This window comes from Archangium violaceum (assembly GCF_016887565.1).
Lineage (GTDB): Bacteria > Myxococcota > Myxococcia > Myxococcales > Myxococcaceae > Archangium > Archangium violaceum_B.
The window spans coordinates 8,562,799-8,676,404 of the sequence record NZ_CP069396.1; the positions used below are offsets into that span (position 1 = coordinate 8,562,799).

Annotated in this window: 96 protein-coding genes and 1 pseudogene (2 of these 97 only partly in view); 53 read left to right on the plus strand and 44 right to left on the minus strand. The window is 68.2% G+C overall.

What is annotated here, in order from left to right:
• Both sitA5 and JRI60_RS34030 read left to right on the plus strand, forming a co-directional pair.
• Positions 1-742, plus strand: the 3' portion of a protein-coding gene (sitA5, locus tag JRI60_RS34025) for a SitA5 family polymorphic toxin (protein WP_204220087.1). It extends 551 nt beyond the left edge of the window; 742 of the gene's 1,293 nt are visible here — the last part of the coding sequence; its start codon lies beyond the left edge, outside the window; the stop codon is at positions 740-742.
• 1 nt (position 743) lies between these two features.
• Positions 744-971 (plus strand): hypothetical protein, encoded by a 228-nt coding sequence (locus tag JRI60_RS34030; protein ID WP_204220088.1) that lies wholly within the window; start codon positions 744-746, stop codon positions 969-971.
• 37 nt (positions 972-1,008) lie between these two features.
• Here the strand turns inward: JRI60_RS34030 and JRI60_RS34035 are convergent, their stop codons facing one another.
• The 5 genes from JRI60_RS34035 to JRI60_RS34055 form a co-directional block, all read right to left on the minus strand.
• Entirely contained in the window at positions 1,009-2,286 is a 1,278-nt protein-coding gene (locus JRI60_RS34035; protein ID WP_204220089.1) for an alpha/beta fold hydrolase, read from the minus strand.
• 9 nt (positions 2,287-2,295) lie between these two features.
• Positions 2,296-3,600 carry a bifunctional folylpolyglutamate synthase/dihydrofolate synthase gene (locus JRI60_RS34040; protein WP_204220090.1) on the minus strand — a complete coding sequence of 435 codons (1,305 nt, stop codon included), beginning with the start codon at positions 3,598-3,600 and terminating at the stop codon, positions 2,296-2,298.
• 9 nt (positions 3,601-3,609) lie between these two features.
• Complete coding sequence (accD, locus tag JRI60_RS34045; RefSeq protein ID WP_204220091.1) at positions 3,610-4,455, minus strand: acetyl-CoA carboxylase, carboxyltransferase subunit beta; 846 nt, start codon at positions 4,453-4,455, stop codon at positions 3,610-3,612.
• Positions 4,456-4,558: 103 nt separating this feature from the next.
• On the minus strand, positions 4,559-5,314 hold the full coding sequence (locus tag JRI60_RS34050; protein ID WP_204220092.1) for an MBL fold metallo-hydrolase: 756 nt from the start codon (positions 5,312-5,314) through the stop codon (positions 4,559-4,561).
• 1 nt (position 5,315) lies between these two features.
• Positions 5,316-5,966, minus strand: a complete 651-nt coding sequence (locus JRI60_RS34055; RefSeq protein WP_204220093.1) for a Crp/Fnr family transcriptional regulator — start codon at positions 5,964-5,966, stop codon at positions 5,316-5,318.
• Positions 5,967-6,154: 188 nt separating this feature from the next.
• On the opposite strand from JRI60_RS34055, the gene purM reads away from it, so the two are divergent.
• From purM to JRI60_RS34075, 4 genes are all read left to right on the plus strand, one after another.
• Complete coding sequence (gene purM, locus JRI60_RS34060) at positions 6,155-7,192, plus strand: phosphoribosylformylglycinamidine cyclo-ligase (RefSeq protein WP_204220094.1); 1,038 nt, start codon at positions 6,155-6,157, stop codon at positions 7,190-7,192.
• The gene (gene purN, locus JRI60_RS34065) at positions 7,189-7,851 is read left to right on the plus strand and encodes a phosphoribosylglycinamide formyltransferase (protein WP_204220095.1); all 663 of its coding nucleotides are present in this window, start codon (positions 7,189-7,191) and stop codon (positions 7,849-7,851) included. The genes purM and purN overlap by 4 nt, the downstream gene beginning before the upstream one ends.
• Positions 7,848-8,336 carry a DUF523 domain-containing protein gene (locus tag JRI60_RS34070; RefSeq protein WP_204220096.1) on the plus strand — a complete coding sequence of 163 codons (489 nt, stop codon included), beginning with the start codon at positions 7,848-7,850 and terminating at the stop codon, positions 8,334-8,336. Before purN ends, JRI60_RS34070 begins: the two co-directional genes overlap by 4 nt.
• Before the next feature lie 187 nt (positions 8,337-8,523).
• Entirely contained in the window at positions 8,524-9,285 is a 762-nt protein-coding gene (locus tag JRI60_RS34075) for an arginyltransferase (protein WP_204220097.1), read from the plus strand.
• A 6-nt stretch (positions 9,286-9,291) separates the two neighbouring features.
• On the opposite strand, the gene JRI60_RS34080 is transcribed toward JRI60_RS34075, so the two are convergent.
• Both JRI60_RS34080 and JRI60_RS34085 read right to left on the minus strand, forming a co-directional pair.
• Positions 9,292-10,458 carry an FAD-dependent monooxygenase gene (locus JRI60_RS34080; RefSeq protein ID WP_204220098.1) on the minus strand — a complete coding sequence of 389 codons (1,167 nt, stop codon included), beginning with the start codon at positions 10,456-10,458 and terminating at the stop codon, positions 9,292-9,294.
• Positions 10,459-10,545: 87 nt separating this feature from the next.
• Positions 10,546-11,178 (minus strand): TetR/AcrR family transcriptional regulator, encoded by a 633-nt coding sequence (locus tag JRI60_RS34085; RefSeq protein ID WP_204220099.1) that lies wholly within the window; start codon positions 11,176-11,178, stop codon positions 10,546-10,548.
• A gap of 86 nt (positions 11,179-11,264) precedes the next feature.
• Here JRI60_RS34085 and JRI60_RS34090 point away from each other — a divergent pair, with 86 nt between their 5' ends.
• The 3 genes from JRI60_RS34090 (at position 11,265) to murQ (ending at position 14,027) form a co-directional block, all read left to right on the plus strand.
• Positions 11,265-12,785, plus strand: coding sequence for an NAD(P)-binding protein (locus tag JRI60_RS34090; protein WP_204220100.1), 1,521 nt, complete (start codon positions 11,265-11,267; stop codon positions 12,783-12,785).
• A 100-nt stretch (positions 12,786-12,885) separates the two neighbouring features.
• Positions 12,886-13,077 carry a 50S ribosomal protein L28 gene (rpmB, locus tag JRI60_RS34095; RefSeq protein ID WP_043403428.1) on the plus strand — a complete coding sequence of 64 codons (192 nt, stop codon included), beginning with the start codon at positions 12,886-12,888 and terminating at the stop codon, positions 13,075-13,077.
• A 20-nt stretch (positions 13,078-13,097) separates the two neighbouring features.
• Entirely contained in the window at positions 13,098-14,027 is a 930-nt protein-coding gene (murQ, locus tag JRI60_RS34100; RefSeq protein ID WP_204220101.1) for an N-acetylmuramic acid 6-phosphate etherase, read from the plus strand.
• A gap of 67 nt (positions 14,028-14,094) precedes the next feature.
• Here the strand turns inward: murQ and JRI60_RS34105 are convergent, their stop codons facing one another.
• Both JRI60_RS34105 and JRI60_RS34110 read right to left on the minus strand, forming a co-directional pair.
• The gene (locus JRI60_RS34105; RefSeq protein WP_204220102.1) at positions 14,095-15,279 is read right to left on the minus strand and encodes a DUF6051 family protein; all 1,185 of its coding nucleotides are present in this window, start codon (positions 15,277-15,279) and stop codon (positions 14,095-14,097) included.
• Positions 15,280-15,417: 138 nt separating this feature from the next.
• Positions 15,418-17,172, minus strand: coding sequence for a hypothetical protein (locus JRI60_RS34110; protein WP_204220103.1), 1,755 nt, complete (start codon positions 17,170-17,172; stop codon positions 15,418-15,420).
• A gap of 262 nt (positions 17,173-17,434) precedes the next feature.
• On the opposite strand from JRI60_RS34110, the gene gstA reads away from it, so the two are divergent.
• Both gstA and JRI60_RS34120 read left to right on the plus strand, forming a co-directional pair.
• Positions 17,435-18,043 carry a glutathione transferase GstA gene (gene gstA / locus JRI60_RS34115; RefSeq protein ID WP_204220104.1) on the plus strand — a complete coding sequence of 203 codons (609 nt, stop codon included), beginning with the start codon at positions 17,435-17,437 and terminating at the stop codon, positions 18,041-18,043.
• Between the two features lie 70 nt (positions 18,044-18,113).
• The gene (locus JRI60_RS34120) at positions 18,114-19,433 is read left to right on the plus strand and encodes an amidohydrolase (RefSeq protein WP_204220105.1); all 1,320 of its coding nucleotides are present in this window, start codon (positions 18,114-18,116) and stop codon (positions 19,431-19,433) included.
• Between the two features lie 10 nt (positions 19,434-19,443).
• Here the strand turns inward: JRI60_RS34120 and JRI60_RS34125 are convergent, their stop codons facing one another.
• Positions 19,444-20,331: a pirin family protein gene (locus JRI60_RS34125; RefSeq protein WP_204220106.1), complete on the minus strand. Its 888-nt coding sequence runs from the start codon at positions 20,329-20,331 to the stop codon at positions 19,444-19,446.
• Between the two features lie 102 nt (positions 20,332-20,433).
• On the minus strand, positions 20,434-20,889 hold the full coding sequence (locus tag JRI60_RS34130; protein ID WP_204220107.1) for a MarR family winged helix-turn-helix transcriptional regulator: 456 nt from the start codon (positions 20,887-20,889) through the stop codon (positions 20,434-20,436).
• Between the two features lie 239 nt (positions 20,890-21,128).
• Here JRI60_RS34130 and JRI60_RS34135 point away from each other — a divergent pair, with 239 nt between their 5' ends.
• From JRI60_RS34135 to JRI60_RS34160, 6 genes are all read left to right on the plus strand, one after another.
• Positions 21,129-22,121 carry a right-handed parallel beta-helix repeat-containing protein gene (locus tag JRI60_RS34135; protein ID WP_204220108.1) on the plus strand — a complete coding sequence of 331 codons (993 nt, stop codon included), beginning with the start codon at positions 21,129-21,131 and terminating at the stop codon, positions 22,119-22,121.
• A gap of 128 nt (positions 22,122-22,249) precedes the next feature.
• Complete coding sequence (locus JRI60_RS34140; protein WP_204220109.1) at positions 22,250-23,395, plus strand: anhydro-N-acetylmuramic acid kinase; 1,146 nt, start codon at positions 22,250-22,252, stop codon at positions 23,393-23,395.
• Positions 23,392-24,549, plus strand: a complete 1,158-nt coding sequence (locus JRI60_RS34145) for a GTP-binding protein (protein ID WP_204220110.1) — start codon at positions 23,392-23,394, stop codon at positions 24,547-24,549. Before JRI60_RS34140 ends, JRI60_RS34145 begins: the two co-directional genes overlap by 4 nt.
• 414 nt (positions 24,550-24,963) lie before the next feature.
• The gene (locus JRI60_RS34150) at positions 24,964-25,128 is read left to right on the plus strand and encodes a hypothetical protein (protein WP_204220111.1); all 165 of its coding nucleotides are present in this window, start codon (positions 24,964-24,966) and stop codon (positions 25,126-25,128) included.
• Positions 25,129-25,209: 81 nt separating this feature from the next.
• Positions 25,210-26,304, plus strand: a complete 1,095-nt coding sequence (locus JRI60_RS34155; RefSeq protein WP_204220112.1) for an ATP-grasp domain-containing protein — start codon at positions 25,210-25,212, stop codon at positions 26,302-26,304.
• Between the two features lie 397 nt (positions 26,305-26,701).
• On the plus strand, positions 26,702-28,084 hold the full coding sequence (locus JRI60_RS34160) for an RICIN domain-containing protein (RefSeq protein ID WP_204220113.1): 1,383 nt from the start codon (positions 26,702-26,704) through the stop codon (positions 28,082-28,084).
• Between the two features lie 94 nt (positions 28,085-28,178).
• Here the strand turns inward: JRI60_RS34160 and JRI60_RS34165 are convergent, their stop codons facing one another.
• From JRI60_RS34165 to JRI60_RS34185, 5 genes are all read right to left on the minus strand, one after another.
• Positions 28,179-29,411, minus strand: coding sequence for a cytochrome P450 (locus JRI60_RS34165; protein ID WP_204220114.1), 1,233 nt, complete (start codon positions 29,409-29,411; stop codon positions 28,179-28,181).
• 5 nt (positions 29,412-29,416) lie between these two features.
• On the minus strand, positions 29,417-30,310 hold the full coding sequence (locus tag JRI60_RS34170) for a class I SAM-dependent methyltransferase (protein ID WP_204220115.1): 894 nt from the start codon (positions 30,308-30,310) through the stop codon (positions 29,417-29,419).
• Positions 30,311-30,349: 39 nt separating this feature from the next.
• Positions 30,350-31,183: an NAD(P)-dependent oxidoreductase gene (locus tag JRI60_RS34175; RefSeq protein ID WP_239469865.1), complete on the minus strand. Its 834-nt coding sequence runs from the start codon at positions 31,181-31,183 to the stop codon at positions 30,350-30,352.
• A gap of 145 nt (positions 31,184-31,328) precedes the next feature.
• Positions 31,329-31,826 (minus strand): hypothetical protein, encoded by a 498-nt coding sequence (locus JRI60_RS34180; protein WP_204220117.1) that lies wholly within the window; start codon positions 31,824-31,826, stop codon positions 31,329-31,331.
• 122 nt (positions 31,827-31,948) lie between these two features.
• Positions 31,949-33,199 (minus strand): NAD(P)/FAD-dependent oxidoreductase, encoded by a 1,251-nt coding sequence (locus JRI60_RS34185; RefSeq protein ID WP_204220118.1) that lies wholly within the window; start codon positions 33,197-33,199, stop codon positions 31,949-31,951.
• A 323-nt stretch (positions 33,200-33,522) separates the two neighbouring features.
• Between JRI60_RS34185 and JRI60_RS34190 the strand changes: the two genes are divergently transcribed.
• Entirely contained in the window at positions 33,523-34,092 is a 570-nt protein-coding gene (locus JRI60_RS34190; protein ID WP_204220119.1) for a hypothetical protein, read from the plus strand.
• A 36-nt stretch (positions 34,093-34,128) separates the two neighbouring features.
• On the opposite strand, the gene JRI60_RS34195 is transcribed toward JRI60_RS34190, so the two are convergent.
• The gene (locus tag JRI60_RS34195) at positions 34,129-35,691 is read right to left on the minus strand and encodes an alpha/beta fold hydrolase (protein WP_204220120.1); all 1,563 of its coding nucleotides are present in this window, start codon (positions 35,689-35,691) and stop codon (positions 34,129-34,131) included.
• Positions 35,692-35,899: 208 nt separating this feature from the next.
• Between JRI60_RS34195 and JRI60_RS34200 the strand changes: the two genes are divergently transcribed.
• Positions 35,900-36,583 carry a glutathione S-transferase family protein gene (locus JRI60_RS34200; RefSeq protein ID WP_239469866.1) on the plus strand — a complete coding sequence of 228 codons (684 nt, stop codon included), beginning with the start codon at positions 35,900-35,902 and terminating at the stop codon, positions 36,581-36,583.
• A gap of 68 nt (positions 36,584-36,651) precedes the next feature.
• On the opposite strand, the gene JRI60_RS34205 is transcribed toward JRI60_RS34200, so the two are convergent.
• Entirely contained in the window at positions 36,652-36,966 is a 315-nt protein-coding gene (locus tag JRI60_RS34205) for a hypothetical protein (RefSeq protein ID WP_204220121.1), read from the minus strand.
• A 303-nt stretch (positions 36,967-37,269) separates the two neighbouring features.
• Here JRI60_RS34205 and JRI60_RS34210 point away from each other — a divergent pair, with 303 nt between their 5' ends.
• The 3 genes from JRI60_RS34210 (at position 37,270) to JRI60_RS34220 (ending at position 39,586) form a co-directional block, all read left to right on the plus strand.
• On the plus strand, positions 37,270-38,319 hold the full coding sequence (locus JRI60_RS34210; RefSeq protein ID WP_204220122.1) for a hypothetical protein: 1,050 nt from the start codon (positions 37,270-37,272) through the stop codon (positions 38,317-38,319).
• 25 nt (positions 38,320-38,344) lie between these two features.
• Complete coding sequence (locus JRI60_RS34215) at positions 38,345-39,154, plus strand: GNAT family N-acetyltransferase (RefSeq protein WP_204220123.1); 810 nt, start codon at positions 38,345-38,347, stop codon at positions 39,152-39,154.
• Between the two features lie 93 nt (positions 39,155-39,247).
• A complete protein-coding gene (locus JRI60_RS34220; protein ID WP_204220124.1) occupies positions 39,248-39,586 on the plus strand; it encodes a hypothetical protein in 339 nt (112 codons plus the stop codon).
• A gap of 47 nt (positions 39,587-39,633) precedes the next feature.
• On the opposite strand, the gene JRI60_RS34225 is transcribed toward JRI60_RS34220, so the two are convergent.
• Positions 39,634-41,253: an alkaline phosphatase family protein gene (locus JRI60_RS34225; protein ID WP_204220125.1), complete on the minus strand. Its 1,620-nt coding sequence runs from the start codon at positions 41,251-41,253 to the stop codon at positions 39,634-39,636.
• A gap of 513 nt (positions 41,254-41,766) precedes the next feature.
• On the opposite strand from JRI60_RS34225, the gene JRI60_RS34230 reads away from it, so the two are divergent.
• Entirely contained in the window at positions 41,767-42,321 is a 555-nt protein-coding gene (locus tag JRI60_RS34230; protein WP_204220126.1) for a hypothetical protein, read from the plus strand.
• Positions 42,322-42,673: 352 nt separating this feature from the next.
• Positions 42,674-44,941, plus strand: coding sequence for a pyridoxal phosphate-dependent decarboxylase family protein (locus JRI60_RS34235; RefSeq protein WP_204220127.1), 2,268 nt, complete (start codon positions 42,674-42,676; stop codon positions 44,939-44,941).
• Positions 44,942-45,302: 361 nt separating this feature from the next.
• Here JRI60_RS34235 and JRI60_RS34240 read toward each other — a convergent pair whose 3' ends face one another.
• Positions 45,303-45,956, minus strand: a complete 654-nt coding sequence (locus JRI60_RS34240; RefSeq protein WP_204220128.1) for a glutathione S-transferase family protein — start codon at positions 45,954-45,956, stop codon at positions 45,303-45,305.
• Between the two features lie 284 nt (positions 45,957-46,240).
• Between JRI60_RS34240 and JRI60_RS34245 the strand changes: the two genes are divergently transcribed.
• Entirely contained in the window at positions 46,241-46,693 is a 453-nt protein-coding gene (locus JRI60_RS34245) for a GNAT family N-acetyltransferase (RefSeq protein WP_204220129.1), read from the plus strand.
• Positions 46,694-46,743: 50 nt separating this feature from the next.
• Here the strand turns inward: JRI60_RS34245 and JRI60_RS55195 are convergent, their stop codons facing one another.
• From JRI60_RS55195 to JRI60_RS54975, 3 genes and pseudogenes are all read right to left on the minus strand, one after another.
• Positions 46,744-47,223: an Imm52 family immunity protein gene (locus tag JRI60_RS55195; RefSeq protein WP_430384333.1), complete on the minus strand. Its 480-nt coding sequence runs from the start codon at positions 47,221-47,223 to the stop codon at positions 46,744-46,746.
• Between the two features lie 27 nt (positions 47,224-47,250).
• Positions 47,251-48,006 carry a DUF5953 family protein gene (locus tag JRI60_RS34250; protein ID WP_204220130.1) on the minus strand — a complete coding sequence of 252 codons (756 nt, stop codon included), beginning with the start codon at positions 48,004-48,006 and terminating at the stop codon, positions 47,251-47,253.
• Positions 48,003-49,045 (minus strand): annotated as a pseudogene (locus JRI60_RS54975) (DUF6310 domain-containing protein). Before JRI60_RS54975 ends, JRI60_RS34250 begins: the two are co-directional and overlap by 4 nt.
• A 417-nt stretch (positions 49,046-49,462) precedes the next feature.
• On the opposite strand from JRI60_RS54975, the gene JRI60_RS34255 reads away from it, so the two are divergent.
• Complete coding sequence (locus JRI60_RS34255) at positions 49,463-49,741, plus strand: hypothetical protein (RefSeq protein WP_239469867.1); 279 nt, start codon at positions 49,463-49,465, stop codon at positions 49,739-49,741.
• Positions 49,742-49,788: 47 nt separating this feature from the next.
• Here JRI60_RS34255 and JRI60_RS34260 read toward each other — a convergent pair whose 3' ends face one another.
• A complete protein-coding gene (locus tag JRI60_RS34260; RefSeq protein WP_204220131.1) occupies positions 49,789-50,934 on the minus strand; it encodes a trans-sulfuration enzyme family protein in 1,146 nt (381 codons plus the stop codon).
• A gap of 99 nt (positions 50,935-51,033) precedes the next feature.
• On the minus strand, positions 51,034-51,354 hold the full coding sequence (sugE, locus tag JRI60_RS34265) for a quaternary ammonium compound efflux SMR transporter SugE (protein WP_204220132.1): 321 nt from the start codon (positions 51,352-51,354) through the stop codon (positions 51,034-51,036).
• A gap of 563 nt (positions 51,355-51,917) precedes the next feature.
• Here sugE and JRI60_RS34270 point away from each other — a divergent pair.
• Entirely contained in the window at positions 51,918-52,367 is a 450-nt protein-coding gene (locus JRI60_RS34270) for a hypothetical protein (protein WP_204220133.1), read from the plus strand.
• Between the two features lie 144 nt (positions 52,368-52,511).
• Here the strand turns inward: JRI60_RS34270 and JRI60_RS34275 are convergent, their stop codons facing one another.
• Both JRI60_RS34275 and JRI60_RS34280 read right to left on the minus strand, forming a co-directional pair.
• Positions 52,512-52,967 carry an immunity 26/phosphotriesterase HocA family protein gene (locus JRI60_RS34275; protein ID WP_204220134.1) on the minus strand — a complete coding sequence of 152 codons (456 nt, stop codon included), beginning with the start codon at positions 52,965-52,967 and terminating at the stop codon, positions 52,512-52,514.
• A gap of 2 nt (positions 52,968-52,969) precedes the next feature.
• Positions 52,970-53,830, minus strand: coding sequence for a hypothetical protein (locus tag JRI60_RS34280; RefSeq protein WP_204220135.1), 861 nt, complete (start codon positions 53,828-53,830; stop codon positions 52,970-52,972).
• 269 nt (positions 53,831-54,099) lie between these two features.
• Between JRI60_RS34280 and JRI60_RS34285 the strand changes: the two genes are divergently transcribed.
• From JRI60_RS34285 to JRI60_RS34295, 3 genes are all read left to right on the plus strand, one after another.
• Positions 54,100-54,588: a hypothetical protein gene (locus JRI60_RS34285; protein ID WP_204220136.1), complete on the plus strand. Its 489-nt coding sequence runs from the start codon at positions 54,100-54,102 to the stop codon at positions 54,586-54,588.
• 52 nt (positions 54,589-54,640) lie between these two features.
• Complete coding sequence (locus tag JRI60_RS34290; RefSeq protein WP_204220137.1) at positions 54,641-54,913, plus strand: hypothetical protein; 273 nt, start codon at positions 54,641-54,643, stop codon at positions 54,911-54,913.
• Between the two features lie 206 nt (positions 54,914-55,119).
• Positions 55,120-55,449, plus strand: coding sequence for a GNAT family N-acetyltransferase (locus JRI60_RS34295; RefSeq protein WP_239470873.1), 330 nt, complete (start codon positions 55,120-55,122; stop codon positions 55,447-55,449).
• Between the two features lie 1,295 nt (positions 55,450-56,744).
• Here JRI60_RS34295 and JRI60_RS34300 read toward each other — a convergent pair.
• Positions 56,745-57,827: a DUF4388 domain-containing protein gene (locus tag JRI60_RS34300; protein ID WP_204220139.1), complete on the minus strand. Its 1,083-nt coding sequence runs from the start codon at positions 57,825-57,827 to the stop codon at positions 56,745-56,747.
• Between the two features lie 33 nt (positions 57,828-57,860).
• Between JRI60_RS34300 and JRI60_RS34305 the strand changes: the two genes are divergently transcribed.
• The 3 genes from JRI60_RS34305 (at position 57,861) to JRI60_RS34315 (ending at position 60,660) form a co-directional block, all read left to right on the plus strand.
• A complete protein-coding gene (locus tag JRI60_RS34305) occupies positions 57,861-58,799 on the plus strand; it encodes a metalloenzyme (protein WP_204220140.1) in 939 nt (312 codons plus the stop codon).
• A gap of 8 nt (positions 58,800-58,807) precedes the next feature.
• On the plus strand, positions 58,808-59,680 hold the full coding sequence (locus tag JRI60_RS34310; protein WP_239469868.1) for a peptidase MA family metallohydrolase: 873 nt from the start codon (positions 58,808-58,810) through the stop codon (positions 59,678-59,680).
• Positions 59,681-59,841: 161 nt separating this feature from the next.
• Positions 59,842-60,660, plus strand: coding sequence for a carboxypeptidase regulatory-like domain-containing protein (locus JRI60_RS34315; protein ID WP_204220141.1), 819 nt, complete (start codon positions 59,842-59,844; stop codon positions 60,658-60,660).
• A 33-nt stretch (positions 60,661-60,693) separates the two neighbouring features.
• Here the strand turns inward: JRI60_RS34315 and JRI60_RS34320 are convergent, their stop codons facing one another.
• The gene (locus tag JRI60_RS34320) at positions 60,694-61,521 is read right to left on the minus strand and encodes an Ig-like domain-containing protein (protein ID WP_204220142.1); all 828 of its coding nucleotides are present in this window, start codon (positions 61,519-61,521) and stop codon (positions 60,694-60,696) included.
• Between the two features lie 273 nt (positions 61,522-61,794).
• On the opposite strand from JRI60_RS34320, the gene JRI60_RS34325 reads away from it, so the two are divergent.
• Positions 61,795-63,393 carry a serine hydrolase domain-containing protein gene (locus JRI60_RS34325; protein ID WP_239469869.1) on the plus strand — a complete coding sequence of 533 codons (1,599 nt, stop codon included), beginning with the start codon at positions 61,795-61,797 and terminating at the stop codon, positions 63,391-63,393.
• A gap of 14 nt (positions 63,394-63,407) precedes the next feature.
• Entirely contained in the window at positions 63,408-64,073 is a 666-nt protein-coding gene (locus JRI60_RS34330) for a pentapeptide repeat-containing protein (RefSeq protein WP_204220143.1), read from the plus strand.
• A gap of 4 nt (positions 64,074-64,077) precedes the next feature.
• Here JRI60_RS34330 and JRI60_RS34335 read toward each other — a convergent pair whose 3' ends face one another.
• Together JRI60_RS34335 and JRI60_RS34340 are read right to left on the minus strand one after the other, a co-directional pair.
• Positions 64,078-64,791, minus strand: coding sequence for an immunity 52 family protein (locus JRI60_RS34335; RefSeq protein ID WP_204220144.1), 714 nt, complete (start codon positions 64,789-64,791; stop codon positions 64,078-64,080).
• A gap of 6 nt (positions 64,792-64,797) precedes the next feature.
• Positions 64,798-66,414 carry a Tox-REase-5 domain-containing protein gene (locus JRI60_RS34340; RefSeq protein WP_204220145.1) on the minus strand — a complete coding sequence of 539 codons (1,617 nt, stop codon included), beginning with the start codon at positions 66,412-66,414 and terminating at the stop codon, positions 64,798-64,800.
• 286 nt (positions 66,415-66,700) lie between these two features.
• On the opposite strand from JRI60_RS34340, the gene JRI60_RS34345 reads away from it, so the two are divergent.
• Positions 66,701-68,095, plus strand: a complete 1,395-nt coding sequence (locus JRI60_RS34345; RefSeq protein WP_204220146.1) for a dihydrolipoyl dehydrogenase family protein — start codon at positions 66,701-66,703, stop codon at positions 68,093-68,095.
• Here JRI60_RS34345 and JRI60_RS34350 read toward each other — a convergent pair.
• Positions 68,083-68,580: a VOC family protein gene (locus tag JRI60_RS34350; protein ID WP_204220147.1), complete on the minus strand. Its 498-nt coding sequence runs from the start codon at positions 68,578-68,580 to the stop codon at positions 68,083-68,085. The genes JRI60_RS34345 and JRI60_RS34350 overlap by 13 nt on opposite strands.
• A gap of 112 nt (positions 68,581-68,692) precedes the next feature.
• Between JRI60_RS34350 and JRI60_RS34355 the strand changes: the two genes are divergently transcribed.
• Positions 68,693-69,034, plus strand: coding sequence for a DUF2845 domain-containing protein (locus JRI60_RS34355; protein ID WP_204220148.1), 342 nt, complete (start codon positions 68,693-68,695; stop codon positions 69,032-69,034).
• Positions 69,035-69,037: 3 nt separating this feature from the next.
• On the opposite strand, the gene JRI60_RS34360 is transcribed toward JRI60_RS34355, so the two are convergent.
• The gene (locus JRI60_RS34360; RefSeq protein ID WP_204220149.1) at positions 69,038-69,691 is read right to left on the minus strand and encodes an NAD(P)-dependent oxidoreductase; all 654 of its coding nucleotides are present in this window, start codon (positions 69,689-69,691) and stop codon (positions 69,038-69,040) included.
• Positions 69,692-69,837: 146 nt separating this feature from the next.
• Positions 69,838-71,148 carry a pectin acetylesterase-family hydrolase gene (locus tag JRI60_RS34365; RefSeq protein ID WP_204220150.1) on the minus strand — a complete coding sequence of 437 codons (1,311 nt, stop codon included), beginning with the start codon at positions 71,146-71,148 and terminating at the stop codon, positions 69,838-69,840.
• A gap of 127 nt (positions 71,149-71,275) precedes the next feature.
• Between JRI60_RS34365 and JRI60_RS34370 the strand changes: the two genes are divergently transcribed.
• From JRI60_RS34370 to JRI60_RS34385, 4 genes are all read left to right on the plus strand, one after another.
• Positions 71,276-71,983: a hypothetical protein gene (locus JRI60_RS34370; protein WP_239469870.1), complete on the plus strand. Its 708-nt coding sequence runs from the start codon at positions 71,276-71,278 to the stop codon at positions 71,981-71,983.
• Positions 71,984-72,073: 90 nt separating this feature from the next.
• Entirely contained in the window at positions 72,074-72,382 is a 309-nt protein-coding gene (locus JRI60_RS34375) for a hypothetical protein (RefSeq protein ID WP_204220151.1), read from the plus strand.
• A 162-nt stretch (positions 72,383-72,544) separates the two neighbouring features.
• Positions 72,545-73,921 (plus strand): L-serine ammonia-lyase, encoded by a 1,377-nt coding sequence (locus tag JRI60_RS34380; RefSeq protein ID WP_275439038.1) that lies wholly within the window; start codon positions 72,545-72,547, stop codon positions 73,919-73,921.
• A gap of 42 nt (positions 73,922-73,963) precedes the next feature.
• A complete protein-coding gene (locus tag JRI60_RS34385; RefSeq protein WP_204220152.1) occupies positions 73,964-74,614 on the plus strand; it encodes an SRPBCC family protein in 651 nt (216 codons plus the stop codon).
• 237 nt (positions 74,615-74,851) lie between these two features.
• Here JRI60_RS34385 and JRI60_RS34390 read toward each other — a convergent pair whose 3' ends face one another.
• Positions 74,852-75,322 (minus strand): tetratricopeptide repeat protein, encoded by a 471-nt coding sequence (locus JRI60_RS34390; RefSeq protein WP_204220153.1) that lies wholly within the window; start codon positions 75,320-75,322, stop codon positions 74,852-74,854.
• A gap of 111 nt (positions 75,323-75,433) precedes the next feature.
• Between JRI60_RS34390 and JRI60_RS34395 the strand changes: the two genes are divergently transcribed.
• Positions 75,434-79,789 (plus strand): carbohydrate binding domain-containing protein, encoded by a 4,356-nt coding sequence (locus JRI60_RS34395; protein WP_204220154.1) that lies wholly within the window; start codon positions 75,434-75,436, stop codon positions 79,787-79,789.
• 71 nt (positions 79,790-79,860) lie between these two features.
• Here the strand turns inward: JRI60_RS34395 and JRI60_RS34400 are convergent, their stop codons facing one another.
• Complete coding sequence (locus tag JRI60_RS34400; protein WP_239469872.1) at positions 79,861-81,996, minus strand: hypothetical protein; 2,136 nt, start codon at positions 81,994-81,996, stop codon at positions 79,861-79,863.
• Positions 81,997-82,341: 345 nt separating this feature from the next.
• Here JRI60_RS34400 and JRI60_RS34405 point away from each other — a divergent pair, with 345 nt between their 5' ends.
• Positions 82,342-84,459: a glycosyltransferase family 39 protein gene (locus JRI60_RS34405; protein ID WP_204220156.1), complete on the plus strand. Its 2,118-nt coding sequence runs from the start codon at positions 82,342-82,344 to the stop codon at positions 84,457-84,459.
• Between the two features lie 181 nt (positions 84,460-84,640).
• Here JRI60_RS34405 and JRI60_RS34410 read toward each other — a convergent pair whose 3' ends face one another.
• From JRI60_RS34410 to JRI60_RS34420, 3 genes are all read right to left on the minus strand, one after another.
• A complete protein-coding gene (locus JRI60_RS34410) occupies positions 84,641-86,794 on the minus strand; it encodes a fibronectin type III domain-containing protein (protein ID WP_239469873.1) in 2,154 nt (717 codons plus the stop codon).
• A gap of 103 nt (positions 86,795-86,897) precedes the next feature.
• Positions 86,898-88,250, minus strand: a complete 1,353-nt coding sequence (locus JRI60_RS34415) for an alkaline phosphatase family protein (RefSeq protein WP_204220157.1) — start codon at positions 88,248-88,250, stop codon at positions 86,898-86,900.
• A 4-nt stretch (positions 88,251-88,254) separates the two neighbouring features.
• Complete coding sequence (locus tag JRI60_RS34420; RefSeq protein ID WP_204220158.1) at positions 88,255-88,953, minus strand: hypothetical protein; 699 nt, start codon at positions 88,951-88,953, stop codon at positions 88,255-88,257.
• 406 nt (positions 88,954-89,359) lie between these two features.
• Between JRI60_RS34420 and rpoH the strand changes: the two genes are divergently transcribed.
• Positions 89,360-90,244 (plus strand): RNA polymerase sigma factor RpoH, encoded by an 885-nt coding sequence (rpoH, locus tag JRI60_RS34425; RefSeq protein ID WP_204220159.1) that lies wholly within the window; start codon positions 89,360-89,362, stop codon positions 90,242-90,244.
• 35 nt (positions 90,245-90,279) lie between these two features.
• Here the strand turns inward: rpoH and JRI60_RS34430 are convergent, their stop codons facing one another.
• The 3 genes from JRI60_RS34430 to ptsP are packed head-to-tail and all read right to left on the minus strand — an operon-like array spanning position 90,280 to position 95,932.
• Positions 90,280-92,115 (minus strand): PTS fructose-like transporter subunit IIB, encoded by a 1,836-nt coding sequence (locus JRI60_RS34430; protein WP_204220160.1) that lies wholly within the window; start codon positions 92,113-92,115, stop codon positions 90,280-90,282.
• The gene (pfkB, locus tag JRI60_RS34435) at positions 92,115-93,077 is read right to left on the minus strand and encodes a 1-phosphofructokinase (protein ID WP_204220161.1); all 963 of its coding nucleotides are present in this window, start codon (positions 93,075-93,077) and stop codon (positions 92,115-92,117) included. Before pfkB ends, JRI60_RS34430 begins: the two co-directional genes overlap by 1 nt.
• The gene (gene ptsP, locus JRI60_RS34440; RefSeq protein ID WP_204220162.1) at positions 93,077-95,932 is read right to left on the minus strand and encodes a phosphoenolpyruvate--protein phosphotransferase; all 2,856 of its coding nucleotides are present in this window, start codon (positions 95,930-95,932) and stop codon (positions 93,077-93,079) included. Before ptsP ends, pfkB begins: the two co-directional genes overlap by 1 nt.
• A 141-nt stretch (positions 95,933-96,073) precedes the next feature.
• On the opposite strand from ptsP, the gene cra reads away from it, so the two are divergent.
• Together cra and JRI60_RS34450 are read left to right on the plus strand one after the other, a co-directional pair.
• Positions 96,074-97,057, plus strand: coding sequence for a catabolite repressor/activator (gene cra / locus JRI60_RS34445; protein WP_204220163.1), 984 nt, complete (start codon positions 96,074-96,076; stop codon positions 97,055-97,057).
• 237 nt (positions 97,058-97,294) lie between these two features.
• On the plus strand, positions 97,295-98,188 hold the full coding sequence (locus tag JRI60_RS34450) for a hypothetical protein (RefSeq protein WP_204220164.1): 894 nt from the start codon (positions 97,295-97,297) through the stop codon (positions 98,186-98,188).
• A gap of 53 nt (positions 98,189-98,241) precedes the next feature.
• Here JRI60_RS34450 and JRI60_RS34455 read toward each other — a convergent pair whose 3' ends face one another.
• On the minus strand, positions 98,242-100,398 hold the full coding sequence (locus tag JRI60_RS34455; protein WP_204220165.1) for a M13 family metallopeptidase: 2,157 nt from the start codon (positions 100,396-100,398) through the stop codon (positions 98,242-98,244).
• A gap of 243 nt (positions 100,399-100,641) precedes the next feature.
• Between JRI60_RS34455 and JRI60_RS34460 the strand changes: the two genes are divergently transcribed.
• The 3 genes from JRI60_RS34460 to JRI60_RS34470 all read left to right on the plus strand — a co-directional run bounded on the left by JRI60_RS34460 (position 100,642) and on the right by JRI60_RS34470 (position 105,655).
• Positions 100,642-103,761, plus strand: coding sequence for a TonB-dependent receptor (locus JRI60_RS34460; protein WP_204220166.1), 3,120 nt, complete (start codon positions 100,642-100,644; stop codon positions 103,759-103,761).
• A 29-nt stretch (positions 103,762-103,790) separates the two neighbouring features.
• The gene (locus JRI60_RS34465) at positions 103,791-104,447 is read left to right on the plus strand and encodes a hypothetical protein (protein WP_204220167.1); all 657 of its coding nucleotides are present in this window, start codon (positions 103,791-103,793) and stop codon (positions 104,445-104,447) included.
• Between the two features lie 122 nt (positions 104,448-104,569).
• Positions 104,570-105,655 carry a Kelch repeat-containing protein gene (locus JRI60_RS34470; RefSeq protein WP_204220168.1) on the plus strand — a complete coding sequence of 362 codons (1,086 nt, stop codon included), beginning with the start codon at positions 104,570-104,572 and terminating at the stop codon, positions 105,653-105,655.
• Positions 105,656-105,703: 48 nt separating this feature from the next.
• Here the strand turns inward: JRI60_RS34470 and JRI60_RS34475 are convergent, their stop codons facing one another.
• Entirely contained in the window at positions 105,704-107,893 is a 2,190-nt protein-coding gene (locus JRI60_RS34475) for a di-heme oxidoredictase family protein (protein WP_204220169.1), read from the minus strand.
• Between the two features lie 286 nt (positions 107,894-108,179).
• Here JRI60_RS34475 and JRI60_RS34480 point away from each other — a divergent pair, with 286 nt between their 5' ends.
• The 4 genes from JRI60_RS34480 to JRI60_RS34495 form a co-directional block, all read left to right on the plus strand.
• Positions 108,180-110,192 (plus strand): serine/threonine protein kinase, encoded by a 2,013-nt coding sequence (locus JRI60_RS34480; RefSeq protein ID WP_204220170.1) that lies wholly within the window; start codon positions 108,180-108,182, stop codon positions 110,190-110,192.
• Positions 110,193-110,435: 243 nt separating this feature from the next.
• Positions 110,436-111,368 carry a DUF2381 family protein gene (locus JRI60_RS34485; protein ID WP_204220171.1) on the plus strand — a complete coding sequence of 311 codons (933 nt, stop codon included), beginning with the start codon at positions 110,436-110,438 and terminating at the stop codon, positions 111,366-111,368.
• A 298-nt stretch (positions 111,369-111,666) separates the two neighbouring features.
• Complete coding sequence (locus JRI60_RS34490) at positions 111,667-112,731, plus strand: hypothetical protein (protein WP_204220172.1); 1,065 nt, start codon at positions 111,667-111,669, stop codon at positions 112,729-112,731.
• 48 nt (positions 112,732-112,779) lie between these two features.
• Positions 112,780-113,606: the 5' portion of a hypothetical protein gene (locus JRI60_RS34495; protein WP_204220173.1), read on the plus strand. 190 nt of this gene lie beyond the right edge of the window; 827 of the gene's 1,017 nt are visible here — the first part of the coding sequence; it begins with the start codon at positions 112,780-112,782; its stop codon lies beyond the right edge, outside the window.

Consider the following 113,606-nt stretch of genomic DNA (forward strand, 5'->3'; position numbering starts at 1 on the left):
CATGATGCTCTGGATTCTACCGGAGCCCGCGTCGAAGAGCGTGGCCGCGCTCCTGACAGCGGGGCTCATCGCGTACCTCGGCCTCGACACGGTGTGGGGTCTCATTGGTGGCTGGATGAGGCTGGTGGAGGAGGTGGACCGGGCCACGACCTTCGAGGAGTTGCGGGAGGCGGGCGAGCGGTACGGGAAGGTGATGGGAAGGCACGCGGCACGGGCCTTCGTACTGCTGGCGACAGCGGCCATTGGCAACACGGCGGGACTGGCGACGAAGGGGCCGGGGCTACCTGGCTACTCGCGAGCGGCGGTGCTGGCGGAGACGCAAGGCGGCTTCCGGCTGGCGGCGCTGGAAGAGGTGCGGTCCGTGGCCATATCCGCCGAGGGTGTCTTCACCATCACCCTGGCACCGAACGCGGTCGCCATGGCGGCCCGGGGCGGCAACTCGCCCCAAGGGATGCTTCCCATCGAGGAGAACCGAGCCAGGCACATCTTCAGAAACGAACCTGGGCATCTCCCCGACACTCCCGAGAATCGTAAATTGCTTCAAGACCTGGCTGCCGACAAGTCAGCGCGGCTAGGTACCGACAGGTTTGGCAACGTATGGTCGGCGCGAATCAACCCCGATGGAACGCAGACCTGGGTACAGGTACGCCATGGCGAAATCATCAACGGCGGACTGAATCAGAGTCCACGAAACTTCGACCCCAACACAGGACTCTCCTCCCCAACGAAACCTGGAGGTTGACATGGAAGACACGCTCACGCTCAGGGAGGCCTACGCAGCCATGTACGCCTACCTCGAGAGGCTCTATGAGGTGACCGGCTCCGACGAATTGGGCGGGCTGCTGGGTGGCATGTCTCTGTTGGGTGATGGGACGACCGCGGATCCAGCCGCATGGGATGACTGGATGAAGGCTGTCCGAAAAGCCCGAACGGGAGCAGTGGACATGGACCTTCATTTGAAGAAGGACTGAACGGGCCTGAAGCAGCCCCTCCCCACTCCGCGGTCACTCACCTCAACCGGGGCAACGCGGGCACGCGATTGCGGTGGGTGCGCGCGTATTCGATGAGGTTCTTGATGTCGTAGCAGATCTGCCGGATGTCGTGCCCCATCGTCAGCTCGATGTGGCTGTTGCCCTTCACCGGCCGCCACAGCAGGTACTCGCTCTGGGCCGAGTGGTACACGCTCCGGGTGGACTCCACGGACGCCAGCGGATCCATGTCCCCGAAGATGATGGCCATGGGGATGTGAATCTTCGAGAAGCCCCGCTTGAAGTCGAACCCGGTGCGGTAGCAGACCATCTCCCCGCGGCGGATCCACCGGGCGAACTGCTCCACCACCTTGCGCGGCTCGCGCTCCCCTCCCTCGCGCAGCAGCCAGCGCACGTCCTGGGCACTGACGCGGGCGGGGTTGCTCAGCCGGTTGATGCGGGTGGCGAGCCGGTTGAAGAGCGGGTGGTCCTCGGCGCGGGCGAGCTGCTTCTCGGCGAACTTCAGCCAGTCATCCACCGGGATGTAGTGGAACTGCCGTTGCCGAGGCCCTTCCTTGGGCTCCAACCACCGGGCCAGTCCCTCGTTGAGAACGGCGGCGCCCTTGGCGAGCAGCATCCGCCCCGTGTGCCCCACCTTCTCCTCCAGGTTGAGGCCCGCGATCGCCAGGTCGATGGCCGACCCCAGCGCCGGAGTCCACAGCGCCAGCATCCGCAGCAGCATGATGCCCCGGCCCAGATCCGCCGGAGAGCCGATGGTGATGAGGCCCTCGAAGTCGTCGTGGATGCCGGCGTAGCCGTAGCCGAGCATCCCGCCCATGGAGTGGCCACAGTAGAAGATGCGCTCGCGCCGGGTGATGCGCTTCACCCCCGACACCGCGGCCGGCAGGTCGTAGAGGAAGTAGCTGTCGATGTCCCAGCCGTAGTCCAGGTCCGGCGGCAGGGGTCGGCGGAAGCGCGCGCAGCGCTCCTTCTGGAACTCGATGGAGCTCTTGCCGTGTCCGCGCAGCTCCAGGATGTGGATGTCCACCCCGAAGAAGAGCAGGTTCTTGACGAACTGGCCGCTGGTCCAGGCATGCCGGTTCTGGGAGAAGCCATGCACCAGCAGCAGGGGCTCGCCGAACAGGGGCTGCGCGAAGGGCTGCTTCACCGGCCTATAACGCGTGATGACCAGCGACCAACCATCGGCCGTCTCCACCACGTACTTCGTCTTCTGGTAGAGCGAGCGGAAGTCGAGCTCATCGACCGTCGGTGTATGAGGACCCGTCGGGGTCGCCGCTCTCCAGTCCGGCAAACGCATGCCTTGAATCTACGGACTGTGATGCAATGCGCCAAGGTTTCCACCGAGCCTGGCACGTACGGAACCCACCAGGAACAGTGAACCGGTGCACAGGATGACGTCACCCGGAGCCGCTCGCCCGCGAGCTCCAGCCATTGCACCGTCTAATGACGGATACGCGTACACATCCGCACAGAAGGCCCGCGCCTCGTCGAGGTAGCGCTCCGGAGGCAGCGAGCGAGGGGTGTCGAGCGGTGTGAGGTGTACCGAGGTACAGCTTGGCAGGAGCGCGCGCAGCATCGGTCCGCGGTCCTTGTCGGCCACCACGCCGAAAACGCAGTGGACGCGACGCCCGGCGTAGAGCGAGCGCAGGCCAGCGAGCAGCACCTCGACGCCAGCGGGGTTGTGAGCGCCATCCAGCAGGACGGGGGGTTGGCCGCCGATCTCTTCCAGGCGCCCGGGCCAGCGAGCCCCGGCGAGCCCCATCCGCAGGGCCTCCGGAGAGACGGGCACTCCCCGCGTGGAGAGCAACCCCAGGGCGGCGAGCGCCACCGCCGCGTTCTGTCGCTGGTGCTCCCCGCGAAGCCCCAACGTGAGACCCTCCAGTGAGAGGCCCGGCCCCTCGTAGGCCAGGGCGCCGTCCGGACGGGCGACCAGGGAGAAGTCGCGGCCCTCGAGGAGCAACGCGGCCCCCACCTCCCCTGCCCTGCGCTCGATGGCGGCGAGGGCCTCGGGCTCCTGGCGGCTCACCACCACGGGCACGCCCGGCTTGAGGATGCCGGCCTTCTCCCCGGCGATGGCTCCCAGCGTGTTGCCCAGGTACTCCATGTGGTCGAACGACACCGGGGTGATGGCGGTGACGAGCGGCTGGCACGCGCTGGTGGCATCCAATCGCCCGCCCAGGCCCACCTCCACCACGGCCACGTCCACGGCCTCCTGGGCGAAGTGCCAGAAGGCCACCACGGTGCCGAACTCGAAGTACGTGAGCGAGGTGGCCGCGGCCGGGTGCCGCTCGAGCACCTCCAGGACGCGGCGGCCGAACACCTCGTCCGAGATCTCCACCCCGTCCACGCGGATGCGCTCGTTGACGCGCACCAGGTGGGGCGAGGTGTAGAGCCCCACCCGGTGGCCCGCGGCGTGGAGGGCCGCGGACGAGAAGGCGCAGGTGCTGCCCTTGCCGTTGGTGCCCGCCACGTGGAGCGCGGGATAGCGGCGCTCGGGACAGCCAAGCGCCTCCAGCGTCTCCTGGACGCGCTCGAGGCCGAGCTTGATGCTGGAGGGGCTCAGCCGGGAGAAGAACTCCAGGGCCTCCGCCGGCGTCCGGGGCAGCGTCATGGAGCGAGGCTACCCGAGCAGGCCGAGCACCTGTCCCAGCGCCGCGCGCAGCTCCTTGCGCGGCACGATGGCGTCGATCATCCCGTGCTCGACGAGGAACTCCGAGCGCTGGAAGCCCTCGGGGAGCTTCTGGCGGATGGTCTGCTCGATGACGCGCGGGCCGGCGAAGCCAATGAGGGCCTTGGGCTCGGCGAGGATGAAGTCCCCCAGCCAAGCGAACGAGGCCGCCACGCCGCCGGTGGTCGGGTGCAGCAGCACCGAGACGTACGGCTTGCCCACGTTGCGGAAGCGGGCGATGGCCGCGCTCGTCTTGGCCATCTGCATGAGGGAGAAGATGCCCTCCTGCATGCGCGCGCCGCCCGAGGCCGAGAAGACGATGGCCGGGCACTTGAGCTCGTAGGCGCGCTCGAACACGCGGGTGACCTTCTCACCCACCACCGAGCCCATGGAGCCGCCCATGAACTCGAAGACGAAGCAGCCGATGGACACCGGCTTGCCCTCGATGCGGCCCACGCCGGAGATGAAGGCGTCGTTCTCGCCGAGCGACTTGCGCGTGGAACGGAGCCGGTCCTTGTACTTCTTCGTGTCCGTGAAGGTGAGCGGGTCCTGCGGCTCCAGCTCCTTGTCGAACTCCTCGAAGCTGTCCGGATCCAACAGGGACGTCAGGCGGGCTCGCGCCGGCCAGGGCAGGTGGTGATCGCAGTGCGGGCAGACGTTGAGGTTCTTCTCCAACTCCTGCCGGTAGATGATCTCGTCGCAGTTCTCGCACTTGGCCCAGAGTCCCTGCATGCGGCTGGGGGCTTCGATGGGCTCGGGGGCGGTGGCGATACGGGGCTTCTTGGAGAACCAGGCCATGGAGCGGCCGGGTTAATCCCACTTGCCGGGGGCCGTCAACTCCCATCCGAGTCCCCGCCCCCGGGCACGACCGTCCAGGTCGTCCGTCCGGGCAACGGCCGGGCTAGAACTCGAAGGTGTCGCCCAGCTCCAGCACCTCCACCGGCATCTCCGCCAGCTCCTTCTTCAGGGGCTGAATGAAGGCCGGCTTGAGGTGGTAGATGAGCACGGCGCAGCCGTTGCGGTTGAACTTGGTCAGCTCGCTCCCCAGCGTGCGCGGGGTGAGGTGGCCGGACACGTCGGCCAGATGCTGCAGCGCGTTGGGGAAGCTCGTCTCCACCAGGAACGCCTTGAGGGTGGGCGTCTGGTTGAGCACCTTCCACAGCTTGTCGGTGGGGCCGGTGTCACCACTCATGCCCAGCGAGGTGCGGCCGCGCGTGATGATGAAGCCGCAGGACTCCACCGGGTGGTGCACGGGGATGGACTGCACCGTGTAGGGCCCCACCTGGAAGGTGCTGCCGGCCCGGAAGGGCTTGATGCGCAGCACCGGCTCCTTGCGCGTGGGGATGCGGGTGAAGTCCGGCCAGAGCGCGTTGTTGAACATGTTCTCGCGCAGGGCCCGGGCGCACTCGCGCGAGGCGTGGATGGTGAGCGGCTTGTCGCGCCGGCCGATGATCAGATCCGCCATCAGCGGCAGATCCTTCACATGGTCGAAGTGGCTGTGCCCGACGAGGATGTCGTCCACCTTGCACAGCTGCTCGAGCGTGAGGGAGCTCGTGAGCGCGCCCGCGTCGAGCGCGAGCACGTCGTCCACGAGGAAGCACGTGGTACGACACGAGGGCAACTCACCGCCATGGCAGCCGAGGACCTGGAGCTTCACGCTAGAGATCTCCGAACTTCCACTTCATCTCCAGGTATTGGAGGAAGTCATGGAGGCGGGCCGTATCATGGACGGTGAGTCTGTCACCGGCGCGCGCCACCAGACCGGCCCGCTCCAGCCGGTCCAGGATGTTGCGGATGGCCGGCTCGCCCACGCCGCTCTGCCGGGGAAGATCGCGCACGGGCAGCTCGATCTCCACCCCTCCCTCCGTGGTCCGGCCGCGCGTCTGACACGCCTGGAGGACGAGGTGCACCACCCGGCCCGCGGGATCCGAGTGCAGCAGGTTCTCGATCTGCGCGTCCGCCTCGGACAGGCGCTCGGCCAGCTTCTTGATCATCCGCACGGCGATCTCCGCGTTGCCGCGGATCATCCCCTCGAACGTCTTGGGGTCGATGACCAGGAGCTTGGCGTCCTCGCTGACGGAGGCCGTGGCGTTGCGCGGCCTGTTGGAGATGATGGACATCTCCCCGAAGAACTCCCCGGGTCCGAGCACCGCCAGCACCTTCTCCACGTCTCGCACGCGCTTGGAGATGGCGATCCGCCCCGATTGTATGACGAACATCTCCTTGCCCGGCTCCCCCTCGCGGAAGAGGACCGTGCCCTTCGAGAACTCCTTGCCGAAACGTTGAAAGAGGGTTTCCTCGGCGCCCATCGTAGGGCGAGTTAAGCCGCCCCCATCGACAGGGTCAAATTCCGACCGCGCTCCGGCGTCTTCCGCACCCCGAGTGTCGTCCACGTGCCTACCCGCGAGGCGGGAGACGTCCAGGGCGACGCGAATGTGACACCCGGGGTGCTTGCGACCGAGACAAGCAGCGGGAGAAGCCGCTAGAAGGCGCGGCCGTGGGAACGACCTACAAGCAGTCGGGAGTGGACATCGAGGCGGGCGATGCGTTCGTGGAGCGCATCAAGCCCTATGCGGCGCGGACGGTGAGGCCAGAGGTGGTGGCCGGGGTGGGAGGATTCGGAGGGCTGTTCGCCCTGCCGCCGGGCAAGTACCGGGAGCCGGTGCTGGTGGCGGGCACGGACGGGGTGGGCACCAAGCTGAAGGTGGCCTTCCAGGCGGGCCGGCACGGGACGGTGGGCATCGACCTGGTGGCCATGTCGGTGAACGACATCCTCACGTGCGGGGCGGAGCCGCTCTTCTTCCTGGACTACTTCGCCACGGGGCGGCTGGAGGTGGACGCCGCGGCCGAGGTGGTGAAGGGCATCGCCCAGGGCTGTGAGCAGGCGGGGTGCACGCTGCTGGGCGGGGAGACGGCGGAGATGCCGGGCTTCTACGCGCGGGGCGAGTACGATCTGGCCGGCTTCTGCGTGGGGGTGGTGGAGCGCTCGGAGATCATCGACGGCAAGAGCGTGGCTCCCGGGGACGCGCTCATCGGACTGAGCTCGTCCGGCCTGCACTCCAACGGCTACTCGCTGGCGCGCAAGGTGCTGCTGGAGGACGCGAAGCTGAAGCTGGACGCGGTGCCCGAGGGGTGGGACCGCCCGCTGGCCGACGCGCTGCTGGAGCCCACGCGCATCTACGTGAAGGACGCGCTGGCGCTGATGAAGGCGGTGAAGGTGAAGGGTTTCGCGCACATCACCGGCAGCGGGATTCCGGGCAACCTGCCGCGGTGCCTGCCGGACGGGACGCGGGCGGTGCTGGACGAGAAGACGTGGAAGCGTCCGGCCATCTTCGAGCTCATCCAGAAGCTGGGGAACGTCGAGCGCAAGGAGATGTACGACACCTTCAACATGGGCCTGGGGCTCATCGCGGTGGTGGCGAAGGCGGACGTGCCGGCGGCGCTGGCGACGTTGAAGGCGCGCGGGGTGGAGGCGGCGGAGGTGGGCCGGGTGGAAGCGGGCCAGGGAGAGGCGACGGCGGTCATCGAGCCATGAGCGGCCGGACGAAGCTGGGCGTGCTGGTGTCGGGCAGTGGCAGCAACCTGCAGGCCCTGTTGGACGCGTGCGCCCGGCCGGACTTCCCGGCCGAGGTGGCGGTGGTGGTGTCCAACGTGCCCACGGCCTTCGCGCTGGAGCGGGCGCGCAAGGCGGGGGTGCCGACGGTGGTGGTGGACCACAAGGCCTTCGGCTCGCGGCCGGACTTCGAGAAGGCGCTGGTGGAGACGCTGGTCTCGGCGGGCGTGGAGTGGGTGTGCCTGGCGGGCTTCATGCGGCTGTTGGGAGTGGACTTCCTGGGGCACTTCCCAGGGCGGGTGCTAAACATCCACCCGTCGCTGCTGCCGGCGTTCCCGGGGTTGCATGCGCAGCGGCAGGCGCTGGAGCGCGGGGTGAAGGTGGCCGGGTGCACGGTGCACTTCGTGGATCCGGGCATGGACACGGGCCCCATCATCGCGCAGGCGGCGGTGCCGGTGATGCCGGGGGATGACGAGGCGGCGCTGACGGCGCGCATCCTGAAGGAGGAGCACCGGCTGTTCGCGCTGGTGGTGAAGCTGGTGGCCACGGGGGCGGTGCGGCTGGAGGGAGGGCGCGTGGTGACGACGGCGGGGCCGGCGGTGGGCGAGCAGAGCCTGCGCAACCCGGGGGAGCCGGGATGAAGGAGCTGTCGCGGGAGGAGCGCGTGGCGGCACTGCGCGAGGCCCGGGTGGTGCTGGTGAGCGCGTGCCTGCTGGGCGAGGCGTGCCGGTACGACGGGAAGTCGAAGGGCTCGGACAAGGTGATGCGGGCGCTGGAGGGCAAGGAGGTGGTGCCCGTGTGCCCGGAGACTGGAGCAGGACTGGGCATTCCGCGGCCCGCGGTGGAGCTGAAGGGCGGAGCGGGCGCCGAGGTGCTGGAGGGACGGGCGCGGGCGGCGGAGGTGGAATCGGGCAGGGACCGGACGGAGGCCTTCCGCCGGGGCGCGGAGCTGGCGCTGGCGGCGGCACGGCGCTTCGGGGCGGAGGTGGCGCTGCTGAAGGAGCGCAGCCCCTCGTGTGGCACCCAGGGCACACACGTGGACGGGGTGGTGGTGCGAGGCCAGGGAGTCACGGCCGCCCTGCTCGCCCGGTCCGGGCTCACCGTGGTGAGTGACGAGGATCTGTGAAAATCCCCTCTCCCAGGGGAGAGGGTCCAACCTGGTTCCTCACCGTGTATGCCCCCTCTCCCCCTGGGAGAGGGCTGGGGTGAGGGTCTTCCCCCCCGTGCCTGCCCGCCCCCTCCCCAACCACTGAACCCACCTGTCACAGCCGCTTGACGGCGGGCCTGGCATCGCCCAGGAACGAAGCGACGCCATGGCCATCATCCTGGGACACAACATTGAGCCCCCCGGCCCGTGCAGCTACCTGCCAGACGAGCTCTCGTCGCTGGAGCAGCTGGTGATGCAGGACGTGAGCGCCGAGGAGTACGAGCGGATGCTCGTGCGCGGGTGGCGCCGGTTCGGACCGATGTACTTCCGGCCGGCGTGCCAGACCTGCAACCAGTGCGTCTCGCTGCGCGTGCCGACGGACACCTTCAAACCCAACCGCAGCCAGCGCCGGGCGCGAGCCGCGTGCGCCCACTTCCGGGTGGAGGTGGGCCCGCCGCGGGTGAACGAGGAGCGGCTGGCGCTCTACCGCGCCTGGCACGCCGAGCGCGAGCAGACGCGCGAGTGGGATGCCTCGCCGCTGGGCCCGCGCGACTACTTCCTCCAGTTCGCCTTCCCCCACCCGGCCGCGCGCGAGGTGGCCTACTACGACGACACCGCCGAGGGCGGGCCGCGGCTGGTGGGCCTGGGCATCTGCGACGAGATGCCCCACGCCTGGAGCGCGGTGTACTTCTTCTACGATCCCGCCTATGCGAGGTACTCGCCGGGCTCGGCCAACGTGGTGTTCCAGGTGGAGCTCGCGCGGGCGCGGGGCATCCCGCACGTGTACCTGGGCTATCGCGTCCAGGAGTGCACGTCCCTGCGCTACAAGGGGACGTTCCGCCCCCACGAGCTGCTCCAGGGCCGGCCCGGACCGGAGGAACCCCCGGACTGGCGCCCGGAGGACGCCTCCGAGGACTCCCCACCGTAGAGCGCGCTACTGGCCAGCCTCCAGCCGCCAGCCCCAGAGCTGCTCGTACTGCTTCATCATGACGCGCATCGGAGTCAGCCGGATGGACTGCTCGCGCAGCCAGACCGCGAGCGGGTTCTTCCACTGCCCGACGACACCGAACATCCACGAGCCCCGCTGCAACCAGGAGGTCCGCGACTGGCGCCGGGCCTCGTAGCGCCGCAGCCCGCCCGCGATGTCCTCCGTCTCCTCCAGGACGGCGGCGAGTACGGCGGCGTCCTCGATGGCCGAGCACGCCCCCTGACCCAGGTTGGGCATCATCGGATGGGCGGCATCCCCCAACAATGTCACCCTCCCCTCCCCCCACCGCTCGAGCGAGCGCCGGTCATGGAGGTCATTGCGGAGCACATCCGCCTCGTTCGTGGCCGCGATGAGCTCGGGGATGGGCGCATGCGCCGTCCGGAAGGTCTCCAGCAGGAAGGCCTTGTCGCCCCTGGGAACGGGCTGCTCCCGGGGCCAGTTGGCCGTGGCCCACCAGTAGACGAGATCCTCTCGAACGTAGCCCGCGGCGAAGCGAACCCCCGCCCCCTGGGTCTCGCGAAGGATGCCCCGAGGGAGTGCCGGGTGCGAGAAGGCGCGCACCAGGCCGCGCCAGCACGGATAGCCGGCGTAGCGCAGGGGCTCGCCCGGGTGGAGCCGCGCACGCACCACCGAGCGCAGGCCGTCCGCCCCCACCAGCACCTCCCCGCGCGCCTCGCGTCCATCCTCGAACCAGGCCCTCACGGTGCGCCCATCGTCCTCGAAGCGCGCCAGCCGTGCCCCCAGGTGCACCCCTTCGCTTCCAAGTGCCTCGTGCAGCGCCCCGTGCAGGGCCGCGCGGTGGAACAACGTGGGCGGAGCATCCGCGCAGAACCCAAGCTCCTCCGAGCGGCCCCGCACGAGCGGAGTCCCTCGCCACGAGCACATCTCGAAGTGCGTCATCTCCGCCCCCCGCTCCACCACGTGCCGCAGCCCCAGCCCGAACAGCACGCGCATGGCGTTGGGGGAAACCATCAACCCCGAGCCCACCTCGCGCAGTCGCGGCGCCTGCTCGAACACCTCCACCTCCCAACCGCTCCGCCGCAAGGCGAGCGCCGCCGTCAACCCACCAATGCCACCGCCAATGACCAAGGCCTTCCGCTTCGCTCCGCGCATGTGACGACCCCCGGCATTTCCGAACATGTTCTAACTCGAACGCGTTCGGAAATCCAAAGTCCCCCTGGAGCGGGGCTGATGGCGGCCTCAAGTCCGGCTTTTGCGTCCGAGGGAAGGGGCGGGCCGGAGACCGCGCAGCTGCAGCTCCAGGCTGGTGCGCAGGGCGGCCCGGGTGTCCTCCTGCCCTCGAAGGCCGCTCAGCCAGGCGGAGAGGTGGACGAGGTACAGCCCGAACAGGTTGGTGGCGGCGGAGAGAGGCTCGATCCGCAGGTCCACCTCGCCCCGTTGCTGAGCGCGCTCGACGAGCCCGCCCACCCGCTGGAGGACGCGCACACCCCGCTCCAACCGGGGCCCCATGTCCCCCGCGCCGGGGAAGAGGGTCTCGCGGACATAGAGGCGGGACATCTCCGGGTCGCGCGCGTAGTGGTCCATCATCCTGCCGAAGACGTGCAGGAGCGCCTCCACCAGCTCCGCGTCCTCCGGGAGGGAGGCATAGGACTCGTCCTCCACGCGCCCCCAGTCGTCGAGGAAGACGAGGTCCAACAACTCATGCTTCGTCTGGACGTAGGAGTAGAGCGTGCCCAGGCCGATGCCCGCGTGCTCGGCGATCTGCCGGATGGTGGTGGCCTCGAAGCCGTGGCGGGCGAACAACTCCCGTGCCGCCTTCTTGGCCCGCTCCAGCTTCTCGCGCTTGTTGCGCTCCCGAAGTCCCTCGGCCATCGGTTCCCTCTCCCGGCCCTTTTTGGACTCCTTTAGCGGGAAAGCGCTGCCGGGCCCACGGCAACGTGTGTAGTGTGCGCGGCGCAATGGCCACTCCCGTCGTCAGGTCCAAGCCGCTCCCCTCCGCCACGGCCCCCTCCCGGCACGTCTATGACGTGATCGTGCTGGGCAGCCAGCTCGGTGGGGCGCTCGCCGCGGGGCTGCTCGCCAAGAGGGGCTACAGCGTGCTCCTGGTGGAGCATGACGGCACCGGTCCGGGCTACGAGCACGACGGCTACGTGCTGCCCTACGCCCCCTTCATCGCCCCGGCCCTCAAGGCGATGCCCGCGGTGGAGGAGTCCTTCACCGAGCTGGGCATCACCACCCAGCTCCAGCGTCACCAGCAGCCCCATGTGCCCGAGCTGCAACTGGTGATGCCGCGCCACCGGGTGGATCTGCACGCCGACGCGGCCCGCCGGCGCGCCGAGCTCGTCCGCGAGTTCGACGCCCAGGGCGAGCGCATCCTCGCGGACATCGCCGCCACGACGACGCAGCACGAGTCCTCGGACGCCTTCCTGAAGGAAGCCCCGCCGCTGCCCCCGGACGGCTTCATGGAGTCCTGGAACCTCAACAAGCGCGTGCGGCAGCACCCGGGGCTGGAGACGGAGCCGCGGCTGGCCGGAGAGGACGACCCCTCGAAGCTGCTGCGCGGCCTGCTGCCCTTCGTCACCCACCTGGATCAGCCCTCCTCGCCCCTGGCGCGCACGCGGCCCCTGTCGCAGGCGCTGCAGACGCCCTGGCGCTACCCGGGCGGGCGCGATGGCCTGCGCAAGATGCTCTTCGAGCGCTTCTCCGAGCTCGGGGGAGATCTGCTCAGCCCCGAGAACACGGACACCTACGTGGTGGAGGAGCTGCACTTCGACGGAGGCCGCTTCTCCGGGGTGAAGCTGCTGCGCTCGGACACGCTCTACCGGGCCTCGTGCCTGGTGTCCGCCACGGACGCGGGGGCGCTGCGGCGGCTCATCACCGACCGCAAGAAGCACCGCAACCTGAGCGAGCACCTGGACCTGTCCACCACGAAGTCCTTCCTCTTCGCGGTGAACTGGGTGCTGCCCGAGGCGGCGCTCCCGCGCGGCATGGGGGAGCTGGTGCTGGTGGACACCCAGGACACGGAGCTGGGCCCGCTGCTCGTCCAGCTGCACCCCGCCCGAACGGCCGACGGCAAGGAGGACCCGTCCCTGCGCGTGGTGTGCGCCGGGGTCTTCGTCCCCACGAGCGTGCGAGACCTGGGCGAGGGCTACCTCCAGTCCCTGGCCATGCGCATCGACGCCCACCTGGACGGACTGATGCCCTTCTCCAAGGACAAGCGGGTGGTGCGCTCGGCCCCCTACCTGGACGCGGGCGCGGTGCGCGGCAGCAGGCTCATGCCCCACCCCCACTACACCTTCGACACGGAAGCGAAGCTGGGGGTCACGGGGTTGAAGCAGCACACGCCCACGAAGAACCTGCTGCTGGCCGGGCGAGAGGTGCTCCCGGGGCTGGGGCTCGAGGGAGAGTTCCTGGCTGGTGCGCGGGCAACCCGCCTGGTCCAGGAGATGCTGAAGAAGAAGGACGTCCTCAAGCGCTGAGGCTGGATCAGACTGGATTTTCAGGTGGTTTGTGGGTAGGTTCCGCCGCTCTCATTAGGGCGGGCCGTCAATTCGCCCCTGATTTCAAGGAGTTGTAGTCATGGCTTGGAAATGTGACATCTGCGGGAAGCGGCCGCTGGTGGGCAACAACGTCAGCCACGCGAACAACAAGACCAAGAAGCGGACCCTCCCGAATCTGCAGAAGATCCGGGCGTCCGTCGAGGGTCGGACGGAGCGCGTGTTGGCCTGCACCCGCTGCATCAAAGCGGGCAAGGTGACGAAGGCGGCCTGAGGAAGTCCGTGAGGTCGAGGGTGGGAAGATCGCGCTCGAAACGAACCGCGCTTCCTCCCACCGAGCGACTGCATCCTCGGGCGGACGATCTGGACCTTGTCTCAACGGACGAGGTCGTCCGCCGTCTGCATCAAGAAGACGAAGCCGCCGTCCGTGCGGTCCGCCCCGCGTTGCGTGAAGTGGCGCGAGTGGCGCGGGCCGTCGCGGAGGCACTGCGGGCGGGTGGCCGCCTGCTGTACGTGGGAGCTGGCACCAGCGGGCGCCTCGGGGTGCTCGACGCGAGTGAGTGCCCACCCACCTTCGGCGCATCTCCCCAACAGGTCCAAGCGGTGCTGGCCGGCGGACGCCGGGCGATGACGCACGCGGTGGAAGGCGCCGAGGACGACGCCGAGACCGGAGCCGCGTCGGTGATCCGGCTGAAGGTGGAGCCTCGGGACGTGGTGTGCGGCATCTCGGCGAGTGCCCGGACGCCCTTCGTGCTGGGCGCCTTGGAAGAGGCGCGGCGGAGGGGAGCGCGCACGGTGCTGGTGTGCTGCAACCGGCCGGGCCCGCGGGTGCGAGTGGACCACGTGCTGCTGGCCGAGACGGGGCCGGAGCTGGTGGCGGGCAGCACGCGGCTGAAGGCGGGCACGGCGACGAAGCTGATCCTGAACGCCCTCACCACGGCGGCCTTCGTGAAGCTGGGGAAGGTGTACCGGGGGCGGATGGTGGACGTGAGGCCCACGAACGAGAAGCTGCGGGCGCGGGCGACACGAATGGTGGCGGAGCTGACGGACCTGACCCCCGCCGCGGCGGCACGATTGCTGGAGCAAGCCAGGGGCGAGGTGAAGGTCGCATTGGCGATGCACTTCACGGGACTGTCCGAGAAGGAAGCGAAGCGCCGCCTGAAGCAAGCGACCCTGAGAGACCTGGTCAACACCACCACCACCAACAACAACCCCTCTTCCTAACAACCCCTCTCCCTCCGGGAGAGGGACGGGGTGAGGGTATCGGGAGCACTCGACTTCAACGAGAGGCTCACCCGTCCAACCACTCCACGGCGCGCCCGAACACGGAAGAGAAAGCGCGCTCGACCTCCACCTCGGAGACACCGTTCACGGGGAACGGGTTGGCGTGCTCATAGGAGTACGGCGGATCGAGGATGTCCACCCGAGCCCCGGAGCCGGAGAGGGTCTCCGCCACGGCCGCGGCGGGCATGACCCGATCGCCCTGCAAGGAGATGGCGACCATGCGGGCACCCAGCCGCTGGAGGGCGGTCTCGCGCTCGGAGCGGTAGCGGTCGGGATGAACCATGGATTGGAAGGCGCGGCCCACGGCGTCCTCCGAGAGCAACCTGCCCAGCGCGGGCCGGAGCTGCTTCTGCGACTCGAGCTCATCGAGGAACTGGTGCAACGAGCGGGCGGCGGCGCTGTCGAGGATCTCCCGGGACAGCGGCGCGGTGTGGGCGAGCAGACAACCACCGCAGAACGTCACCAACCGGGACCTGGCGAAGCGCCCCTCGGAGTCACCCATGAGGAGGATCTCCGCCAGGAAGGCGCCGATGGAGTAGGCGAAGAGATCGAGCCGGGCCTCGGGTGCGAGCAGCGGCTCCTCGCCCTGGCGGACGTTGTCCGAGAAGCGGGCGAGATCCCTCAAGGTCCGCAGACCGGACAAAACGAAGCGCTCCGGCCGGGCATGGAGGCGGGTGCTCAGGGCGGCGTTGGCGAAGCTGGAGGCCTCGAGCTCCGGCATGCGGCGCAGACGCTCCCGGCTCAACTGGCGCATGGGCCTGGGCTCGGACCAGAGCGCGGGGGAGCGGTCCATGTGGAAGGCCACGGGGAAGAGGATGATGGGAGCGCCGAGGCCCTCGGCGAGGGACTTCGCCCAGGGCAGGTACTTCTCCCAGCGGCGCTCGTTGAGCCCGTGGAGGAGGAGCACACCGCGGGAGCTCCGCGCGCATCCGGCCGGCGCGACGATGCGGTACGGGAACTCGAGGTTCTCCTCGACGCCGTCATCCCGGTGGAGCAGCCCGCGCAGGAAGTCCGGCTCGAGAGCCGCCTCGGACACGGGGAGCGTCCCAGGGTGCCCCTCGTCGACGGCCTCGCGCGCTTCCGCGGAGCGGAACCGGCGCTGATGCAGGACGAGGCCATCCTCCAGAGTGCCGTTCCCCCTGCCCTCCTGAAACGCCTCGGCGAGGCTGCGAAAGGTATCGACGTAGCCCATGAGACCCCTCTCCCGGTGGAACGCCAGCATGCCACCATCGGGCCTGACACAGCGTGTCACAACGCGGTCATGGATCGGGAGGGAGGCCAGGAGAGGGCGATCTCCGCCCTCCCCTGCTCTCGTCTCAGGCCGTGGGTCTCACGGCGCGGCGCAGAAGGGAGCCTGCACCTCGCCCAGGGCGAAGGTGATGGCGTCCTTCAGGCTCGCCGGCTGGTTGGCCCGGTAGAACCGGCCCTGGCCCGCCAGGGCGATGCTCTGGAGCATGGGGCTGCTGTCGCCATAACCCACGATGAACGTGCGCACCGTCTGGCTTCCGGGCATGTCGCCTCGCAGGTCAGCGTGCGACAGGAAGAACGCCACATCATCCATGAAGTTCTTGTTCGTCTTCGCCAGACCGGTGGGCCAGTTGTACTCCGTGTAGTCGCAGTCCTCCTGGGTAGCGCCGAACAGGTGGCAATAATTGACGCCGCCCGGGTTGGGATTGTGCTCGGGGTCGACCGGATCGAACGTGAGCAACGTTCCATCCGGGTGCCGGGCGCCATTGGCCTTGAGGATGCCCATCATCTTCGTGATGGGCACCGAGTTGTCATAGGTGGGAGTGCCTCCCGTCACCACGATGACGGCGCTTCGCTGGGAGTCACCGCAGATGGACTTGTCGAAACCGGTGCCCTCCCAGGGCTGGGCCGTCTTGAGCCACTCGTCGGACTGAACGCCCCAGTACCGCCCATCCCCGCCCGTGTTGGGGTTGTCATACGTGCCGCCATTGCAGCAGCCCGGCCAACCCCAGCCCGGATTGAGGGGCTGCTGGAACCAGCTCGTCCACCGGTTGTCCACCTTCTGCGAGGAGAAGTAGGCACCGAGACCGAAGAGGGCCTCGCCAATGGAGCGCTCGTTGTTGCGGAACACGGTCTTGTTGACGGCCTTCATCAGAAGGGGCCGGTTGAGCGACGCCTCATCGATGACGGGCGAGGACTTGTCGCAGGTTGGCCGCGGCTTCTCGAACAGCTGGGGCGGGTCGTACCAGCCGACGTCCGGACCGAAGGTGGCCACGCCCATGCGCACGTTGCTCGCGGTGGCGATGACATCCTTGAGCATCTTGCGAGCCACCACGAACTTGGGCGGACGCACGTTGAGCACGCGGCCACTGACGACCCACTTGCGGAACGCCTCGCGAGGAAGCGGCGGCTCATCGAGCGCACGCTGGGGGCCATTCATGCCGTAGGTCGAGGAATCCGCGGGGTGCGTGACGAGCGGGCCACGCCACCAGCCCTTCGTCGTCAGGCAGGAGACGCACTCGTTGAAGATGGCTGGCTTGTAATAATAGACGTCCTTCCAATTCAGGGCGCTCCAACAGGCGGACATCGCGTCCGAGATGCCGCCCGTCGCACGGAAGTCGAAGGAGATGGAGTACGGCGTCTCCCTCACCACCCATGAGACGCGACGGCCACGGGACTGGTAGAACTGGTTCGGATCGAAGAACTGGGGCGTGGTGCCGAAGTCGGCGTCGCTGTCGTAGGGAATGGAGCCGTTGAGCTTCGGATCCAAGCTGTTCTTGTCGAACCAGCTCATCGCCGAGACCAGCGCCGGGTCCGAGCAGCCCAGGCCGACGTTGAGACCCGCGTAACCATCCGCGCCGATCTCATCCGACCTGTCCACACCGGGCGGATTCGGCACGGCACCGACGTCTCCGTTGACCTCGGGCAGGTACTGCGGGAAGTCCTGCATGGACTCATGGTTGTCCAACAGGAAGATGACGCTGGGAGGCGTCTCCGCGTGGCTCGAGAGGGGTAGCAGCCCCGAACCCCCGGCCGCCACCAGTCCCAGGGTCAATCCCAATCGCTGGCTGAGCGATCGTCTCTTCAAATCCTTCCACGTGCCGAAGTCACTTCGCATGTCGCGGGCTCCAGTCTGACCAAACCGTGACCTCCACCGGCCTCGAGGTCATTTCCTTGATACCGCAATGAGCACGCGGACATGTGTGAATTCAATCCACTCCTGACTGTGAATGGCTCCGTCATCCACCCCCAAGCCAAAGATTCCGTGTCACGATACGGTCCGGCGCGAACAACCCTGGCGAGGGCCCCCGGAAAGGTGCAAAGTGCGCGGCCGCCTGGGTGTGCCAAACAGGCGTACACACGACACGGAGTCCCGACACATGAAGCTCTACTACTCCCCCGGTGCCTGCTCGCTGTCGCCGCACATCGTCCTGCGCGAGGCGGGCGCGTCCTTCGACATCGAGAAGGTCGACCTGCGCACCAAGAAGACCGAGTCCGGCAAGGACTTCAACACCATCAACCCCAAGGGCTACGTCCCGACCCTCCAGCTGGATGACGGCAGCATCCTGACCGAGGGCCCCGCCATCGTTCAGTACGTCGCCGACAAGGCGCCCCAGGCGAAGCTCGTGCCGGCCCACGGCACCCTGGAGCGCTACCGCCTCCAGGAGTGGCTCAACTTCATCAGCACCGAGCTGCACAAGGGCTTCAGCCCCCTCTTCAACCCCGCCTACCCCGAGGACGCGAAGAAGATCGTCCGCGAGAACCTCGGCAAGCGCTTCGACTTCCTGCGCGCCACCCTCGAGAAGGGCCCCTTCCTCATGGGCGAGCAGTTCACCGTCGCCGACGCCTACCTCTTCACCGTCACGAACTGGCCCGCCTTCGTCAAGCTGGACATGACCCCGTACCCGTGGGTGCAGGCCTACGCCGCGCGCGTGGGGGCTCGTCCCAACGTGCAGGCGGCCCTCAAGGCCGAAGGTCTCCTGAAGTAATCCACCCGTAGGCAGCCCAGGTGGCACCGTGCTGTATTCGGCTCCCTTCTTCCGGACCGGAGACAGCACGGTGAAACCCTTCCCCCTCCTCGCCCTCCTCCTCGCCGCGACCGCCTGGCCCCCGGCCGATGCGCGGGCCGCCGAGGCCCCCTCCCCCGTCCTCAAGCCCCTCGACGGGCTCTACCCCGAGCTGGACGCCCTCTACAGGGATCTGCACCAGAACCCGGAGCTGTCCACGCGCGAGGAGAAGACCTCGGCGAAGCTGGCCGAGCGCCTGCGCAAGCTCGGCTACGAGGTGACCCAGAACGTCGGTGGCCACGGCGTGGTGGCCGTCCTCCGCAACGGCAAGGGCCCCACGGTGCTGCTGCGCACCGACATGGATGGCCTCCCGGTGGAGGAGAAGACCGGACTCCCGTACGCCAGCAAGGCGACGATGAAGGACGACTCCGGCCAGGGCGTGCCGGTGATGCACGCCTGCGGGCACGACGTCCATATGACGGCCTGGGTGGGCACCGCGACCCTGCTCGCGAAGTCGAAGGACCGGTGGCGCGGCACCGTCGTGCTGATCGGCCAGCCCGCCGAGGAGACGGGCAGCGGAGCGCGGAAGATGCTCTCGGATGGCCTCTACACGCGCTTTCCCAAGCCGGACTTCGCCATCGCCATCCACAACAGCGCCGGCGCGGCGGCGGGCACCATCGAATACGTGCCCGGCTACGCCCTGGCGAGCGTGGACTCCGTCGACCTCACCCTCTACGGCAAGGGCGGACACGGCGCCTACCCGCACACCACGGTGGACCCCATCGTCCTCGCGGCGCGCACCATCCTCTCGCTGCAGACGCTCGTGAGCCGCGAGAAGTCGCCGCTGGAGCCCGCGGTGGTGACGGTGGGCTCCATCCACGGAGGCACCAAGCACAACATCATCCCGGACGAGGTGAAGCTCCAGCTCACCGTGCGCTCCTACAAGCCCGAGGTCCGCAAGCAGCTGCTCGCCGGCATCGAGCGCATCGCCCAGGCCGAGGCCCTGGCGGCCGGCGCGCCCCGGAAGCCGGAGATGTCCGTCTCCGAGGGCACGCCCGCCACCTACAATGATCCGGCGCTGACCAAGCGGCTCGTCGGCGCCGTCTCGCGGGTGCTCGGCGCGGAGAACGTCCGCGAGGGCCAGCCCGTCATGGGCGGCGAGGACTTCTCCGAGTACGGCCTCGCCGGAGTCCCCGCGGTGATGCTCTGGGTGGGCACGGTCGACCCCAAGCGCCACGCGGAGGCCCGCGCGTCCGGCGAGACGCTCCCCTCCCTCCACTCCGCCCTCTTCGCCCCGGACCGGGAGCGGACGCTCCGCACCGCCGTCACCACGCTGACCACCTCGGCCCTCGAGGTGCTCGGCAAGCCGTAGCTCCCCGGGCTCAGCGCTGGATCCTCCCCATCCTCCCGTTCTGGAAGTCCTCGAAGGCCTGGAGGATCTCCGCCTGGGTGTTCATCACGAACGGCCCGTAGCGGACCATCGGCTCGCGCAGGGGGACGCCCGAGAGCAGCAACAGCTGGAGGGGCTCGCTCCCCGTGTTCGTCATCACCACCGAGTCCGCGTCATTGGCGAACAGCACCGCCTGCCCATCCGCCGCGCGCGTCCCCTCGGGGCCGAACGAGCCCTCGCCCCCGAACACGTAGGCGAACGCGTTGTGCGCCCGGGGCACCGGCTGCTCGAAGCGGGCCCCCGGCTCCAGCGTGAAGTGCAGGTACTGGATGGGCGTGCGCGTGTCGATGACCGCGCGCGCGCCGAGCGACTCGCCCGCGATGACCTTCACCCGCACCTTCCCGTCCGGCGTCGAGGCCACCGGGATGCCCGCCGAGGGGATCTCCTGGTAGCGCGGCGGCATCATCTTGTCGCGCCGGGGCAGGTTCACCCAGATCTGGAAGCCGTGCATGCGCCCACCCCCGCGGGAGAGCTCACGTGACGGCATCTCCGAGTGCACCACCCCCGCGCCCGCCGTCATCCACTGCACGTCCCCAGGCCCCAGCTTGCCCGCGTGGCCCGCCGAGTCCTCGTGCTCCGCCTGCCCCTCCAGCATGTAGGTGACCGTCTCGAACCCCCGGTGCGGATGGTCCGGCGCCCCCGCCGCGTCTCCGCCGGGCGGGATGTCCACCGGCCCCATCTCGTCCACCAGGAGGAACGGGTCGAACTGCATGAACCCCGGGATGGGGAAGGGCCGGCGCACCAGGAACCCCGCGCCCTCGAGCGTCGTGACCGAGTCCACCACCCTCTGAACCGAACGCGTGCTCACCGACCTGGACATGACATCTCCTCCTTCTATTCCTTCGAGCACGAATCATTCGTGCTGGAACTAAGTGCACGAGGGAAATCCTTCGTACTGGAAGTTAAATGCGCGAGAACGAAATCAGTTGCGGGACAGCGACAGCCCCAGCTTCTTGCAGAGGGCGCCGAGCTGCTCCTGCTCCTCGGCGGTCAGGGCCCCCAGGAGCGCCGCGACGTGGGCGGCATGGGCGGGAAAGACCTTCTCGATGATGCGCCGCCCCTCCGGGGTGAGGCTCACCACCATCACCCGGCGGTCCTCCGGGCTGCGGGCCCGTTGGATCCACCCGTTGCGCTCCAGGGTGTCCAGCAGCGCGGTCATGTTGGGGTTGCTGCGCAGCAGCTTGCGGCCGAGCTCCCCCTGGCTCATGGGCCCCAGGTGCAGCAGGGCCTCCAGCACCGCGAACTGGGGCGGGGTGAGCTCATGGCTGGCCAGGTGCCGGTGCAGCTCGCCCCCCAGCGTCTCCGTGGCCCGGGTCAGCTTGATGAACGTGTCGAGCGCCCGGGTCTCCCGCGCACTGCCTTTGTAGTGGGTCGGCATTCGTTCGGGCCCTGAAGGTTCGACCTTGAACTAATCCCGGGCCCGGACTTTTGCAAGGGCGAAGCATCTCGGGCTCAAACCAAACACAGACACGAATTGGACCATACGCGCCCGCAGGCCCTCCCAGCGGGCGGGGCACGTCCGCTCGGCTCCCTGGCCTCTACTACGCCTTGTCCGGTGAAGACCCTCACCCCGAGAGGTGGTCTCGGGAAACGCCGGGGGGTAGCCTACATGCGATCATGCGGTCCGTACTCCTCTCACTGCTCCTGCTTCTGCCGGCCATGGCGTCCGCGACGGACGTGAAGGGGACCCTCTCCACGCCTACCGTCTGGACGAGGAGTGGCAGCCCCTACGTCCTGAAGGGCGATGTCACCGTGGCCTGGGGGGTGAAGCTGACCCTCGAGCCCGGCGCGCGGATCATCGCCGCCTCCACGGACGCGCTGCGCTCCGGGGTGGACCCGGAACGGGTGGAGCTGATCGTCGATGGCACCCTGGTGGTGCGTGGCACCCGGTCGCGTCCGGTCGAGCTCACCGCTCGGGGGGCTCCCGGCTCCTGGTACGGCATCCGCGTGCGCGGCGGCCGGGGCACGGTGATCGACGGAGCCGTCGTCACCCAGGCGCGGCAGGGCATCTCGCTGGGCATGAGCGCGGTGGTGCGGAACACCTCGGTGAGCGCCATCGAGCAGGACTGCCTCCATGTGAGCTGGGGCGAGTCCACCCTGGAGGGCAACCAGTTGAGCGGGTGCGGTGGAAACGGGTCGAGCGTGGACCCGTGGACCCTGGCCCGTGCCCAGGCCACCGCCAGCGTCGCGCGCTCCGGTGGGAGCGCCAGCCAGCGCACCGGCTGGTTCGAAGCGCGCGTCCGCGGCAGGGCCGTCTTCGCCCACCACCCGCGAGGCACCCGGAGTGGAGCCGTCGCCCACGCGTTCGGGCGCCCCCCTCATCGCCCCGAAGCCTGGTCAGCGCTCGCGCGCACGACCCCGCATCCCCGAACGGGAGGCATGGCCGACGAGCGCGTCCGATGGGGACTCCAGCAAGGGAGCCGCCTCACGCACGAGGCTGGCGTCCGCTCCGCATCAGCGGACCTCGCCCGAGGAGTGGCCTGGCGGCTCACGGAGGTGGAGACCTCCTCCGAGGAGCCCATCGCCGGACCCGAGCGGTGGACCTCCCCGGGCCGGGTGAGGAAGAAACCCGGATGGCCCGTGGAACCACCGCCCGTCCTCGTCACATAGCCCGGCAGCACCCGCGGCCGCCTCGCCTGGCGGGGAGCCGACCTTTGTGCTGACCAAGGAGCCTCTGGCTGACACTCGGGCGGGGACCGGGGCGGCATCCGTCGGACCGGGACCTTACACTTGCGGGTATGGACTCGCGACCGCCTCGCCCCAACTCGCGGCTGTGCGTCGGACTGCTGTCGGGCACCAGCGTGGACGCGGTGGAGGCGGTGCTCTGCCGGATCAACGGCTCGGGCCCGGAGGTCCGCGTCACCCTCCTGGCACACGTCTCCCGCCCCTTCACCCCCGAGTTCACCCAGCAGGTGCTGGCCGCCAACGATGCCCGCTCCCTGTGCGAGCTCAACTTCGCCCTGGGTGAACGCTTCGCCGAGGCCGCCCTGGAGGTCATCGCCCGCGCGGGCCACCGCCCCCAGGACGTGGACGCCATCGGCTCGCACGGCCAGACGGTGGCCCATCTGCCCTCGAGCCTGTCCAGCACGCCCTCCACCCTGCAGCTCGGGGAGGCGTCCGTCATCGCCGAGCGCACCGGCATCCCCGTGGTGAGTGATTTCCGCACCCGGGACGTGGCCGCGGGAGGCCAGGGGGCGCCGCTGGTGCCCTACCTGGACTGGGCCCTGTTCCGGAAGCCCGGGGTGGCGAGGGCACTGCAGAACATCGGGGGCATCGGCAACGTGAGCGTGGTGAGCGACCGGCTGGAGGACACGGTCGCCTTCGACACCGGGCCGGGCAACATGGTGCTGGACGGCCTGGCCCGGCTGGTCACCGGGGGCCGCCTCCAGTGCGACCTGGATGGCAGCCTCTCCGGCCAGGGCCGGGTGATGCCGGAGCTGCTCGAGGAGCTGCTGGCGCACCCCTTCCTGGCCCTCCCCCCACCCCGCAGCGCCGGCCGCGAGGGCTTCGGTGACGCGCTGGTGGGCCGGCTGTGGGAGCGTCACGGCGCCTCGCGTCCCCATGACTTGATGGCCACGGCCGTGGCCTTCACGGTGGAGGCCACGGCCCGCGCCTACGAGCAGTGGCTCCTGCCGCGCTTCACCCTGGAGGCGGTGTACGTCTCCGGCGGCGGCACCCGGAACCCGGTGCTCATGGAGCGGCTGACGGCGCGGCTGGCCCCCCTGCCCGTCCGCCCCCTGGACGTGCTGGGCCTGCCCGAGGGGGCCAAGGAGGCCGTGTGCTTCGCCCTGTTGGCGAACGAGCACCTGTCGGGGACCCCCTCGAATGTTCCGTCGGCAACTGGCGCCAGGAGGCGAGTCGTTCTAGGTAAGCTGACACCGTGAGCAGCGTAAATCTGGTAGCCCGTGAAGTAGCGGTGAAGATCGTCTTCTACGGACCTGGTCTGTCCGGGAAGACGACGAGCCTGCGGAAGATCTACGAGACCGTGCGCCCCGCGCACCGTGGCGAGATGATGTCCATCGCCACCGAGGGGGACCGCACGCTCTTCTTCGACTTCCTGCCCGTGAAGGTCGAGCGGGTGAACGACTGCACGGTACGGCTCGCGCTGTACACGGTGCCCGGCCAGGTCTTCTACAACGCCACCCGCAAGCTGGTGCTCCAGGGGGCCGACGGCGTGGTGTTCGTGGCGGACTCGCAGCCGGAGATGGTGGACGCCAACCGCGAGTCGCTGGCCAACCTGGAGGAGAACCTGCTCGAGCAGGGCGTCCGGCTGGAGCGCTTCCCCCTGGTGTTCCAGTGGAACAAGCGCGACATCCCCAAGGCCCTGCCCGTGGAGGAGCTGCGCGCCACGCTCAACCCCCGGGGCGTCCCCGACTTCGAGACCGAGGCCCTCAGCGGTCGTGGCGTGATGGACGCCCTCAAGGCCATCACCCGGCTCGTCATCCAGGATCTGCGTGCCAAGCGCATCGTGCCCCCGCCCCGCGCCGCCACGCCGACGGTGCCGTCGCTGGGTGCCCCCAAGGGCACGAGCGGGCTCGAGGCGCAGTTGAGCCAGCTGGCCGGAAACCGGCCCGCGGCCCCGGCCATGACCCCCACCCAGGTGCAACGCCCGGCGGGCCCCATCTCCCGCAGCATGCCGGCCGTGGTTGCCCAACCCCAGGTCCAGGTGGCGCCTCCCGTCGCGCCTCCCGCCCTGACGGGACAACGGCCCCTCGGGGCCGCGAGCGCGCTCGCGCCGTCGGATCTGTTCGACCACGCGCGGGCCGCGGAGGGGGCCTTCGCCTCCGGGGATTACGGGACGTGCATCCAGGCGTGCCTCGATGCCGTGCGGCGAGGCCTGGCTTTCGCCGGGGAGGGCCCCCTGGGCTCCCAGGCCCACCTGCTCCAGGTCGACGGAGGAGATCTGCTCAAGCTGCAGACGCTCGCGGCGCGTTCGAGCAGCCGCGTGGATGACGCGGCGTTCGCGCTCTACGTGCTGATGCAGATCTTCACCCGGCTCCACGCAGCCGGACTGCCCGCGCCCGTCAGCGAGTCCTGAATCGTGTTGCGCATGCTCCCTCTCCCTTTGGGAGAGGGCGGGGGGTGAGGGTATTCATCCGCGTGTCCCTCGTACCTCCCATCGCACTTCCGCGCTTTGTCTCGGCCCGCGCCTTCATCTTCTCGAGAAGCGACTCGAGTCCCTGTTCGCAGTCACTCGAGCTCAGGCAGTCCCAGCCCGCCGGGATGCTGCCGCTGAAGCTCCGCACCAGACTGCATCCTCCACTGGGTCCCCATTCGTTCCATGTTTGTGAAACAATTTCACATCCCTCCCCTCCTCCCAGTCGGCGAGGCGCGGATTCTTGGAATGAATTGAAATCCGCCGGGGGCGAGAGTAGGTTGGAATTGCCTTCGCGCGATGGGCTTGCGCGAGGCTGTCCACATCCCCGTGCAACGGATTCAAGGAGTCGTGGCTATGAACAGCAATGCCTCGCAGTCTCCCGCAGAAGTGCGTCCCTTTGCGCGAGTCACCGCGTGCGAAGTCGCTCCGTCCGGACAGGACAAGCATGAAGAAGGCTTGTTCCTGACGGTCTACACCGATCCCGATCGGCCCGAGCCGGAAATCGGCGCCCTCAGCTGATCGGGATACGTCCAGTCCCAAGCTCGTGCGCGCCCCGCTTTCAGCGGGGCGCGTGCTTTCCGGACCCGAGAGGACGCGCCCATGCCGCGCAGCGTGCTGATACTCGCCCCCGCAACCGATCCCCACGCGGCCGCGCTCGATTGGGCGCTTCGCCAGCAAGGCGTCGTTCCGCTCTGGACGCCCTCGCTGCCGACGGGGCCGGACACCGGCTATGCCTTTCGCATCAATGCGGAAGGCGAGCGCTTGTCGGGCAGGGTCGCTGGCGGCGACCGCTTCGGCGCGATCTGGAACCGCCGGCTCGAAGACCCCGCGCCGATGTGCGCGGAGGCGGACCGGGCCTTCGTGACCTGGGAATGGAAGCTATTCCAGCGCAACCTCTTCGGCCTGGAAGGCGCCTACGGCGACGCGCTCTGGGTGAATCGCCCGGATGCCGCGCGGCGGGCCGAGAACAAGCTGGAGCAACTGCACGTCTGCCGCCGGCTCGGTCTGGCCTTTCCCGAGACCGTGGTGACAAACGATGCGGAGCAGGTCGACGCCCTACGCAAGAAGTGGGGGCGGATCGTCTTCAAGTCCTTCCTGATGCACCAGTGGGAGCATCGCGAGAGCGGCAGGAAGTACGCGGTGGGCGTCACCTTGCTGGACGAGCGCAGCGAGCTGCCCGCCGACGCCATCGCCGTCTGCCCTGGCATCTACCAGCGCTACATCGAGAAGGCGTGCGATCTGCGCGTCACCGTGATTGGCGAGCGCTTCTTCGCGATGAGCCTGCGCGGGGCGGCCGGCGATGCCTACGTCGACTGGCGGCCGCATGGCCAGGATCCCGCGATGCGCGCCGAGGCGGTCGCGTTGCCGGCGGCGGTCGAGGACAAGCTGCGCGCGCTGATGCGCGAGCTGGGTCTGGTGTTCGGCTGCATCGACCTGGCGGTGGACCGGCAGGGGGAGATCTATTTCCTCGAGGTCAACCAGGCGGGCCAGTTCCTGTTCGTGGAGGACATGGTGCCGGCCTATCCCGTGTTGCAGGCGATGACCGCCATGCTGACCAGCGGGCGGACGGACTACGACGCCGCCGTACCGGCTGCGGTGACGATGGAGGCGTTCAGGGCCTCCGATGCCTATGCCGCGTTGAAGGAGCGGGTCCGGGGGAAGGCGCCCGACAGGCGGCTGTTCTCGCTGGAGTAGCCTTGCCGCGGAGAGGACGGAGGTATGCAGTCTCCTCTCAGGCTGCGGGCCCAGGGAGCCACTCAACGCCCCGCTCACCTTGCGCGCCACCTGGAATGAGCCGCGCCCGAAATCCAGGACGTAGATTTCATTCTTCCCCGCCACCTCACGAATGAATGCCAACCGCGAGCCATCGGGCGCGAGCATGAGTGAAATGCGGTACAGCACAGTCGACGTAGAAGTACGGGTGTGCGCACCGCGAAGCATTGCAACGTCGTCGCGGGAGCGACGGCGTATATGGGATCGCAGTCCCGCGGGCTGGTGATAGTGTCCGAATATGTACAATCGCTTCGCGTACGCGCTTATTTGCTTGACTTTCGCGAGCTGCCACTGCGGGAGCAGTGGGATCGCGCCCCCCATGCCGCACTTCGATCCTCCCAGCACCACCCCCCTCCCCGGGGTGGGCTCGCTCGTCTCAGTCATCAACCTCGACGACGAGCCGGTGGTCTGTTTCACGACCGACGGCACGGCCCCGGACTGGAACGGGGGCGACTGCCCGAACCGGCTCGACGCGAACCGCCAGATCGCGGTGCCCCACTGCGGGTTCAACCTCATCCGCATCGCGTGGTCGACGGGCACGGACGAGGCCAGCTACATGGTCGAGAGCGAGGACTGCAAGGCAAGCTGCGACCCGGTGCTGCCCTGGTCCAACGGAGAGCTGGTGCGCGCCTTCGCGTCCTGGCAGGACGAGATCAAGTGCAAGATGAACGGGTGCGAGAACCCGGCGTCCACCGGCAACTGGTCGGCGCAGTGCGACACCGGGAGCGTCGCCTGGAACGTGAGCCTCGACGGCCTGCGCGCGGTCAGCACTTTCACCTTCGACGCCTGCGCTCACGCCGTCACCCTCGACGTCGAGGAGAACGGAACGACGGTCGCGCGGACGTTCAACCTCGTGGTCGACGGCCAGCTGCTCCAGGACACCGACTTCAGCGGCACCGGTAACGAGGGCGGGACCGTCACGGTGTCAGGCGATTTCACCGGCACGGTGACCTCGCGCATCGTGATCAAGAACAAGAAGCGCGGCGGCGGCAGCTTCGAGGCGGCATGCTCGGCAGATCCTCTGGAAGGGATGGAGTGCGCCCCGTCGCGCGCGAAGATCGCCTACGACTTCCCGGACTGGAGCTGCCACGGCGGTATCTGCCCGGTCTCCGCCGTGGCCGGCTGCGAGCGGTCCGACGCCGACGGTGACACCATCGTCGATGCCGACGACAACTGCTCCAAGCATCCGAACACCGACCAGGCCGACGTCGATGGCGACGGCATCGGCGATGCCTGCGACGACGACCCGGGCTTCGTCGTCATCCGCTTCAAGACGAAGAACCGTTGCCTGCTCGCCGGCGACGGCAAGGTCCAATCGACGAGCACGTGCGAGCCTGCCGACCCGCTCCAGCAATGGCAGATGTTCCCCGACGGCGACGCCGCCTTCGGGTTCCGCAACCTCGCGAACGGCGAGTGCCTGAGCCAGTCCGGCATCCTCGCCGGACCCTGGACCGTCGTCACCGACCCGTGCGACGGCAGCGACAAGCAGCGCTGGATGCTCGAAAGGCACGACCAGGGCGGCTTCGACGAGTATTTCCCCATCCGTCTGCACAACGTCGCCAACAACTTCTGCGCGTACACCGACTTCACGGGAAACGTGTTTGGCACGGCCGCCAATTGCGGGCTGTGGGGGACCGAGTCGGGCCAGAAGGTCGGGTTGTACTACGGAGGCGCGTTCGACACGCCGCCGTACCAGCCGTGAGCCGGCAGCGCTCGGGGCACACCTACCCGACAGCGGTGCTCGGGGCGCTGGTGGCTCGGCGGCGCCGCGCGTAAGGCCTCACGGCAGTCCCCTCTCAGACCGCGGGCCCGAGGACCACCGGCAGCGACTGGAGCCCGCGGAAGCCCACGTTGTCCACCCACTCCGGCAAGACCCCTGGCGCCACCTGCATTCGTGGGAAGCGGCGCAGCAGCGCGGCGAAGGCCTCCTGTGCCTCCACGCGTGCCAGCGCCGCGCCCACGCAGTAGTGCGGGCCCATGCCGAAGCCCTGGTGACGCAACTCCTCGCGCCGCACGTCCAGCCGGTCCGGCTCCGGGAACTGGGCCGAATCCCGGTTCGCCGCCGCGATCATCAGCATCACCCGGTCCCCCTTCCGGAAGGTGTGGCCTCCGAACTCCAGGTCCACCGCCGCCACGCGGTTGGTGAACTGCACCGGCGAATCGTAGCGCAGCAGCTCCTCCACCGCGTCTGGCAGCAGCTCCGGCGCGCCCCGCAGCAGCTCCCACTGGTCCGGGTGGCGCAGCAGCGCCAGCAGCCCGTTGCCAATCAGGTTCGTGGTCGTCTCATGCCCCGCGAAGAGCACCAGGGTGCAGGTGGACAGCACCTCCTGTTCGCTCAGCAGGTTGCCCTGCTCCTCCGCCCGCACCAGCGCGCTCAACAGGTCATCCCCCGGCTGGGTGCGCCGCCGGGCGAGGAGCGGCCGGAAGTAGTCCTCGAATTCGAGGATGGCCTCCAACGCGCCCTCCACCTCCGCCAGCGTCGGACGGCCCGTGCCGATGAGGCTCGCCAGCTTGTCCGACCACTTCTTGAGCCGGTACCGGTCCTCCCGCGGCAGCCCCAACATCTCGCCAATGACGATGACGGGCAGCGGGTTGGCCAGCTCGGAGATGATCTCCATCCGCTCCTTGCCCCTCGCGGCGTCCAGCAGTTCCTCCACCAGCGCCCGGATACGAGGACGCAGCGCCTCCACCATGCGCGGCGTGAAGGCCTTGTTGACGAGCGAGCGCAGGCGCGTGTGCGAGGGCGCATCATGGAAGAGCAACCAGGAGGCCATGTTGCGGCTCATCGGCGCCAGCTTCCGGACGACCTCCTCGGGCATCCCCTGGGAGAACATGCCCGTGCGGACCGAGGACAGACGCATGTCACGGAAGCCCGCATTGACATCCGCGTAGCGCGTCACCACCCAGGCCCCCCACGGCTCGCTGAAGTGCACGGGCGCCTCACGCAGCAGCCGGGCGTAGAAGGGATAGGGGTTCTGCCTCCGCTCGGGGCTCAGCAGTCCGTAGGGGTCGGCGACTTCCATCGGCATGCCCATCATGGTTCCTCGTGCAAGTGTTCACCCGCGCCTCTGGATGAGGCGGCGGACCCTGGTGATTCCCTCCCCTGGAGCTCGTAACGCAGGTGACGGATCAGGTGCCGGTAGAATGGCAGCCGGCCCATCATCCCGTACATCGCCCGGGAGAACCCGTTCCTGGCCAGCCGGTCGACGAGGGTGGGCATCGTGAGGAACGGGACGTCCTCGGCGAGGCGGAGCTTTGGCACCTGCTTCTCGAGGTCGTGCGGATCATCGACGCCCCACACGAGCTCGACCTTCGCGCCACGCACAGTCGCGAGCCGGGAGACCAGGCGCGTCATCGCCCCGCTGTAGCCGTCGAACATGAGCTGCCCGCTCGGGAATTGCCCGGTGATGCGCCGGAGAAGCGCCGTCCCGTCCTTCTCGTGCAGGTACATCATCAGGCCCTCGGCGATGACGAGCACCGGCGTGTCTCCGGGGATGGCGTCGAGCCAGGAGAGGTCCGTCACCGAGGAGCCGATGCGGCGATAGCCTTCGCGCTCCGGGTACAACCGCTCGCGCAGGGCGATGACGTCGGGGAAGTCGACGTCGTACCAGCGGACCTTCGGCCCCGGGTCGATCCGATACACGCGGGTGTCGAGGCCGCAGCCGAGGTGCAGCACCGTCGACACGGGGTTCGCCGCGAGGAAGGCCCGCGTCCACTGGTCGAAGTGCAAGGCCCGTATGGGCAGGGTGATGTCCCCCCCGCGCGGGAGCTTCAAGGCCTTGAAGTCGTAGTCGATGCGCGCGACGGCGTCCGCGGCGAACCGGTCGCCGAGGATGGAATGCTCGGCCGTGGCGTCCCGTGCCTTGCCGTACAGCGTGGCGAGGTACGTCTCCTTCTCCTTCGTCAGACGAACCTTCTGCTCCACCATGATCGCCTCTCCCGCCGCTGTGCGCGGTCCAACCCTGCGTCAATCCCGCATCAGGGTCCGGAACACGGCCGGCAATTCCTGGCGACCCAGACCCTCGCTGAGGGCGCGCTTGTAGTTGTCGAGCAACTCCTGCGGGAAGCGCGCACTGATGCGGGCGTCCTTGCTCAGCCGGACAATGTGCTCGATGGCCGCGACGTGGGTATCGAGGCTGCACTGGTCGCCCGAGAAGTCGTTGCGTTCGACCATGCCCTGCGCGGCGTCGGCGGTGACGGAGACCAGACCGAGGAAGGAACTCTTGTGGGAGAAGAAGATCTTCGGATCGAGACCTTCCGCCTTGCACATGGCCGCGGCGTGCAGGAACGCCAGGGAGCTGCCGTAGTAGGCCTCGAGAATCGCGCAGTCGAGCGTCGCGGCGGAACCGATCTTCTCGTCGACGTAGACCGAGTTCCTGGCGATGGCCTGGAAGGTGGGGAGGTGCCGGTCGAAGACGGCTCGCGACCCGGCGTAGAAGACCGTGGCGTAATCGGTGGCGACGAAGCCCGGGTAGGCGAGGATCGCGGCGTCCAGGTAGTCCACGCCGTGTGCCTTCGCCCACTCCAGTCCCTCGCGAGCGTCCGCGGGTGAGCCGCTGGTGAGCTGAACGAGCGTCTTTCCGGCGAGTGCGCGCGCGACGCCCTCCGCGGAGAGCAGTTCGGCGCAGGCCGCGTAGTTGGACACGGAGACGACGACGAGCGCTCGTCCCGAGACGGCCTCGATGAGATTCTCGAACGCGAGGGTGCCACCGCCCACGGCTCTTGCCTTGCTGGGAGTCCTATTCCAGACCGCGACGTCGTGACCCGCCGCGGCGAAGGCTCGCGCCAGTGCACTTCCCATGAGGCCACTACCGATGACCGCTATTTTCGTGGGGCTACGGGGGTCCATCTTCCATCTCCTTGTGTCGAGCGACAGAAGCACCAACCCCTCTCCCTCCGGGAGAGGGACGGGGTGAGGGTATCGGAAGGACGCAGGTTCGTATCCATTACAGCAGGACGATGGGCCGCCTCGCATAGAGGATGACCTGGTCCAGCGGGACGCCGAGCTCGTCGAGCTTGACCTGGGCTTGCTCGAGTGACTCCACGGCGAGGAGTCCTACCCGGACATAGCCGACCTCCTCGTCGAGATGGAGGGTTCCGACGCCCGGCACCGTCATGACATCGACGGCGTCCCTCACCATCTGACTCGAGGCTCTTCCGCGTGGAGCGCGGACCCGTACGGCGATGTTGGTGGCCTCCTCCCCGAAGATGTCACGCAGTCTGGCCTCGGCGCTCTCGCGCTGTTCGGGGGCGAGGAGGAGGACGACCCACTGGCCGTCTTCGAACGTGATGCCGCCGAAGTCCGGGACTTCCTTCGTGACGCGGATGAACTGCAGGGTGAGCGCGCTCGGCTCCGGAATGCTCTGGCCGGGCTGGTCGTCGGGACCGGGTATACCGCAACCAACGGAAAGAAGGACGCACAGCAGGGCAACTCGGCTCAACATTCGAGGACCTCCAGGGTTGCGGGTGAAGACGTCCCGCCCTCACGTCATGTGTGGGCGCATCCAACACGGCCATCCTATCATGGCGCCGCGGTCGATCCCGACCGGCCGAGCCCCTGCCTCGGCTACCCCACTCGAGGCAGTGCGAGCGGCAAGAGTGCGGAGGGCGGGTCCACCATGTGGAGCACGCGCATGGTGCGCTGGTGCGCGTCCGGATCGAAGGTGGCCCGGAGCATCACTCGATCCCCCACGGCCGTGTTGAGCGTCATGGCCAGGCGCCGGGCCACGCTCACGTTCTCCAGGGTGCATCCGGGCACGCGGAGATCCTCGCCGGCCGCCGTGAGCCAGGGGCCCATGACGAGCGCGTTGAACCGCTCCTGCGAGGTCCTCCCCTCCCGGGCCAGTTGCCTCCCGAGCTCGAGCGTCGACAGCAGGCTCACCGTCATTCCCTGCCCATAGATGGGATTGAAGGAGCACAGCGCATCACCCATCATCACGAGGTTGTCGGCCTGGAACGCGGGCCGCAGCACGCGCGTGCCCGCCATCCTCCGAAAGCAGCGGATGGGCCCCACGAACTCGGCGTCGGACAGCACCTGGGCCACACAGGGGTCACGCAGGGAGCGCGCGTACTCCAGGAAGCCCTCCCGGTCTCCCGGGGGCAATTCGCGACCGGCGCCGATCAGCATCGCCAGGTGGAGTCCGTCCTCGATGGGGTTGATGCCACCTCCGCGCAGGAAATGGGGCGCACACACCTGCACGTAGGCCTGCCGGAATGGCAGACGCTCCGCGTGGGGGAGGCGCACCACACACGTGGAGTAGCTCGACCGAGCATCCACCTTCTCGAGCACCGCCTGCGAGCGGAAGGGACCGTTGCGCCCCGAGGCATCCACGAAGAGCGAGGCCTCCACCTCCCGCCCATCCCGCGCCTTCACCGCCAAGATGCGGCGTCGCGAGGAGTCCCACCGGAACGTCTCGGCCTCGAAGCGCTCGACGAGCTCGATTCTCGGGTTGCTCACCAGACGCGCACGGACCGTCTTCTCCAGGAGCCTGCGGCTGCACAGGCGCGAGGTGATGTCCGAGGGGGGACGCGGGAAGGCGCCGAAGCGGCCCACCCAATAGCTGTTCTTGCCCCAGTCGATCTCCACGGCCCCGGCCCGGATGAGATCCTCGTCGATGCCCGGGAAGAGCTCCCCGAGTGCCAACCAACCGCGTCGCATCAACACGTGGAGGTGATCCACCTGCGGCACGCCCTGGCGCTCGTGCGCCACGTCCTGTCCATCCCTATCCACGAGCAGGACGCGCTCGAAGTGCTGGGACAACACGTTCGCCGCCGACAATCCCGCGATCCCACCGCCAATCACGACTGCGCTCGACATGAAGAGGCTCCTTGGGTGCTTTCGTCTACGCAGACCCGTCGCACCCGTCATCACTCAGAAGGGGGAAACCACCCTCCCCTCCCGAAGGCTTTCACGCCGGACCACGACAGCCCCTGAACCAGGGCCCCCTGCGTTGCTGCTCGACCAGTCGTTGGGTGTGGCAGGGTTTCCTCATATCGTCTCATCCAGTGAGAATGATTCTGACGTGACGGGGAATTGTCTTGACGCCATCAGCCATGGGGCCATCTCAACTCAAACCCCATTTATTGCGATCTCCCCGGATTCTAATTATTGTCGTTTCCCTCTCTCGAAAAGGAGCAGTCATGAAGCGTGATACGACTTCCCTGCTGCACAGGACGATCTGGGGAGTGACCCTCTCGTGGGCCCTGGGATGCGGTGGGGTTCCTGAGACGCCGGAGACCTCCTCGGCCGAGGAGTTGGTGACCTCGGATGTCTCCGAGGCGCTCGCGGACGAGTGTTCTGGCGCAGTAGGGACGGGGACCTACAAGGGCTACATCTGCCCCTCGCATAACTTCATCACCACCCAGACAATCTCCTGCGCGGAGGCTCGCAACAACTGCGTGCTCAACGCCAACGCGAATCCGGGCAGCAGCGTCTTCTGTACCTGGAACAACCGGGTCATCTACCGCCGGGACGTGAGCGCGGGCGCGTGCAACTCCCTGGTCTGTTCCGCCGTGACGGGGACGGGGCAGTACAAGGGGTACGTCTGCCCCTCCCACAACTTCATCAGCACCAACGCCATTTCCTGCCAGGAGGCTCAGTCCAACTGCCAGCTCAACGCCAACTCGAACCCCAGTTCCAGCTTCTACTGCACCTGGAATGGAACGGAGATCTTCCGGCTCGAGAGGACCGCCGGCATCTGTCCCCGGTGAGCGCGCCCTGACAGCCGTCCCCGGCGCGACGCAATCTCACGGAGCTTCGTCTGGCTGGGGAACGGCGGTGGCTGGGGGCTCGACGAGGAACTCGATGTGGCTCGCGGCCGCGCAGGCGGTGTCGGGCCGCACCGTGGGCTTGCGCAGGAACTCCCGGGCGATGTCCGCCGCGCAGGTGTTGGTGTCGAGCACCGCGTGAGCGCCTCCAGCGATGACCACGTGGTGGCCGCGCTCGAGGGTCTGCTCCGCGGCGCTCCCCAGTGCCGGCGGGGCAACGGGATCGAAGTCTCCCGAGAGCAACAGCGTGGGGACCCTGGACACCACCGGCTCGTACCAGGACGGGTCCGCGGCGCCCGAGGGCCACTGGGCGCAGGTGCTGAACATGCCGAGCTGCGTGGGCAGGAAGAAGTCCTGGAGTTCCGGCAGCGCTCCGGCCGCTCCCGCGCTCACCGCCTCGGGGCTGGTGGCGGACACCTCCTCGCGGCACAGGGTGGAGAGGTGCATTCCGTAGCTGAGGCGCATGAACGACGTCAGCATTGGCGAGGCGCCGATGGCGTTGCCGAGCAGTGCGGTCCGCCCCTCCATCACGCCGTGGAGCATGGCGGGAATCGTCTCGAGGATCGCCGGGTCCTGGAGGAAGCCGGACAGGAACTGGATGAAGACGGCCCCGTCTACCCGCAGGCGGCCGGGCCGGCCTTCCGGGGTCTGGAAGCGCACATCGAGGGGACTCGCATTCAGTGATCGCACCACCGTGGAGAAGACCTGCTCCAGCTCGGGATAGCGGGCATCACAGGCCGCATCCGCGGCGCAGGCCTCGAACACCTTGCGCAGGGAGCGGTCGAAGCCCGGCACCGCCTGGAGGTAGAGGTTGTCCCGCGGTGGCAGCACCGAGTCGATGATGACGCTGCGCACGCGCTCGGGCGCCCGGCGGAGTACCTCCAGCGCGAGCCGCGAGCCGTAGGCGGAGCCGCGGAGGTTGATGTGCTGGAGTCCCAGCGCCAGCCGGATTGCCTCCACGTCCTCGGCGCTCTCCTGGGTGTTATAGGCAGTCACATCGATGCCCTGGCCCCGCAGGCGATCGCCGCACCGGCGCAGCGGGTCCGGATAGGGCATGCCGACCTCCCAGCACTCCAGCGCGGGCTCGGAGCCCCCGACGCCGCGCTGGTCGAACACGATGAGCTGCCGCTCCGGGGCGAGGGCCTCCACCCGCTCCCGCGTCAGGGGCTTCTCGAGCTGGGCGAGGCGAAGTCCCGGGCCTCCCGTCAGGAGCACCACCGGATCCTTCGCCTTCGCCTTCTCGGGCGCTTCGAAGATGGCCACCGCGACGCGGATCCACCGGCCGTCCGGTCGGGCATGGCGCTCCGGGACGGCGACGTAGCCGCACCGGACCGTCTCGCCTTCCACCTGATCTGGCGCCAACATGAACCAGCACGGTGCTGGCTCGAAGCCCGCCAGCGCGTGCTTCTCCGCCAGGGCCCGCCCGATGTGGTCCATTGGGGTGGACGGCTCGGCCGCCACCGCCTGGCCGCAGCCCGCGAGCAGCAGCCCACTTCCCACCCGTACCAGCCAGCGTGTCAGCCCTCTCCTCGAGAAACGCATGCTTCCTCCTCCTTGGCGTGTCCGGATACGGTTACAGGAGTGATTGAAATTTTGGAAGTAGCTGCTATCTCGGAATAGCCGGTCAGCTCGGACCGGGTTCAGCTCGCGAGTCCCGCCACCACATGTTGGAGCGCAGTGAGGGCAGCGCGTCTCCTCCCCCGTGGATGGCCCCAGGATATGCTCGCGACCGGCAGCCCGGTGGACGGGCGTGAGCCGTCGACCCTCTCGCCGTTCGCTGACGATGCGCATCCTCTTCCACATCCAGACCTCACCCTTCGCCCGCCGTACCCGCCTCGCACTCGCGCACAAGGGGCTCACCTTCGAGCTGCGCAACGTGCGTGCCCACCCGGAGTTCCTCGAGGAGTCGCGCCGCCTCTCCCCACTCAAGACGACCCCCGTCCTCGTCGAGGAGGATGGACGTGTCCTCGGGGACTCGACCGCCATCTCCCACTACCTCGATCGGGCCTACCCCTCGGCTCCGCGGCTCTGGCCGTCGGAGCCCGATGATGCGCTCGCCGTCTTCGAGCTCGCCTCGCTCGTCGACCTCGCCCTGAACACGATCGCCGATCTCGGCGCCCGGTACTACGCGCTTCACTCCTCCGAGGCCTGGAATGACGTGAAGACCGAGGCGATGGAGCGCGCCCAGCGCGCGCTGGACGCACTGGGCCAGCGCGTCTCGGTGCTCTCGCGCCCCACCATCGCCCGCAGTGGCTGGTCGGCGGCGGACATGTGGCTCGTCACCGCGGAGCACTGGCTCGCAACGATGCCCGAGCGTGCGCCCAAGTTCCCTGTGATCGCGCAGCTGGCCTCGCTCGGTTGGCGCCTGCCTCCGGAGCTCTCCCGCTGGGCCGATCAGCACCGCAACCGGCCCGATGTGATCGCGCTCGGCTAGCTTCTTCGCGAACGGACAGCTCCACCCTTCTTCTGCTCCGCCCCCGCTCGAGGGAGCCGGGCTGGAGGTTACTTGCCGCCAGCCTTGATGAAATGCGTGAGCGCGTCAGGCGTGAGCTTGTATTCCGGGCTCAGCGACGTGTGGCAGGACTTGCAGTCCTTGACGCTCGGGTTCTTGGCTTTGGCCGTGCTCAGGAACTTCTTCATGACCTTCTTGGCCTCGGCCTGTCCGCCCTTCGTGCAGGCATCCTTGACCAGGGTGGTCTTGAATTCCTTACGAACGCAGGCGGCGGCGTCAGCAGCCTGGGCATCCTGTGACACCGAGGTCAGGGACAGGATACCGGCAGTAGCAGCAGCGAGAGCGAGCAATTCGAGTTTCTTCATATCGTCTCATCCGGTGATTCAGAAGGCCGCTCCTTCGAGGAATGTCTCGTGGGAGCTCCTGGCGGGTGGTTCAGCAAGAGACAGGCCACATCATCCGAGCCAGAACTGGAGGGAAGGAGGCGGAGTGGATTCAAGGCATTGGCGCTGCGGAGGGGATGTTCAGGTCCCTCCGGTGCCGGCACCCGCGTGCCAGCCGGCGAGTCGGCCGACACGTCATCTGGGTCAACCGACATGTCAGGAACCACGTCAGGCGCCAGGCGTGCCACCGGTCGAAGTGGGACAGAATCCCTCGAAGGAGACCCCATGCACCCCGGTGTATCGCTGACGTCGGATGACACGGAAGACTGGCACCTCCCCGTCGTGGGGCCTGGCGTGTTGCTGGACGTCCCCACGAGGGGACGCTGGCTGCAACCCCCTTCCCTGCACCTGGAGGCGGCACCGGGCTACCGGCTGCGACTGGTGTGGCGTGGCCAGCCGCTGCTCTGGGCACGCATTGCCGGCTACTGGGACCAGTGCGTCCTCGTCCGCGGACCGGCGGATGTGCGGGGTGCCCTCCCCCTGCTGACGGCCCCCGACGTGCGCGCGGTAGGCCACGAGCCGGGAACGCCGGCCTGGTGGGAAGCCTGGGCGAGGCAGTGGGGACGCATGCTGGTGGACACCTCCGAGTCCGTGCTCTACACCGGCCGCTGGTGCTTGCGCCCCGTGCGAGCCATCTCCGCGGACCAGGCATCACGCCACGCCATCAGCACGATGGAGTGGTCCTTCGGCCAGCCGCCCATGCCACCGCACTCGCTGGACGCGGTGCTGCGCTTCCGCCCAGCTTGGGTGGAGAACTGGTGGGAGGAGATTCCGGACCAGAAGCCGGGCACGGTGCTCCCCCTGCGCGCCCCCTCCGACGCGGAGGACGGCCGCATCAAGAGTTGGCGCAAGCGCGCGAGGGACGGAACCTTGCCGCCCGCGCTGCTGCTCTACGTGGACCTCCTCGGGAAGTGGCTCGTGCTGGACGGGCATGACCGCATCCACGCGGCGCTGCTCGAAGGGCGGGAGCCCCCGTTGATGGGACTGTGGCCCGTCGTGGAGACACGTCGCCCCGAAAGCCGGGTGCGCGAGGAGGGCGCGTTGATTGGCGCCGAAATCCAGCTGCGCGCCGGGGCCACGCCAGAGGTCATCGACCGCGTCAACCGCCTGTTGGTGCGCAGCTTCAGCTCGTCCGGACGCGGCACCGTCACGCGCGCGTGGCCCGTGACTGGAGGCATCAATGTCTGGCAGGCGGAGTTGCGCGCGTGGCGAAAGTGGAACCCTACCCCCCTGGAGGCGGATGACTGGGATTGGCTCGTCTCCGACCAGGACTGACCCGTTGCCCTTTGCGCAAGCACATATGAACGACAACGACACGACTTCTCATGAAGCCCCCTGGATCCACGCGGGTCTCCCGCGCCACACCATCCGTGATGCCTCGGGAACCGGGGTCCTCACCTACTCGCTCTTCACGCGCGAGGGGCGGCCCTGGGCGGACCTCGCGTGGCGCGCACCGGGCGTGGACGCGACCCGCTGTGCCGATGTGCTGCTCGCGCCCCTTCGTGGCTGGGCTCTCTCCACGGATGACGAGGCCCTCGCCCTGGCACTCATCGACCGGGGGGCCCGGGTCGTGAGGCATGCGCACAGCTACTCCCGGGACCTGGGAGTTTCTCCCGCCGCCTCCTCGTGGGCCTTCCCCGAAGCGCCAGGAAGCTGCCGTCTCACTCCAATCGACCGGAGCGCCGAGGAACTGGTGCCCGCATTGCTCGCGGCCTACCCACCCGGCCACCCGGACCACTCCGGATGGACCCCCGAGGAGGCACGACACGAGGTGGCGCGAATGCTCGCAGGAGAGGTACTCGGCCCTCTCCTGCCGTGCAGCGGCCTCGCTCTCGAGGGTGACACGGTTGTCGGCGCCTGCCTCGTCACCCTTCGTGAGGGGAGCCCTCCTCATGGAGGCCCGTGGGTGCTCGAGGTGTACCGGAACCCCGCGCCCCGGTATGCCGGCGTCGGGACCGCGCTGCTGCGCCGTGCCCTGTGGCTCTCGAATCGAGCGGAACCACCGGTCCTGAGCCTCGTCGTGAGCGACGGCAATCCGGCACGGCGGGTGTACGAGCGTCTCGGATTCCAACACGTGGGCTCCTCCCGGACACTCGAGTTGCCCACCTGAATGTGGCTCGCGGGGCCGCTGAGGGCCGGCCCGCTCACGGGAGATTCTGAGTAGACTGGCCCATCACGGTACCTACGGAGGCGCTCTCAGGGAATGTCGCTCATCGGATTGCTCGTCAGCCTGTTCCTGCAATGCTGCCTCGGGACCTGGCTGTTCATGGTGGTGGCCTTTTCCGCTGGCGGGCTGGCGAATGGCCGCACCCTGCCGGCCTGGCAGACCCGGATGCTGGACCTGAGCCTGCTCGCCGTACCGGCATCCAGTGCGGTCGTGGCACTGGGGATGCTCGCGCTGTATCTGGCGGGGTCTCCCTGGCTCTCCTGGTGGTGGAATGCGCTGCCGGTAGGAGTCGGGCTGGTGTACTTCTTGTTCTTCGGCTCCGCATCCCGCTCGAGAACGGACCGGCATGTGGCCTCGTCAGCCGGACGGGATTGAAGCCCGATATGGACGTTGCTTCATTCGCCATGATGGCGGAAGTCGTCCTATCGCCCCGTGAGTGCCTCCGCGCGCGGCTTGCCTTCAGCCGATGCGGGCATCCCCATCTCCAGGAGCGCGGACAGCGTGGGGGCCACGTCCACCGGGTCTATCTCCTGGAGGTACAGGCCCGGTTTCACACCCCGGCCCGCGAACACCACCGGAACCTGGGACTCGTAGGAGTAGGGCACGCCGTGGTTGGTTCCGCGTGGGTAGTCGGTCACGACCTGGAACGGCTTCGCCATGAAGAGCACATCCCCGCTGCGTCGCGGGTAGTAGCCGCGCCGCAGTGGCTCCACGAGGCCCTCGGTGTCCGGCGCCGTGTCCAGGTCGTCCCGGGCCACCGCCATCACCGCGAAGGGCTGCTTCGCGATCCATTCCGCCGCCGCGCGCCGGACCGCCGCGCCATCCACCTGGCCTGACTCCAGGGCCTTGCCTCCCAGGTACACGTCCAGGTCCAGCATCGCCACCGTCACGTCAACCCCGAATTTCGTGCGCAGCTCCGTCGCCAGCGTCTTGGACACCTCCAGGGAGTTGATGCGCCTGGCGGGCACGCCCGCCTGGGCCCAGGCCTCCGGAATCTCCGCGCCGCCGTGGTCCGCCGACAGCGCGATGAGCAGGTTCGCCCGGCCTCCCGCCGCGCGCTCGGCGGCCGCGATGAGCTCGCCCAGCGCCTGATCCAACCGCAGCAGCGAGTCCTGGATCTCCCACGAGTACGGACCGAACGCGTGGAACACCTCGTCCGTGCCGCTGAAGCTCACCGCGAGGATGTCCGGCACGTCGTCCTTGCCCAGGCCCTCCCCCTCCAGCGCCGCCTTCGCCGCTTGCACCAGCAGGTCATGTGAACGGGGCGACACGGCGAAGGCCTTGTAGGACTTGGGGCCCGGTGCCGTGAGCCCATGACGCAGGGAATGGGGGAACGTGCGGCCCATGCCATAGGCGTCCGGCTCCGCGGCGCGGTCATCCTCCCCCACGTACTCCGCGCGCGGGCGCAACAGCTCCCAGGTCCTGCCGAAGCCCGCGTCCGGCAGCTTGCGCGCGTTGAGCTCCTGCATCCACGCGGGCACCTCCTTCGCGTACCAGGTGCTCGTCACCATCTTTCCCTCCACCCCGTCGAACCACCACGCCTGGCCCAGCCGCCCGGCCAGTGGAATGGCCGCGCGCGCCTTGAGCGACAGCGCCACCACCTTGCCCCTTCCCTGCGTGGATACGCGCAACCGGTCCGCCAGCGTCTCCGCCATCAGGTTCTCGGGGCTGGTGTCCGAGGAGGGATCGGTAGCTCCGTCCAGGACCGGATGTGTCGGATCCATGTAGACCTGCACGCGCTGGCCGGTGGCACGGTCATGGACGTCGTTGTCCACGATGCCGTGGCGCCAGGGGTTCGCGCCGGTGGCCAGCGTGGCGTGACCCGGTGCGGTACGGGTCTCCGCGTAGGCGTACCGGGCGTAGGGGTAGAACGCCCCCGTGTTGAGCAGCTGCCCCAGCCCCCCCGTGAGGCGCGGACGGTTGCGCAGGAGCAGGTCGCTGCCCAGGGCATCCACGCTGATGAACAGCGTGAGCTTCGGAGCCTTGGCGGAGGCGGGCAGGGCGAAGAACAGGGCGGCGAGGGCAGCGAGGACACGCGACATGGTGGACAGCCTCTCCGGCCGGATGGTCAGAAGCAACCCACATACGTCCCCACCGCTTGGACGCGTTCCCCTGCCCTTTTCATGGGCGGAGCTTTCCCGCCGCGTGTCGTGCCGGGCCTCGTCGCTCGCATTCTTTGACACCTGACCTGGCCCGGTAGAGGGTCTGGTGGCTGACGACGCGCATCCTCTTCCACATCCAGACCTTCCCGTCCGGGCAAGATTGACGTGGTCTACACGCCTCCGTAGCCGTGTTGAACACGAGAGGCGCTATCACCCCAGTCGACGTGTCGGTGCGCCCGCTGCGTGTCAGCAGGCGTGTCGGTGGGCGTGCCGACATGGTTTTTCAGGGGCTGAAGTGCCTGAAATCCGAGGGCCTCCATGTTGGCATCTGTCCTGCAATGTACGGGACCCCAAGCGGAGCGGCCTCCTCTGCCAAGTACGCAGGGAGTGCCGGACACGCTCCGAAATGGCCGTCCAGTGCTCGGCTCACTCACACTCTGGAGAATCAATCCCATGAAAACGAATCCTCTCCCTCTTCTGGCGGTGGTGGCGCTCACGCTCTTGGGGCCCTGGCCTGCCCTGGCCGAGCCACACTGGGGGGAATTCAAGAAGGACAATTGCTCCGCAATCGGCAAGAGGCAGTACTCCGCCGTTCTCTGGGGCATCAGCGGTTCCTGGGAGGCGGCGTGCCAGAAGATGCCCGCGACCATCAACGGCAAGCGTTTCGCTCGCCCCACCCGGTGCAAGAACGCATCATCCAGCATGTGGGGGGAGTTCGACCTGGATGATCCCTCGTGCACGCCGCGATGGGGGGAGTTCGGCAAGGGCGAGTGCGTTGGGCCAAAGCTGCGTGAGTACGCAGCGATCCTCTGGGACGTCAAGGATCGCAGCTGGGAGGATGCGTGCGCCGAGATGCCCGCCACCATCAATGGCCATTACTTCGCCCGCCCTACCCGGTGCTTCAAAAACAGACTCGGGGACATAGCCTTCAACATGTGGGGCTATTTCAACGTCCCGGACGCGTCATGCCCCGCCAGCACTGCGACCAAAGCCTCCACAAAAAAATGATCTCCGCAGGAGAGCTTGCTTATCAGGATATGGCCGACATCGGGACGGGTGACGTCCGGCAACGGATGGGAGACAAGGCCACGTCACTCGCAGAGGTAGCAAAGGGTGCGCGAGCCACTCCTCCACAGGCCTTCCACAGTGGGCGCGGTCAACGTCAGCCGCAAGCGCTCCATGCCCTTGCCGAGGTTCTTGCGCTGCGCGACGATCTCGCCGACCGGGCTCGTGTTGCTCGAGCACCACTCAGCGCACGGCGCTCAGCCTCGAGTTTTTGACACCGTCTCCGGACACCGTCTTCGGAATCCATGACAGCTCTTGGGCTCTGGGCCTAGAGTGCGCGCCGTAAGGAGGAGTCATGAGCGAGAAGTTCCATCCGAACTATGGCGGTGCAGCCACCGAGTCCTTGAGGGACGCGCTACAGAAGCGACTGCGCTCCAATGAACTGACGCACCGATTCCAGGTCACGGCTCAGCCCCGCGAGGCCCCCGCCGTTCCAGGAGACCGCCAGGTGGAGGCCTGGTTCCTCGGGCCCCGCGCCGAGAATGCCGAGCTCTTCGAGCAGCTCGTCGTGGAGGCGCTGCGCGATCACGCCTTCTGGCGCCGCAACTTCCATCCCAGCGATCCCCCTGCCATCACCCAGAGTATCAAGCGCGATCCGGGCTACCTGCAGGCGCTGGACACGCTCCACACCGAGTTCGACACGCTCCTGGCAGAGCTCAAGAAGTCCGCTCCCTTCTTCAGCATGCGCTACCAGGGGCACATGACGTGGGATCAGACGATCCCTGGCATGGCCGGGTACTTCGCCGCGATGATGTACAACCAGAACAACGTGGCGCTCGAGGCCTCGCCCCTCACCACGGTGCTGGAGGTGCGCGTTGGACAGGATCTCTGCCGCATGCTCGCCTTCCCCGAGCACGAGGGGATCAAGCCCTGGGGCCACCTCACCAGTGGTGGCACCACCGCCAACATCGAGGCCATGTGGGCCGCGCGCAACCTGAAGTTCTATCCGCTCTCGCTCCAGGCGGCCATCCATGAGAGGCCTGAACTGGCCCCGCTGAAGGACTTCCGGGTCACCTTGCCCTCGGGCCGGAGCGCGCTTCTGGTGGAACTGGACACCTGGCGGGCGCTGAACCTGGGGGTGGACGAGGTGCTGGGCATCCCGGCCCGCATCGAGCAGCAGTATGGCGCCTCGCACGGCCTCACCGTGGCCAGACTCACCCAGCTGGTGTCGGATTACACACTGCAGGATCTGGGGCTCGTCGAGTTCACCCGCCGCCACCTGAACGGGGTGGGCTCACCCGTGTTCCTGGTACCGGGCTCCAAGCACTACTCGCTGCCCAAGGCCGCGGCCATCCTGGGGCTGGGCGCGGACCACATGTACAGCATCCCTCTGGACGTCGAGGGCCGGATGGATGTGGCACGCCTGGAGGCGAAGCTGGATCAGTGTCTGGCCGAACGCCGACCGGTGATCGCCGTGGTGGCTGTGCTGGGCACCACGGAGGAGGGGCTGGTAGACCCGCTCGCCAAGGTCCTGGCCCTGCGGCGGGACAAGTACCGTCCGGCGGATATCGAGTTCTGCGTGCATGCGGACGCAGCCTGGGGCGGCTACTTCGCCTCGCTGCTGCGCGAGCCGCCGCAGGGCATGCGAACCGCCGGTCCTACTCCAGCGCTCTCCCTGAGCACCTACGTCACCGAGCAGTACCTGGGCCTATCACAGGCGGACACCGTCACCCTGGATCCCCACAAGACGGGCTACCTGCCCTATCCGGCGGGCGCCATGTGCTACCGCAATGGCGCCATGCGCAGTCTGGTGGCCTTCGAGGCCCCGTATATCAACACGGCCGGCGGCCAGGAGGAACTCACCGTGGGCAAGTACGGCGTGGAGGGCTCCAAGCCCGGCGCCGCCGCCGCGGGCGTGTACCTCAGCCACGCGGTGATCCCGCCGGATCAGCGTGGCTATGGGCAGATCCTCGGCAGAGCCCTGTACAACTGCAAGATGTTCCACGCCGGGCTCTTGTTGATGAATGAGCCTTCGGACCCCTTCCTGGTGGTTCCCGGGCCGCGCTTCCAACTCCCGCCGTCCCTCATGGAGCGCTACGGAGGCACCAGTCAGGCGCTGGAGCGCCTGCGGCACGTGGTCCGAGGCAAGAGCAGCGCGAGCCTCTTCTCTACCGCGGAGGGCGAGGATCTGGAGTTGTTGCGTGAGATTGGCGCGGATCTCAACATCGTCACCTACGCCTTCAACTTCAAGACGGCCGGCGGGCTCAACCCCGACATGTCTCTGGTCAACCTCTTCAACCGGAAGATCTACGACAGGCTAGGGGTCAAGGCGGATGGCCGGGACATCTACGGCTACCAGCTGCTGGTGAGCACCACGGACTTCATCGAAGCGGACTACGGCAAGGTCTTCTTCGAGGACTACCAGCGGCGGCTGCTGGGCACCTCCACCCCCATCGGCCCCTCCGAAGGGAAGATCAGCGTGCTTCGGTCGGTGATCATGGATCCATGGATCGCCGAGGATCTCCAGGGGCGCCCCTTCATCGAGACGATCATGGAGGAGATGCGCTCCACCGTGTTGGACGTGCTCAAGGAGTTGCAGGAATCAGGTGAGCTGCCGTCCTGAGGACCGCCTGGCCGTGGAGCCGTTGCTCAGGCTCCCGGCCTGATCTCCAGGGGCCGGCTCGAGGGGGATCCTTCAGCCGGCTTCCCTGGCCCCGGCGGGCAATCGAGCGATCACGCGGCGGACGTACCGGCGTTCCTCATCGAGCGCCACGCGCGGGCGAAACCGCCCGAGAACACGAAGCAGGGCAGGCTCACACCTTCTGTGGGCCCGCCTCCGTCCCCGCTCGAGGGAGCGATGGGCCGCACCAGAGCGAATGCGAAGGTGATGACGGTGGGGGCCTGCGCACAAAATTACAAGGGTCAGGCCCCATAAGCTGAACGAAAAACTCGGATGACGACTTCGAGCCCAGGACAGACCTCAATCAACCGATTGGTGGCTCTCCGGTGTAAACCGCCAATTGAGCGGCGAAAGCCCGCTTGTAGGCGGGCCGCGCTTCGCCGCGGGCGACATAGGCGGCCAGGTTCGGAAATTCATCCAAAATGCCCGATGATTTCAGCCTGAGCAGCACCGACACCATCATCAGGTCGCCCGCGCTGAACGCACCGTCGAGCCAGTCGGCATCGCCCAAGCGAGCAGATAGTTGCTTCAGCCGGCCGCGCACGCGATCCTCGACCAGAGGCATGCGCTCCTTATTCCAAGGCTTGTCGCCCTCGAGGAGCTTGGCGGTTCCGAGCTCAAGGATCGGCGGCTCCACTGTGTTGACCGCGGCGAACATCCAAGTGATCGCGCGCGCCCGGGCATTGGCATCGTCCGGCAGCAAGCCCGCATGGCGCTGGGCGATATGGAAGACGATCGCTCCTGTCTCGAACAGCGCAAGATCGCCTTCCTCATAGGTCGGAATCTGGCCGAAAGGATGAAGCGCCAGATGCGCGGGCTCCTTCATCGCACGGAAGGAAACAAGGCGAACCTCGTAAGGTTGGCCCACTTCTTCAAGCGCCCAGCGAACGCGCGTGTCACGCGCCAGCCCCTTGCCGCCGTCGGGCGAACGTTCGAAGGCGGTGATGGTGATGGTCATCGTGAGGCTCCTCCTGGCAAAATCATCGGCTGTGGGGCCGGCAAGCTGTCAAGGCAAATTCAACGAGACGCCGTCGCCGCAGACGTTCAAAAGTCGTCTCTGCTTGTGACTACGCCCCCATAATAGAAGGGCCCCAGGGTCCCAGCGACGCTGGCGCCTCACCCTGCTGGTGTGTGAGACCGGTCCAGATTCCCGCGCTTCGTCATGCCCGAACAAGATAGAACCCTTCCACCATTCGCCTCGCGACCTCCCTCGGGGCGCAGACTTGACGGAGCCTTTTCAGAATGATCCTCCGCGACGTCACAGATGAGGACCTTCCCATCTTCTTCGAACACCAGCGCGACCCAGAAGCGCTGCGCATGGCCGCATTTCCATCGCGGGAGCGCGACGCGTTCATGACCCACTGGCGCACAAAGGTTCTCCGCCCTGAAAACGTCACCCGCACCATCGTCATGGGCCGCGTGGTCGTTGGGTACATCGGCAGTTGGGAACAGGATGCCAGGCGCCTGGTCGGTTATTGGATTGGTCGCGAGCATTGGGGCAAAGGCATCGCCACTCGAGCCCTCTCTGAGTTTCTCGTGCTCGAGCCCACCCGGCCGCTTCATGCGTGGGTCGCTCTCCACAACCTCGCGTCGATCCGCGTCCTCGAGAAGTGTGGCTTCCACACCATGATCAACGAGAACCCGCATCACCCGGGTGGAGTTGCCGAAGTCCTCATGAGGCTTGGTTCGACGTAGTGAGTGTGGCTCGCGCTACGACGACTTCCGGTTCAAATTCCGGCGCTTCGTCATGCCCGCCAACATCCCGATGTGCTCTGGCGTCTTGGGCAGGACTTCGGCCTTGTGCTCGAGGCGCACACCGCTGTGAAGGACAGCACCCAGCCCATCGGAGCCAACAAGGTGCGGCAGACGAAGAGCCACCCTGATCGGGTTGCAGCGCGCGGGCGCCGTCGGGACGGAGTGCGCGCCACGGCCGTACTCGTGTCGCCCTGCACAAGCGTTACGACGGGGGCCCACCCCCACGCGGAGCCTTCGCGAGGCCAGGCGGGAAGCGGAGGTCCAGGGGCCTCGAGGGGCTCGCCACCGGCCTCGAGTCCCTTCACTGGCCGACGCGACTCCTCGGCCGACCGGCCCTCCTCGTACCACCGCGAGAATGACGGATGGCACTGCGCCAGCAGCCGGAAGAATGTCTCCGCCCTCGCCGCCCACTCCTCCCGGGACTCCGAGCGCCGGCGCCAATACGCCGTGGCCGAGTAGCTCTCTCTCATGGGCGCGTGCCTTCCATCGCAGCCACGTCACGTCTCTGCGCGCCCGCCGATCTCCGGGAATCGCTCGTAGGCCCATTTGAGCGCCTCCAGGTGGGCGGGGTTGTCCAGGTCGAGCGGCGCATCGGTGAGCCTCACCACCCACCCGCCCGACGCCGTCCGCCGGGCCCGTGTCAGCAGCTCCGCGTCGCGCGAGGCATCCGGAAAGCCGATGGCCTCCGCGCTGGCCGCGGACCAGTAGTTGATCCACCCAAGGTACCTGGGAACCTTGGGCGAGCGGATGTTCCAGGGGAGTTTGAGCGCCGGCAGCCCGTGCGGTGGTCGTTCCGGCCCCCCCGTCTTCGGGCCCGTCTGCGCCGCGATGACCTGCCTCACGGGGCCGGGCGCCACGACTCCCCACCGGGCACGCACGCCCTCCGCGACGTGCTCCAGCATGTCCGCTGCCGCAGCGACAACCGCCTCATCCTGCGGCAGCTTCGCGTGGACGATCAGCAGCGGCTCGCCCCCTGGACTCGCCCTCGCGCTCTCTCGCCGCCCATCCATCGTCACTGGGTAGCTCTCGTCCCCATTGCACAGCAACCCAAACTCTCCGTCCGCTGCCGACTCAGCCAGCCACGCCCCGCGCTGCGCAAGCGCGATGGGCCGCCCCGCCTCCGAGAGCCGCCACGCCAACCGCAACCCGGGGAGTGCCCGCTCCATCCCTTCAACGGCCGCGAGCGGGCGCCCGTCGTCGCTGGTGAGAGCTGGCGCGAAGACATGCAGATGTAGGCGAGCCCGAGTAGTCATCGTTTGCACCCTGTGACGACGATATCAAAGCTGTCGTCCTCCTCCAGCAGCGCGGCCTTTTGGGCCTCGCTGATCACCCCGACCTTGAAGGCATACCCACATGCCAGCGCGATGTCCCTGTATTCAGTGAACTCCTTAATCTCCTTACTCCGACCTGAAGCGCGTCGAAGTCCCTGCCATCTACCCGTGCATCCATCCCGGGCCAGCGGTTGGGCGGATACCAGTCGGCGCACTTGTTGTGCGCCTTGTCACCGCCTGAGTGCGGCACCGGAATGGCCTCGCACTTGCGGTCGCGCTCCCTGTCGGTGGGTTTGGGTGGCAGCGGGGGCGGCCAGTCCTCTCCCGATGGCTCCGGCTTCGGCCGCCGCTCTTTCTTGGGCTCCTGTGGGACGAGCTTCGTCTCTGCCACCGGCCGCGCTTCCGGCACAGGCCGCGTCTCCGGCACCGGCAGCGTAGGCGGGGGCCGCACCTGGGGGCGGCCCCTCTTCTCGTACGCCTCCAGGGCCTCGTGAATCGCGAATCCCACCACGACGACCCCGGTGACGATGATGGCTCCCACCACTATCTCCGGGGCCGACAGGACGCACAGCCCGACTCCCATGGCAGCGGCGCCGGCGGACGCCACCGCGCATTGCCCTGTGGTGTCCCGGAACCGCACCCGCTTGTGATCGAGCAATGGGTAGCACCGCTCCGCCAGCACCGGCCAGGGCTGGGAGGCCTCCTGGACAACGCACCGCCCCCCGTCCGTCCAGGGCAGCTTCGCCGCTCGCCGGAGGTTGGCGACCGCCAGATCCTCGCCTAAAGCATCGGACCAGTCCGCAGCCGCCATCTGATGCCCGCTACTCCGCCGCCAGCTCCGTGACGTGCCCGTGAGCGTGCCTCCCATCGGGTAGCTCGTCGCGCACGCCGTCTGCAGCCCGAGGAGCACCAGCGCCACTAAACGTGACGCCCACCACGGTTTGACCCGCGGACTCCGCCGGACCTCGAGCTGCGTACCGCCGCCCTCCCCCGCCCCAGGACTTGGGTACTCATTCGCCATGGCGCTGGCCTTCCCCCAGGTGAAACAATCCTGGAGGATAGGATGCGTGACGCCCAACCAGACAGGGGGGAGGAGACGCTCACGCGAGGCCGGGAAATGACTCGCCCCCCTTGACGGCACCCGCTCCCCTCGCTCCCGGTACACGGGACGATGCAACCCCTTGGGGCACACCCCTGCCCTGGCCTCCCTCGCATGAGGAGAGAAGCAGGGAGTTGGGGCGTGTTGACAGCGGCTGCGCCAGGGTAAGCACCACGCCCGCCAGACAGAGACGGTGTCAAAGGATTCGAAGCAAGGGGCTTGAGCGAGAACGATGCTCGGGCGTGGACGGGTAACCGACCGCTCTTCAAGTCTTTCCGAGGACTTGAAACTGGTCCACAGGATGCATCCGGCCTGATGACTCGTGCGTAGGGGATGGGGATGGGCTGGCCGCTGAGGATGTTCCAGGAGGAGGGCTTCTATTTCGTCACGTCCAGGTGCTTTCAGGGGCGGCTGCTACTGCATCCCAGCACGGAGGTGAACGAGGTGGTCGGTGGCGTGCTGGCGCGAGCCGTCCAGCAAAGCGCCGGCAATGTGCGGCTGCACACATTCACCTTCGCCTCCAACCACTTCCACCTGCTGGTATGGGCCCGGGGGGCAACGCTCGCCGGCTTCATGCAATACCTGCGCGCCAACCTCTCCAGGAAGGTGGGGCGCTGAACAGGTAGAGGTACGCCGGCTTGCTCGAGCGCGTCGGCCCGGGCGACCTACTCGTCTCGCAGGGCCGCTGCGAGGTCTTCCCAGAGCTCTTCGACATTCTCGATTCCGACGCTCAACCTGAGGAGTGATGGGGGCAGATGCTCCTGGCCGGGGATGCCTGCACGGCGTTCAATCGTCGACTCCACAGCCCCCAAGCTCGTGGCGTGATGAATGAGCCTGACCCGCGAACACACCTTGTCGGCCGCCGCAGCCTCGCCACGAACATCGAACGAGATGATGGTGCCGAAACCTTTCAACTGTTCGCGCGCAACCGAGTGCGTCGGGTGGCTGCTAAGTCCCGGGTACCGGACAAACGCGACACGAGGGTGCGCATGCAGGCGCTCAGCAAGGATCATCGCGTTGGCCTGGGCGCGTTCGAGCCTGAGCGCCATCGTGCGCGCACCACGCACCGCGAGGAATGACTCGAGTGCGCCGGGCGTAGCTCCGTTCAGCTCACGTGAGCGCCGCAAGGCTGCGCGGAGATCGTCACGTCTCACGGTGACCACCCCAGCGAGCAGGTCCGAGTGCCCACCGATGAACTTGGTTGCCGACTGGAAGGAGACGTCAGCGCCCAGCTCGAGCGGCCGCTGATTCAGGGAGGTCGCGAACGTATTGTCGATCGCCAAGAGGGCAGATGGCTTTCGGGCGGCCGAACAGATGGTGCGCACGTCGGCCACCGTCAGCAACGGGTTCGACGGAGATTCCAGCCAGATGAGATCTGCGTCCGCGCAAGCCCGCACCCACCCGGCTGTATCGTCAACGGCCAATCTGCGGAGACTCCAGAGGCCCTTCTGCTTCCCAAGTTCGGCGAGCCCGACCACGCCCTGGTAACAATCGTCTGGGATCACGACCTGCGCCCCGACGCGCAGTTGATCGAAGACTGCGGCGACACCAGCCATGCCTGAGGAGAATGCGACGGTGTGGCCTCCCTCCAGGAGTCCGACGATCTCCTCCAGCGCTTCCCACGTTGGCGTGCCGTCGTCTCGCGAGTAGGCACGCTCGGTGCCGAGGATGAAGTTCGAGGCGGGAACGGGCGGCTGGTTCAGCGGCGCCCCCGGGCGTCGGTCGCGTCCTGCCGCGACGAGCAATGACTCAGCGGACGAGATCTTCGCGAGAGGTAGGTCCGTGCTTATGCCCGCATCTTTGTTCTTCATGCTGCCTTCTTTCCTTATGGCCCGTGCCACTTACCAGAGACAATGACGACGACCTTCTCGGGAGTGAGGAGGTAGGTCTTCGAGAAATTCACGCAGCCGCTACGTGGTCGATGTCAGTTTCAAGCCAACGATCGACACCACGAGGAGCGCGACGAAGACGACGCGCAGCGGAGACATCGCCTCATCGAAGAGGACGACACCGCCGATGGCAGCACCGACCACGCCGATGCCGACCCAGACCGCGTACGCGGTTCCGATCGGAAGCGTGCGTGCGGCTCGTGCGAGCAAGACCATGCTCGCGACGATGGCCGTCCCGGTGATGATGCTCGGAACCGGACGCGTGAAGCCCTGCGTGTACTTGAGCCCGAGCGACCAGACGACTTCGAGAACACCAGCGAGCATCAGGACGAACCAAGCCATGGAACACCTCCCACGGCCCGTCGTTCCTTCCTGGTACGGGTCGCCCTCGTCAGGGCTCGAATGAGCAACAACGACCGTACCCATCGAAGCCCGCCGAGTCAACTCAGGTTGGGACCTCGTTCGTGAAGAGCACGGCCGCGTCTTCCGCGCCGAGATGGGTGAGGTAATATTTGAGCAGCTCCGCGTTCGCTGGAGTCATTTCCCTGGGCCTTGGCGGCCCTCAGCCGATTGAGCGTCGAGCGATCGAGCTTGTACCACCGAGGGGTGCCAGGACCGCCGCCCTCGACACATCGCAGCCAGCCCTTCTCGACCCAGGAGCCAGACCGAACGAACGCCGCAAGGCAGTGGCCGCTCCCATGCGCTGCCGTGCGTGGCGAATGCCATCCGCCGCGCCGGCTCCTGGGCTGCGACGTTGCACGGACCTACGCTTGCAATGCTCCCCGCATGCCCGATACGACGCGGACGCGGGCGGCCCGCGTCGTTTGCACGGCCCGCCACGTCGCCGCATCTGTCAGATTGTGCCCCGATTTTTCAAGGAAGGCCTGATTGTGAGACTGAGCACAGTGTTCGTTACCTTATCCACCGCCCTGTTGGTCGCCGCAGGTGCTCATGCAGAGCCAGTCGCGGTGCCGGCGGGCGCCGCCCCGCTTTTGACCCAGGTCCAGTTCGCCGGCCAGGCACTGCAACTGGGCGAACGCGATGGTCGCTGCGTGCTGCTGCGTGGCGAGACGTTGGTGATGCCGCTGGCGATCTCGGCGCCATGTGGGTTCAGTCCCGACCGCCGCGGCAAAGTGCGCATCGAGCCCTTCAATCGCGGCAGTAGCATCGTGTTGGTGGAGCACGTGCGGCCGGATCCGCGGATGGCCAGCGTGGATCGGCCTTCTTGCATCAGAGAGTCACAGGCGGTGCGCGAGATCCGCGGCGTGCTGGAAGCCGGTACCGTCATTCCTTCCAGCAGCTGTGGCCACGGACCGACGGATCAGAAGTTGTTCGTCGCCGGCTTCGACTGGTGAGTGGCCGCCGCGCAGCGTGCGCCGGTTCCAGCAAGGTGTAGTCGTTGGAAACAAAGGCGTCCGAGGGCCCGGCCCACGACGTCTCCAGGTTTCTCGGCCGGTTTTCCTCTCTTCTCTTAGCCGCGTCCGCTCCTGTGAGCGTGCCTATTTCAGGCGCACCATCAAGCGCTCCACCGTGGCGTTGGGCCGCCCCATGAAGGTGTCGAGCAGGCGTTCCTCAACCCCCACCTCTTCCCATACGACCAAGCGCTCAAGCCCGACACACTCTTGGGGTTCCGCACTTCTCTCATTGCCGACGGTGTCGAAGATCGTGCAGTCGCGAAAGTTCGCACGATCCTGCATGAACTGGACGATCGGTTGGGAGAACTGCTCCTCGAGTTCCCTCCACCCGATGAGTTCCCACGCCCTCTCCTCCATATGGCGGACAGCAATCTTGAAGAGGATGGGCTTGGAAGCGATCCGCTCCAGGTCGGAGTCCGGAGTGTTCGTCCTGTAATCGTAATAGGCATCATGCGGCAACTTGAGCACTCTGCCGTAGGCGAATGAGCCGTCAGCAAGAGGGACTCTCAAGAACGACCCGGGTTTGTAGATCCGCGGCATCCCTAATATCCCGTGTAAGGGTGAAGTTGGCCCCACAACGCCGAGGCGGCGTCGTGGAACCTTCTGCCTCGTGGATTGTCTTTCGCCACGCCGCGCACGGCATTCTCGGTGCGATAAGGCGCTCCGGTGTCAGCGCGGGCCCCTCCCAGGGAATCCATCAACTGCTGCTCTCTGCCGCGAATCCGCCAATACACAACGTCGTCATATCTCCGGTCATAGTCAACGGCAGTCCCGACATCGAACTTATCGACTTCCGCCTCGGTGAACACAGTGCCCTTGGGTTCGGTATTCTCGTCCAAGTGGTGATTCCTATCTCGAAGGAGCACCGCCAACGCGGCCTGAAGTCGAAGGGGCACAGCGAGCTCAACGATCATGCTCGTCCGCCCCACGTAGTAGCGGTGGGTCATCTTGTTGAGCTTCGTGTAGGTGACATAGATGCGCCCCAGCCTTTTCCCAACTTTCTCGTCGGGCTTCAGCCCGGCTGCTGCGCCAGGTGGAGGCGCCACGTCCGGGTATTGACCTTGAACCCACCCCTTCACGTCTCCGAAGTGTGTGCCGTAGTACTCGTCCGCGATCTCGATGGGGGTCTTCTCCCCATCCAGGGCCGCACGAGCCGTCAAGCAGACCAGCAACCCACTGCCCACGGCCGCGACGAACGCTCCCCCCACCACCACCGCCTCCCCTGCGGCACTGCCAGCCCCTACCTCCGCGCCCGCGCCTCCTTCAAGCACCAACCTGAGCACGCCCCGGGGAATGCCGTTCCCCAGCCCCTCACCCGACAGCCCTTTCAGGGCAGGGGCCGGACTTGGGGCAGGGGGAGCCACGGGCGAAGCCCCCGCCGCCGCGACAAGCACCACGTGCACACCCGCGCGAGCTGAGGATACCTCCTCCTTCCAGGCTCCGGCCGCCTCGTCACGGGACGGGACATAGGCACAGCGCCTCTGCGCATCCGGGGCATGACGGACGCTTGGAGCAGCGCCGCCACACCCCATCAGGGCCACGCAGAGCAGCACCAGTGAACAACGCATCACGTAGCACCTCGGGATGTGAGCTCCTTCCTTGAAGCGTTCAAATCTACGGAATCCTGTGAGTGACGCATAGGGCGGCCAGGGGAGGGAGCGGCGATGACTGCGTGCGTGCACCGGACCATATGGAGTGGTCCTTCGGCCAGCCGCCCATGCCGCCGCACTCGCTGGATGCGGTGCTGCGCTTCCGCCCGGCCTGGGTGGAGAACTGGTGGGAGGAGATTCCGGACCAGAAGCCGGGCACCGTGCTCCCCCTGCGCGCCCCCTCCGACGCGGAGGACGGCCGCATCAAGAGCTGGCGCAAGCGCGCGAGGGACGGAACCTTGCCGCCCGCGCTGCTGCTCTACGTGGACCTCCTCGGGAAGTGGCTCATGCTGGACGGGCATGACCGCATCCACGCGGCGCTGCTCGAAGGGCGGGAACCCCCGTTGATGGGACTGTGGCCCGTCGTGGAGACACGCCGCCCCAAGAGCAGGGTGCGCGAGGAGGGCGCGCTGATTGGCGCCGAAATCCAGCTGCGCGCTGGGACCACGCAGGCAGGGCCGGGCGCACAGCCGCCGCGTGTCGTGCCGGGCCTCGTCGCTCGCATTCCTTGACATCTGGCCAGCAGCAAGGACTCTGCGACCGTTGCCCTTTGCGCAAGCACATATGAACGACAACAACACGACTTCTCAGGGAGACCCCTGGGTCCACGCGGGTCTCCCGCGACACGCCGTCCGTGATGCCTCGGGAGCCGCGATCCTCACCTACTCGCTCTCCACGCGCGAGGGGCGGCCCTGGGCGGACCTCGCGTGGCGCGCACCGGGCGTGGACGCGACCCGCTGTGCCGATGTGCTGCTCGCGCCCCTTCATGGCTGGGCTCTCTCCACGGATGACGAGGCCCTCGCCCTGGCACTCATCGACCGGGGGCCCGGGTCGTGAGGCATGCGCACAGCTACTCCCGGGACCTGGGAGTTTCTCCCGCCGCCTCCTCGTGGGCCTTCCCCGAAGCGCCAGGAAGCTGCCGTCTCACTCCAATCGACCGGAGCGCCGAGGAACTGGTGCCCGCATTGCTCGCGGCCTACCCACCCGGCCACCCGGACCACTCCGGATGGACACCCGAGGAGGCACGACACGAGGTGGCGCGAATGCTCGCCGGAGAGGTACTCGGCCCTCTCCTGCCGTGCAGCGGCCTCGCTCTCGAGGGTGACACGGTTGTCGGCGCCTGCCTCGTCACCCTTCGTGAGGGGAGCCCTCCTCATGGAGGCCCGTGGGTGCTCGAGTTGTACCGGAACCCCGCGCCCCGGTATGCCGGCGTCGGGACCGCGCTGCTGCGCCGTGCCCTGTGGCTCTCGAATCGAGCGGAACCACCGGTGCTGAGCCTCGTCGTGAGCGATGGCAATCCGGCACGGCGGGTGTACGAGCGTCTCGGATTTCAACACGTGGGCTCCTCCCGGACACTCGAGCTGCCCACCTGACGAGTCATCGCTTATCAGACTCCCTCAGGTTCTCCGGTGAACCCAAAGCCCCAGCTCGGTGGAAGCGGGGAGAGTTCTCGACCCAGTTTCCTCTCTTCTCTTTCCCGCCGCGGGGCATGCCGGGCCTCGTCGCTCGCATTCTTTGACACCTGACCGGCGAGCCGGTGGAGCGGAGCACGCGAGACGGGCAACGTGTCAGCGCTCTGCGCGCGTCGTCCCGACTCCAAGTGGAACGGAACTGCCCGGCTGGGGGTCCATGAGCGGTGGACATCGCATCACCACGGGCAGGGCGAACATTTACGTCCTCTATGTAGTCGTGCTCTCTGCCAGCAGGAATGTAGGCACTGCGCTAAGCTTCGGGATGGAGGTGCTCATGAGGCCTTGCCCGTGTGCGGGAGCGAATGAGGCGTGCTATTTCTGCGGGGGCAAAGGGTTCGTTACTGACGCGGCCCGGTCCGCTCCTCCACCACGTGCAAGATCACAGAACCGTCCCAAGAAGATTGCTCAACCCAAAAGCACAGTCGTCGTTGCAGCGAACTCCGTGCCTCGACTGAACGTGCCCACAAAGGTTCGCAAAGCGCTCGAAGGTCCCAAGAGTCAGTGCCCAGGCTGTCGAGTCTGGATGACAAAACGAACCTTCAAGGAGCATCTCACGGCGTGCCCGAGGACATTTCTCTACGAGACGTGTAGTTCGTGCTCCAAACGTATACTACGATCGAAAATTCGGGCTCATGCAAAATCCTGTGCGAACCGACTTCTTTCAAAGCGACCAGCGGTGCCCCCAAGGCTCACGAGTCCCTCGACCGCTCAGGACCAAAAGCAATCTCGGAAACCCTGTCCGACGTGTGGTGCATCCGTGAAAGTCGCGCGCATGAAAAAGCACCTACGCAAAGTTCATGGGGTGCAAATCGTCGAAGCAGGCTCTGCGCCTGTTGTTCCTGCTGCTGTTCGGACTGGCCGCCGAATCGTGGTCGGGCGCGCATTACCAGTGAAAAAAGCGACCCCTCGCGAGCCCAGTAAGCCTGTTTCGAGCAACAAACATCGCGCGAAAGGAGTGAAGACGCGTACGGATGTGTTCGACCTCCCATCCAAACTGCTTCAATACGGTGGCGCATTTGACTCGAACAGACGGCGTCACTGACGCGCCAAAGAGTGTGGCGTGGAGAGATCGCACGACCACTGCAACGATCTAGTACCATGAGGTCACTTTGCTCGTTCCTCAAGGAGGATTTCCCCTCGAAGAAGCATAGCCGCCCTCGGCAAGTGACCGGGTAGAACCAAGTGACCAGGTCGTACTAGCGCAATTGCAACAGGCCCATCCGCATCAGCTTGGCCAGGGTCTTCAGCGTCTCCAGCTCGCGCGCGGGACTGGCCAGCACCAGCGTCGACACGTCCCACGAGCCGTTGACGAGCCCCGCCAGCTGCCGCTCCTCCTGCTTGAGCAGTGATTGCGCCTCCGGGTCCGGCCGCAGCAGCGGCACGGCCAGCGGCGGCAGCTCCGCGTACAGCGCCGCCACGTGCTCGCTCTGCACCATCCGCGCGAACTCGCGCACCCGCCGGTCCGCCGGGTCACTCGCCAGCAACGACGCACACACCAGCTCCGCCGCGTCGTACTGCCCCTCGCGCACCAGCACCGCGCCCTTCTCCAGCATGTCCGTCACCGGATCCACCACCACCTCCGGCGCCCCCTCCACCTCCACCTGCTTCGCCCTCAACAGCTCGAACACGCGGCGCGTCACCGACGAGCGCGACAGGCTCAGCGACAGCCTCAGCCGCCCCAGGTTCTGCCCTCCCGCGCACATCGTCAGGAGAATCCGGTGCAGCAGCGGCTGGCGCGGGCTTGGCTGCACCTTCGAGCGCACCGTCAACGCGTCCCCGGGCAGCACCCGGTCCACGTCCGGCTGCTCGTCCACCCACCGCAGCGACTCGAAGAGCAGCTCCCGGAGGCTCATCTCACAGGGCGCCCACTCCTCGCCCCCGCGGTCCAGGTCCTCCGTCCAGTGGAAGGCGCCATGCCCTCCCCGCGTCTGGTCCACCATGGAGCCGAACATCTCCTCGCGCACCAGCTCGCGCACCAGCTTCGGCTCCACCTTGTGGTTGCGCAGGACGGCGTCCACGTCCTCCCCCCCCGGTGGCAGTGCCTTGAGGCCCGCCAGCACCTCCGCGCCATCCGCCATCTTCGCCAGGGAGAGCACCCGGGCCACCCGGCCCCAGAGCCCCTCGTTGGCCACGGCCAGTACCTGTCCCGAGAGCAGGAAGAGCTTTCGCTCGCCTCCTTCCCAGGAGAGGAGCTGGAGCGTTCCCGTCTTCCGGGAGCTATCCAACCATTGGAGCAATTCAGGCAGGGGGAAGCTGGAGAAATCGCCGTGGAGGGCCATGGGGGTCTCCCATCGAGGATACAGTCGGGCGCCATGCGCGTCGCGGTCCTGTTCATCGATGGTGTTGGCATCGGACGAAACGAGCCGGAACAGAACCCCCTCGCCGGGAGGGAGCTCCTCCTCTCTCGGTTCCAGGACGCGCCCGGCGCCCCCCTCCCCGAGGGCGGCCAGTGCTTCCCAGTGGACACCACCTTCGGTGTCGCCGGGCGCCCGCAGTCCGCCTCCAACCAGACGGCCATCCTCACCGGCCAGCCCGCCCCCACCCTCATCGGCCGCCACGTGCTGGGCTACCCGGACAAGCCCCTGCGCGACATCCTCTCCCAGCACTCCATCATCAAGCGCCTGGTGGCCGCGGGCCGCACCGCCACCTTCGCCAACAGCTACCCCGTGGCCTACCTGGACGCGCTCAAGCTCCACCGGCGCCCCTCCACCAGCGGCCCCGAGTTCACCCTGCCCCCGGCCGCCCTGCGGCGCCTGAAGGCCTCGGCCACCACCCTGGCCTTCACCGCCGGTAACGTCGCCCTGCGCACCTTCGAGGACGCCCGGGCCGGCCACGGTCTCACCCATGACATCACCGGTGAGCGGGCCCGGGCCCGGGGCATGACCGCCGTCCCCCAGCGCACCCCGGCCGAGGCCGCCGAGGTCTTCTGGCGGGTGGCCGGCGAGGTGGACTTCACCTTCTTCGAGCACTACCTGGCGGACGAGGCCGGGCATGCCCGCGACTTCGCCGCCGCCCGCGAGGCCCTCGACACCTTCGATGCCTTCGCCCGGGCCGTCATCTCCACCCGTCCCCCCGAGGCGCGCGTGCTGGTGTGCAGCGACCATGGGAACGTGGAGGACTTGACTACCCGTTCACACACCCTCAATCCCGTCCCCGTGCTCTACTTCGGGCCGCCAGCGCCCGAGTTGGAGGCCCTGGCCACCGTGGCGGACGTGGGCCGCACGGTGCTCCGCTGGTTGGACGTGGAATGAGGAACTCGATGCGCGATGGCAGTGGGCTGGGAGGCGTGGGGCGGGTGGCGGTGGTGGCGTTGTGGCTGCTCCTCCCAGCATGTGCCGCGCCCAGGAGGCTGGCGACGCCCGAGGCGGCCCTCGAGTCCTCCATGGAGAGCCCCTCCGGTCTGTTCCGCATCGAGTACATCCGCGCGGACGCGAAGGACGCCGCCCGCATCCAAAAAGCCGTGGAGCACGCCCTGCCCCGGCTCGAGCGCTGGGGCACGCTGCGCGAGCCCATCACCCTCAAGGTGATGCCCGACCACGCGTCGCTGGAGGCCGCCACCGAGCAGCACGGCGTCGACTGGCTGCGCGCCTGGGGCCGCTACGACGAGCTGCTGGTGCAGGCCCCCTCCACCTGGGGACTGTCCGGTGCCACCCAGCCGCAGCTCAACGAGCTCATCCTCCACGAGCTCACCCACAACCTGATGTACCAGCTCGCGGCGGACCGGCTCGGCTGGTCGCGCAAGCAGATTCCCCTCTGGTTCCGCGAGGGCATGGCCTCATACACGGCGGAGCAGTCCTACCGGTGGGTGTCCCTGGAGGAGATCGCCCGCCACCTGGAGCGCTTCCCCGAGAGGGATCCCCTGCGCAATCCGGGCGAGCTGTACCGGGACGACTCCAACCTCCTCTACGGCGTGGCCCACCAGGCCTTCGCGTTCCTCCTGCAGCGCTACGGCGAGGACTCGGTGCGCGCCCTGCTGCGCGAGATGAAGGGCGGGAAGAACTTCCCGGAGGCCTTCGAGGCCGCGATCGGCCTGCCCCCGGATGCCTTCGTGCGCGACTTCACCCGCTACGTGCGCTGGCGCGGCTTCCGCAGCACGCGCGCGATGCCACGCGCCACGGAACCGCGGGACTGAACGGGAGCCCGCTACCTCGGGAGGCACCCGAGCACGTCCTCCTTCCCAGGCCCTACCTATTGGCTCCCAGACCCGCTTTTCTGTTACGACAGATACGGACCTTCCCCACCCAGGTTCGCGCTCCCCCCGGCGCGTACCGACAGTGTGAGGAGACTGCACAGATGAAGCTGCGTACGTTGGGCCTGACGGTACTCGGTGCCGTGGGACTCTCGGCCCTGACGGGCTGCAAGAAGGACGAGGCCCCTCCCGCCCCCGCCGTCCCCCAGGCCCCGGCCGAGGCCCCCATCAAGGCCGCGCCCCTGCCCGCCGACACGCCCCTGCCCCAGGACGAGGCCGCCCAGGCCCCCAAGGGCGGTGGCACCGTGCGCGGCGTCGTCACCTTCAAGGGCACTCCCCCCGCCGCCACCCCCATCATCCCCGGCACGGATCCGAACTGTGACGGCATGGACCTGGTGGAGCAGCCCGTGCACGTGCGGGAGGGCAAGCTGGCCAACGTCCTGGTGCGCGTGCAGGGCAACGTGCCCGGCCAGCCCACCACGCCGCCGAGCTCCATGGTGGTGGTGGACCAGAACCGGTGCACCTACCAGCCGCGCGTGCAGGGCGCCGTGAGCGGCCAGCCGCTGGTGTTCATGAACAGCGACGGCACGCTGCACAACGTGCGGGGCATGGCGGGAAGCAAGCAGCTCTTCAACGTGACCCAGCCGCCCCTCAAGACGCGGGAGGCCAGGCCTCCCCAGGACGCGGAGATCATCCGCCTCAAGTGCGACATCCACCCGTGGATGACGGCCTGGGTGGTGGTGAACCCCAACCCCTACTTCGCCACCTCCACCGAGGACGGCGCCTTCAGCCTCCAGGGCGTGCCGCCGGGGACGTACACCCTGGAGGCCTGGCACGAGACGCTCGGCACGAAGACGGCCCAGGTGACGGTGAAGGAAGGCGAGGAGGCCCAGGTCTCCTTCGAGTTCGTGGCCGCGAAGTAGTCGCGGCCACCGGGCCCCGCCCGCCCCTGCCGCCTACTTCTTCTTGATGGTCAGCTTGGTCTCGGCGGCCTTGCTGCCACCCTCGGCCTTGATCGTCACGGCGCCCGCCTTCACGGCCGTCACCTTGCCGGTGGCGTCCACGGTGGCGACCTTCTCGTCGCTGGTGGTGAAGGTGAAGGAGACGCCCTGGATGGCGGCGCCGTCGGTGGCCTTGGCGACCACGGCGAGCGAGGCGCTCTCACCGACCTTCAGGGTGGCCGGCACGGTCTCGAAGGCCACCGTGTCCACGTCGGGCAGCTTCACGGTGACGTCGAAGGCCTGCTTCAGCTTGCCGGAGGTCGCCGTCACGGACGCGGTGCCCACGCCCTTGGCCACCAGCTGATTGCCACTCACCTCCACCACGTTGGCGTCGGCGGCGGCGTACTCCAGCTTCGCGTCCTTCACGGGGCGGCTGGCGTCGTCCTGCACCTCGGCCTCGACCGTCGCCTGCGAGCCGATGCCCGTGAGCGTGAAGGGCGCGCCCTTGATGACGATGGCGGAGGGGATGACCACCTCCACCGGGGCCGAGGCGCTCTTCTCACCGGACTTCACGGTGATGGAGGCCGAGCCGCTCTTCACCGCCGTCACCTTGCCGGTGGCGTCCACGGTGGCCACCTGCGCGTCGCTGGTGACGAACTCGAACTGCGCCTTCTCCACGGGCTTGCCGTCCTCGGTAAGTCCGCGGGCCGACAGGGTGACGGCCTGGCCGGCCTCGGCCAGCTCCACCTTCGCCGGGGACACCTCGATCCGCTCCAGCTTCGCGCAGGCGGAAGCGAGCAGGACCACCGACGCGGCCATCAGGGGATTGATCAGTCGATTCATGATGAGTGGGCTCCAGGAACTTGGCGTTCCAATGACCTTGGGTGGTAAAACCCGCCACGCCCCAGCAAGGCTTGTTCCATTTGCGACATCCCTGGGGAGACCCGGGAGGCCGTGGAAAAAAGGGACAATCAACGCCACGCGTTGTCCTTTTTCTCCGCAGGTGCCCTCCCCGCTCGACATCGGGTAACGGTGGGAGCACAACCGCACGCGCCACATGAATCGCCACGACAGAGCCGACGAGACACACGCCGGGTCCGAGCCCCGGAGGGACACGTGGTGAAGGGCTGGTGTCTCCCCGTCCTCCTGTGGGGCCTCACGGTCTGGGCGGCGCCGCCGGGGATGCCGGTGTGCGAGCCACCCCGGCACTCCGCGCCCGAGGTGGAGCGGCCCTTCTCCGAGGAGGATCAACGGGCCCTCGACGCGCTGATCCGCGCGGAGCTGGCCCGGGAGCCGCACGTGGGGCTCGCGGTGGGTGTGCTGCGGGGCCCCCAGCGCTGGGTGGGCGCCTACGGACTGCGCGACGCGGCCCGAGGCCTGCCGGCGACGACCCGCACCACCTGGCGGATGGCCTCCATCACCAAGTCCTTCACCGCCGTGGCCGTGATGCAGCTGGTGGAGCGGGGGCTCATCGACCTGGACGCGGACATCCACACGCTGGTGCCCGCGTGGCCGGAGAAGCGCTGGCCGGTGACGGTGCGGCAACTGCTCGGACACCTGGGAGGCGTGACGAACTACGGCCGCTTCGGCCCGAGCCATGACACCGGGCCGCTCGACACCGAGGGCGCGGTCGCGCTCGTGTCGGGCTACGACCTGGAGGCCGAGCCCGGCACGCGCTTCATCTACAGCACCTGGGCGTACAACCTGCTCGGCGCGGCCATCGAGGGCGTGTCGGGCCAGTCCTATGGCGAGTACCTGCGGGAGCACGTCTTCGGACCCGCCGGCATGGAGCACGCACGGTTGGATGATCGCCGCACGCGCGACGAGCACCACGCGGCGGGCTACCGGCTCCGGGACGGACAGCGGGTGCCCTCCAAGGTCATCGACGTGTCCGGCCGTTTCGCCGGCGGAGGCACGCGCGCGTCGATCGAGGATCTGCTCGCCTTCGGTGGGGCCCTGCTCGACTACCGGCTGGTGTCGCGCGAGAGCACGGGGCGGATGCAGACGCCCATGAGCACCCGGGACGGGCACCTCACTGATTACGGCATGGGCTTCGCCACGTACCCGCTCCATGGCCATTACGTGGTGGCCCACTCGGGGGCACAGCCGGAGACGTCGACGCTGCTCCTGCTGCTGCCCGGGGAGGACGTGGCGATCGCGCTGGCGAGCAACGTGGAGGGCCAGGCCGCGTCGCTGCGGCGCGTCGCTCTCGGCATCATCGAATTGCTGCTCGAGGACGGAGGCCCCCGGCTGAGCGCGCGACTCCAGACGTCGGTGGACGCGGTGGTGAACGAGGGCCTGGGCCGCATCTACGGCTACGGGCTCGCGTACCACCACTGGGCCTCGCGAGGGCCGGGGACACTGCCCGGAACGGGCGGGCTGCCGGAGGCCTTCGAGCAGGTGACGAAGCTGCTGGATGCGACCGCCATCGCGAAGTCCCCGAACGCCACGCTCGAGCGCATCCGCTCCGCCCACGAGCCGCGCGAGGACTGGCTCTTCGTCCGGGTGGGCGCGCAGATGGCCCGGACGTTGGAGGAAGCACTGGGCCCCGAGCGGCTGCGCGGCTATTCCTCGCGAGGCGCGCTCGCATTCTTCAACGACTACCTGACCGTCTGCGAGTCGAAGGGCTGTCCGGAGCCGTTCCGTTTCAACGAGGCCCTCCGCGCGGACCTGCGCCGTTTCACCACGGGAAGCCACCGACCTCCCGCACACTGAGTCCGAACACCACCATGTCCACACAACCCGACAGGACGCTGACGGCCGAGCAACGACTCACGAAAGAGGACTCCTTCGAGAACGAGACGTTCGCCGATCTGGATCTCCAGGGATGCGACCTCGGCCAGAAGGAGTTCTACAAATGCACCTTCGAGCGGTGCCAGTTCCAGGAGAGCAACTGGAAGCGGAGCGTGCTCGAGGCGTGCGTCTTCAACGGGTGCGATCTCACCCGTGCGCAGTTCTCGCAGACGGCACTGCGGGGCGTGCGCTTCGAGGGCTCGAAGCTGATGGGGATCGACTGGACGAGCGTGTCGGCCAACCCCGAGCTGGCGTTCGAGGGGTGCGTCCTGCGCTACACCTCGTTCGTCGGCCTGAGCTTGAGGAAGACCCCCTTCCTGCGCTGCACCGCCCAGGAGGCGAACTTCTTCGACCTGGACCTGACGGATTCGGACTTCACCGGAACGGATCTCACGGGCAGCAACTTCCGGGGGTGCACGCTCACCCGGACGAACTTCTCGGACACGGTGGGCGCGTTCATCGACCCGGCGCGCAATCGACTCAAGGGCACCCGCGTTCCCGTCGAGACGGCGGTGATGCTGGCGCAGACGCTCGGAATGGTCGTCTCGGGATTCAACGAAGCCGTCGGGGCCGAGCGTGGTAGCCGGAAGAAGACCCGGTAACCCCTCAGCCCGCAATCCTCCTGAGCAAGCCTCGCGTCTCGATCGACTGCTGTACGCGCCGACCGAGGGCGAGGTGCTCGGGGATCCTTCCGCTGAGGCGCTCGGGAGTCAGAATGACGAGCGTCCCCTTCTCCTCCACCGGCTCCACACGCACGGGCTCCGCCAACGCTGGCACCTCACCCCGTTGGCGCGAGAAGTACGTCACCCACCCCACGAAGGTCCCGGCGGAGCCTTGTTCTGAAAGGCCGTCCCGGAAGTCCCCGGAGACGATGACACCCCAGTCCGGTTCCCACGCGAGCGCCATGGCCCGCATCACCCCGGCGAGTACTGGAGTCGTGAGCACTTTCTCACTGCCCGGCTCCTCCACGGGGAAATAGAGCAGCACGTGGTTCGAAGAACCTTCACCATGCGCCCCGCAGAAGAGCGTGACGGCTCCTCCCTGGTCCTCTTCCTCGTGCCCTGTCCATGCACCGAAGTAGAAGCCGTCCGTGCCATTCTGATACTTCTTCTTTCCGAAGAAGCGCACGAAGGTGTCGCGCGTGGGATCGAACCCGAGCTGGAGTCCCTTCTTCGTCGACTTCGTCTTCTCGTACCAACGAGCATAGGTCGGGTGACATCCCGCCAGCAGACGGAAGAAGGTCTCCGCCCGCTGAGCGCACTCCTCGGCCGATTCCTGACGACGCCCCCAGTAGGCGCCCGCGTAGTAGGTCTCTCTCATGGGTGCTCAAGCTCCGGGCAGCGGCAGCGTGTGTACGACCTCAATGCCCTCGATGTTGTTCTCCTTGAACAGCTTCTTGAGGATGGCAACCATCCGGTGCTCCGCGACATGCCATCGAACACGGAGTCCTCCGGCCAGCCTCAGCTGCCGTCTGGCCTGTTTCACCATGTCATCCGCACCCTCGTACATGAACCGGGCCTTGAGGTCCTTGTCGAACCACTTGTCGTATCCGCGAGCCTTGGCTTCGAGCAACGTGCCGGACTTTGGGTCATACCCGTCGTACTCCACGCAGTCCGCACCACGGCAGACCCTGTAGCACCAGCCCTTGGGCGCACCTGTCACCTGAGCCTGATAGGAACGAGCCTGCTCGGACATGCGAGAGGTGTCCTCCCCCCACTGCCCGGGACCGCCCACCGGTGGCCACCCTCCACCGTTCCCCGCGCCCTGAGCCCCCGTATGGGCCATGTGCAGCACATAGGTAGCGCTCAGCGCGTTCCCCGCGATGGCGACGGCACCACCCACGGGTACGGCCACCAGGCGCACCGCCAAGAGGCCGTCCCCCGAGAGCGACAGCAGTGGGACGGGAATGCTCCCCAGCTTCCCGCCCCAGGATGCCGCCTTCGCGGCACCCGCCCCCGAGGTGCCCACCATCAGCACGGCCCCCGTGACGAGTCGCGCGACGGTGCGCACCTTCTCCGCGTGGGGCTTGTGGCGGAATTCTTCCCAGAGCCGCGGCGAGTTCTCATAGAGCTGGCGCACCGCGCCTGGGAGTTGCGCCAGCCCCTCGAGCGTCTCGCCGGTGTAGAAAACGAGTCGATAGAGGCCTTCGACCATATCGACTACCGCCAGCACGGCGCCCTCGGCCACCGCGAGCCCTGCGTTGTCGTCCGGCTCGTAGAGGCCCGCTGGACGAGCTCCGTGCGGCACCTCGAGCGTTTCATCCACCGGGAAGAGGCGCCCACCGGCGATCGCATAGAACGGGCCCACCTCGAATCGGCCGGCTCGCAGCGTTCCGTCCTCGGCCAGCACCACGGGCCCGGCCTTCTGCACAGCAAGCCCCGAGGTAGCCTCCACCAGGTAGCCGTCCGGGCGTAGCACCAACAGTTGGGAGAAGCGGCGCATCCGTGCGTGCAGCTCGTCGCGTGACACCGGCGCTCCACCCATGGCCACCCCCAGCAGCAGGTGCGCCGCCATGCGCCTCAAGCCGAAGTTCCCCAACGTCACCGGCGTGGACAGCAGATGGGGCACCAGCTCCAGCGCCTGTTGCGGAGACAGCGTGCGCCCGTCCCTGGGCACCGCGGTGGTAGGAACCCCGGCCTGTACGAGGAAGCCCTGGAAGTAGTCGAGGGTGATGGGGATCTCGTAGGGCCGACCATCTCCCACCCCATCCGGCCATCCAAGGCCTGTCCCCTCCCTGTCCTCCGCAGCGGCACTCCCTCGCCTGTCCAGCGCGCCACCGACCACCTGCACGTCGGTGCCAGAAGAAGCCGGCTCCTCTCCGGATGCGTCGGCCATCGCACTGGCTGCCGCACCGGTCTTCGCCCCGCGCTCCGTTGCTTCCGCGCTCTCCAGGTGCGTCAGTCGCCGGTGGCGGAAACTGCTCCCCGTGATTCGGCCGTCCATGGGGTAGCCCGTGGCGCACGCGGCTTGCAGGACGAGAACGAGGACCGCCAGAGTGCCAGGCCCCCACCGTGGTCGACCCCACGAGCGCGTCCTCTGCACCTCGAGCTGCGTACCGCCGCCATCCCTCGTCCCAGGACTTCGATACTCATTGGGCATGACTGTGGCCTTTTCCCCAAAGGGCGAAGTGCCGTTGGGTGGATGAACACTCCGTCGCGCGGCGCATGGTGCCGCCGCTCGTTCGACCCTACTCCTTGGCTTTCGGGCAACCGAAGCACGGAGAGGGCACATGGCGGATGCATTCGACGTAGTGGTCATCGGCGGAGGCCCGGCCGGGGAGAACGCCGCGGGGCGGACCGCCGCGGGAGGACTCTCGACGGCCCTGGTGGAGACGGAGCGGCTCGGCGGCGAGTGCTCCTTCTGGGCCTGCATTCCCAGCAAGGCGCTGCTGCGGCCTCCGGAGGTGCACTGGATGGCGCGGCACTCGCCCGGCGTCCGCGAGTCGGTGAAGGGGCCGCTCGATGCGGCGAAGGTGCTCGCGCGCCGGGACGAGATGGTCCACGGCTACGACGACAGCTCGCAGGAGAAATGGGCGCGAGGCGCGAAGCTGGAGGTGGTGCGAGGTCACGGCCGGCTCGCGGGTCCGCGCAAGGTGGCGGTGACGCTGCGAGACGGGAGCACGCGCGAGCTGACGGCACGCCGGGCGGTGGTGCTGGCCACGGGCAGCCGGGCACGGATACCGGACATCCCCGGGCTGCGCGAGGCCCACCCGTGGACGAACCGCGAGGGCACCGGAGCGAAATCCGTTCCACGGCGGCTGGTGGTGCTGGGAGGCGGCGTGGTGGCGGCGGAGCTGGCACAGGCGTGGCGCGGGCTGGGCGCCGAGGAGGTGACGCTGGTGCAGAGAGGCCCCACCCTCCTGAATCGCCTGGAGCCCTTCGCCCGCGAGCTGGTGGAGAAGTCCCTGCGCGAGAGCGGCGTGACGGTGCGCACGAAGGCCCAGGCCACGCGCGTCCACCGCGCGGGTGGCAAGGGCGAGGTGACGGTGACACTCGACACGGGGGAAACACTGCGCGCGGACGAGCTGCTGGTGGCGCTGGGCCGGGAGGTGGCCACGCGGGACGTGGGGCTGGAGACGGTGGGGCTGACACCGGGCAAGCCGGTGGAGGTGGACGAGCAGCTGCGCGCCAGGGGGGTGGAGGGCGGCTGGCTGTACGCGTGCGGAGACGTGAACGGGCGCAACCTCCTCACGCACATGGGCAAGTACCAGGCCCGGCTGCTGGGGGACCACATCCTGGGCAAGCAGGTGGAGGCCTGGGCGGACCAGCGGGCCACGCCGCAGATCATCTTCACGCACCCGCAGGTGGCCGCGGTGGGGCTCACCGAGGACGAGGCCCGCGAGCGAGGCCTGCCCGTGCGCGCGGTGCAGGTGGGCCTGGACTCGGTGGCGGGCACGTCGCTGCTGGGCGACGGCTACGAGGGCGCGGTGAAGCTGGTGGTGGACGAGAAGCGGCGCGTCCTCCTCGGAGCCACCTTCGTGGGCCCCGAGGTGGGGGAGTTGCTGCACTCGGCCACCATCGCGGTAGCGGGCGAGGTGCCGCTCGACACCCTCTGGCACGCGGTGCCGGCGTTCCCCTCGGTGAGCGAGGTGTGGCTCCGGCTGCTGGAGGCCTACGGCTTGTGAGCGGCCGACGCCTTCGCGAGCGTGTCGAAGGCGGAGATGACCTCGGGAGGGGCCTGCACCAGTTCGATGAGCACGCCCTCTCCCCCGATGGGGAACTGATCGTTGCCCTTGGGGTGGATGAACGTCACGTCGAAGCCGGCGGCGCCCTTGCGGATGCCGCCGGGAGCGAAGCGCACGCCCTGCCCCTCGAGCCAGCCCACCGCGGCGCGCAGGTCATCCACCCAGAGGCCCAGGTGGTTGAGCGCGGGGTCGTGCACGCGCGGCTTCCCGTTCGGGTCCACCGGCTGCATCAGGTCCACCTCCACGCGGAACGGCCCGACACCGGCCACGATGATGTCCTCGTCGACGTTCTCGCGCTCGCTGCGATAGGTGCCGTGGGGCTCGAGGCCCAGCACGTCCACCCAGAGCTTGCGCAGGGGCGCCTTGTCGGGCCCGCCGATGGCCACCTGCTGGAGTCCCAGGATGCGAAACGGTCGTGTCGTCATGGCGGCACACCGTCGCACAGGTGAGGGTGCCGGGGGGTAGTGAATTTTCCTCGTGGACCCGACGTCATGCGCCGGGTTCATCCACCGCCCGACCTTCCACGGAGCATGTCCGATGCGAGTCCTGCTAGCGACCCTGACCCTCTCGTTCCTCCTCCTGCCCGCCCGCGGTGACGCGGCCACGCTGCGCTGCGGCAGCAACCTCGTCGCGGACGGTGCCTCCAAGACCGACGTCCTCTTGAAGTGCGGGGAGCCGTCGGCGAAGGAGAGTCGCACCGAGTCAGACGCCGTGAAACAGCGGCAGGGCGAGAAGAACGACTCCACCACCACCGAGCGGGTCGTCCAGAAGACCATCGAGGAGTGGACGTACAACTTCGGCTCCAACCGGCTGATCCAGGTGGCGGTGTTCGAGAACGGCAAGCTCGTCGACGTGCGGAGCGGCGGCTACGGGCGGTAGGCCTCAGCCCGACAGCGCGACCGACCGGTGGAGGAAGTCGTTCCCCGGGACCAGCGACGCCAGGAAGCGGCCCACGTCGCGGCGGGAAACAGTGCGGTGCCGCACCTGGCCCGTGGGAGAAGCCAGCACGTCATCCCGAGGCAGCTCGTTGGTGAGCCCCACCGGCTGGACGATGATCCAATCCAGGTCGCTGTTGCGCACGAGCTGCTCCTGGCGCTCCTTGTCGACGATCTGCTCCTTGAGCAGCAGCCGGTAGAACAGCTTGAAGAACCAGGGCAGCTTGTCGCGTGTCTCCCCCACTCCGTAGGCAGACACCACGACGAGCTTGCGCACCCCTTGATGGTGCATCGCCTGGATGATGTTGCGGGTGCCGCCGGAACAGACATGAGTGGGCGTGCGCGAGCGGTGGAGCAACCGCACCTTCAGCGGGTTGTCGTTCACCCCGAGTGCCACCACCACCGCGTTCTGCCCGGACACCGCGCGCTCCACGTCCTCGGGGCGCAGCGCGTCTCCCGAGACGAGGTGCAACCGCGCTGACGAGAGACCGAGCTGGTCGGCATGCCGCGAGAACGCCGTCACCTCGTGGCCGCCCTCCAGGAGCTCGCGCACCGTGGCCCGGCCCGTTCCACCTGTCGCACCGAAGACGATGACCTTCATGGCCCACCTCGCCCCCTTACCCTTGGGGACGACACGCGCGGAGGGCAACCCGTTGCACCCGAGCGGCCAGCCGCCGGAAAGGCGGCAGACCTCGTCCCCGGGGGCAGGGCGCCCTCCGCCACGTGCCGGGCCAGCGTCAGCCGACCTCAGCCCTCGAGCGCGCCATTGATGAGCGGCGCGAGGATGCCCATGCCGGGATCCTCGGCGTTGTAGCCGTTGGCCGGCTCGTAGATGCGGATGCGCTGGTTCTCGTTGATGAAGCGCTGCAGGAAGACGTCCATCGGCACGAACTCGCTGCGGCACTTGTAGCTCTGCCACGGCTCCGAGGCGTACTCGTACCAGTACTTCTTCTCCATCTTCTGGCAGGCGTGCGCGCCAACGAAGGTGATGATGGTGCTGCAGTGGCTGGCGTTGATCGCCCGCTCGTGCGGGATGAAGTAGCTGTAGTTGTTGTAGAGGTTCAGCTCGGCGACCAGCTTGTCCTGATCCTGCTTCCAGTAGCTGAGGACCGTCTCCTTGTCATTGGGCGTGTAGAAGCGCTCGTAGGAGAAGCGCGAGTAGTTGTAGTCGCGCGAGTAGGCCGTGTAGGCCAGCTGGTCGTTGGGGAACTCCATCGCCAGCATGCGGTTGATGGTGCCCATGTTGTTGCGGTCGAACGAGGCGGGCAGCTGGCTGAACACCGAGTCGAGCGACCACGACTGGCGGATCTTGTCGTGCAGCGGGCGCGAGCGATCATTGACGTTGGGCGCCAGGTAGATGGGGCCCGAGTCGTTCAGGAAATAGCCGCGCGCCGGGTTGATGCCGCGGCGCACGAAGTAGTACCCGGCCGAGGTGGCGGTACCGCCAGCGCTGAAGCCGGTGACCAGCAGCTTCTCCACGCTGGGGAACTGCTGCTTGGCGTAGTTGATGGCCGCGATCGAATTGGTATAGCCGGAGTGGTACCAGGTGAGCGGCGGCTGCTGCCCCGTCGTGTCCGTATAGGTGACGGTGTTGTTGCCCACGTGCACGTCGCCCGTGCAGTACGGCATGTAGACGATGTTCCAGTCCTTCGTCGCGATGTCCTTGCGGCTGCGGAAGGGAAGTCCCGGATCGGCGCCGTTCACGATCGGCGACACGTACTTCGCCGTGAACTGCGTCATGTAGTCGTCGGTGAGGCCATTGGGATTGGAGGCACCCAGGACGCCCGCGCGCCCGCTACAGGTGTCGTAGTCCCAGCACGCACCGCCACCCTCGAAGAAGAACAGCAGGTTCTTCGAGCCCGTCCCGCTCCGATGGACGAAGAACTTGTACTGCGAGCCATTGCCACACTTCGTTCCCGGCAACGTCACCTTCTCCCAGGTGTAGTTGTTGCCGCCGTCCACGAGCACATCGACGATGCCGGAGACCAGCACCTCGGCGCGAGCCGCGCCCGGTGCCGCCGTCGCGGCCAGAAGACCCATCAATACGTAGCTTTTCATTTCACTGCCTCCCAGGGGTAGTTTTGGGTGGGATACGAGATTATAACACCATCCGTGAAATAGCAGCATCTCCTGGCGCAACGCGGAATTCCAAGCTCACGGGTTGCGGAGCCGGAGGGGTACGGGTATGTCGTCCGGCATGGGCGCGAATACCCGGTGGAAGGCTCTGCCCTGGCTCGCCGCGTCAATCGCGGTCGCGCTGGTGGCCGTGCTGCTCGTCACGCAGCTGCGCGGTGGGAACGCCCCGGAGGACACGTCTGGCCTCGAGGAGAAGGTCGCGACGCCCGGACGGAGCTCGCCGTCTCCGGCGCTCCCGCCCCCAGGGCCCTCCGGTGCGCCGTCAGGCGTCGCCACCGTGAACGATGCGGGCGACACCTCGGGCCTGGTCTCCGAGGCGCCGCCCTCCGACGCTCCTCCCAACCAGCATCCGGTGGACGTGGAGAAGCTGCGCGAGCGGCTGCCCGGCAATCTCTATTGGGAGCTCGGCGCTCCGACGAAGGACCCGGAGGTCCTGCGCAAGCGCGCCGAGGAAAAACAGCGCTGGAACGCGCTCCTCGGCAAGGTGCAGTCGAACGAGGCCACCGAGGAGGAGATCCACCAGTACTACGACCACCGCCGCCAGGTATCGGAGGACTACATCGCGTTCGCGAGCCTGGTGCTCCAGGAGCACGGCGCCCAGCTCAGCGAACAGGAGCGGGGCCTGTACGAGCTGAGCATCCAGATGCACCGCACCCGCCTCTCGGAGCTCCCCCGCCAGGTCGACGACGCGCTCGCACGCGCGCGCCTCCAGGACCAGCGCCGCGAGAAGTGGCGCGGCGGCGGTAACGGCCCCTGAGGTTGCCCGTTCGTTCTTCGGGCATCCATCCAACCGGACTCCAGGGGCACTTTCCGCCAGCCCCAGGCGCCCTCACCCTTCAGGGCAGCCATGGATCTCACCGCCATTTCCGATGCTTCCGACAAGCGCCGCTGGCTCGTTCTCGCGGGCCTCGCCGCCGTTCCGGTGTACGTCCTCCCCGTGGGCCTCTGGGGAACTCGCGCGCTCTGGCCCCGAGTGCTGCGCGAAGCAGCCCGGGGCGCCGTTGCCCTGGGGATGCTGTCCCTCATCGGCATTGCCATTGGCCGGTTCGCCCGCGTGGAGGGCAAACAGCCAACCGGCGGCGACCGTTGGAAGCTGCCGCACTTCGGGCCGATCATGTCGGACGAGTTCGCCGCCTCGGCGGCCTCGGGTCACTGAGCCCCGAGCTCGTTTGAGCTCATAACTCGAACGCCACCGTCGAGCTTCTGACAGGACACCCGCGCCCTGACCGCAAGGAAGCCCCTCGCACCAGGGGGCCTCCCCAGCACTCCGCATCCGCTTGGGGTATAGGTTCGCCAGCCCTTGGGCGGGAGGCGGTTCGTGTCACTGAGTGTCCTGGACATGTTCACCATTGGTATCGGGCCTTCGAGCTCGCATACCGTGGGACCGATGCGCGCGGCGCGGCAGTTCGTGGAGGCCCTCGCGGGCACGGGAGGGCTCACCTCCGTGCAGTCCGTGAAGGTGGAGCTCTTCGGCTCACTGGGGCACACCGGCAAGGGGCACGGCAGTGACGTCGCGGTCATCCTCGGGCTGGAGGGCGAGCGCCCCGAGGAGGTGGATTGCGACGCCGTGCCCGCCCGCATCTCCGGGGTGAGCGAGACGGCGAAGCTGAAGCTGCTCGGCCAGCACACCGTGAAGTTCCGGCCCTCCGAGGACATCGTCTTCCACAAGCGGCAGAGCCTGCCGCACCACCCCAACGGCATGCGCTTCACCGCCGTCCTGGCGGGGAAGGGCGAGCCCTTCAGCCGCGCCTACTACTCGGTGGGCGGCGGCTTCGTGGTGAACGACGACGGCACCCCGACCCAGGCGGTGGGCGGAGGCGACCAGCGCATCCCCTACCCGTTCAAGACGGGCGCGGAGCTGCTGACGCTCTGCCAGCAGCACGGGTTGAGCATCAGCACGCTGATGCTGGAGAACGAGAAGGCGCTGCGGCCGGAGGCCACCGTGCGGGCGGGCCTGCTGCGCATCTGGGAGGTCATGCAGGCGTGCGTGAAGCGCGGCTGCGAGCGCGAGGGCATCCTCCCGGGCGGCCTCAAGGTGAAGCGGCGCGCGGCGGGCATCTACCGCAAGCTCCGGGGAGACACGCGGGGCGCGTCGGATCCGCTGGTGGCGATGGACTGGGTGAACCTCTACGCGCTGGCGGTCAACGAGGAGAACGCGGCCGGCGGGCGCGTGGTGACGGCGCCCACCAACGGCGCGGCCGGCATCGTGCCCGCGGTGCTCCACTACTACCGGCGCTTCGTGCCCAACGCGGACGACGAGGGCGCCATCCGGTTCCTGCTCACCGCGGGCGCCATCGGCATGCTCTACAAGCTCAACGCCTCCATCTCCGGCGCCGAGGTGGGCTGCCAGGGCGAGGTGGGTGTCGCCTGTTCGATGGCGGCGGCGGCGCTCGCCGAGGTCATGGGCGGCACGCCGGAGCAGGTGGAGAACGCGGCGGAGATCGGCATGGAGCACAACCTGGGGCTCACGTGCGACCCCATCGGTGGGCTCGTGCAGGTGCCGTGCATCGAGCGCAACGCCATGGGCTCCATCAAGGCCATCAACGCCGCGCGGCTCGCGCTCCAGGGCGATGGCAAGCACAAGGTGTCGCTCGACAAGGTCATCGCGACGATGCGCCAGACGGGCGCGGACATGATGACCAAGTACAAGGAGACCGCGCGCGGCGGTCTCGCGGTCAACATCATCGAGTGCTGAGCCGCCCCACCCTTCCGTTCCACCCCCCCAGAAGGAGAAGAAATGCTGAAGAAGGTCGTCCTCGCGCTCGTGGTCCTCATCGTGGGACTCGGCGCCCTGATCGCGTCGCGGCCGTCCACCTTCCGCGTCGAGCGGTCGATCACCATGGCCGCCCCCGCCGAGATTCCCTTTGGCGCGGTGAACGACTTCCACAAGTGGCGCTTCTGGTCGCCGTGGGATGCGCTCGACCCGAAGATGCAGGTGACCTTCGATGGACCCTACGCGGGTCCCGGCGCCACCTACGCCTGGAGCGGCAATGATCAGGTCGGCAAGGGGAAGATGAGCAACCTGGAGGCCCAGCCCTACGACAGCATCCGCATCCAGCTCGAGTTCCTCGAGCCCTGGCCGGCCTCCAACATCACGACGTTCACGTACAAGCCCGTGCCCGAGGGCGTCCAGGTGACCTGGGCCATGGAGGGGAACAACAACTTCATGGGCAAGGCCTTCTCCCTGTTCATGGACATGGACGGGATGGTCGGGAAGGACTTCGAGAAGGGCCTGGCCACCCTCAAGAAGCTGTCCGAGGAGGAGGCGAAGAACCGGCGTGAGCGGGAAGCGCTCCTCAAGGCCAGGGAAGAGGCCGAGGCGGCCAAGGCCGCCGCCGCGCAGGCGGAGCAATCCGCGCCGACCCAGACGGCAACGCCCACGCCGTAGGGGAGTGTCCGCGAAGTCCCAGGACACACCGTGTATGTCCCCTCTCCCTCTGGGAGAGGGCTAGGGTGAGGGTAGAAGTCCCCGTTCTTCAACCCGTGGAGCACGGGGGCCCGTAGGGAACCCGAGTCCACCCCATACCCTCACCCCGTCCCTCTCCCAGGGGGAGAGGGTCTGACTTGATTCCACACCGTGGATGTCCCCTCTCCCTCCGGGAGAGGGCCAGGGTGAGGGCAGGCGTCAACGTCCGCCGTTAGCGCACGCCCGGGCATCGCCCCCCTGGCAGGCGCGCTTGAGAAGCTTCGTGGCCTCTTCATCGTTCTTCTCGGCGCACGAGCCCGTCCGGTGGCAGATGGCCGCGCTGAAGCACCCCGCCGCATCTCCCCCATCACACGCGCGCATGTAGAGCGTATAGGCCCGAGCCGGATCCGCGCTCAGTCCACCGCGCCCCTGCCACACCATGGAGCCCAGGAAGTTGCACGCCTGGGCCACACCCGCGTCGCATGCCCGCGTGTGCATCTCCGCCGCGCGAGCCGAATCCCCCTTGCGATCCGCCTCGAGCGCGGCGTCGAAGCACCCCTTCACCGTCCCGCCCGGGCACTTCTCGTCCTTGCTCGCCAGGGCCGCCGCGGCCTTGTCCCTCGCGCCGTCCTCCTTCTTCTCCGAGCACGCCACCACCGAGAGCAGTGCCACCACACAAATCCATCTCATCCGTCCCTCCTCGTTCGCACGACGCATCGCGCCATAAACGGAAAATCCAGGAAAAGTGACATTCCCCATCAGGGGCACTAATTCAGCCAGCGCATCCCCCCAAGGAGCCCCATGCAACGATTGAAGCCGTTGATGCTGCCCGCGGTAGCGGCGCTGCTGCTGGCCGGACCCGCGCAAGCACAGATCGCCGCGTCGCACGTCTATCACAACCACATGCCCAACTTCTGGCCGTACTACGACGTCAGCAAATACGCGTCGACGCCAGTGGGTGGCGCCATCCGCTACATGTACGACGCGCAGGTCATCAACCTGAAGAAGAACCCGCCGTCGAACTACACGTATTACCTGCCGTCGGGCGCGCCGATGCCGCACGACGACCTGGTCACCTATTACTCGCACGACGCGAAGACGGGCGCGTACCTGTACTGGCCGCCCGACGTCGCGGCGGACATGAACACCAACGCCTCCACCGGACAGATCCACGTCACCATGTCCGGGGCGGTGGTGAACAACGTCAACGACCTCAATGCCTTGCAGAACGTCCCCGGCTACAGCAACACCAACTGGGGCGCGCCGTGGAGGGACCGCTACAACACCCTGCGCACGCCGGGAGGCAACCGGACGTTGGATCTCATCCACTTCACCGGCCACCACTCCATGGGGCCGCTGGTGGGTCCGGACTACTTCCTCAAGGATCTCATCTACCAGAGCGCCACGCTCGCGCAGCCCTACTTCCTGGGGAGCAACTTCCAGTCCTCCAAGGGCTTCTTCCCCACGGAGCTGGGCTTCTCCGAGCGCCTCATCCCCACGCTGGCGAAGCTGGGCATCCAGTGGTCCGTCATCGGTGACAACCACTTCTCGCGCACGCTCAAGGACTACCCCTTCCTGAATGATCCGGGCTCGGACACGCTGGTGTCACCGCCCAACCGCGCGGACCTGCAGAACACCAGCACCGTGGGCAGCTGGGTGAGCGCGCAGATGGCGCACGAGCAGCAGACCATCCGCAACAAGTATCCGTTCGCCTCCACGCCGCACTGGGTGCGCTACGTGGACCCGGCCACGGGCGCCGAGTCGCGCGTCGTGGGCATCCCCGTCAACCAGAACGGCTCCTGGCTCGAGGGCTGGGAGGGCGAGGCCACCGTCGACGTCGTCAACCTCAGGAGCTTCGAGGGGCTCGTCTCCCAGAAGCAGTTCTTCGTCATCGCGCACGACGGTGACAACTCGGGCGGACGCGCGGGCTCCGCCAACACCTGGTACAACGGCCGCAGCGTCACCTGCACCGCGGGCGTGCAGTGCATGGGCATCACCGAGTACCTCCTGGCCCACACGCCCGTCTCCACGGACGTGGTGCACGTGCAGGACGGCTCGTGGGTGGACACGCGCGACTCCTCGTCGGATCCACAGTGGCACCACTGGAAGCTGCCCTTCGGCATCTGGAAGGGACAGTTCCCCGCCTTCAACTCCGCCACCGGCCTCAACCTGGCGCCCAAGACGAACCTCAGCGGCGTGCAGGAGGGCATGACGGTCTCCTTCGAGCACGGCTGGCATTACCTCGAGCGCAACTTCGCCCTGCTCCAGGCCTCGCTCAACTACGCGAAGACGGCCGAGCAGATCTGGCTCGACGCCCACCCCAACCACTGGAAGCCCACCACCACGCTGGACGGACAGGTGACCCACGCGGGCAACCAGCTCAACCCGTGGATGATGTCCTTCCCCGTCAAGGGTGACGCGAGCAACGACTGGTCGGGCGGCGCCAACCCGGCGGAGCTGGCCTGGTACTTCCTGCTGCCGGCCATGGACTCGGGCTTCGGCTACTACGACGAGAACCAGGATGACAACGTCAAGCCGACGCTCGCCTTCAACCAGTCGCTCTACTTCTCCAAGCCCTACGTGCAGGACCGCATCGCCCAGGACCGCACCGGCCCGTCCGTCTGGTGGCCGCAGCGCTGGCCCTACAACCCCGGCAGCGCCAACACCGACAAGTCCGAGGGCTGGACGCTCCACCACTTCAGCAACACCTTCGGCATCTACACCTATGCGTATGACGCGAGCGGCATCACCAGCATCAAGGCCCGCGTCCGCGTCCACGCCAGCAAGAGCATCGACCCGCTGGACAACACGCACAAGGTCTACGATCCCGCCGCTCTGAAGGCGGCCGGCGTGCCCAACATCGACACCGCGCGCGTGGGCGCCTGGGTGGACTACCCGCTCACCCGGCGTGACCTGAAGCCCGTCATCAATGGTGTCGCGTGGCAGCCCGCCTACCTGCCCGTCATGGCGAAGGTGCCCGCGCAGGAGATTGGTGACCTCTATTACGTCTACCTCGGCAACTACCGCGACCAGCTGCTCGACTACTACATCGAGGCCACGGACAGCCGCGGCAACGTCACCCGGAGCGAGATTCAATCCGTCTACGTCGGCGCGGGCCGGTACAACCTGGTCGGCGGCAAGTACGTCGAGGACATCAATGGCACCGTGCAGGGCACGTATCCGTTCCTGGTGGTGGACACCACCCCGCCCTCGACTCCCACGGGACTCGCGGCGGCCACGAAGACGGATCGCTCGGTGAAGCTCTCGTGGAGCGCGGCCTCGGACAACGTGGCGGTGACGGGCTACGACATCTTCCGCAATGGCACGCAGGTCGGCACCAGCACCGGGGCGAGCTACACGGACAGCGGGCTGACCGCGAGCACCACCTACAGCTATACGGTGAAAGCGCGCGACGCGGCGGGCAACCTCTCGTCGGCCAGTGCCGCGCTGTCCGTCACCACCCTGGCGCCGGACACCACGGCCCCCTCCACCCCCACCGGCCTGACGGCCTCGGGGACGACGAGCTCCTCGGTGGCGCTGGTCTGGACGGCCTCCACCGACAACTACGGCGTCGCCGCCTATGACGTGTACCGCAATGGCTCGCTGGTGGCCTCCGTCACGGGCGCGAGCCACACGGACACCGGCCTGTCTCCGAGCACCACGTACAGCTACGCCGTGAGGGCCCGGGACGCGGCGGGCAACACCTCGGCGTCCAGCACCGCCCTGAGCATCACCACCGGCGCGGGCAACACCGTCACCGTCTATTACAAGAAGGGCTTCGCGACGCCCTACATCCACTTCCGTCCCGCGGGCGGCACGTGGACGACTCCGCCCGGCTACCTCATGCCCGACTCGGAGGTGGCGGGCTACGCGAAGTACACCGTCAACCTGGGCTCGGCCACGCAGCTCGAGTGCGTCTTCAACAACGGCAGCGGCACCTGGGACAGCAACAACGGCAACAACTACTTCTTCCCCACGGGCACCTCCACCTTCAACGCTGGCACCATCACCGCCGGGAGCCCGCCGCCCGCCGACACCACCGCGCCCAGCGTCCCCGCGGGCCTCACCTCGCCCTCGAAGACGGCCTCGTCCGTATCGCTCTCGTGGACGGCTTCGACGGACAACGTCGGCGTGACGGGCTACCTCGTCTTCCGCAATGGCACGCAGGTGGGCACGCCCACCAGCACCACCTATACGGACAGCGGGCTCGCGGCGAACACCGCGTACAGCTACACCGTGAAGGCGCGCGACGCCGCGGGCAACACCTCGGCGGCGAGCACCGCCCTGAGCGTCACCACCACCGCGGGCAGCACCACCACCGTCTATTACAAGAAGGGCTTCACCACGCCCTACATCCACTACCGCCCGGCCGGCGGCACGTGGACGACCTCGCCGGGCGTCGCCATGCCCGACTCCGAGGTGGCGGGCTACGCGAAGTACACCGTCAACCTGGGCTCGGCCACGCAGCTCGAGTGCGTCTTCAACAACGGCAGTGGCACCTGGGACAACAATGGCGGGCTCAACTACTTCATCCCCGCGGGCACGCAGACGTTCAACGCCGGCACCCTCACTGCGGGCCCTCCTTCCGCCGACACCACAGCGCCGAGCGTCCCCTCGGGCCTCGCGGTGTCCTCCAAGACGGCCACCTCCGTGTCGCTCGCGTGGACGGCCTCCACGGACGCCAGCGGCATCGCCGGGTATGACGTGTACCGCAATGGCTCCCTGGTGGGCTCTCCCCCCTCGGCCAGCTACACCGACAGCGGCCTGAGCACGGGCGCCACCTACAGCTACACGGTGCGGGCTCGTGACACCGCGGGCAACGTCTCGGCGCAGAGCTCGGCCCTGAGCGTCACCACCTCCACCTCCGGCGCCACCATCACCTTCAACGAGACGGCCAGCACCGTGGCCGGCCAGAACATCTACGTCGTGGGCAGCATCGCCGCGCTCGGAGCCTGGAACACCGCCTCCGCCATCCAGCTCTCGCCGGCCAACTACCCCACGTGGAGCGTGACGCTGAGCCTGCCCGGCTCCACGGCCTTCGAGTACAAGTACATCAAGAAGGACGGCAGCGGGAACGTCACCTGGGAGAGCGGCACCAACCGCTCCGCCACGACTCCCGCCACCGGCACCGCGACGCTCAACGACACCTGGAAGTAATCCAGCGTCGAAACACACACCAGGGCGGGCGCCCTCGTACGGAAGGCGCCCGCCCCGGGCGAGCCCCCTGCTCAGTGACCCGTGCTGTCCACGAGTTGGATGAAGTCCACCGTCTGGTCCTCGAAGCCCTTCACGAGCGAGGACCGCACCTCCAGGAGCTTCTTCACCTGACTGATGTCATGAACCGGCCCGATCTCGAACTGCGTCTTGACGGGGCTGACCGGGTCGATGGGCAGGCGCCCCGTGATCTCCACCATCCTGTCGGGGAGGGACACGTCGAAGATGGGCGCCCGGGTGCACTGGACGCAGTAGGCGATGTCATACAGCCGCTTGAAGCGCTTCTCGAGGTCGGCGTACCGCCAGGTCGGCGAGCCCAGCTGGGGATCCACGACGTTGAACGTGGAGCCGGGGCCACCGCCCGTCAGGAAGCCCGACAGCGGAGCGGGAATACCCGCCTGCGGGTTGATGTGGGTGAAGGCCGTGCCGGTGTCGCCCTTGTGGCAACCCTGGCAGCTGTTGAGCGAGAACTGGTGGCGCGAGCAGATCTCCCGGGGGTTGGAGGGGTTGTTGAGGTTGACCCTCCAGTAGTTGGGGGCCATGAGCGAATTGCCACCACGGAAGGAGACGCCCGCGTACGAGTAGGGAACGGTGTAGCTCGAGTTGCAGTTGTTGGGGTTCGAGGTACCGGCCGGAGTGCCCAGGAGCACCTTGTCCATCGTGTACTGGTCGGTGACGGCGTTGCCGCTGCCGAAGGACGTATCGTTCGCGGTCTGCGCCACCGTGTGCATCCGCAGCGGACCATTGGCGGGCGTGTCGGTCCCGAGGCTCGGGTTCTCGATGCTCAGGCGGAACTCGCGGAACTCCCACCAGCGCCAGTTGAGCGCGTTCTCGTTGGTGCGGATCTGATTGAGGGCGCTGCGGTTGCCCTTCGTCGGAGCCTTGCCATACAGGACGACGTTCTGGGTCAGCGTCTGGAGCTGCGTCAGGTAGCTGGAAGTGAAGCCGCCATAGGTGTTGAGCTTCGTCCACTCACGCGCCCACGCGGCCACGTTGGAGCAGCCGGTGATGGGCACGCCGTACTCGAAAATGACGGTGAAGGGCTTGGCACCGCACGTCGCCTCGGAGCCAGCACCCCAGGGATTGGGCTGGACCACGCCGAAGATGAAGCGCAGCTCGCCAGCGTCCGAGGGCACGCTGCCGGTGGAGCCACCGTACGTGCTCGGGCCACGCGTGGTGCCGCCGAGATCCAGGCGGTTGACGATCGCCAACAGGCGGAAGGGCGCGATGTTGAGGTTGAGCGGGCCACTGAGGGTGACGTCGTTGCGCCCCGTGGAGTTGTTGTAGGTCATGGTCGCGGTCACACCGCTGGCCGTGGCCCAGGGCTGGATGACCTGGGCGAACATGGCGGTGCGCGCGGCCACGACATCTCCGTTGACGGTCTGGTTGTTGACCCAGAGCTTCAGCCAGTCGAGCGCGAAGGCCTCGGCGCTCATGCCCGAGCCCAGCGAGAGCTGACGCATGAGGTGGGCGAAGGTCCACACGCCTCCCTGGGTACCCGCGCCGGTGCACGGATCCCAGGTGCGCGCGGGATTCTTGACGACCGCCGGCGAGGTGATGAACACCGACTCGCCCCACTTCTGCAGGGTGGAGGCCGGAATGGACGGACAGATCCTGATCGGCACGGGGATGCCCGTGTCGATGGCCTGCAGATCCAGGGAGATTCCCTTGGAGATGCCCACGGGCGTGCGCCCCTGGAAGAGGACACTCTGCTCGGTGACCTCACCCATCTTGCCGGAGGAGAGCAGCTGCTCGTTGGAGACGCGGCGCTCCAGCTCGGTGGAGTCGTGCTGGGTGAGCAGGGTGTAGAACCCGGAACCCGGGCTCTTGGGAATCTCGCCGAGCTCCGCGAGCGCGTCCGAGCTGAACAGCATCAGCGGGCGCTCCGGCTCGCCGATCACCCGCACCAGACTGTCCTTGAGCTCCGGGTTGGCCGGCTCGGGCAGCTTCACGTGCAGCGCGAAGTTCTCACCGAGCGCAGTCGGCTCCTTCAGCTTCTGCAGGAAGACGTCGGTGGCGGCCTCCGGCTCGACATAGGGAAGCTTGCCCAGGTCCTCGACGGTGCCGGGCTGTTCCTCCGCGGACTGGATCTGGGCCTGGGACTCCGGGATGTCGGCCTGGGGCTCAGAGCAACCGCTGGCTCCGAGCAAGGCCCCCGCGAGAAACAGCGGCGGAAGGGACCACGAATTCGCACGACGGGAATGTCTGGCCATGTTCGTCCTTTGAGGCACCGCGGCAACGAGGTTGCGAAACCAGCAGCTCATCGGGGACTCCAGGGACACACGGCGAAGGTGCGACTCCCCGGATAAGCGGCCGGAGGTCCAACACAGCAACCCTCGTGCCGCCGGGCCCACCCGGGTCGCCACAGAGGGAGAAGGCACACGGAGCGCTCCGGGGAGTGGACTGGCGGGCAACACGCGGGGACGTGGCGCTGTGGCTCCGGCGCCAACAGCCGCCATGCACCCCCGGGGCGGCACTGGTAGACTCACCGGGCGTTGACCCCCGCCCCCCGCAACTCCCGCTGGCGCACCCCTGTCTTCTGGCTGGCCTGGGCCGTGCTGCTCGCACTCGCCCTCTCCGCCCGCCTCGCGGACTGGCGCAACGTCTTCGTCGGGGACCAGGTGGATCTCGTCGCCACCGACTCCCACTATTACGTCCGCTTCGCCCACCTCCAGCGGCTCGCCTTCCCCCGCTTCGAGTCCTTCGACCCGTACATCAACCACCCCACCGGCGCGTCCATCATCTGGCCGCCCCTGCACACCTGGACGGTGGCCCTCTTCCTCGCGCTCGGCCCGGCCGACCCCGAGCGCGCCGCCGCATGGGTGGACCCCGTGCTCGCCCTGCTCGAGCTGGGACTGCTCGCCCTCCTCGTGCGGCGTTGGCTGGGAGGCACCGTGGCGCTCGCCATGCTCGCCCTGCTGGCGCTCGTGCCCGCGGGTGTGATGGCCGGAGCGCTCGGCAACGCGGACCACCACGTCCACGAGCCCACCCTCGCCGCCCTCTGCGCGCTGTTGCTGGGGCAAGCCCTCCGCACGCGCGACCCCCGGCTCGGAGGGGCCACGGGCGCGGTGCTGGGACTCGCGCCACTCCTCACCACCAGTGGCTTCGTCCTGCTGCCGGGCCTCGCCGCCGCCCTGCCCCTGGCCGCCCTGTTGGACCGCCGGACCGAGGGCCCTGGCGTCGGTCGAGTGGGGCTCGCCATGGGCCTGGGCGCCGCGGCGGTGCTGGCCTCGGGCGTGGTGTTGTTCGGCGAGCCCTTGTCCCTCGCCTACCATGGGCTCACCTCCTTCCAGCCCCTCTTCGCCCTCGCCCTGCTCTCCGGGGCCTCGGGGCTCGCCACGCTCCTCGAGCGCCGCCGCGGAGGGCTCCTCCAGCTCGGCCTCGCCCTCCCCTGTGCCCTGCCGCTCGTCCCGGAGTTGTCCCGCGCGATCCACCACCTGATGCTTGGCGATCCACTCCTCGCCATGGTCATGGAGTCCATCCCGCTCTGGAAGGATCCGGAGTTCGCGCGAGATCTGCTCGGCCCGCTCCTCCTCCTGCTCCCGGTGGGACTCGCCGTCGCGAGCATGCGCCTCTGGAAGGAGCGGGAGGTCGCCCTGGCGCCGCTCGTCCTCGGTGGGCTCTCGCTCAGTGCCGCCGCCCTCCTCCAGGCCCGCTTCACCCAGGCCCTCTCGGGCAGTGCGGCCCTGCTCGTCACCGCGGGCCTGGCGGGCACCCTACGGGACATGCGCCCGCTCCCCCGGCGAACCTCGGCGGCCCTCCTCGTCCTCATGGGGCTGCCCCTGCTCTCCGAGGCCCTTCCCCACCCGCGCCTCCCCGAGGCGAGCCCCATCGCTCCCGTCCGCTCCACGCTGGACTGGATGCGCGAGCACACCCCGGCGCCCTCTCCCCCCTGGGACAGCCACGCCAGGCCCGCCTGGGGCGTCGTCGCCCAGTACGACATGGGGCACCTGCTGGTCCTCTGGGCCGAGCGCCCCGCGGTGGCCACGCCGTTCTCGCAAGTCCCCGTGCACCAGCGCGCCAATGCCCAGGCCACGGCCGTGCTCGGAGCCACGTCGGAGGAAGAGGCCCATGCCCTCCTCCGGGAGTTGTCCGCGCGCTACCTGCTGCTCACGCCGGTGGGGGACCTGATCGGCCGTCCCCATCAGCCACTCACGGGCACCCTCACGCCCTGGCTCTACGAGCACGCGGGCCAGGCCACCGGAGAGCGTGCCGCGAGCACCCGCTTCCGGCTCGTGCACGACTCGGCCGAGTCACGCCGGAAGCACCCCGAGCGGCCCTATGCCCGGGTGTTCGAAGTGGTGACGGGAGCCGAGCTGCGCGGCCGCTGCGACCCGCACGCGCCCGTGACGGCCCTGCTGGAGCTGGAGACGGCCCGAGGCCAGACGCTCCGGTACGAGCCGCGCACCACCGCGGGCCCGGACGGCGCCTTCCTGCTGCGCGTGGCCTACCCGACCACCCGAGACACCCGCGAGGCCGACGTGCTGGCCCGGGGTCCCTATCGGGTCCAATGCCCGGGTGGCGGTGGGTCCGCCCTCGTCTCCGAGCAGGCCGTGCGCGAGGGCCAGCGGGTGGAGGTGGAGGGAGCGCGGGCGGAGAGTGGGGCTCACTGAGCGGTGAACCCTGGAAATGCGAAGGAGCGCCCCATGCGGAGCGCTCCCTCTCTTCAAGGTCCGCGCGAGGGTCGGGCCTCCGGTCGCGCTCCGGACGAACTGGTCTGACTGTCAGACCAGTTCGGCGAAACCGCGCCCGGCGGGCTCACCCTCTCCCCGCGTGGAGGTGCGAGAACGACGCTCAGGGCAGCGGCGTCGGGTTGGCCAGGTACTGCTGGACGCGGGTGATCCAGTAGTAGTTCTCGGTCGGCTCGCTCTCCGGGTAGCTGCCCGGCTGCGGGATGGCGCGGGTGCTCACACCGACGCCCGCGCCCATGAGGATGGCGACGACGCCCGCGTTGGCGGCCTCCTGCATGTGGGAGCCCCAGGTGACCGTGCTCCCGCTCACCGAGACCTTGGGATCGTTCCACACGTTCTTCGAGAAGTAGCTCAGCCTGTTGCCCGAGAGCGTGAAGCTGTCACCGAACAGGTAGGGGGACGCGGACTCCTCGTAGTGCTGCACGGAGTTGTTCAGGTCCGGGAACGTGCCGGAGGAGTTGTAGGCCGTGGGGCTGGGGTGCTTCGTGCCGTTGATATGCCCGGCGGGGACCTGCCACAGCACGACGGGCAGGGAGAGCGTCTCCTTCAGCGTCCTGGCGAACAGCAGGTAGTTGTTCCAGAGGTCCGCGTTCCAGAACCACAGCGAGGTCGCCGGATCATTCGGGTTCGCGCCGTTCGCGCCAGCGCCATCCAGGCCGTACTTGTCGATGGAGATGAACTCGGCGTTGCCGTACTTGACGCCGGCCTTCATGGCGAAGGTCGCGTTGGCCCGCGCGTTGTCCTGGATGCGGGTCTTGCCGGCCTCGAAGCCATACACTTCGGTCGAGTGGATGATGCCGGTGCCGGGAGCGCCCGGAGCGGCCCAGAGGTTGAGCTGCCAGCCGAGGAAGGCCTTCGGGGTGTACTTGCGCAGGGTGTAGTTGATGCTCTGGACGAGCCCGGTCAGCGTGTTCGGGAAGTCCGGATCCACGCCGCGCTGGAGCACGCCGGAGTCATACGCGGCATAGGTGGCGGCGGGCATGCGCGACGGGTCATCGCCATACTGCGACGCGTACTGCTGCTGGATGTAGCCGAGGGTATCGGGCTCGATGAGGTAGCCGACCCGGCCCGTGCCGAGGATCGACGTGGCGGTCTGGCCCACGTCGCGCAGCCCCTGGAAGTACTGCGAGAGGAAGGCGGAGCTCTGGATGTTGCCCCACACGACCGACGCGCTGTCGGTGTTGCCGCCAATCCCATACACCACGTAGATCGGCGTCATGCCCTGCTCCTTGCTCTTCCGGGCGAGGCGATCCGCGCGGCTGTGCCACTCGCTGAACTGGGAGCCGCCGTTGAGGTACAGGTAGCCGTAGTTGATGCGCTTGCCCGAGGGGAAGTACGGATTCACCTTGGTGAAGAAGCCATCGGTCCCGGTGAAGGGCTCGAAGACGGTGCCGATCGCGAGGTAGGACGGGTGCCAGGAGGTGTCGGTGTTGCCACCGTCGGAAGGCGACGTGGTGACCGACAGGGCGCTGCTCGCCGCCGACTGGTTGCCCGCGGCATCGCGCGCCTTCACGGTGTAGCTGTACGCGGTGCTCGCCGCGAGGCCCGTGTCCGTATAGGCCGTGGCCGTCGAAGTACCGACCTGCGTGCCATTGCGGAACACGATGTAGCCCGTCACGCTGACGTTGTCCGTCGACGCCGTCCACGAGAGCGACACGGACGAGGCCGTCTTCGAGGGCGCGGTGAGGCCCGCGGGGACGCTCGGCGCGGTGGTGTCACTGGCGGACGCCGTGGTGACCGAGAGGGCGCTGCTCGCCACCGACTGGTTGCCCGCGGCATCGCGCGCCTTCACGGTGTAGCTGTACGCGGTGCTCGCCGCGAGGCCCGTGTCCGTATAGGTCGTGCCCGTCGGCGTGCCCACCTGCGTGCCATTGCGGAACACGATGTAGCCGGTGACGCCGACGTTGTCGGTCGCCGCGTTCCACGCCAGGCTCACCTGCGAGCTGGTGGTGCCGGTGGAGCGCAGTCCCGACACCTGCGAGGGCGCCGTGGTGTCACCGCCACCGGTGCCACAGGGGCCAACCAGCTTGTACCAACCACTGGCGGTGCCCCAGACGGGATCCGCCGTCCAGATGGCCACCAGCGCCTCGTACAGATTGCCCTGATAGACGACCCGATCCCCCGGGTTGTAGATGGTGGTGGAGTTCCACGCGGGATATCCGGTGCAGTTCACGGTCTGCGCCAGGGCCGTGGAAGAGAAGACCATGAGGGACAGCAGGCCCATCAGGACCGCGGTCCGCAAGCGACACAGGAGCATGTCGGCTCTCCTTCGAAAAGGTGGCGCCCGTGGATCGGGCGCGCATGTAGGAGAGCCAGTTCCTGATTATTTCGGGTCAACACTCCGACGCCGCATGGCTGGTTCAGGGATGCGCGTCAGGCGTTAGCGGCGCCCCCACCAGATCCGGGTACTTCGCCGACGTCGCGATGGGTCCCTCGTGCTTCAGCAGCTCCAGGGCGGCCTGCTGGAAGGCACGCTCGTTGGACGACCGGGGCTGCCGCTTCATCGAGGGCGCGAGCGGACCCGGTCGTGGCGCACGGGTGGGAATGGACCGGAGCATCGGCGCGTCGGAGAGCGCCTCGGAGATGCTCCGGATGCCCTGTGCCCTCCGGTGGTTGACCGAGGCCGAGTAGTCCTCCGGGCCCGACCCGAACTTCTCCGCCAGCAGTTGCAGCATCGACGTGTGGTCGAGATTGCCGTGGAAGGCCTTTCCCGGTTGCACCCAGGGGGAGACGATCAACCCGGGCACCCGTGGCCCCGTCGTCTTGAACCCTATCGTGAACTCCGCTCCCGCGGGGGCCGGGTTCTCGATGGGCAGCGGCGGGACATGATCGAAGAAGCCGCCGTGCTCGTCGTAGGTGTGGAGGAACAGCGTCCGCGCCCACTTGTCCGCGTTGCTCGTGAGCGCCGTATACACCTGGTGCAGGAACAGCTCGCCATTGCCAACGAGGGCGAGTGGATGGTTGCAGTTGGCCGGCACGTCCGACCAGAAGAAGTCGAAGTAGCGCGGCTCGATGAAGATGACCTGCGGCGCCTCGTCCGGGTCCTCGCGTTGGAGGTCGCGCGCGAGCTCGCTGATGGGGCGGTACTTCATCCCCACCAGCTCGTGGAACCTCCCGAACAGCAGGAAGAAGGGAGGCCCGTCATGATAGACGCGCCACCGGATGCCCCGCTTGTTCAGCCAGTCGAAGACATGCTCCCGGTGCGGAATGAGCCGAGACCCCGTGTCTTCGATCAGCGTGGTTCCCGTGAAGGCCATGCTGCGGTTGGGCTGCGTGTCCGATGGCAGGGGGGTGAACCAGCGATCGCAGACGCAGTACTCCTTCGCCAGGAAGGACGTCATCCAGGCCCCTCGCGAATCGAAGTACCCCATCGGGGGTGGATGCTCCGCCTGATGCTGGGTGTACTCGAAGTACGCCTGGACGAAGCCCGACATGCGGTACTTCTTCCCGCTGGGGCTCCTCGCCATCTGCACGTCCACCAGGTGCCGGCTGTGCGGTGGATCCCGGATGACCGATGCCTCGTTATCGATCAGGAAGGGCCGGTGGATGCGGTGCTGGAAGACGTTGGCGTAGCGCGGATTCGTGTCGGGCTCTCGCAGCCCGTCCACGTCCCACTTCGGGTCCTCCAGCGACAGATGCCCGAGCATGTGGTCGAAGGACCGGTTCTCCATCATCAGGATGACAATCGTCCGGATCTCGTCGAGCGCGGCCATGGGTTCACCTCGGGCATGAGAGTTGGAGCTTGATGATCAACCGGCCATCCACCGACTCGAGCGCGTCCTCGCAGCTCTCCCCCTCCTCGAGCGGGACGCGCAGTTGCCAGAGTCCCTGGGCGGGCTGTCCTTCGAATCCCGGTGCCGCCGCGCCCTCCCCCACCGTCTCGGACACCTCGCCCTTGCGGATGACCAGCGCGCGCACGTTCATGTTCCTCACCTGCCCGATGCGCACGTTGGGCGAGATGTGAGCGCCGTCCAGTTGGAAGGAGGACTCCAACCCCCCCAGCTCGGCCGAGCACGTGAAGTGGCCCTCGCCCTCGGCATCGACGATGCCGTACTCGAGATCCTTCGGAGGAGAGAGCACCTCGCTCTCGGTCATCTCCTTCTTCAGTCCGAAGACGCGGGAGACCTCCAGGCGGAAGCGCGTGGGCCCGCTGACGGTGACCGTCTGCTTCCCCGCGTCGTCCTTCGCGCCGAGCGCCGCCACATCGGGAGTGGCCGAGAGGCGCACGGCCCCGTTCGTCTCCCAGTGCAGCGTGACCTCGTCGCCGGGACACGCCACGGGCGGCATCGTCGTGAACCGGTGGATCTGCGGCTTGGGGCAACCGCTCAGCAGCACCGCGAACAGGAGGCACACCCCAAGTCCCAACTGGCGGCCCACGCGTGTGCTCCGCGGACCCAGCCTCGATGCGGTGCTCATACCTTTCCCCCGAGCCCACCGTCTCCGGGATGGGCGGCTGTCGCACCTCGAGCGAGGGCGCCCTCGGAAGAATGAAGGAAGGCGCCCCCCTTTGTGATTCGGCACCCGCCGTGACTCTCCTGTACCTGACAGGAGGGGGAGCGGACCGCCCCGCCCACTCCGTGGAGTGCCGTCTCCCGGGATGAATGTCGCACCCCGGAGCACAGGAGGGACTGAAATCCGTGGAGTCCCCTTCGCCAGGCACCCAGTAAAAATTACCCGTCTACAGCCTTAAGCACGGAGGTGTCTCGATGCAAGTACCCGTATTCGCTGAGGAACGCTCTCTCAAACCCCTGGCATCCGTGTTGCTAAGGACATCTGGCACGCAGTCACGACGTCCCCCCGTCCTTCGCCCGAGAGACCCACCATGCAGGCCTCCTCCTCCTTCTCCTCCGTCGACTCCCTCTCCACGTACCTCTCGGAGATCAACCAGTACCCGCTGCTCACCCAGCCCGAGGAGCAGGCCCTGGCGCGCCGCTTCCGTCAGGGTGACCTGGCCGCGGGCCACCACCTGGTGACCTCCAACCTGCGCTTCGTGGTGAAGGTGGCCTACGAGTACCGCTCCTACGGCCTGAAGATGTCCGACCTCATCCAGGAGGCGAACATCGGCCTGATGAAGGCGGTGCAGAAGTTCGATCCGGACAAGGGCATCCGCCTCATCTCCTACGCGGTGTGGTGGATCCGCGCCTACATCCAGAACTACGTGCTGAAGAACTGGAGCCTCGTGAAGCTGGGGACGACCCAGGCCCAGCGTCGGCTGTTCTTCGCCCTGGCGCGCACCCGCCGCGAGCTGGAGAAGCTGGGCGCCGGCGATGGCCACGTCGTCAACGCCGAGGAGATCGCCCGGAAGCTGAACGTGAAGGCCTCCGAGGTGCGCGAGATGGAGCAGCGCATGGGTGGGCGTGACCTGTCGCTCGACGCGCCCGTGGGCGAGGACGGCGACGCCACGCACCTGGACTTCGTGGAGTCGGAGTCCTCCTCCCAGGCGGACGAGGTGGCCGAGCGTCAGGAAGCCAACCTCACCCGCGAGTGCATCCGCCGGGCGCTGACGCGGTTGGATCCGCGCGAGCGCTTCATCATCGAGCACCGGGTGATGGGCGACGCGGAGATGACCCTGAGCGAGCTGGGCGCGCACTTCGGCTTCTCGCGTGAGCGCGCCCGCCAGCTGGAGATCCGCGCCAAGGACAAGCTCAAGGCCGAGCTGGCGGGCCTGATGGCCGAGGGCGGTCTGGACCAGGCCGCGGCCGAGTAACGAGCCGGTCCGAGGTTCTTCCCGCGACGGTCCGGTCAGCCCTGACCGACCGTCGCGCGGCCGTTTCCGGCGCCCGTGCCACTCCAGGGCTTCTCCCGTGGCTGCTCCGTCGTGCCCGGCAGCTCGACCCGGCCCGTCTTGACCAGCGCGTACCCGGCCCCCACGAACAGCGAGCCGGCGGCGATGGACAGCAGATACAGCAGCACGTGATTGACCGCGTTGGGGATCAGCAGCACGAACAGCCCGCCGTGTGGGGCCATCAGGTGCACGCCGAAGTACATCGACATCGCGCCCGTCAGCGCTCCGCCCATCATGGAGATGGGAATCACCCGCAGGGGATCCTTGGCCATGAAGGGGATGGCCCCTTCGGAGATGAAGCACAGGCCCAGCACCAGTGAGGCCTTGCCCGCCTCGCGCTCCGGCTCCGAGAACTTGGCCCTGGCCATGAGGCTCGCGATGCCCATGCCGATGGGCGGCACCATGCCCGCCGCCATGATCGCCGCCATGGGACCTTGCGCTCCCGCGCCCGCCGACAGCAGACCGACACCGAAGGTGTACGCCGCCTTGTTGATCGGCCCTCCGAGGTCGAAGCACATCATCGCGCCGAGCAGCATGCCCAGGAGGATGGCGTTGCCGGAGTTCATGTTCGTCAGGAACGTCGTGACGGCCGACATGATGGCGGCCACCGGCGTGCCGATGACGTAGATCATCACCAGTCCGGTGACCAGGCTCGCCGCCAGCGGGATGATGAGGATGGGTTTCAACGCCTCCACGCTGACCGGGAGCTTGACGTGGCGGCTCAGCGCCTGGGCCGTGTAGCCCGCGATGAAGCCCGCGGCGATGCCGCCGAGGAACCCCGCTCCCAGCTCGCTCGCCAGGTAGCCGCCAATCATGCCGGGGGCGATCCCGGGCCGGTCGGCGATGGAATACGCGATGTAGCCGGCGAGCAGCGGCACCATCAGCTTGAAGGCCGCCCCGCCGCCGATCTGCATCAGCGCCGCCGCCAGCGAGCCCTTCTCCTTGGCCGCGTCGATGCCGAACACGAACGACAGCGCGATCAACAGGCCGCCCGCGACGACCATCGGGAGCATGAAGGACACGCCCGTCAGCAGGTGCCGGTAGGGGCCGCGCTGGCCCCCCGACTCGCCCCCGCCACTCCGGGCCGCCTGCCCTCCCTCCTTGCCGCCCAGGACCCGCGCCTTCTCCAAGGCGTCGTGGATCGTCTGGCCCGCGTGCTTCAGCGCGGCGCCGGTGGAGGTCCGAAAAACACGCTTGCCGGCGAACCGCGAGGGGTCGACCTCGATGTCGCAGGCGAGAATCACCACCTCCGCCTCGCGGATCTCCTCCTCGGTCAGTGCGTCCTGCGCGCCCACCGAGCCCTGCGTCTCCACGCGGATCGGATACCCGAGCCCTCGCCCGGCCTGGCTCAGCGCCTCGGCCGCCATGAACGTGTGGGCGACTCCCGTCGGACAGGCGGTGACGGCCACGAGCTTCTGCTTGCCCGGGACGGACGGACGAGACGAGGGCTCGGCCTTCGTGTCGCCAACGGCGGCGGCCGCGCTCAACGTCCTGGCTTCCTTCTGGGCGCGCGTCAGGAACGCGTCCAGATCCGGCAGGGCTTCCGAGATGGGCGCCTGGTGGACGCGCTTGCCGACGAACCTCGCGAGATCCACCGGTGCGCTCGCCGCGACGACGATGAGCTCGGCGGCGGCGAGCGTGGCACTGTCGACCGGGACGACCGGCTCGAGCTGGCTGTGCATCTCCACGGCCGCTTTCCATCCGCGCCGGGTCGCCGCGCGCTCGAGACCCCGGGCGGCCAGGAAGGTCGTGGCCACGCCACTGGGGCAGGCCGTGACGAGGATCACGTTCATCAGCGCTTCTCCCCTGTATGAGGGTCCACGGGCAGGGACCGGATGGAGGTCTGTTGTTGGAGCAGTTCGAAGTCCACGGCGGAGGGATCGCCCACGCCGACATGGCGCACGGATTCGGCGGCGAGCGCCGTCGCGAAACGCAGGCTTCGCTCGCGCGGCCAGCCGGACAGCACCCCGTGCAGCGTGCCGGCCAGCAGCGTATCTCCGGCGCCCACGGTGCTGGCGACCTGGACCCGTGGCGGTACGGCCATCAGTGCGTTGCCGCGCCAGGCCCAGAGCACGCCCTCGGCGCCGACGGAGACGAGCACCTCGTCCACGCCCTCGGCGTTGAGCCGCCGCGCCGCCTGGAGACGCGCCTCGGGAGTGTCGAGCGGGCGGCCCGCCCATTCGGCCAGCTCGGTCTCATTGGGCTTGGCCGCCGTGGGCCGCGCGGCCAGGCCGGACACCAGGGCCGCCCCGCTGGTGTCGAGCCACACCGGAACCTGGCGTTCGCGAGCCATGCGGACGAGGTCGGCGAGCTTCGCGGGGGGAACGTTCGGCGGCAGGCTGCCGGAGATGACTACCGCGTCGAGTCCTGGCAGCAGCGAGCCCAGGCGTTCGGTCAGCGCGTCCAGCGCGTGCGCCGGAATCAAAGGGCCCGGCCCGTTCAGGTCGGTGACGCGCCCGTCGGGCTCGGAGAGCTTCGCGTTGATGCGCGTCTCGCCCGGCACCCGGATGAACGCGTCGCGCAGACCGCACGCCGCGAAGGTCCGCACGAAGGCCGTCTCGTTGTCGGCGCCGAGCAGGCCCGACACGGTGACGTCATGCCCCAGCCCCGCGAGGACGCGCGCCACGTTGATGCCCTTGCCGGCGGCATCGAGCCGGGTGCTCTCGGTCCGGTTGACCTCACCGAGCCGGATCGTCCCCAGGCGGATCGCGAGATCCAGGGCGGGGTTCAGCGTCAGCGTCAGGATGCGAGCCATCAGGCCGCCTCCAGGGCTTCGCGCACCGCGGCGGCGGTCGGCTGCTTCAGCGCGAGCTCGGCCAGCTCTCGTGCCCGAGACAACGTCAGCTCGCGGATGCGGGCCTTCACCAGCGGCACCCGGCGGCTGCTGACGGACAGCTCGTCGACGCCCAGGCCGACCAGCACGGGGATCGCCTGCGGATCGGAGCCGAGCTCACCGCAGACGCCGACCCAACGGCCCTCGGCATGGGCGGCCTCGACCGTGAAGCGGATGAGCCGCAGCACGCCGGGATGAAGCGCATCGGACTGCGCGGACAGCTGGGGATGGCCCCGGTCGATCGCCAGCGTGTACTGGGTGAGGTCGTTGGTGCCGATGGAGAAGAAGTCGGCCTCCTTCGCGAGCGAGGGCGCGAGCAGCGCGCAGGACGGCACTTCGATCATGACGCCGAGCTGGACGTCGGTCGCCTTCACCTCGGCCTGGACCCGGTCGAAGATCGCCTTGCCCGCGCGGAACTCGTCGATGTCCTTGACCATCGGGAACATGATGCGCACCGGACGGGAGCCCGCGGCGGTCAGCAGCGCGCGCAACTGCGTCTCGAGCACCTCGGGCCGCGTCAGCGTCAGGCGGATGCCGCGCAGGCCGAGGAACGGGTTCTCCTCGTGTGGCATCGGCCAGTAGGCCAGCGGCTTGTCGCCGCCGACATCGAGCGTGCGCGCGACCAGCGGACGGCCCTTCAACGCGTCGAACGCCTCGCTGTACTCGGCGATCTGCGTCGCGAGATCCGGCGCCTGGGGGTGCGCCATGAACACGAACTCGGTGCGCAACAGGCCAATGCCCTCGGCCCCCCGCTCGACGGCGTCGGCGGCATGCGCGGTGTTGCCGAGGTTGGCGGCGACCTCCACGCGGTGGCCATCCTGCGTGCGCGCCTCCTCGTGGCGCCGGCCGTGGGCGGCCCGCTGGAGGCTCTCCTGCTCGACCATGCGCCGCTCGGTGCGCTCGCGGCGGGCCGGGCTGGGCGAGGCGACGACCCGTCCGTTCTCACCGTCGACGATCAGCTCGACACCCGAGGACAGAGCCAGCACGCGCTCCCCCGCCCCGACGACGGCGGCGATGCCGAGCGCCCGCGCGAGGATGGCACTGTGCGAGGTAGCGCCGCCGCGCGCGGTGACGAGACCTCGCACCTTCGCCGTCTCCAGCCGCGCGACGTCGGACGGCCCGACGTCATCGGCCACCAGGATGTAGGGATGCTCCGGCGGAGTCGGCATCTCGACACCACACAGCAGGCCGAGCACGCGGCGGCCGACGTCGCGCAGGTCCGCGGCGCGCTCGGCCAGCAGCCTGTCCGCGAGGGATTCCTGAGCGCGCGCCGCGGTGTCGATCGCGCGCCACCAGGAAGCCTCGGCCGACGCGCCCTCGCCCATGGCCTCGAGGGACGCATCGCGCAGGGCGGGGTCCGAGAGCATCTCCGCGTGGATGGACAGGATCTGCGAGACCTCGCCGCCAACCGTCCGCTGCACCAGGGCCTCGAGCTGCTGGCGGGCCCCCACCAGCGCGCGATCGAGCCGTTCACGCTCGCGTGCGGGGTCGTCCGCCCGTTCGGCATAACGGAACTCCGGCAGGCGCAGCACGTAGGCGGGGGCGATCGCGAGACCCGGCGCGGCCGGGACGGCCGTCAGCGGCTCGTCGGCCACCGGTGCGACGACCGGCTCCTTCGCGGTGACGCGAGGGACGCTCTCCTCGCGTGTCTCGGTGAGCGGCGTCACCGGCTCCCCGAGGCCGCCGCGCACCACCTCGACCAGCGCCGAGACGGCCTGGGAAGCGCCCTCCCCCTCCGCCGAGAACACCAGCGTCTGGCCGCGCCGTGCGCCAAGGCTGAGGACCTGGGTCAGGCTGGTCGCGGAGACCGCCTCGCCATGGCCCTCGAGCAGGCGGACACGGACCGCCACGCTCTGGGCCCGAGCCACCTGCACCAGCTCCCGGGCCGGCCGCGCATGCAGGCCGTGCGCGTTGAGCAGGCGGACGCGGGCGGTCTCGGCCCCCGCGGACTCACCGGACAATCGCGAGAGGACCTGCTCCGCCGACAGCTCGATGAGCCGCTCGCCGTCACCGCGCGCGAGCAGCCCGTCGAGCCGCTCGAGCAGCGCGCGGTGCGCATCGCCGTGCGCCGCCAGACAGAAGACGCCAGCCACGTCCCCCGCGCCGTCGCGGAGGCGCCGTTCGGGCGTCGCCAGCGCCAGGGCCGGGGAGTTGACGCCGGAGGCCGCGAACACGAGCCACAGGCCCTGGCCCAGTGGCACCGGCTGCTGCCCGGCGATCGCCGCGACGAAGCTCGCCTCCACGCAGCCGATGTGGCGCAGGCGCGCCGCGGCGGCCAGGGCCAGCTCCAGACGGTCTCGTAGCGGCAGGCCCAGACAGAGCGTCTCCGCGTCGAGTCTCGCCTTCTCCGGCACACGCGACAGCGTCGCGATCACATCATCGGGGTTCTTCGCGCTGGCCAGCGTCCGCGCCACGCCCTCGCGATCCAGCACGTGCGTGAGCTGGCGCAGGATGTCCAGGTGTTCGTCGGACTGCGCGGCGATCGTCACCAGCAGGCTCACCCGGGAGCCGTCGTGCCACGCGACACCTTCGGGGAACTGCAGCACGCGCACGCCGGTGGAGCGCACGTAGCGCCGGCTCTCCGGCGTGCCATGCGGGATGGCGATGCCGTTTCCCAGATAGGTGGAGGACTGCGCCTCGCGGGCGAGCAGCCCCTCTCCATATTCAGGCGACACGCGTCCGGCCTCGACCAGCGCCTCGGCGGCCTGTGCCAGGGCCGCCTTCCAGTCCGCGGCGCGGCAGCCGAGCCGGACATCGTCCCGAGTCAGCGTAAGCATGGGTTGCAATCTCCTGTACCGCCGCTTATAGCCGTTCTGCTGAATCGTGTCACCTGCATACGTTGAATGCTCGGGCCGCGCCCGAAATTTCCGAAACCCGGAAAGACGGGACGCACAACGGAGAATCAGGGGAGGTCGGAGATGACCCTGGCGGACATCGCTCGCCTGGCCGGAGTGTCGAGGACGACGGCCAGCTACGTGCTGAATGGCCAGGCCGAGGAGCGCCGCATCAGCGCCACGACCGTGCAACGGGTGCTGGCCGTGGCCGAGCGCCACAACTTCCGCATCGACGCCCAGGCGGCGGCCTTGCGGCGCGGCGCCAGCCGTACGCTGGGCCTCATCGTTCCGGACCTGGAGAACACCAGCTACGCCCGGCTCGCCAAGCTGCTCGAGCACGGCGCCCGGCGCGAGGGCTACCAGCTGCTCATCGTCGGCTCCGAGGATGATGAGCGGACCGAGCGGGAGCTCGCGTTGATGCTGCGAGCGAGGCGCTGCGATGCCCTGATCGTGGCGAGCGCGCTGCCGGCCGGGGATCCGTTCTACGCGGAGTTGATGGCGGCCGGCACTCCGGTGATCGCGGTCGACCGCGCGCTGGACCCGCGGCGCTTCGTCTGCGTGATGAGCGACAACACGGTGGCCGCCGAGGCGCTGACGCGCTCGGTGCTCGACGAGCACACCCGCAGCGTCGCCTGGTTCGACGCCGTGGCCACGCTGTCCATCACCATCGAGCGGCGCGAGGGATTCCGGCGCGCCGTCGCGGGACGGCTCGAGCGCGTCCACGAGGCCACGGGGGCCCGCTATGACCGCGAGAGCGGCGCCCGGCTGATGCGCGAGCTGCTCTCCGCGCACGGCCTGCCGGACGCGCTGGTCACCTCTTCCTATACGTTGCTGCAGGGAGTGCTCGACGTGCTGCTCGAATTGCCCTCGGGCCTGCCGCGGACGCTGCGGCTGGCGACGTTCGGGGATGAGCGCCTGCTCGATTTCCTGCCCTTGCGCGTCAACTCGATTCCCCAGCGGCACGAGCGCATCGCCGAGCTGACGCTGGCACGCGCGATGGAGGCGATCCAGGGCCGCTATGAGCCCGGCTGCGAGGTGGTCGCCCGCGAGCTCAAGCGCCGCAGCTGAGCCGCGACGGGTGTGACCCATGAGAAGACAACCCCGAGCGTCTGGTGTCCGACGGCTCTTCCTCGGACTGTCTGGCATTCCACGCGGTGACCGTCCACGGACAACGGTTCCAGGGGGGAATGACGCCCCGTGTGTATTCTTGCAAAATCAATACAGTGACACTTTCTCCTGGAGCCCACCTTCCCACCCGAAACCTCGGGAGCGAAGCGTCCGGTTCAGGGCTCTGGGGGAGACATCATGAAGCGCCTCGAGTTGTTCGGAGTGTTCCTGCTGCTGCTCGCGGAGGGCTGCGGCCCGGTGGAGGAGCCCGCCAGCCCACCTGGTGAACCCGGCGGAACAGTCATCCAGGCGCTCGAGGACGAGAATGGCCTGACAGGCAACGGCCTGGCTTTCAACGGTCTCGCCTTCAACGGCCTGGCTTTCAATGGCCTGGCCTTCAACGGCCTGTCGAGCAGCAGTTTCTCCGCCTGGTTCCAGCAGAACCCGGCGGAAGCCGACCTCGTCATGAAGTATCTGGTCCGTTGCGCCGTCCCGAATGGACAGAACCGGACGTACTCGAATGGCACGTCCACCTATGTCTGGCCTGGCCTGCTGGGACTGGCACCGGACTGGGCCAACGACCAACCCGCGACCCTGGCGGAGCAACAGGTCGTCTCCGCGTGTCTGGGCGCCCTCGTCAACAAATACGGGCGCACCGTCACCCTCTCCGTCCTGGGCACCGATGCGCGGAGTCAGCGCATCCCCTACACGCCCTCGGAGCTGTCGTCCTATCCACTGAGGGAGGCCTGCTTCTTCGGCAATCTCTTCAATGGAGAGGGGCTCTTCGTCGGCAATGACCAGGGCATGCTGTTGGCGACACAGAGCAGCCTGCGTGCGTGCGCGCTCTCGGGGACGAACGAGTGCCCTCCGCTCGTCCATATCGGCAGCTGCCACGCGCGCTGCACGCCCGACAGCACGGGGACGTACTTCACGCGGTGCAGCCGGAACGGAGTCAACTACCTGCCCATGACCACCCGGATCCGCCCCCAGGATATCTACACGTGCGGGGACGGCATCTGCCAGGCCACCGAGTCCTGCGGCAACTTCGACCGCGCCAACAGCTGCAAGCGGGACTGCGGAACCTGCGATTGAACCCCCTGGAACCCACGAGGGCCCGCCATGTGTCACGGCGGGCCCTCGCGCTCCTACCAGATGCGCACGCGCTGCTCGGGTGCGAGGTAGAGCGTCTGCCCGGGAGTGGCGCCGAAGGCCTGGTACCAGGGGTCGAGGTTGCGCACGGTCGAGGCGCGGAACTCGCCCGGTGAGTGCCCGTCCGTCAGCAGGATGCGGCGGAGGGTCGGCTCGCGGTACTTGTTGCGCCAGACCTGACCGAAGCCGAGGAAGAGGCGCTGCTCACCGGAGAAGCCGTCGAGCACCGGCGCCGGCTTTCCTCCCAGCGACAGCCGGTAGGCGTCGTAGGCGATCGACAGACCGGCGACGTCGGCGATGTTCTCGCCGAGGGTCAGCTCGCCATTCACCGGGAGATCGGGCAGCGGGCGGTAGGCGCTGTACTGGGCGGCGAGCGCCTGGCCGGCGGCCTTGAACTTCTCGGCGTCCTCCTTCGTCCACCAGTTGGCCAGCTTGCCGCGAGCGTCGAACTGCGCGCCGACGTCGTCGAAGCTGTGAACGATTTCATGCCCGATGACGGAGCCGATGCCGCCGTAGTTCACCGCCGGGTCGGCGTTCGGGTCGAAGAAGGGCGGCTGCAGGATGGCCGCGGGGAAGATGATGGAGTTCTGCTGGGGAGAGTTCAGCGCGTTCACCAGCTGCGGAACCATGAACCACTCCGACCTGTCGACCGGCTTGCCGAGCTTGTTCAGGTTGCGCTGATACTCGAAGCGGGAGGCGCGCTCGGCGTTGCCGTAGGCATCCCCGCGCACGATCTCGAGCGCCGAGTAGTCCCGCCACCGGTCCGGGTGGCCGATGCCGACCTGGAGGGTGGCCAGCTTCTCCTTCGCGCGCGCCTTCGTCTCCGGAGACATCCACGCCAGCGCGTCGATGCGCTGGCCGAACGCCGCGACGATGTTGCGGACCATCTTGTCCGCCTCCGCCTTGGCTTCCGGCGGGAAGTACTTCTCGACGTAGCGCTTGCCGATGGCCTCGCCCAGGGCGTCGCTGGTGAAGTCGACGCCGCGCTTCCAGCGCTCGCGCAGTTGCTGCGCGCCGGAGAGCACCCGGCCATTGAACGCGAAGGACTCGTCGACGAAGGCCTTGGGCAGGAAGGGCGTGGCATGCGAGATGGCGTGGAAGGTCAGGTAGTCCTTCCACGTCTGCACGGGAGCGTCGCCGACGAGCCGGGAGATCCCCGTCACCGCGCTCGGCTGCCAGATGATGATCTGGCGCTGCTGTCCGAGGCCCGCGGCGCCAAGGTAGGCGTCCCAATCCAGGCCCGGAGCGCGCCGCGCGAGCTCCTCCCGGGTCCAAGGGTTGTTGGTCTTGACCACGTCCTGCGTGTCCACCTGGGCCCAGTGGACCCGCGCGATGTCACGCTCGAGCTCGAAGACGCGGCGGGCCCTGGCCTCCACGTCGGTGATACCCGCCAGACGCAACAGATTGGCGATGTGCTGCTGGTACTGCTTGCGGACCTCCACGAACCTGGCGTTGTCGACGAGGTAGTAGTCGCGATCCGGCAGGCCCAGACCGCCCTGCAACAGATAGGCGGCGTAGCGCGAGGGCTCGTTCAGGTCCTCGGCCACCCAGAGGCCCAGGAGCCGGTCCGTGGTGACATCGCCCATGTTGAGCGGATCGACGTCGGCGCGCAGCGTGTCTCCGAGGGCGGCGGAGAGCTCGCGCCGGGTGGAGATGGAGGCGATGCGGCCGAGCTCGGGCTGGAGCGGCGACACGCCCCTGGCCTCGATGGCCGCCTCGTCCATGAAGCTCGCGAAGGCGTCACCCATCTTGCGGACGTCGCTGCCCGCGGGCGCGTTGGCGCTCGCGGCCTCCTCGATCAGCGCGCGCGTGCGCAGGCTCGCCTCTTCCGCGAGCTTCGTGAACATGCCGTAGCTGGACCGGTCGGCGGGGATCTCCGTCTTCTCGAGCCACTTGCCATTGACGAAGCGATAGAAGCTGTCGCCGGGCGCGACGGACCGGTCCATCCCCGCGGTGTCGACACCGAAGCTGCCGTAGGTGGGTTTCGGGGAAGCAGCCGGAGCGGAGGCCGCCGCGGCAGGGGGCGTCACCTGCGCCGGCCCCGCCGCCTTGTCCATCGGAGCGGAAGTGGCACATGCGGCGAACAAGGCGGAGGCACTGGCAGTGAGCACCGCGCGCGTGGCGCCCGGAGTACGTCGTTTCTGAGATGGCATATGACGGAAAGTCCCTGGGGAAGTCGCCCTCCAACACCCGGTGCCCCGGCCCATTCCCCCTGTGCGGTGGAAAGGGGGTGAAGGGACCCCGGATGGGCGTGGTCGGCTATTGCATGAGCGGCGCCATGGCGGTGCACGGTCAAAGCAGGGCTTGATCCTTTCGAATGTGGACGCTTTGCTGCGTTCCCCGAGGAGCGCCCGGTGGAGACCCTCCCCCCCCCACCACCGGGCAACAACACCCCCATGACAGATAGAAGGATCCTCCGGCACTCCGGCTTGCTCGCGCTCGCCTTGTGCCTGGCAGGTAACGTGGCCCTGGCGCAGGGAACCTCCGTGCTCCTGGGCACGGTGGTGGATGCGGCCAGCCGGAAGCCCGTGGCGGACGTCGTGGTCACGGCGACCTCTCCCGCCCTCCAGGGCGAGCAGACGGTCGTCACCGACGCGTCCGGCCAGTATCGCATCCCCCAGCTTCCACCCGGCGTGTACACGCTGAGGTTCGACAGGGAGGCCTACAAGCCCCTGTCCCGCGAGAACATCGGCGTCCGGCTGGACTACTCGGTGCGCGTCAACGTGGAGCTGCTCCCCGAGGGGCTCGGAGAAGAGATGAGCGTGGTGGCCCAGGCGCCCACCGTCGACATCGGCTCCGCCTCCACCGGGGTGAACGTCAGCAAGGACTTCCTGCGCAACATCGCCGTCGTCTCCCCGAGCGGAAAGGGCGCGGGCTCGCGCTCCTTCGAGGCGCTGGCGGAGCTGGCCCCGGGCGCGAACGCGGACACCTACGGCGTCTCCGTCAGCGGCTCCACCTCGCCGGAGAACCAGTACATCGTGGATGGCGTCTCGGTGAATGATCCGGGCTTCGGCATCAACGGCACCCCGCTGAGCGTGGAGTTCATCGGCGAGGTGAACGTCATCAGCGGCGGCTACCTGCCCGAGTACGGCCGCTCCACCGGCGGCGTGGTCAACGCGGTGACGAAGTCGGGCTCCAACGAGTTCCACGGCTCGGTGTTCGGCAACCTCACCCCGGGTGCGCTGGGCAGCCGGGGGACGGAGATCCGTCAGGAGGCGGGCACCATCTCCGGCCAGGCCTCGCTGTGGAACCTGGGCGACATCGGCGCCGAGGTGGGTGGTCCCATCCTCAAGGACAAGCTGTGGTTCTACGCGGGCGTGGCGCCCTCCTTCACCCGGTACCAGCTGGAGCGCAACCTCAACGCCCTGGTGCTGGACGAGAACGGCCAGCCCGTGCAGGACGAGCTGGGCTTCTCCCAGACGCAGCGCATCGAGGGCACGCGGCGGCTCTTCTTCGCGGACCAGCGGACCTTCCAGTTCATCGGCAAGCTCACGTATCTGCTCAACCAGGACCACAACGTCAGCGTGTCGGTGACGGGCACGCCGTCGTCCGCGGGAGGCCCGGGCCGCTTCTCCATCAGCGAGCGCACCGGCGCCCCGGAGGTGGAGCGCATCAACGGCCAGCCGGGGGCCATCGCCACCCAGCGCATCGCCAACAGCCTGGACACCAGCCTCAAGTGGTCCTCCTCCTTCATGGAGAAGCGCCTGCTCTTCGACGCGACCCTCGGCTGGCACCACCAGGACTTCAGCGCGCGCGCCTCGGACGGCACGCGGGCCGGCAGCTCCGAGGGGCTCGCTGGCATCTCCAACACCACCTGGGAGCGCACCGTCGGAGGCCAGCACTCCGTCACCGAGTTCGAGCAGCTGGCGGATCCCTCCATCTGCGCCTCCCCCACCGCCGGGCTGGCCACGCGCTGCCCGGTGCTCTCCTACCTGACGGGCGGTCCGGGCCGCCTGGACGAGAGCAAGCTGGATCGCTTCCAGGGCAAGCTCATCGGCACCCTGCTGCTGCAGGCCGGGGGCCAGCACGTCATCAAGGCGGGTCTGGATCTGGAGCAGATGCGCTACGACCACATCCGCGCGGTGACCGGCAGGACCGTGCTCATCGAGTCGGATGAGGGCGACTACTTCTATGACTACCGCCAGTACGGGTACCTGATCGGCCCGGACCAGGTGGTCATCCAGGACTCCCAGCACCCGGTGTCCACGTCCAACTCCGTGGGCGGCTTCCTGCAGGACAGCTGGAGCCTGTTCGACATGGCCACCCTCAACGTGGGGTTGCGCTACGACGTCCAACACCTGGTGGGCGGTGGACAGCTCGCCATGGTGCTGGCCAACCAGTGGTCGCCGCGGCTGGGAGTGATCGTCGACCCCACCCGCTCCGGCAAGGCCAAGCTCTACGCCAACTACGCCCGCTACTACGAGAGCGTCCCGTTGGATCTCGTGGACCGCTCGTTCCCCGGCGAGCCCGGCGTGCGCTCGCAGAAGGACTCCAGCCTCTGCGACCCGCGCGACCCCGAGCAGCAGCGGGGCGTGTGCTCCACCGACGCCGCGCGCATGCCCTACCGGCCCGGGCTGGACTCCAGCCGCCTGTGGGAGACCGTGGGCGCGGGCGCCACCATCGTGGACCCGAGCATCCAGCCCCAGTCCACCGACGAGTTCGTGGTGGGCGGCGAGTACGAGCTGCTGGCCAACTCGCGCGTCGGCCTGTCCTACACGCATCGCTCCCTCAACATCGCCATCGAGGACATGAGCCGGGATGACGGCGCCACCTACTTCATCGGCAATCCGGGGCGCGGCTTCGCCACGGACTTCGACAAGCCGCAGCGCACGTATGACGCGGTGACCGTCTTCTTCCAGAAGAACTTCGCCGACCTCTGGCTGGCCCAGGTCAGCTACACGTGGTCCTCGCTGCGCGGCAACTACGAGGGCCTGTTCCGCTCCGACACCGGCCAGTTGGATCCGAACATCAACTCCGACTTCGACCTCGTCTCCCTGCTGCCCAACCGCTATGGCCCGCTGCCGGCCGACCGCACGCACCAGTTCAAGGCCTTCGGCGCGCGTGAGTTCGTCCTGCGGCCCGACCTGAGCATCAACCTGGGCGCGTCCTACCGGGGCAGCTCGGGCACGCCGTACAGCTACCTCGGGGCGCACGAGGACTACGGCACGGGACAGGCCTTCATCCTGCCGCGCGGAGAAGCGGGCCGCCTGCCCTGGGTGCACCGCATCGACGGCCGCCTGGCCCTCAACTACAAGATGACCCAGCAACTCACCGCCTCGCTCAGCGTGGACGTCTTCAACGTCTTCAACTTCCAGGCGCCCGTCGCGTACGACCAGAACTACACGACCGCGGACGTGCTGCCCATCGAGGGAGGAAGCACGAACGATCTGCCGTCGAAGCTGGTGGATCCGGACGGCAACCCGATCGACCCGTCGTCCGTCAACAAGAACTTCGGCAGGCCCACCGCCTACCAGTCGCCGCGCACCGTCCGGTTCGGCGCCCGGCTGTCCTTCTAACGACCGTGGACAGGAAAGATCCCACGCACATGACTCGACGAATCCTCGGTCTGGCGGTCGCCGCCACCCTCGCCTCTTCCTGTGACACCACGCAGCCGCCCATCGGCTGTCCGGTGCAGAGCCTGGAATGGGCCGCCACCTACAAGCCGAAGGGCGAGAGCACCTGCCCCGTGAAGCCGGGGGAGCAGCTCGGCATCCTGAAGTTCTCCACGCCCTCCGGCGACGAGCGGCTCTCCATCAACCCCGCGACGCTCGTCGCGCTCAATGAGCGAGACGCGGTGAACCTGTCGTACTCGCTCGGAGCGATGGCCAAGGCCTCGAACGCGGAGGGCTTCTGCTCCGCCTTGGACATGGCGGTCGCGGAGAAGCACGCTCCCGCCGATGCCACCCGGGAACTGCCCGCGGCGGACATCGTCTACAAGTGGAGCAACGTCCAGGTGCTCGCCATCGCGAGGGCTCCGGGCACGCAGCTGGTGGCGGACCTGGAGTACACCGAGAACGGGTGTACCGCGCAGTACGAGGTCTGGGCCATGTGGCCTGGAGACATCGACTGCGAGGGTGAGGACGGGCAGCCGGACAACTCCCTCTGCGAGACCGAGGCGAGCATCAATCCGGACTTCGCGGTCACCTGCGATCCGACCCAGCTTCGCTGCGTGCCGGCGAAGCGGCCCCCCTCCCTGAAGTAGTCGGAGATGGACCGGGAGGTGAGCGAGGGGTTCTTCAAATCCCCTTGCTCGACAAACGGTCTTCCCTACTCTCCTCCGGGCACCCGATCCACGGGAGCGCGATGCCCGGAGGAAGTAGCCCGATGAAGACCCTGCGTTCGTCCTTGTTGATGCTCGGATGGCTGTCCCTGTCCATGGGATGCCAGCCCGAGGAAACCCTTCCAACGCCCGGCACCGGGCTGGAAACCCGGGGCGAGTCCCTGACCAGTCCGGTCGGAAGCTGGTCCACTACCGCGTCCGCGGGAGGCTCGTTCCAGGTGGCCACCCTGATGCGTGGCACGGGCGATGTGCTGACCCAGCATTGCGGCATCGCGTACGTGTACAACCCGTACACGGACACGTGGCGGTGGTCGGGGACGATGAGCGCGCTGGGCCGTTGCGCCTACACCTTGACGGAGCTCCCCTCGGGCAAGGTGCTGGCGGCCGGCGGAGACATCGGCCCGAAGTACTCGGCCAGCAGGACGGAGCTGTATGACCCCGCCACCTCCACGTGGAGCACCCTCCCGAGCACCCTGAGCTCGCCCCGCTACCGGCACACCGCGACGCTGCTCGACTCGGGGCAGGTGCTGCTGGTGGGCGGCTACGGCTACCGGGAGCAGCGGACCATCCAAGGCACGGAGCTGTACACCCCGGAGACGGACACGTGGAGCATCGCGGGCAGCACCCTCATCCCCCGCTCGTCGCACACCGCGACGCTGCTCTACTCGGGCAAGGTGCTGGTGGCGGGGGGTGAAGCCCCCTCGCTCGAGTCGCACACCTCGGCGGAGATCTACGATCCGGCCACGAACACCTGGACGCTCACCGCCAGCATGGCCCGGGCGCGCAAGTACCACCTCGCGGTCCGGCTCTACTCGGGCAACGTGATGGTGCTGGGCGACGCGCATCCCACGGAGACCTCCGTGGAGATGTTCGACCCGTACAACGAGCGGTGGTTCGCGGGCCCGCCCCTGCCGTTCAGCGGCGCCTACTCCGCGACGATGCTCTACTCGGGTGAGGTGCTGGTGACGGGCAGCTTCGGGCGGGCGGCTGTGTACGATCCGTCGACGAACACGTGGCTCCCCGCCGCGACCAGGAACCAGATCCGCGCGGCGGGCGTCCCGGTGCTGCTCCACACCGGGCAGGTGCAGGTGTTCGGCCCCAACGGCCTGTCCGAGCGCTTCACGCGCTGACCCGGCGGCTGGAGGCCCGAGAGCCTCCAGCCCCGTTTCCCCGTCAGGTCACAGCGACTCGAGGAAGGCGATCACGGCCGCACGCTCTTCCAGCGAGAACGCCTCGAACAGCTCGCGGCTGGCGGTCGCCTCGCCACCGTGCCAGCCGATGGCCTCGGTCAGGGTGCGGGCGCGGCCGTCGTGCAGGTAGCGCACGTTCTGCACGCCCCCCTGCACATACTTCAGCGATCCCACGCCCCACAGCGGCGCCGTACGCCACAGGCTCGGGCCGGCCTGGCCCTCGGTCAGCGTGTCGGCCAGCTCCGGCCCCATGTCGTGCAGCAGCAGGTCGGTGTACGGGCGGATGGTCTGGTTGCGCAGCTCGGCGAACGGGTGGGTGTTGCCCGTGGTCATCTGCGGCGTGTGGCAGGTGGTGCAACGGGCCTGGGCGAACAGGGCACTGCCGCGCTCGATGAGCTGCGGATTCACATCGTGTTCCGGCGAGACGCGGATGCCCTCGGGGTAGCCGCTGCGCAGGCTGCGCTGGGCCGGCACACCGACCAGCGACAGGTAGTCCGACATGCGCTGCAGCTCCGTGTCCGACACCGCCGTGGTCGCGGTGGTGGAGCGGCAGTCGGGCGCGCCCTGCTGGCAGCTGCGCGACGGGAACACCGGCGAGGTGACGCCCATGTCCTTGACGAGCGCATCACCCACCTGGTGGCGCAGGCTCGCCTTGGTGGCCTTCCAACCGAAGCGGCCGAGGTGCACCTTGCCGGTCTCCGGGTCGTTCACCCAGTGCGGCACGCCGCGCACGCCGTCACCATTGGCGTCATCGGGGTCGGCCAGCGCCAGGATGGTGGGCTCGGCCACGGCCTCCAGCAGGCCCATGCCGATGACCTGCGGAGCCTGCCGCACGGAGAAGAGCGACGGCACGGGCCCCTTGAAGGTGTAGACGGGCTTGACCAGCTCGACCTGCTCGCCACCGGCCAGCGTGCGCACCGTCTTGTCGTAGGACGCCACGCTGACCGCGTAGTCGGGGGCGGTCGTGGAAGCGGCCCGCTGCTGCACGTTCAGACCGTAGATGGGGTCGGGCAGCACCGTGCCGTTGGCGCCCGCGACACCGGTGAGCACCGACAGGGTGTCGAGCCGCGCGCCCAGCACCGGCGCCGGGCTGCGGCCATTGGCCGTATGGCATTCGATGCAGCGCGACTGGTTATAGCGCGGGCCCAGTTGGCCCACGTGCTCGGTGAATATCGGGTTGGTGGTCGGGTGCTCGGAGTGCTTGCCATCCGCGAACGAGGTGTGGAACAGGCGGCGCCCCTGCACGAACCGCTTGGTGTTGCCGATGCCGATGTTGTTGGCCATCTGCTGGAACACCCGGTGCGGCTCCTCCGAGTAGTTGTAGGAGACACTGGCCTGTCCGCCCAGCAGGGTGGAGTCCGGCAGGGGTTCGGAATCCAGGTTGGGGACGATGCCGTACCAGGGACGCATGCCCTTGCCCACCACGTAGAGCTGCTCGAACGAGTAATAGCGCTCACCGCCGCCGTCGATGGCCGGGCTCTGCAGGCGCGGCGCGGGAGCCAGCTCGATCTTGTCGCCAATCTTCAGCGGGCTGTGGGGGGACGTGCGCCAGTTGGACGTGAAGGACATCTTGCACGTGCGCTGACCGGCGTGGCAGATGGGTTTGTTGCCTTCCTCTGGATTGTTGAAGCCATAGTTCAACGACCAGCCGAAGTCGCGCACATTGGGGTTGTTGATGTTGCGGAACAGGCTGAAGGTGGTGCCATTGAACGTGCCGTCGTTGACGTGCAGGATCACCTCGATGCGCTGGCGGCCGGCGGGCACTTCGTCACGGATCTCCAGACCGAAGGTCCTGTTCTGGAAATAGAAGGTGGGGAAGGTGAAGTACCGGCCCGGACCCTGGTCGGGTGCGTCCCAGGCCTCGCCGCGCTCACGCGCATGGCGTTCGGTGGGCCGTGCACCCATGAAGGTGACGAGGGTGCCGTCGGGCTCGGTGTACTGGAGCTGCTCGACGATCGGGGTGTCCGCCGCGTACAGCGGCGTGTACTCGGCCGTCACGCCGGTGCCCGATGGGGTGGGCGTGACGGGGGCGTTGGGAGGGGTGGCCGAGTCTCCACCTCCATTGCCGCCGCAAGCCGTCAGTGAGACGACAGCGGCGAACACGGTGGCCAGAGACGAAGCGGATGGGCGGCCGGACGAATCGAGGGGGGGCGGTATCGTCGATTTCGCGAAGCGCATGGGGGGGGAGCTTCTTTGATTAGGGTTTGTCGGCATTCATATCATATTCCTCTCATTGATGCGATGGATTGAGCATGGCGCACGCACTGGATGCACCCTCTCGCCAAACCTCATGATCTGGGAATGGACTCTCATCCTCACGATCTGGGAATGCATTCTCATCATCCAGATCCGCCCATCGTGTTGGGGAGGTGTTGAACATTCATTTTTTCATCTCTTGATTCATCCGCACGCCCACCAGTCGGCAGCGGTCATGTTACGCTGCCCCACCTCGGAGGTGCAGTGCATGAACGGAGCCCAGCCTTCTCGGCCAGGACATGACGGAGCTCGGCGGCAGCTGCCGCATCCGCCTCGGCGGCACGACGCGCCGGAGCAGCACCTGCCCCAGGTGGGAATGGAGGTGGCCGGCTACCGGCTGGAGGCGACCCTGGGCAGCGGCGGCCAGGGCACCGTGTTCCGCGCCCGGCGCGAGGACCAGCTCTTCGCGGTGAAGTTCATCTCCCGGCCCCATGCTGCGTCCTGGGCCCGGCGTGAGCTGGACGTCATGGTGAAGCTGTGGTGCGCGGGAGGGTTGCCATTGGTGGGACACGGCGAGTGGCCCGCCCTCGAGCCCCGCTTCCTCTTCCTCGTCACGCCCTATGTGCGCGGGCTGCCGCTGGACGCCTGGGCCCGGGAGCACAACCCCAACGCGCTCGAGGTGGCGGACCTGGTGCGCCAAGCCGCACGGTTGCTGGGAGCGGTGCACGCGGCCGGAGTCGTCCACCGCGATGTGAAGGGGTCCAACCTGCTGGTGTACGGCGAGCGTCGGCTGGTGCTGGTGGACTTCGGGGTGGCTACCTACGAGGGCGCGCCCAAGGTGACGGGGCCCGTGCCTCCGGGCACCTGGCCCTATCTCAGCCCCCGGGTGTGGCGCTCCTGGCGCGGTGAGGAGGACTCCCGCGCCAGCCCGGGTGATGACCTCTGGGCGCTGGGAGTGGAGCTCTATCAATTGCTCACCGGCGAGCTGCCCTTCCGGGGAAGCGAGGGCGCGCTGGTGCACGCCATCCTGCACCAGGAGCCGAGGGTGCCGCACGAGCTCAACCCGCGGGTGCCCAGGGCACTGGGGGAGGTGTGCTGGCGCATGCTGCGCAAGCAGCCTGGGGAGAGGTACGCGGACGCGCGGGCGGTGGAGGCGGCGCTGGAGGAGGCAGTGAAGCAGGCGGACGCGGCGTGGAAGGTGCCACTGTGCGAAGCCTGGGGTCCGAACAACGCCACCACCTCATGGCAACAGGAGCTGGGAGGAGACGTGGACCTGCTGGCGCTCTACGAGCGCCGGGCCGTCTACGCGCAACAGCCGGTGAGGGGAAAACCGCGTCCGCCGGATGAAGTATCCACCCAGGGCGTGCCAGGAGAGGTGCCGCCTGGACCCGAAGAGCCAGCGCGACCGCGTGCCCCGGACTCGCCCACCCCGCGCTCGCGACGGGTGCTCCAGGTCGCCGGTGCGGTGCTGGCGCTGGGCCTGAGCGTGTGGCTCGCCGTGCGCGCGCTCCCGCGTCCCTCCATGTCCACGACCTCACCGGTGGGGACACCCCGAGCCGTCCTACCAGAGGAGTTCTACCCCATCACCCTGGAGCCGGGTGGCCAGGAAGTGGCGCCTCCGTGGCGGCGGCTGGAAGGTGACGGCGGCGCGGCGCCCGAAGAGGCGGTAACCCCCGCGCCCGTTGCCAGCGCGACGCACTCCCAGGACACGCGCGTGAGGACACTTCGCAAGGCTCCCCAGGACACCCCGCAGCAGCCGCCGAAGGACTCGGGCTCCACAGCCACCAAGGTGGGGGCGGCCCTCCTCGGCTGCACCCTCGCCGCCGGTTGCCCCGGCCCCACCACCACGGCCGTGCAGGTGCGGCCCCTGCCCGCTCCCACCGAGTGCCCACCTGACTCGGTGCAAACCATGAAGGAACTGGGCTTCCGCATCGGCAAGAGCGAAACCGCCCTGTTGCCCCGGCAGGAGGAGAGCGAGCCCTTCGTTCCCGTGCGCGAGGGCCCGGGCACCACGATGCGCATCGTCCTGAGAAGACCCACGACGGAGGTGCCCGCGGGCTCCATGGTCTCGGGGCAGCTCTTCTTCGGCACGGACCGCATCCACGGCCGCTTCACTCAACTCCATACGCCGAATGGGTACACGTACCCCATCTGCATGGTGCTCGTTGATCGGAGCGACGACATGGGCGTGGGCGGCGACAACGTGAAGCCGGGCGAGAAGCCGGGCACCCTGCGCATGTCGTGGTCCGAGGGCGTCATGCCGGTGGAGCGTTTCAAGTAGAGGGCCCAAACCAGCTGGAATCAGTTCTTTCAGGGGTGCTCTTGCAGGAAAAGACGGGGCACCTTCCGGGCGCGCTCCGGACGAACTGGTCCGACAGTCAGACCAGTTGCTCCCGAGCGCGACCGGGACCTCCCTCCTGAAAGGACCTACCCACCTGGCCTGGCTGCGAACAAGGGCGGACGAAAAGCAGGGGCGACGTAGGAGGTGCTTGTTTCCCTGAGCACTCCGGAGGTAGTACGGCCCATGCCCAGCCCACCACCCACCGTCCCCCTGCTGCTCGCGATTCTCGCCACGGCTCCAGCCCTCGCCGAGCCTCCGTCTGAAGCTTGGGACACGGCGGCCGCTCGCCACCTCGAGCTGACGGCAGAGAGCCCCGGGCAGGTGCACGAGGTGCGTATCAGCCCTGGCCTCACCACCACCCTGGTGTTCAACGCGCCGCTGCTGCGCGGGGGAGTCGTGGTGGAGGAGCGAGAGCGCTTCCGGGTGGTAACGGTGGACGAGACCACGGGCTTCGTTGCGCTCCTGCCCTCGGGTGCGCTGTCACCAGGGCAGCGACTGCTCCTCACGGTGCGCTTCGCGGATGGCGCGGTGCCGGCGAGTACCACTTTCCGACTGGCGGTGCACCCCACCCGGGCCGAGCCACAGGTGAACGTGTACCGCCAGCCGCGCTCGGCCGAGTCCTTTCAGATGGAGGCGCGGCAGGAGCACGAGCGGGCCGAGCGGTGCGAAGCGCGGCTGGCGCAAGCCCAGACAGAGCAGAAGAGTCCCGGAGGCCTCACCGGGCTCATCGAGTCCGGGCTGGTGGAGGGCAAGAAAGGCATCGCGGCACAGGACATTTCAGACACCACCCAGCAGCCTCCCGGTGAGACTCTCAAGAGCAACAAGGCTTACAGCTACCGGGCAGAGGGACGAGTGGCGGTGGCGCTGGAGGTGGAGAACACGAGCGCGCAGCCCTGGACGGTGGATGAGGAAGGCGCGGCGCTGATGGGCAAGGGAGGCGCGCGGCTACGGTTGCTGCGTGTATGGCAACCGGAGCCCCTCCCCCCCGGAGGAACGGACCGGGTAGTGGTGGAGGTAGAGGCCACGGAGGTGCAGCCCCGGGGCACCTATGTCCTCCGACTGGGAGAGGCGAGCGGGCCGCGCACCATCACCCTTCGTGGCGTGACGTTTCCGTGAGCCTCTCCCAGAGGGCCGGGCCACATCCTCACGAGCGGAGGATGTGACCCGGGACGAGTGTGTGGATGGCGGCGGCCTGGTGACAGCAGTCATCAGTGATGACGGGTGTCACCTGGGGGCCTGATGACGGCGCTCACCCCCCGGAAGCTCGTGAGGTCCCTGCCTCCGCGTAACTCATCGGAATCACGTCCGGTTACGGGGCGGCCACCCCTGGCACGAGCGCTGCACTAAGGCCTTCACGTCAAGGCATCGCCCCCCTCTCTCGGCAACCAGCCCCGTCTTCTCAGGAGATAAGTCCATGCGTATCAAGAGCTTCCCGAAGATCTCGCTCCCCAACCTCAAGGGACCCAAGGCGCCCACCGCCAAGCCCGACGGCGTGAAGCCCTCGCCGCGCCCGGACATCAACGGCAACCTCCCTGGCAAGAAGCCCGACGTCGGTCCCAAGTTCTCTCCGCGCCCGGACATCAACGGCAACCTCCCCGGCAAGAAGCCCGACGTCGGTCCCAAGTTCTCGCCGCGCCCGGACATCAACGGCAACCTCCCCGGCAAGAAGCCCGACGTCGGCCCCAAGTTCTCTCCCCGCCCGGACATCAACGGCAACCTCCCCGTCCAGAAGCCCGACGTCGGCCCCAAGTTCTCTCCCCGCCCGGACATCAACGGCAACCTCCCCGGCAAGAAGCCGGACTTCAACCTCGACGGGTTCACGCCGGGCAACGGGCTGAACAACCTCAAGCCGAACCGTCTCGGAGGCCTCGGCGATGGCCTCTCGGCCGCGGGTGATGTGTTGGGCGGTGTGGCGAACGGTGTGGCCGGGCTGGCCGGCGCGGGTCTCGAGGCGGCCAGCATGCTGCCCGGCGCCCTGGGCATGATGGATCCGTACGCGCTCAGCGGCATGGCTCCGGAGCTGGCCGGTGGTCCGATGATGGACCCGTACGCCGCTGGCGCCCTGCCCCCGGAGCTGGCCGCTGGTCCGATGATGGACCCGTACGCCGCCGGCGCCCTGCCTCAGCAGCTGGCCGCTGGTCCGGTGATGGACCCGTACGCCGCTGGCGCCCTGCCTCAGCAGCTGGCCGCTGGTCCGGTGATGGACCCGTACGCCGCTGGCGGCCTGCCCCAGCAGCTGAGCGGCCTGACGCCTCCGACCGATCTCCAGCACTCGGACCTCGGGAACATCCTCGGCTCGGTGGCCCACGCGCTCGACACCGCGACCCAGGCCCTCGCGGCCGTGAAGGATCTCGTGGGCCAGGGCGCCGCCACCGTGGCCCAGCCCCTGCAGAAGAAGCTCGCCGAGAAGCTGCCCACGGAGCTCGCCGCCGTGGTGGCCCCCAGCCAGGACGCCCAGGCGGGCATCCAGGAAGTCTGATTCCCAGGGCCAGGGAAACCTGGGCAACCCCCTACGAACGGTGCACCCATGACCATCCGATTCCGCCCCCGAGTGAATGTCCCCCTGCCGACGAGCACCCAAGACAAACCCACCTCGGTCGGTGCACCGTCGAAGACCCCCCCCACCCAGAGCGCGAACGGGCTCCACACTCCCCGGACTCCGGGGAGCACCGACGGCTTCGACGGCCCGGTCCGCCCGAACAGGGCCAATCGCCCGGAGCTCGCCGGAACCCTGGCGGAGATGCGAGTCCCCGTGGAGCAGGCCATGGGCCCCGCCCTGTCCTCGGGCAAGCACAGCACCACCGCGGCCCAGGTGCTCGACCTGAAGAACCCCCTCTCGCACCCCGAGGCGCCGCAATTCCAGCAGGCCTTCAACGCGCTCGGCATGAGCGAGGGGAAGACATCGGAGGTGTGGAGCGACATCCTCCATGGCGTGAAGCGCCAGGAGGAGATCCGGGCCAACGTCAAGGAGAGCCGGACCACTCCCTGGACCCCGGACAAGCCCGTTCCGGACAAGTCCAACCCGCACTACGAGAAGGTGGCCCAGGAGCTGGGACCCTACCTGCGCATCGAGGACGGCCAGGGACCGCTGGCGCTCTGGTCGGGCGGCTACGATGTGAGCAAGCACGCCCAGCTCAAGGGGTACACCACGCTGGAGAGCACACCGGCCGGCCGGGCCCTCTCGGGGCTGGAGATCTACAAGGACCCCAAGGCCGTCACGCCCATGTGGAACCATCTCTCCGAGGAGTTCGTGAGGCAGAACCCGGAGGGGACCGCGCACGCCTTCATGCGCACCCATGATCCGACGAGCGTGCTCTACCGCCAGGAGATCCAGACGATCGAGAAGTTCTCGCC

What these genes read in the sequence shown, in the direction of transcription:
- JRI60_RS34030 (WP_204220088.1), top strand. Translation starts at nt 744, where the DNA reads ATGGAAGACACGCTCACGCTCAGGGAGGCCTACGCAGCCATGTACGCC.
- JRI60_RS34035 (WP_204220089.1), bottom strand. Translation starts at nt 2,286, where the DNA reads ATGCGTTTGCCGGACTGGAGAGCGGCGACCCCGACGGGTCCTCATACA.
- JRI60_RS34040 (WP_204220090.1), bottom strand. Translation starts at nt 3,600, where the DNA reads ATGACGCTGCCCCGGACGCCGGCGGAGGCCCTGGAGTTCTTCTCCCGG.
- accD (WP_204220091.1), bottom strand. Translation starts at nt 4,455, where the DNA reads ATGGCCTGGTTCTCCAAGAAGCCCCGTATCGCCACCGCCCCCGAGCCC.
- JRI60_RS34055 (WP_204220093.1), bottom strand. Translation starts at nt 5,966, where the DNA reads ATGGGCGCCGAGGAAACCCTCTTTCAACGTTTCGGCAAGGAGTTCTCG.
- purN (WP_204220095.1), top strand. Translation starts at nt 7,189, where the DNA reads ATGAGCGGCCGGACGAAGCTGGGCGTGCTGGTGTCGGGCAGTGGCAGC.
- JRI60_RS34070 (WP_204220096.1), top strand. Translation starts at nt 7,848, where the DNA reads ATGAAGGAGCTGTCGCGGGAGGAGCGCGTGGCGGCACTGCGCGAGGCC.
- JRI60_RS34075 (WP_204220097.1), top strand. Translation starts at nt 8,524, where the DNA reads ATGGCCATCATCCTGGGACACAACATTGAGCCCCCCGGCCCGTGCAGC.
- JRI60_RS34080 (WP_204220098.1), bottom strand. Translation starts at nt 10,458, where the DNA reads ATGCGCGGAGCGAAGCGGAAGGCCTTGGTCATTGGCGGTGGCATTGGT.
- JRI60_RS34085 (WP_204220099.1), bottom strand. Translation starts at nt 11,178, where the DNA reads ATGGCCGAGGGACTTCGGGAGCGCAACAAGCGCGAGAAGCTGGAGCGG.
- JRI60_RS34090 (WP_204220100.1), top strand. Translation starts at nt 11,265, where the DNA reads ATGGCCACTCCCGTCGTCAGGTCCAAGCCGCTCCCCTCCGCCACGGCC.
- rpmB (WP_043403428.1), top strand. Translation starts at nt 12,886, where the DNA reads ATGGCTTGGAAATGTGACATCTGCGGGAAGCGGCCGCTGGTGGGCAAC.
- JRI60_RS34105 (WP_204220102.1), bottom strand. Translation starts at nt 15,279, where the DNA reads ATGGGCTACGTCGATACCTTTCGCAGCCTCGCCGAGGCGTTTCAGGAG.
- JRI60_RS34110 (WP_204220103.1), bottom strand. Translation starts at nt 17,172, where the DNA reads ATGCGAAGTGACTTCGGCACGTGGAAGGATTTGAAGAGACGATCGCTC.
- gstA (WP_204220104.1), top strand. Translation starts at nt 17,435, where the DNA reads ATGAAGCTCTACTACTCCCCCGGTGCCTGCTCGCTGTCGCCGCACATC.
- JRI60_RS34125 (WP_204220106.1), bottom strand. Translation starts at nt 20,331, where the DNA reads ATGTCCAGGTCGGTGAGCACGCGTTCGGTTCAGAGGGTGGTGGACTCG.
- JRI60_RS34130 (WP_204220107.1), bottom strand. Translation starts at nt 20,889, where the DNA reads ATGCCGACCCACTACAAAGGCAGTGCGCGGGAGACCCGGGCGCTCGAC.
- JRI60_RS34135 (WP_204220108.1), top strand. Translation starts at nt 21,129, where the DNA reads ATGCGGTCCGTACTCCTCTCACTGCTCCTGCTTCTGCCGGCCATGGCG.
- JRI60_RS34140 (WP_204220109.1), top strand. Translation starts at nt 22,250, where the DNA reads ATGGACTCGCGACCGCCTCGCCCCAACTCGCGGCTGTGCGTCGGACTG.
- JRI60_RS34150 (WP_204220111.1), top strand. Translation starts at nt 24,964, where the DNA reads ATGAACAGCAATGCCTCGCAGTCTCCCGCAGAAGTGCGTCCCTTTGCG.
- JRI60_RS34155 (WP_204220112.1), top strand. Translation starts at nt 25,210, where the DNA reads ATGCCGCGCAGCGTGCTGATACTCGCCCCCGCAACCGATCCCCACGCG.
- JRI60_RS34160 (WP_204220113.1), top strand. Translation starts at nt 26,702, where the DNA reads ATGCCGCACTTCGATCCTCCCAGCACCACCCCCCTCCCCGGGGTGGGC.
- JRI60_RS34165 (WP_204220114.1), bottom strand. Translation starts at nt 29,411, where the DNA reads ATGCCGATGGAAGTCGCCGACCCCTACGGACTGCTGAGCCCCGAGCGG.
- JRI60_RS34170 (WP_204220115.1), bottom strand. Translation starts at nt 30,310, where the DNA reads ATGGTGGAGCAGAAGGTTCGTCTGACGAAGGAGAAGGAGACGTACCTC.
- JRI60_RS34175 (WP_239469865.1), bottom strand. Translation starts at nt 31,183, where the DNA reads ATGGGAAGTGCACTGGCGCGAGCCTTCGCCGCGGCGGGTCACGACGTC.
- JRI60_RS34180 (WP_204220117.1), bottom strand. Translation starts at nt 31,826, where the DNA reads ATGTTGAGCCGAGTTGCCCTGCTGTGCGTCCTTCTTTCCGTTGGTTGC.
- JRI60_RS34185 (WP_204220118.1), bottom strand. Translation starts at nt 33,199, where the DNA reads ATGTCGAGCGCAGTCGTGATTGGCGGTGGGATCGCGGGATTGTCGGCG.
- JRI60_RS34190 (WP_204220119.1), top strand. Translation starts at nt 33,523, where the DNA reads ATGAAGCGTGATACGACTTCCCTGCTGCACAGGACGATCTGGGGAGTG.
- JRI60_RS34195 (WP_204220120.1), bottom strand. Translation starts at nt 35,691, where the DNA reads ATGCGTTTCTCGAGGAGAGGGCTGACACGCTGGCTGGTACGGGTGGGA.
- JRI60_RS34205 (WP_204220121.1), bottom strand. Translation starts at nt 36,966, where the DNA reads ATGAAGAAACTCGAATTGCTCGCTCTCGCTGCTGCTACTGCCGGTATC.
- JRI60_RS34210 (WP_204220122.1), top strand. Translation starts at nt 37,270, where the DNA reads ATGCACCCCGGTGTATCGCTGACGTCGGATGACACGGAAGACTGGCAC.
- JRI60_RS34215 (WP_204220123.1), top strand. Translation starts at nt 38,345, where the DNA reads ATGAACGACAACGACACGACTTCTCATGAAGCCCCCTGGATCCACGCG.
- JRI60_RS34220 (WP_204220124.1), top strand. Translation starts at nt 39,248, where the DNA reads ATGTCGCTCATCGGATTGCTCGTCAGCCTGTTCCTGCAATGCTGCCTC.
- JRI60_RS34225 (WP_204220125.1), bottom strand. Translation starts at nt 41,253, where the DNA reads ATGTCGCGTGTCCTCGCTGCCCTCGCCGCCCTGTTCTTCGCCCTGCCC.
- JRI60_RS34230 (WP_204220126.1), top strand. Translation starts at nt 41,767, where the DNA reads ATGAAAACGAATCCTCTCCCTCTTCTGGCGGTGGTGGCGCTCACGCTC.
- JRI60_RS34235 (WP_204220127.1), top strand. Translation starts at nt 42,674, where the DNA reads ATGAGCGAGAAGTTCCATCCGAACTATGGCGGTGCAGCCACCGAGTCC.
- JRI60_RS34240 (WP_204220128.1), bottom strand. Translation starts at nt 45,956, where the DNA reads ATGACCATCACCATCACCGCCTTCGAACGTTCGCCCGACGGCGGCAAG.
- JRI60_RS34245 (WP_204220129.1), top strand. Translation starts at nt 46,241, where the DNA reads ATGATCCTCCGCGACGTCACAGATGAGGACCTTCCCATCTTCTTCGAA.
- JRI60_RS55195 (WP_430384333.1), bottom strand. Translation starts at nt 47,223, where the DNA reads ATGAGAGAGAGCTACTCGGCCACGGCGTATTGGCGCCGGCGCTCGGAG.
- JRI60_RS34250 (WP_204220130.1), bottom strand. Translation starts at nt 48,006, where the DNA reads ATGACTACTCGGGCTCGCCTACATCTGCATGTCTTCGCGCCAGCTCTC.
- JRI60_RS34255 (WP_239469867.1), top strand. Translation starts at nt 49,463, where the DNA reads ATGGGCTGGCCGCTGAGGATGTTCCAGGAGGAGGGCTTCTATTTCGTC.
- JRI60_RS34260 (WP_204220131.1), bottom strand. Translation starts at nt 50,934, where the DNA reads ATGAAGAACAAAGATGCGGGCATAAGCACGGACCTACCTCTCGCGAAG.
- sugE (WP_204220132.1), bottom strand. Translation starts at nt 51,354, where the DNA reads ATGGCTTGGTTCGTCCTGATGCTCGCTGGTGTTCTCGAAGTCGTCTGG.
- JRI60_RS34275 (WP_204220134.1), bottom strand. Translation starts at nt 52,967, where the DNA reads ATGCCGCGGATCTACAAACCCGGGTCGTTCTTGAGAGTCCCTCTTGCT.
- JRI60_RS34290 (WP_204220137.1), top strand. Translation starts at nt 54,641, where the DNA reads ATGAACGACAACAACACGACTTCTCAGGGAGACCCCTGGGTCCACGCG.
- JRI60_RS34295 (WP_239470873.1), top strand. Translation starts at nt 55,120, where the DNA reads ATGCTCGCCGGAGAGGTACTCGGCCCTCTCCTGCCGTGCAGCGGCCTC.
- JRI60_RS34300 (WP_204220139.1), bottom strand. Translation starts at nt 57,827, where the DNA reads ATGGCCCTCCACGGCGATTTCTCCAGCTTCCCCCTGCCTGAATTGCTC.
- JRI60_RS34305 (WP_204220140.1), top strand. Translation starts at nt 57,861, where the DNA reads ATGCGCGTCGCGGTCCTGTTCATCGATGGTGTTGGCATCGGACGAAAC.
- JRI60_RS34310 (WP_239469868.1), top strand. Translation starts at nt 58,808, where the DNA reads ATGCGCGATGGCAGTGGGCTGGGAGGCGTGGGGCGGGTGGCGGTGGTG.
- JRI60_RS34315 (WP_204220141.1), top strand. Translation starts at nt 59,842, where the DNA reads ATGAAGCTGCGTACGTTGGGCCTGACGGTACTCGGTGCCGTGGGACTC.
- JRI60_RS34320 (WP_204220142.1), bottom strand. Translation starts at nt 61,521, where the DNA reads ATGAATCGACTGATCAATCCCCTGATGGCCGCGTCGGTGGTCCTGCTC.
- JRI60_RS34330 (WP_204220143.1), top strand. Translation starts at nt 63,408, where the DNA reads ATGTCCACACAACCCGACAGGACGCTGACGGCCGAGCAACGACTCACG.
- JRI60_RS34335 (WP_204220144.1), bottom strand. Translation starts at nt 64,791, where the DNA reads ATGAGAGAGACCTACTACGCGGGCGCCTACTGGGGGCGTCGTCAGGAA.
- JRI60_RS34340 (WP_204220145.1), bottom strand. Translation starts at nt 66,414, where the DNA reads ATGGACGGCCGAATCACGGGGAGCAGTTTCCGCCACCGGCGACTGACG.
- JRI60_RS34345 (WP_204220146.1), top strand. Translation starts at nt 66,701, where the DNA reads ATGGCGGATGCATTCGACGTAGTGGTCATCGGCGGAGGCCCGGCCGGG.
- JRI60_RS34350 (WP_204220147.1), bottom strand. Translation starts at nt 68,580, where the DNA reads ATGACGACACGACCGTTTCGCATCCTGGGACTCCAGCAGGTGGCCATC.
- JRI60_RS34355 (WP_204220148.1), top strand. Translation starts at nt 68,693, where the DNA reads ATGCGAGTCCTGCTAGCGACCCTGACCCTCTCGTTCCTCCTCCTGCCC.
- JRI60_RS34360 (WP_204220149.1), bottom strand. Translation starts at nt 69,691, where the DNA reads ATGAAGGTCATCGTCTTCGGTGCGACAGGTGGAACGGGCCGGGCCACG.
- JRI60_RS34365 (WP_204220150.1), bottom strand. Translation starts at nt 71,148, where the DNA reads ATGAAAAGCTACGTATTGATGGGTCTTCTGGCCGCGACGGCGGCACCG.
- JRI60_RS34370 (WP_239469870.1), top strand. Translation starts at nt 71,276, where the DNA reads ATGTCGTCCGGCATGGGCGCGAATACCCGGTGGAAGGCTCTGCCCTGG.
- JRI60_RS34375 (WP_204220151.1), top strand. Translation starts at nt 72,074, where the DNA reads ATGGATCTCACCGCCATTTCCGATGCTTCCGACAAGCGCCGCTGGCTC.
- JRI60_RS34385 (WP_204220152.1), top strand. Translation starts at nt 73,964, where the DNA reads ATGCTGAAGAAGGTCGTCCTCGCGCTCGTGGTCCTCATCGTGGGACTC.
- JRI60_RS34390 (WP_204220153.1), bottom strand. Translation starts at nt 75,322, where the DNA reads ATGAGATGGATTTGTGTGGTGGCACTGCTCTCGGTGGTGGCGTGCTCG.
- JRI60_RS34395 (WP_204220154.1), top strand. Translation starts at nt 75,434, where the DNA reads ATGCAACGATTGAAGCCGTTGATGCTGCCCGCGGTAGCGGCGCTGCTG.
- JRI60_RS34410 (WP_239469873.1), bottom strand. Translation starts at nt 86,794, where the DNA reads ATGCTCCTGTGTCGCTTGCGGACCGCGGTCCTGATGGGCCTGCTGTCC.
- JRI60_RS34415 (WP_204220157.1), bottom strand. Translation starts at nt 88,250, where the DNA reads ATGGCCGCGCTCGACGAGATCCGGACGATTGTCATCCTGATGATGGAG.
- JRI60_RS34420 (WP_204220158.1), bottom strand. Translation starts at nt 88,953, where the DNA reads ATGAGCACCGCATCGAGGCTGGGTCCGCGGAGCACACGCGTGGGCCGC.
- rpoH (WP_204220159.1), top strand. Translation starts at nt 89,360, where the DNA reads ATGCAGGCCTCCTCCTCCTTCTCCTCCGTCGACTCCCTCTCCACGTAC.
- JRI60_RS34430 (WP_204220160.1), bottom strand. Translation starts at nt 92,115, where the DNA reads ATGAACGTGATCCTCGTCACGGCCTGCCCCAGTGGCGTGGCCACGACC.
- pfkB (WP_204220161.1), bottom strand. Translation starts at nt 93,077, where the DNA reads ATGGCTCGCATCCTGACGCTGACGCTGAACCCCGCCCTGGATCTCGCG.
- ptsP (WP_204220162.1), bottom strand. Translation starts at nt 95,932, where the DNA reads ATGCTTACGCTGACTCGGGACGATGTCCGGCTCGGCTGCCGCGCCGCG.
- cra (WP_204220163.1), top strand. Translation starts at nt 96,074, where the DNA reads ATGACCCTGGCGGACATCGCTCGCCTGGCCGGAGTGTCGAGGACGACG.
- JRI60_RS34450 (WP_204220164.1), top strand. Translation starts at nt 97,295, where the DNA reads ATGAAGCGCCTCGAGTTGTTCGGAGTGTTCCTGCTGCTGCTCGCGGAG.
- JRI60_RS34455 (WP_204220165.1), bottom strand. Translation starts at nt 100,398, where the DNA reads ATGCCATCTCAGAAACGACGTACTCCGGGCGCCACGCGCGCGGTGCTC.
- JRI60_RS34460 (WP_204220166.1), top strand. Translation starts at nt 100,642, where the DNA reads ATGACAGATAGAAGGATCCTCCGGCACTCCGGCTTGCTCGCGCTCGCC.
- JRI60_RS34465 (WP_204220167.1), top strand. Translation starts at nt 103,791, where the DNA reads ATGACTCGACGAATCCTCGGTCTGGCGGTCGCCGCCACCCTCGCCTCT.
- JRI60_RS34470 (WP_204220168.1), top strand. Translation starts at nt 104,570, where the DNA reads ATGAAGACCCTGCGTTCGTCCTTGTTGATGCTCGGATGGCTGTCCCTG.
- JRI60_RS34475 (WP_204220169.1), bottom strand. Translation starts at nt 107,893, where the DNA reads ATGCGCTTCGCGAAATCGACGATACCGCCCCCCCTCGATTCGTCCGGC.
- JRI60_RS34480 (WP_204220170.1), top strand. Translation starts at nt 108,180, where the DNA reads ATGAACGGAGCCCAGCCTTCTCGGCCAGGACATGACGGAGCTCGGCGG.
- JRI60_RS34485 (WP_204220171.1), top strand. Translation starts at nt 110,436, where the DNA reads ATGCCCAGCCCACCACCCACCGTCCCCCTGCTGCTCGCGATTCTCGCC.
- JRI60_RS34490 (WP_204220172.1), top strand. Translation starts at nt 111,667, where the DNA reads ATGCGTATCAAGAGCTTCCCGAAGATCTCGCTCCCCAACCTCAAGGGA.